At 54.9% G+C, this 115,343-nt stretch carries 99 protein-coding genes (2 of these 99 only partly in view); 43 read left to right on the forward strand and 56 right to left on the reverse strand.

Going from position 1 to position 115,343, the window contains the following annotated elements; all coding sequences use genetic code 11:
• Positions 1-1,900: the 3' portion of a sensor histidine kinase gene (locus GHN86_RS00540; protein ID WP_153377208.1), read on the forward strand. 767 nt of this gene lie to the left of the window's left edge; 1,900 of the gene's 2,667 nt are visible here — the last part of the coding sequence; its start codon lies off the left edge, out of view; the stop codon is at positions 1,898-1,900.
• Between the two features lie 36 nt (positions 1,901-1,936).
• The gene (locus GHN86_RS00545; protein WP_153377209.1) at positions 1,937-2,626 is read left to right on the forward strand and encodes a response regulator; all 690 of its coding nucleotides are present in this window, start codon (positions 1,937-1,939) and stop codon (positions 2,624-2,626) included.
• Here GHN86_RS00545 and GHN86_RS00550 read toward each other — a convergent pair.
• Positions 2,623-3,660, reverse strand: a complete 1,038-nt coding sequence (locus tag GHN86_RS00550; protein ID WP_153377210.1) for a patatin-like phospholipase family protein — start codon at positions 3,658-3,660, stop codon at positions 2,623-2,625. The two genes, GHN86_RS00545 and GHN86_RS00550, sit on opposite strands and share 4 nt — an antisense overlap.
• Positions 3,661-3,822: 162 nt before the next feature.
• Between GHN86_RS00550 and GHN86_RS00555 the strand changes: the two genes are divergently transcribed.
• The 3 genes from GHN86_RS00555 (at position 3,823) to GHN86_RS00565 (ending at position 5,791) form a co-directional block, all read left to right on the forward strand.
• Positions 3,823-4,104: a hypothetical protein gene (locus tag GHN86_RS00555; RefSeq protein WP_153385952.1), complete on the forward strand. Its 282-nt coding sequence runs from the start codon at positions 3,823-3,825 to the stop codon at positions 4,102-4,104.
• A gap of 28 nt (positions 4,105-4,132) precedes the next feature.
• On the forward strand, positions 4,133-4,897 hold the full coding sequence (locus GHN86_RS00560; protein ID WP_153377212.1) for a CHAD domain-containing protein: 765 nt from the start codon (positions 4,133-4,135) through the stop codon (positions 4,895-4,897).
• Between the two features lie 96 nt (positions 4,898-4,993).
• Positions 4,994-5,791 carry an acyl-CoA thioesterase gene (locus GHN86_RS00565; protein ID WP_153377213.1) on the forward strand — a complete coding sequence of 266 codons (798 nt, stop codon included), beginning with the start codon at positions 4,994-4,996 and terminating at the stop codon, positions 5,789-5,791.
• On the opposite strand, the gene GHN86_RS00570 is transcribed toward GHN86_RS00565, so the two are convergent.
• From GHN86_RS00570 to GHN86_RS00580, 3 genes are all read right to left on the reverse strand, one after another.
• The gene (locus tag GHN86_RS00570; protein WP_153377214.1) at positions 5,792-6,058 is read right to left on the reverse strand and encodes a terminase; all 267 of its coding nucleotides are present in this window, start codon (positions 6,056-6,058) and stop codon (positions 5,792-5,794) included.
• Positions 6,059-6,176: 118 nt separating this feature from the next.
• Positions 6,177-7,571 carry a methyl-accepting chemotaxis protein gene (locus GHN86_RS00575; protein ID WP_153377215.1) on the reverse strand — a complete coding sequence of 465 codons (1,395 nt, stop codon included), beginning with the start codon at positions 7,569-7,571 and terminating at the stop codon, positions 6,177-6,179.
• Positions 7,572-7,704: 133 nt separating this feature from the next.
• Complete coding sequence (locus tag GHN86_RS00580) at positions 7,705-8,526, reverse strand: TatD family hydrolase (RefSeq protein ID WP_153385954.1); 822 nt, start codon at positions 8,524-8,526, stop codon at positions 7,705-7,707.
• A gap of 236 nt (positions 8,527-8,762) precedes the next feature.
• Between GHN86_RS00580 and GHN86_RS00585 the strand changes: the two genes are divergently transcribed.
• The 3 genes from GHN86_RS00585 to GHN86_RS00595 all read left to right on the forward strand — a co-directional run bounded on the left by GHN86_RS00585 (position 8,763) and on the right by GHN86_RS00595 (position 11,272).
• Positions 8,763-10,181 (forward strand): transglycosylase SLT domain-containing protein, encoded by a 1,419-nt coding sequence (locus GHN86_RS00585; protein ID WP_153385956.1) that lies wholly within the window; start codon positions 8,763-8,765, stop codon positions 10,179-10,181.
• 101 nt (positions 10,182-10,282) lie between these two features.
• On the forward strand, positions 10,283-10,717 hold the full coding sequence (locus GHN86_RS00590) for a DoxX family protein (protein WP_153377218.1): 435 nt from the start codon (positions 10,283-10,285) through the stop codon (positions 10,715-10,717).
• A gap of 246 nt (positions 10,718-10,963) precedes the next feature.
• A complete protein-coding gene (locus GHN86_RS00595; RefSeq protein ID WP_153377219.1) occupies positions 10,964-11,272 on the forward strand; it encodes a class I SAM-dependent methyltransferase in 309 nt (102 codons plus the stop codon).
• A gap of 5 nt (positions 11,273-11,277) precedes the next feature.
• Here the strand turns inward: GHN86_RS00595 and greB are convergent, their stop codons facing one another.
• Genes greB through GHN86_RS00610 form a run of 3 tightly spaced genes read right to left on the reverse strand, consistent with a single transcriptional unit; the run spans position 11,278 to position 14,997 of the window.
• Positions 11,278-11,775, reverse strand: coding sequence for a transcription elongation factor GreB (gene greB / locus GHN86_RS00600; protein WP_153377220.1), 498 nt, complete (start codon positions 11,773-11,775; stop codon positions 11,278-11,280).
• 34 nt (positions 11,776-11,809) lie between these two features.
• Positions 11,810-14,314 carry an ABC transporter permease gene (locus tag GHN86_RS00605; RefSeq protein ID WP_153377221.1) on the reverse strand — a complete coding sequence of 835 codons (2,505 nt, stop codon included), beginning with the start codon at positions 14,312-14,314 and terminating at the stop codon, positions 11,810-11,812.
• Positions 14,314-14,997, reverse strand: a complete 684-nt coding sequence (locus tag GHN86_RS00610) for an ABC transporter ATP-binding protein (protein WP_153377222.1) — start codon at positions 14,995-14,997, stop codon at positions 14,314-14,316. The genes GHN86_RS00605 and GHN86_RS00610 overlap by 1 nt, the downstream gene beginning before the upstream one ends.
• Before the next feature lie 10 nt (positions 14,998-15,007).
• Here GHN86_RS00610 and GHN86_RS00615 point away from each other — a divergent pair, with 10 nt between their 5' ends.
• The 3 genes from GHN86_RS00615 to GHN86_RS00625 all read left to right on the forward strand — a co-directional run bounded on the left by GHN86_RS00615 (position 15,008) and on the right by GHN86_RS00625 (position 17,074).
• A complete protein-coding gene (locus GHN86_RS00615; RefSeq protein WP_153377223.1) occupies positions 15,008-15,613 on the forward strand; it encodes an arylesterase in 606 nt (201 codons plus the stop codon).
• Positions 15,614-15,671: 58 nt separating this feature from the next.
• Entirely contained in the window at positions 15,672-15,965 is a 294-nt protein-coding gene (locus GHN86_RS00620) for a hypothetical protein (protein ID WP_003446817.1), read from the forward strand.
• 95 nt (positions 15,966-16,060) lie between these two features.
• Positions 16,061-17,074 carry a L,D-transpeptidase family protein gene (locus GHN86_RS00625; protein ID WP_153385958.1) on the forward strand — a complete coding sequence of 338 codons (1,014 nt, stop codon included), beginning with the start codon at positions 16,061-16,063 and terminating at the stop codon, positions 17,072-17,074.
• Between the two features lie 122 nt (positions 17,075-17,196).
• Here the strand turns inward: GHN86_RS00625 and oprI are convergent, their stop codons facing one another.
• Positions 17,197-17,448 carry an outer membrane lipoprotei OprI gene (gene oprI / locus GHN86_RS00630; RefSeq protein ID WP_003172710.1) on the reverse strand — a complete coding sequence of 84 codons (252 nt, stop codon included), beginning with the start codon at positions 17,446-17,448 and terminating at the stop codon, positions 17,197-17,199.
• Positions 17,449-17,842: 394 nt separating this feature from the next.
• Between oprI and GHN86_RS00635 the strand changes: the two genes are divergently transcribed.
• Positions 17,843-18,124, forward strand: a complete 282-nt coding sequence (locus tag GHN86_RS00635; protein ID WP_153377225.1) for a GNAT family N-acetyltransferase — start codon at positions 17,843-17,845, stop codon at positions 18,122-18,124.
• A 61-nt stretch (positions 18,125-18,185) separates the two neighbouring features.
• On the opposite strand, the gene GHN86_RS00640 is transcribed toward GHN86_RS00635, so the two are convergent.
• Together GHN86_RS00640 and GHN86_RS00645 are read right to left on the reverse strand one after the other, a co-directional pair.
• Positions 18,186-19,262 carry a 3-deoxy-7-phosphoheptulonate synthase gene (locus GHN86_RS00640; protein ID WP_153377226.1) on the reverse strand — a complete coding sequence of 359 codons (1,077 nt, stop codon included), beginning with the start codon at positions 19,260-19,262 and terminating at the stop codon, positions 18,186-18,188.
• A 131-nt stretch (positions 19,263-19,393) separates the two neighbouring features.
• A complete protein-coding gene (locus GHN86_RS00645; RefSeq protein ID WP_153377227.1) occupies positions 19,394-19,837 on the reverse strand; it encodes a PilZ domain-containing protein in 444 nt (147 codons plus the stop codon).
• On the opposite strand from GHN86_RS00645, the gene GHN86_RS00650 reads away from it, so the two are divergent.
• The 4 genes from GHN86_RS00650 (at position 19,836) to cysB (ending at position 22,848) form a co-directional block, all read left to right on the forward strand.
• Complete coding sequence (locus GHN86_RS00650; RefSeq protein ID WP_194286166.1) at positions 19,836-20,222, forward strand: thioredoxin family protein; 387 nt, start codon at positions 19,836-19,838, stop codon at positions 20,220-20,222. The two genes, GHN86_RS00645 and GHN86_RS00650, sit on opposite strands and share 2 nt — an antisense overlap.
• 24 nt (positions 20,223-20,246) lie before the next feature.
• Positions 20,247-21,164 carry a 5'-nucleotidase gene (locus GHN86_RS00655; protein ID WP_153377229.1) on the forward strand — a complete coding sequence of 306 codons (918 nt, stop codon included), beginning with the start codon at positions 20,247-20,249 and terminating at the stop codon, positions 21,162-21,164.
• 94 nt (positions 21,165-21,258) lie between these two features.
• On the forward strand, positions 21,259-21,759 hold the full coding sequence (locus GHN86_RS00660; protein ID WP_153377230.1) for a universal stress protein: 501 nt from the start codon (positions 21,259-21,261) through the stop codon (positions 21,757-21,759).
• Between the two features lie 114 nt (positions 21,760-21,873).
• Positions 21,874-22,848 carry an HTH-type transcriptional regulator CysB gene (gene cysB / locus GHN86_RS00665; protein WP_153377231.1) on the forward strand — a complete coding sequence of 325 codons (975 nt, stop codon included), beginning with the start codon at positions 21,874-21,876 and terminating at the stop codon, positions 22,846-22,848.
• A gap of 106 nt (positions 22,849-22,954) precedes the next feature.
• Here cysB and GHN86_RS00670 read toward each other — a convergent pair whose 3' ends face one another.
• Both GHN86_RS00670 and GHN86_RS00675 read right to left on the reverse strand, forming a co-directional pair.
• The gene (locus GHN86_RS00670; protein WP_153377232.1) at positions 22,955-24,091 is read right to left on the reverse strand and encodes a catalase family protein; all 1,137 of its coding nucleotides are present in this window, start codon (positions 24,089-24,091) and stop codon (positions 22,955-22,957) included.
• 39 nt (positions 24,092-24,130) lie between these two features.
• Positions 24,131-25,945, reverse strand: coding sequence for a di-heme-cytochrome C peroxidase (locus GHN86_RS00675; RefSeq protein ID WP_323369942.1), 1,815 nt, complete (start codon positions 25,943-25,945; stop codon positions 24,131-24,133).
• Between the two features lie 267 nt (positions 25,946-26,212).
• On the opposite strand from GHN86_RS00675, the gene GHN86_RS00680 reads away from it, so the two are divergent.
• The 3 genes from GHN86_RS00680 to GHN86_RS00690 all read left to right on the forward strand — a co-directional run bounded on the left by GHN86_RS00680 (position 26,213) and on the right by GHN86_RS00690 (position 28,081).
• A complete protein-coding gene (locus GHN86_RS00680; RefSeq protein WP_153377233.1) occupies positions 26,213-26,950 on the forward strand; it encodes an FKBP-type peptidyl-prolyl cis-trans isomerase in 738 nt (245 codons plus the stop codon).
• Positions 26,951-27,353: 403 nt separating this feature from the next.
• The gene (locus GHN86_RS00685) at positions 27,354-27,716 is read left to right on the forward strand and encodes a helix-turn-helix domain-containing protein (protein WP_153377234.1); all 363 of its coding nucleotides are present in this window, start codon (positions 27,354-27,356) and stop codon (positions 27,714-27,716) included.
• Positions 27,713-28,081, forward strand: coding sequence for a hypothetical protein (locus GHN86_RS00690; RefSeq protein WP_153385960.1), 369 nt, complete (start codon positions 27,713-27,715; stop codon positions 28,079-28,081). Before GHN86_RS00685 ends, GHN86_RS00690 begins: the two co-directional genes overlap by 4 nt.
• A 95-nt stretch (positions 28,082-28,176) precedes the next feature.
• Here the strand turns inward: GHN86_RS00690 and GHN86_RS00695 are convergent, their stop codons facing one another.
• A complete protein-coding gene (locus tag GHN86_RS00695) occupies positions 28,177-30,258 on the reverse strand; it encodes a carboxy terminal-processing peptidase (RefSeq protein ID WP_194286167.1) in 2,082 nt (693 codons plus the stop codon).
• A gap of 139 nt (positions 30,259-30,397) precedes the next feature.
• Between GHN86_RS00695 and GHN86_RS00700 the strand changes: the two genes are divergently transcribed.
• Positions 30,398-31,360: a zinc-binding dehydrogenase gene (locus GHN86_RS00700; RefSeq protein WP_323369121.1), complete on the forward strand. Its 963-nt coding sequence runs from the start codon at positions 30,398-30,400 to the stop codon at positions 31,358-31,360.
• Positions 31,361-31,454: 94 nt separating this feature from the next.
• On the opposite strand, the gene GHN86_RS00705 is transcribed toward GHN86_RS00700, so the two are convergent.
• The 6 genes from GHN86_RS00705 to GHN86_RS00730 form a co-directional block, all read right to left on the reverse strand.
• A complete protein-coding gene (locus tag GHN86_RS00705) occupies positions 31,455-32,108 on the reverse strand; it encodes an HAD family hydrolase (RefSeq protein WP_153377237.1) in 654 nt (217 codons plus the stop codon).
• Positions 32,109-32,142: 34 nt separating this feature from the next.
• Positions 32,143-33,132 (reverse strand): ABC transporter ATP-binding protein, encoded by a 990-nt coding sequence (locus tag GHN86_RS00710; RefSeq protein ID WP_153385962.1) that lies wholly within the window; start codon positions 33,130-33,132, stop codon positions 32,143-32,145.
• Positions 33,129-33,929, reverse strand: a complete 801-nt coding sequence (locus tag GHN86_RS00715; protein WP_153377239.1) for an ABC transporter permease — start codon at positions 33,927-33,929, stop codon at positions 33,129-33,131. Before GHN86_RS00715 ends, GHN86_RS00710 begins: the two co-directional genes overlap by 4 nt.
• Positions 33,916-34,752, reverse strand: a complete 837-nt coding sequence (locus GHN86_RS00720; RefSeq protein WP_153377240.1) for an ABC transporter permease — start codon at positions 34,750-34,752, stop codon at positions 33,916-33,918. The genes GHN86_RS00715 and GHN86_RS00720 overlap by 14 nt, the downstream gene beginning before the upstream one ends.
• Positions 34,749-35,564 (reverse strand): alkaline phosphatase family protein, encoded by an 816-nt coding sequence (locus GHN86_RS00725; protein ID WP_153377241.1) that lies wholly within the window; start codon positions 35,562-35,564, stop codon positions 34,749-34,751. The genes GHN86_RS00720 and GHN86_RS00725 overlap by 4 nt, the downstream gene beginning before the upstream one ends.
• Positions 35,565-35,751: 187 nt before the next feature.
• Positions 35,752-36,819, reverse strand: coding sequence for an ABC transporter substrate-binding protein (locus GHN86_RS00730; RefSeq protein WP_153377242.1), 1,068 nt, complete (start codon positions 36,817-36,819; stop codon positions 35,752-35,754).
• Positions 36,820-37,154: 335 nt separating this feature from the next.
• Here GHN86_RS00730 and GHN86_RS00735 point away from each other — a divergent pair, with 335 nt between their 5' ends.
• Positions 37,155-37,871, forward strand: a complete 717-nt coding sequence (locus GHN86_RS00735; protein ID WP_153377243.1) for a UTRA domain-containing protein — start codon at positions 37,155-37,157, stop codon at positions 37,869-37,871.
• A 51-nt stretch (positions 37,872-37,922) separates the two neighbouring features.
• On the opposite strand, the gene GHN86_RS00740 is transcribed toward GHN86_RS00735, so the two are convergent.
• The 7 genes from GHN86_RS00740 to minC all read right to left on the reverse strand — a co-directional run bounded on the left by GHN86_RS00740 (position 37,923) and on the right by minC (position 44,763).
• Entirely contained in the window at positions 37,923-40,082 is a 2,160-nt protein-coding gene (locus tag GHN86_RS00740; RefSeq protein WP_323369123.1) for a mechanosensitive ion channel family protein, read from the reverse strand.
• 104 nt (positions 40,083-40,186) lie between these two features.
• Positions 40,187-40,369: a hypothetical protein gene (locus GHN86_RS00745; protein WP_153377244.1), complete on the reverse strand. Its 183-nt coding sequence runs from the start codon at positions 40,367-40,369 to the stop codon at positions 40,187-40,189.
• A gap of 144 nt (positions 40,370-40,513) precedes the next feature.
• Positions 40,514-41,803 (reverse strand): M18 family aminopeptidase, encoded by a 1,290-nt coding sequence (locus tag GHN86_RS00750; RefSeq protein WP_153377245.1) that lies wholly within the window; start codon positions 41,801-41,803, stop codon positions 40,514-40,516.
• Positions 41,804-42,033: 230 nt separating this feature from the next.
• Complete coding sequence (locus GHN86_RS00755; RefSeq protein WP_153377246.1) at positions 42,034-42,669, reverse strand: RluA family pseudouridine synthase; 636 nt, start codon at positions 42,667-42,669, stop codon at positions 42,034-42,036.
• A gap of 90 nt (positions 42,670-42,759) precedes the next feature.
• Entirely contained in the window at positions 42,760-43,014 is a 255-nt protein-coding gene (gene minE / locus GHN86_RS00760; RefSeq protein ID WP_019410761.1) for a cell division topological specificity factor MinE, read from the reverse strand.
• 3 nt (positions 43,015-43,017) lie between these two features.
• On the reverse strand, positions 43,018-43,830 hold the full coding sequence (gene minD, locus GHN86_RS00765) for a septum site-determining protein MinD (protein WP_153377247.1): 813 nt from the start codon (positions 43,828-43,830) through the stop codon (positions 43,018-43,020).
• Positions 43,831-44,022: 192 nt separating this feature from the next.
• A complete protein-coding gene (gene minC / locus GHN86_RS00770; protein ID WP_153377248.1) occupies positions 44,023-44,763 on the reverse strand; it encodes a septum site-determining protein MinC in 741 nt (246 codons plus the stop codon).
• A 119-nt stretch (positions 44,764-44,882) separates the two neighbouring features.
• On the opposite strand from minC, the gene GHN86_RS00775 reads away from it, so the two are divergent.
• Positions 44,883-45,815 (forward strand): lipid A biosynthesis lauroyl acyltransferase, encoded by a 933-nt coding sequence (locus GHN86_RS00775; protein WP_153377249.1) that lies wholly within the window; start codon positions 44,883-44,885, stop codon positions 45,813-45,815.
• A 96-nt stretch (positions 45,816-45,911) separates the two neighbouring features.
• Here the strand turns inward: GHN86_RS00775 and GHN86_RS00780 are convergent, their stop codons facing one another.
• The 6 genes from GHN86_RS00780 to GHN86_RS00805 form a co-directional block, all read right to left on the reverse strand.
• Entirely contained in the window at positions 45,912-47,009 is a 1,098-nt protein-coding gene (locus GHN86_RS00780; protein WP_153377250.1) for a fimbrial protein, read from the reverse strand.
• 72 nt (positions 47,010-47,081) lie between these two features.
• Positions 47,082-49,598 carry a fimbria/pilus outer membrane usher protein gene (locus GHN86_RS00785; RefSeq protein WP_153377251.1) on the reverse strand — a complete coding sequence of 839 codons (2,517 nt, stop codon included), beginning with the start codon at positions 49,596-49,598 and terminating at the stop codon, positions 47,082-47,084.
• A 19-nt stretch (positions 49,599-49,617) separates the two neighbouring features.
• Positions 49,618-50,358, reverse strand: coding sequence for a molecular chaperone (locus tag GHN86_RS00790; protein WP_153377252.1), 741 nt, complete (start codon positions 50,356-50,358; stop codon positions 49,618-49,620).
• A 73-nt stretch (positions 50,359-50,431) separates the two neighbouring features.
• Positions 50,432-50,983: a fimbrial protein gene (locus GHN86_RS00795; protein ID WP_153377253.1), complete on the reverse strand. Its 552-nt coding sequence runs from the start codon at positions 50,981-50,983 to the stop codon at positions 50,432-50,434.
• 242 nt (positions 50,984-51,225) lie between these two features.
• On the reverse strand, positions 51,226-56,166 hold the full coding sequence (locus GHN86_RS00800; RefSeq protein WP_153377254.1) for an RHS repeat-associated core domain-containing protein: 4,941 nt from the start codon (positions 56,164-56,166) through the stop codon (positions 51,226-51,228).
• A gap of 27 nt (positions 56,167-56,193) precedes the next feature.
• Positions 56,194-56,727: a hypothetical protein gene (locus GHN86_RS00805; protein WP_153377255.1), complete on the reverse strand. Its 534-nt coding sequence runs from the start codon at positions 56,725-56,727 to the stop codon at positions 56,194-56,196.
• Between the two features lie 191 nt (positions 56,728-56,918).
• Here GHN86_RS00805 and GHN86_RS00810 point away from each other — a divergent pair, with 191 nt between their 5' ends.
• From GHN86_RS00810 to GHN86_RS00825, 4 genes are all read left to right on the forward strand, one after another.
• Positions 56,919-58,712 carry a hypothetical protein gene (locus GHN86_RS00810; protein ID WP_153377256.1) on the forward strand — a complete coding sequence of 598 codons (1,794 nt, stop codon included), beginning with the start codon at positions 56,919-56,921 and terminating at the stop codon, positions 58,710-58,712.
• Positions 58,713-58,752: 40 nt separating this feature from the next.
• Positions 58,753-61,170, forward strand: a complete 2,418-nt coding sequence (locus GHN86_RS00815; protein ID WP_153385964.1) for a hypothetical protein — start codon at positions 58,753-58,755, stop codon at positions 61,168-61,170.
• A gap of 1,148 nt (positions 61,171-62,318) precedes the next feature.
• Positions 62,319-64,655: a hypothetical protein gene (locus tag GHN86_RS00820; RefSeq protein WP_153377258.1), complete on the forward strand. Its 2,337-nt coding sequence runs from the start codon at positions 62,319-62,321 to the stop codon at positions 64,653-64,655.
• Positions 64,656-64,877: 222 nt separating this feature from the next.
• Positions 64,878-68,330, forward strand: coding sequence for an RHS repeat domain-containing protein (locus GHN86_RS00825; RefSeq protein ID WP_194286537.1), 3,453 nt, complete (start codon positions 64,878-64,880; stop codon positions 68,328-68,330).
• 72 nt (positions 68,331-68,402) lie between these two features.
• On the opposite strand, the gene GHN86_RS23995 is transcribed toward GHN86_RS00825, so the two are convergent.
• The 4 genes from GHN86_RS23995 to GHN86_RS00845 all read right to left on the reverse strand — a co-directional run bounded on the left by GHN86_RS23995 (position 68,403) and on the right by GHN86_RS00845 (position 71,335).
• Complete coding sequence (locus tag GHN86_RS23995) at positions 68,403-68,588, reverse strand: response regulator transcription factor (protein WP_153386003.1); 186 nt, start codon at positions 68,586-68,588, stop codon at positions 68,403-68,405.
• A gap of 15 nt (positions 68,589-68,603) precedes the next feature.
• Positions 68,604-69,020, reverse strand: a complete 417-nt coding sequence (locus GHN86_RS00835) for a response regulator (protein ID WP_194286435.1) — start codon at positions 69,018-69,020, stop codon at positions 68,604-68,606.
• 235 nt (positions 69,021-69,255) lie between these two features.
• Complete coding sequence (locus tag GHN86_RS00840; protein WP_323369125.1) at positions 69,256-70,044, reverse strand: VacJ family lipoprotein; 789 nt, start codon at positions 70,042-70,044, stop codon at positions 69,256-69,258.
• A complete protein-coding gene (locus tag GHN86_RS00845; RefSeq protein ID WP_153385971.1) occupies positions 70,037-71,335 on the reverse strand; it encodes a serine/threonine protein kinase in 1,299 nt (432 codons plus the stop codon). The genes GHN86_RS00840 and GHN86_RS00845 overlap by 8 nt, the downstream gene beginning before the upstream one ends.
• Before the next feature lie 230 nt (positions 71,336-71,565).
• Here GHN86_RS00845 and GHN86_RS00850 point away from each other — a divergent pair, with 230 nt between their 5' ends.
• On the forward strand, positions 71,566-71,931 hold the full coding sequence (locus GHN86_RS00850; protein ID WP_153377262.1) for a hypothetical protein: 366 nt from the start codon (positions 71,566-71,568) through the stop codon (positions 71,929-71,931).
• Between the two features lie 135 nt (positions 71,932-72,066).
• Here the strand turns inward: GHN86_RS00850 and GHN86_RS00855 are convergent, their stop codons facing one another.
• Positions 72,067-73,614 (reverse strand): beta (1-6) glucans synthase, encoded by a 1,548-nt coding sequence (locus GHN86_RS00855; protein WP_228384858.1) that lies wholly within the window; start codon positions 73,612-73,614, stop codon positions 72,067-72,069.
• A gap of 291 nt (positions 73,615-73,905) precedes the next feature.
• On the opposite strand from GHN86_RS00855, the gene GHN86_RS00860 reads away from it, so the two are divergent.
• The 3 genes from GHN86_RS00860 (at position 73,906) to GHN86_RS00870 (ending at position 76,951) form a co-directional block, all read left to right on the forward strand.
• Positions 73,906-74,760: a glycine betaine ABC transporter substrate-binding protein gene (locus tag GHN86_RS00860; protein WP_153377264.1), complete on the forward strand. Its 855-nt coding sequence runs from the start codon at positions 73,906-73,908 to the stop codon at positions 74,758-74,760.
• A gap of 224 nt (positions 74,761-74,984) precedes the next feature.
• Positions 74,985-75,296 (forward strand): DUF485 domain-containing protein, encoded by a 312-nt coding sequence (locus tag GHN86_RS00865; protein WP_153377265.1) that lies wholly within the window; start codon positions 74,985-74,987, stop codon positions 75,294-75,296.
• Entirely contained in the window at positions 75,293-76,951 is a 1,659-nt protein-coding gene (locus tag GHN86_RS00870; protein ID WP_153377266.1) for a cation acetate symporter, read from the forward strand. The genes GHN86_RS00865 and GHN86_RS00870 overlap by 4 nt, the downstream gene beginning before the upstream one ends.
• 298 nt (positions 76,952-77,249) lie before the next feature.
• On the opposite strand, the gene gltA is transcribed toward GHN86_RS00870, so the two are convergent.
• Positions 77,250-78,539 carry a citrate synthase gene (gene gltA / locus GHN86_RS00875; protein ID WP_122784526.1) on the reverse strand — a complete coding sequence of 430 codons (1,290 nt, stop codon included), beginning with the start codon at positions 78,537-78,539 and terminating at the stop codon, positions 77,250-77,252.
• Between the two features lie 349 nt (positions 78,540-78,888).
• Between gltA and sdhC the strand changes: the two genes are divergently transcribed.
• The 10 genes from sdhC (at position 78,889) to brnQ (ending at position 92,070) form a co-directional block, all read left to right on the forward strand.
• Positions 78,889-79,275, forward strand: coding sequence for a succinate dehydrogenase, cytochrome b556 subunit (gene sdhC, locus GHN86_RS00880; protein WP_323369128.1), 387 nt, complete (start codon positions 78,889-78,891; stop codon positions 79,273-79,275).
• Positions 79,269-79,637, forward strand: coding sequence for a succinate dehydrogenase, hydrophobic membrane anchor protein (gene sdhD, locus GHN86_RS00885; RefSeq protein WP_153377267.1), 369 nt, complete (start codon positions 79,269-79,271; stop codon positions 79,635-79,637). The genes sdhC and sdhD overlap by 7 nt, the downstream gene beginning before the upstream one ends.
• Positions 79,638-79,640: 3 nt before the next feature.
• Positions 79,641-81,416 (forward strand): succinate dehydrogenase flavoprotein subunit, encoded by a 1,776-nt coding sequence (gene sdhA, locus GHN86_RS00890; protein WP_153377268.1) that lies wholly within the window; start codon positions 79,641-79,643, stop codon positions 81,414-81,416.
• 11 nt (positions 81,417-81,427) lie between these two features.
• Complete coding sequence (locus tag GHN86_RS00895; RefSeq protein ID WP_153377269.1) at positions 81,428-82,132, forward strand: succinate dehydrogenase iron-sulfur subunit; 705 nt, start codon at positions 81,428-81,430, stop codon at positions 82,130-82,132.
• 259 nt (positions 82,133-82,391) lie between these two features.
• On the forward strand, positions 82,392-85,223 hold the full coding sequence (locus GHN86_RS00900; protein ID WP_153385973.1) for a 2-oxoglutarate dehydrogenase E1 component: 2,832 nt from the start codon (positions 82,392-82,394) through the stop codon (positions 85,221-85,223).
• Positions 85,224-85,263: 40 nt separating this feature from the next.
• Positions 85,264-86,481, forward strand: a complete 1,218-nt coding sequence (gene odhB / locus GHN86_RS00905) for a 2-oxoglutarate dehydrogenase complex dihydrolipoyllysine-residue succinyltransferase (protein ID WP_153377271.1) — start codon at positions 85,264-85,266, stop codon at positions 86,479-86,481.
• 159 nt (positions 86,482-86,640) lie between these two features.
• Entirely contained in the window at positions 86,641-88,077 is a 1,437-nt protein-coding gene (gene lpdA / locus GHN86_RS00910; protein ID WP_153377272.1) for a dihydrolipoyl dehydrogenase, read from the forward strand.
• 224 nt (positions 88,078-88,301) lie between these two features.
• The gene (gene sucC / locus GHN86_RS00915; protein ID WP_122784531.1) at positions 88,302-89,468 is read left to right on the forward strand and encodes an ADP-forming succinate--CoA ligase subunit beta; all 1,167 of its coding nucleotides are present in this window, start codon (positions 88,302-88,304) and stop codon (positions 89,466-89,468) included.
• Positions 89,468-90,349, forward strand: coding sequence for a succinate--CoA ligase subunit alpha (gene sucD / locus GHN86_RS00920; protein ID WP_095002114.1), 882 nt, complete (start codon positions 89,468-89,470; stop codon positions 90,347-90,349). The genes sucC and sucD overlap by 1 nt, the downstream gene beginning before the upstream one ends.
• Positions 90,350-90,756: 407 nt before the next feature.
• Entirely contained in the window at positions 90,757-92,070 is a 1,314-nt protein-coding gene (gene brnQ, locus GHN86_RS00925; protein WP_153377273.1) for a branched-chain amino acid transport system II carrier protein, read from the forward strand.
• A 168-nt stretch (positions 92,071-92,238) separates the two neighbouring features.
• Here brnQ and GHN86_RS00930 read toward each other — a convergent pair whose 3' ends face one another.
• Entirely contained in the window at positions 92,239-92,517 is a 279-nt protein-coding gene (locus GHN86_RS00930; protein WP_122784533.1) for a hypothetical protein, read from the reverse strand.
• 233 nt (positions 92,518-92,750) lie between these two features.
• Between GHN86_RS00930 and htpG the strand changes: the two genes are divergently transcribed.
• Together htpG and GHN86_RS00940 are read left to right on the forward strand one after the other, a co-directional pair.
• Positions 92,751-94,658 carry a molecular chaperone HtpG gene (gene htpG / locus GHN86_RS00935; protein ID WP_153377274.1) on the forward strand — a complete coding sequence of 636 codons (1,908 nt, stop codon included), beginning with the start codon at positions 92,751-92,753 and terminating at the stop codon, positions 94,656-94,658.
• 59 nt (positions 94,659-94,717) lie between these two features.
• On the forward strand, positions 94,718-95,446 hold the full coding sequence (locus tag GHN86_RS00940) for a dienelactone hydrolase family protein (RefSeq protein ID WP_153377275.1): 729 nt from the start codon (positions 94,718-94,720) through the stop codon (positions 95,444-95,446).
• 90 nt (positions 95,447-95,536) lie between these two features.
• Here the strand turns inward: GHN86_RS00940 and yegQ are convergent, their stop codons facing one another.
• The 9 genes from yegQ to GHN86_RS00985 all read right to left on the reverse strand — a co-directional run bounded on the left by yegQ (position 95,537) and on the right by GHN86_RS00985 (position 105,030).
• Positions 95,537-96,871 (reverse strand): tRNA 5-hydroxyuridine modification protein YegQ, encoded by a 1,335-nt coding sequence (gene yegQ, locus GHN86_RS00945; RefSeq protein WP_153385975.1) that lies wholly within the window; start codon positions 96,869-96,871, stop codon positions 95,537-95,539.
• Positions 96,872-96,937: 66 nt separating this feature from the next.
• On the reverse strand, positions 96,938-97,804 hold the full coding sequence (locus tag GHN86_RS00950; RefSeq protein WP_153377277.1) for an aldose 1-epimerase: 867 nt from the start codon (positions 97,802-97,804) through the stop codon (positions 96,938-96,940).
• Positions 97,805-97,828: 24 nt separating this feature from the next.
• Positions 97,829-98,746, reverse strand: a complete 918-nt coding sequence (locus GHN86_RS00955) for an EamA family transporter (RefSeq protein WP_153377278.1) — start codon at positions 98,744-98,746, stop codon at positions 97,829-97,831.
• Positions 98,747-98,929: 183 nt separating this feature from the next.
• Positions 98,930-100,210 (reverse strand): TRAP transporter large permease, encoded by a 1,281-nt coding sequence (locus GHN86_RS00960; RefSeq protein WP_153385977.1) that lies wholly within the window; start codon positions 100,208-100,210, stop codon positions 98,930-98,932.
• The gene (locus tag GHN86_RS00965; RefSeq protein ID WP_153377280.1) at positions 100,211-100,738 is read right to left on the reverse strand and encodes a TRAP transporter small permease; all 528 of its coding nucleotides are present in this window, start codon (positions 100,736-100,738) and stop codon (positions 100,211-100,213) included. It lies immediately after the preceding gene.
• Between the two features lie 60 nt (positions 100,739-100,798).
• Positions 100,799-101,782: a TRAP transporter substrate-binding protein gene (locus GHN86_RS00970; RefSeq protein ID WP_153377281.1), complete on the reverse strand. Its 984-nt coding sequence runs from the start codon at positions 101,780-101,782 to the stop codon at positions 100,799-100,801.
• 58 nt (positions 101,783-101,840) lie between these two features.
• A complete protein-coding gene (locus GHN86_RS00975) occupies positions 101,841-102,728 on the reverse strand; it encodes an SMP-30/gluconolactonase/LRE family protein (RefSeq protein ID WP_153385979.1) in 888 nt (295 codons plus the stop codon).
• Between the two features lie 44 nt (positions 102,729-102,772).
• On the reverse strand, positions 102,773-103,600 hold the full coding sequence (locus GHN86_RS00980) for an NAD-dependent epimerase/dehydratase family protein (protein WP_153377283.1): 828 nt from the start codon (positions 103,598-103,600) through the stop codon (positions 102,773-102,775).
• Positions 103,601-103,824: 224 nt separating this feature from the next.
• Positions 103,825-105,030, reverse strand: a complete 1,206-nt coding sequence (locus GHN86_RS00985) for an OprD family porin (RefSeq protein ID WP_194286177.1) — start codon at positions 105,028-105,030, stop codon at positions 103,825-103,827.
• A gap of 323 nt (positions 105,031-105,353) precedes the next feature.
• Between GHN86_RS00985 and GHN86_RS00990 the strand changes: the two genes are divergently transcribed.
• A complete protein-coding gene (locus tag GHN86_RS00990; protein ID WP_153377285.1) occupies positions 105,354-106,436 on the forward strand; it encodes an AI-2E family transporter in 1,083 nt (360 codons plus the stop codon).
• Here GHN86_RS00990 and GHN86_RS00995 read toward each other — a convergent pair.
• The 8 genes from GHN86_RS00995 to nuoH all read right to left on the reverse strand — a co-directional run.
• Positions 106,433-108,550: a TonB-dependent receptor family protein gene (locus tag GHN86_RS00995; RefSeq protein ID WP_153385981.1), complete on the reverse strand. Its 2,118-nt coding sequence runs from the start codon at positions 108,548-108,550 to the stop codon at positions 106,433-106,435. The two genes, GHN86_RS00990 and GHN86_RS00995, sit on opposite strands and share 4 nt — an antisense overlap.
• 202 nt (positions 108,551-108,752) lie before the next feature.
• On the reverse strand, positions 108,753-110,222 hold the full coding sequence (nuoN, locus tag GHN86_RS01000) for an NADH-quinone oxidoreductase subunit NuoN (RefSeq protein WP_122784552.1): 1,470 nt from the start codon (positions 110,220-110,222) through the stop codon (positions 108,753-108,755).
• Between the two features lie 7 nt (positions 110,223-110,229).
• Positions 110,230-111,762, reverse strand: coding sequence for an NADH-quinone oxidoreductase subunit M (nuoM, locus tag GHN86_RS01005; protein ID WP_153377287.1), 1,533 nt, complete (start codon positions 111,760-111,762; stop codon positions 110,230-110,232).
• Positions 111,763-111,800: 38 nt separating this feature from the next.
• Positions 111,801-113,654 carry an NADH-quinone oxidoreductase subunit L gene (nuoL, locus tag GHN86_RS01010; RefSeq protein ID WP_153377288.1) on the reverse strand — a complete coding sequence of 618 codons (1,854 nt, stop codon included), beginning with the start codon at positions 113,652-113,654 and terminating at the stop codon, positions 111,801-111,803.
• The gene (gene nuoK / locus GHN86_RS01015; protein ID WP_122784555.1) at positions 113,651-113,959 is read right to left on the reverse strand and encodes an NADH-quinone oxidoreductase subunit NuoK; all 309 of its coding nucleotides are present in this window, start codon (positions 113,957-113,959) and stop codon (positions 113,651-113,653) included. Before nuoK ends, nuoL begins: the two co-directional genes overlap by 4 nt.
• A gap of 1 nt (position 113,960) precedes the next feature.
• Positions 113,961-114,464 (reverse strand): NADH-quinone oxidoreductase subunit J, encoded by a 504-nt coding sequence (gene nuoJ, locus GHN86_RS01020; protein ID WP_153377289.1) that lies wholly within the window; start codon positions 114,462-114,464, stop codon positions 113,961-113,963.
• 9 nt (positions 114,465-114,473) lie between these two features.
• Positions 114,474-115,022 (reverse strand): NADH-quinone oxidoreductase subunit NuoI, encoded by a 549-nt coding sequence (gene nuoI / locus GHN86_RS01025; RefSeq protein WP_153377290.1) that lies wholly within the window; start codon positions 115,020-115,022, stop codon positions 114,474-114,476.
• Positions 115,023-115,034: 12 nt separating this feature from the next.
• Positions 115,035-115,343, reverse strand: the 3' end of a protein-coding gene (nuoH, locus tag GHN86_RS01030) for an NADH-quinone oxidoreductase subunit NuoH (RefSeq protein WP_153377291.1). 699 nt of this gene lie beyond the right edge of the window; the window shows 309 of its 1,008 coding nt (coding positions 700-1,008); its start codon lies beyond the right edge, outside the window; its stop codon occupies positions 115,035-115,037.

The raw sequence follows: 115,343 nt of genomic DNA on the forward strand, positions 1-115,343 counted from the left end.
CGAGCAGGCCGAGCGTCTGGTGCGCCATGCCAGTCGCGTGGCTGAACGTCGGCACTTGCCCTGGAGTCTGGTGCACGTGGATAACGGTCGCCCGCGCGACGAACAATCGCGGTTGCGCCTGCAAAGTGCCCAGCTATTGGCTGAGCGCCTGGGCGGTGAAGTGGTGTTGTTGCGTGCTGGCGAAGTGGCCAAAACCTTGATTCAGCACGCCCGAGAACGGCGCGCCAATTTATTGTTGGTGGGCCAGTCGCGTTTGCGCTGGCACCGCCGCCTGCTGGGAGGAGGGCTGGCAGCGCGATTATTGCGTGACGCTCATGGGTTGGAAATCAACGTGCTCGACCATGAGCAAACGAGCGCACCTGTCGCCCGCCCTGGCAATCACTCGGCCGGTTGGTTTGACTACGCACTGGCTGTGCTCGCCACCGGGTTAGCCAGCGCGTTGGCCTGGGGTGTGTCCAGCGTACTGGCGCTGCCTAATATCTCATTGGTGTTTCTCGCAGCGGTGTTATTGGTGGCGGTACGCAGCAGTCTGGGGCCTGCGCTGGTCTGCGCGGCGCTCTCATTTCTGGCCTATGACTTCCTGTTTATCCCGCCCAATTTTTCCTTCAGCATCCAGCGCGAAGAAGACGTGCTGACGTTGCTGTTTTTCCTGTTGATGGCGGCCCTCACCGGCAATCTTGCTGCTCGTCAGCGTCGACAGCTGCAGGCGCTGCGCGAAACCCAGGAAGAGACTACGCAACTGCTCGACTTGTCACGCAAACTCACGGCCGCGACTGACCGTAAAGCGGTCATCAGCGCAGCGGCCCAGCATTTCAGTGACTGGAAGGACGTCGAGATGTGCCTGCTTAACCGCGATGGCGCGCAAGGTTGGCTGATAGAAACCGGCGGCCCGGTGTCATTCACTGAAGCTGAACGCGCTGCCGCCGACTGGGCCTGGAACCATGATCAGCCCGCGGGGCAGGGAACGGACACCTTGCCGATCAGCCATTGGTGGTGGTTGCCCTTGACGGTGGAGGATGGCCCGCTGGCATTACTGGGCGTGCGTAGCCGCGCCAGCCAGCCGCTTAGCGGGCAACGTCGGCGTTTGTTGATGGCGCTCAGCCAGCCGCTGGCTCAAGCGTTGGCACGTGCACGTTTGGCCCACGACCTGGAAGCGGCACGCTTGCACGGTGAAACCGAACAATTGCGCAGCGCCCTGCTGGCGTCCGTCTCCCATGACTTGCGCACGCCTTTGACCACTATGCGCGGCAGTATCGATACGTTGTTGGCGCTGGGTGAGGCAATCCCTTTGCAGGACCGGCGTGAGTTGCTTGAAGGCACCCGCGATGAAGCTGAGCGTCTTGATCGCTATATCCAAAACCTGTTGGACATGACTCGCTTGGGTCATGGCGCGCTCAAACTGGCCCGCGACTGGGTGGCCCCGGCGGATATAGTCGCCAGCGCCTTGAACCGCTTGCGCGCCGTGCTGGCGCCTTTGCAGGTGCAGATCGACGTGCCGGGGCAATTGCCGTTGTTGCATATCCACGCAGCCTTGATCGAGCAAGCGTTGATCAATGTGCTGGAAAATGCAGCGCGCTTTTCACCGCCTCAGGGTCGATTGGCTTTGCAGGCAGGCGCGGATGAGCGTGAGCTGTGGTTCGCCGTCAGTGATCAGGGGCCGGGCATTCCAGAGGCTGAACGGGCACAGATTTTCGACATGTTCTACACCGCCGCCCGAGGTGACCGCGGCGGCCAAGGCACCGGGCTGGGGCTGGCGATTTGTCAGGGGATGGTCGGTGCTCACGGCGGCCGCATTACGGTCGCTGAGGGGATCGACGGTATGGGCACCTGTATCAGCCTTTTTTTGCCATTACCCGAGCAGCCAGCGCCAGGCACTGAAGAGCTGGAACATGAAGACTGATATTCTTTGGCCATTGTTTTCCCACGATGAGCAGCCATGAACCAGAACGCGACTATTTTGGTCATCGACGACGAGCCACAGATTCGGAAATTTCTGCGCATCAGCCTGGTTTCCCAAGGCTACAGCGTGCACGAAGCCGCCACGGGCGCAGAAGGTTTGAGTCAGGCTGCGTTAAAACAGCCGGATTTAGTGGTGCTGGATCTGGGCTTGCCCGACATGGACGGCCAGCAGGTGTTGCGCGAGTTTCGTGAGTGGTCGGGGGTACCCGTCCTGGTGCTTTCGGTACGAGCCAGCGAAGCGCAAAAGGTCGAAGCGCTGGACAGCGGGGCCAATGATTACGTCACCAAGCCGTTCGGGATTCAAGAGTTTCTGGCGCGGATACGTGCGTTGTTACGTCACGTACCCGCAGGCGAAACCCTCGATGCGGCCCTTTCGCTCGGACCGCTGACCATTGATTTTGCCTTTCGCCGAGTGCAGCTCAACGGAGTCGAGGTTGCACTGACACGCAAGGAATACGCCGTGTTGGCGCAACTGGCACGGCACCCGGGCCGTGTCATTACTCAACAGCAATTGCTAAAGGATATCTGGGGGCCGAGTCATACCGAGAACAGCCATTACCTGCGCATTGTGGTCGGTCACTTGCGACAAAAGCTCGCGGACGACCCCACCCGGCCGCGCTTTATTGCCACTGAGGCAGGGGTGGGTTATCGACTCCTTGAAATTTAATGATCCTGACTTTCGTACCGGTCCAGCGTGTCCTTGGCAATTTGCCGGCCCAGCTCGATCAATTCGGGGGCCTTATAAAACTCGAAAAAGCGGCACACCTTCTTGGGCACATTGATCAGAATGTCGGGCGGGTAACCGGCGATCTTGTACTGCGCCAACGAGGTTTGCATCACTTCAAAGCTTTGGTTAATCAAATCCACCAAAGAGGCTGGGCCTACCGTATCAATCACCACTGAGCCATCTGCCGAGTGGGGCGTCGCCGGGTCAGCCGGTTTGGATTTTGGGTAGGCAGACTCAAGCCAGGGGTCGCGGGGTGTTTGCGCAAGCGGCTCGATGACGGGCTTGAGCATTTCGCGTTCCAGGTTGAGTAGTTCCTCGGCGTGCCGGGTGCGAAACGGCATGCGCGAACCCAGCGAGCTCATCAAGTTATCAAAACGCCCTTTGAAACTTGCAGGGCGTGCAATCACGGGCAGTTGGTAACTGCTTTGAATTGTTGAGTTCAGGTTGACCGCGACGATCAGGTCGCAATGGCTGGAAACGACTGCCACGATGGGCAGCGGATTGAGCAGGCCGCCGTCTACCAGCATGCGATTGCCTTGCACCACAGGGGTGAACAGGCTCGGGATGGCTGCCGAAGCACGCATGGCCTGATGCAGGCAGCCTTGTTGAAACCAGACTTCCTGTTGATGCGTCAGGTCGGTGGCAATGGCGGTATAAGGAATACGCAGGTCTTCGATATTCATCGGGCCGACGATGTTACGGATATGCCCGAAGACTTTTTCACCGCGGATGGCCCCCAGCCGAAAGCTCACATCGACCAGCCGCAATATGTCGAGGTAATCCAGGTTTTGAATCCAGTTGCGGTATTCGTCAAGCTTGCCGGCGGCGTAAATGCCGCCGACGACCGCGCCCATCGAGCAGCCAGCGATGCAGGCGATGTCGTAACCGCGCCGCTCCAGTTCTTCAATAACACCGATGTGGGCGTAGCCTCGTGCACCGCCGGAACCTAATACCAATGCAATACGCTTTTTCATGACTCGATCCTTCGACTGGCAGGTGTGCATTGCCTGTTAATGAAGTGTAGCGACAGCTCAAACCGTTTCACTGGGCTAGGCTTCAGAATCAGTGAGCAGGGCACTTTTAGGTCTTTTTTTCGTCTTAACTTGCACTGTTTGTTTATTTTTGAGGAAAACCCCATGAAAGCCTGGATGTGTGTGCCGTTGATTGCGTTGGCTCTGGCAGGATGTGCTGGCAATAAATCCGCTTACCGAGACAGCTGTGCCACTCAGCTGGACGCTGCCTGGCATGAGCTTGATCTGGCCAAGGCCGAAGGGTTTGCGGGCACTGTGAGTTATTCCAAAGCGCTGTCTTTACTGACCGCAGCTAAAACACAGCAACAATTTGAAGCGTTTGAAGGGTGCACCATCAAATCAGAAAAAGCGCGTTTTTACATCAAAGAGTCCCGTGCCGGGCGTTGAACCCGTAGCGTGAAAGAGGAGGGGACGGATGGCTGAGTTGGCGGACCGGATCATCGAAAATATTGTGCGCCTGGAGGTCAAGTTATTGGCCAGTCAGGCGCGCCTGCAGGCCGAGACAGATCCTGAAGCGTTGCATGATTTACGCACCACTGTGCGTCGATTGCGCAGTTTGCTGCGACCTTTGCGCGGATTGCCGGGTGTGGTGCAACTGGAAATGGCCGCGTCACAGGTGGGCAGTTACACCACCCCCTGGCGTGACCTGGAAGTACTGGCGGCCTATCTGCAAGCGCACGACCAACCCTTGTTGGCGGCACGTCGACGCGAGCAACTGGCGGGTATTTACCCGGCGGTGGCCGAGAGCGTCCAACTGGCTCAATTATTGATGATTGTGGACGTGTTCCCTCGCTTTCTCCGCGCAGCTCAACGCGAAGGGATGTTGCGGGGGCTGCGCCAGCGCATCGAAAACGTGCTCGATAAGCAATGGAAGACCCTGGAAAAAGCGCTGAATGACCCCGGTCATGATCGTCATCGCGTGCGCTTGTTAATCAAGCGCGTGCGCTACGGTGCCGAAGCCTACCCCCAACTCAACGATTTGTCCGCGCTGGTGCTGCGCCGTTTGAAGGAGGCGCAACAGGCGTTGGGTGAGTGGCATGACGCCTGGCAATGGCTGGTTCAGGCCGAGCAACAGGCTGATTTGCAGCCCTGTGTGGAGCAATGGCGCGCGGCGTTGGTGCGTGGTGAGAAACGCGCAGATCGGGCACTGGTCAAGCTCAGTGCGGCCTGCTTTCAATAATCGGCAAGTAGCCCGGAATTTGGCGCATTCAAGGCCTGTACACGGGATAAGCCCTGCGTAGTATTGCCCGGTGTTTTATCCACTTGTGAGGTGCTCATGGAATTTTCAGCATTGGTCGCTGCGGTGCGTAACGACCCGACGGCGGTGACCGTTCCGGCAGATTGGGGGCAGGGGCGTGCAACCTTTGGCGGTCTGATGGTGGCTCTGCAATATGAAGCCATGCGCGCGCAAGTCCCGGCAGAACGAACATTGCGTTCCTTGTCAGTGAGTTTCGTCGGGCCGGCGGAACCGGGTGTGTCGATCAGTTTTGAGGTCGAGATACTGCGCGAAGGTAAGGCCGTCAGTCAGGTGCTGGGGCGGGCCATGCAAAATGGCCAGGTGGTGACGCTGGTTCAAGGCAGTTTCGGCGCCGCGCGTGAGTCTATGGTCAGCATCGACAGTGTGCCCGGGCCTGAAATGAAAGCTCGCGCTGACTGTCCGCTATTACCCTATATCAAGGGCATCACCCCGGAGTTCATGCGTCATGTATCGATGGCGTGGGCGGTGGGGGCACTGCCGTTCAGCGGCCGTGGCACGCGTGAAATGGGAGGCTGGGTGCGCCTTGCTGGGGATCTGCAGGATGAGCCTTTGACCGAAACCCATCTGCTGGCGCTGGTTGATGCCTGGCCGCCCGCTTTGCTGTCGCTGCTCAATAAGCCGACGGCGGGCAGTACATTGACCTGGACCATTGAGTTTGTGCAGCCATTACCAAACGTCAGCACACTGGACTGGTGCAAATACTTGGCGGTGATCGAGCATGCCCGAGATGGCTACGGCCATGTGGCGGCTAATCTGTGGTCGCCCGCGGGTGAGCTGATTGCGATTAGCCGCCAGACCGTCACCGTTTTCGGTTAATCAGAACGTTTTGCTGCGCTGACGATCGTTGGCCTGTTCATCAAATTGGCGCCCTTGATACTGGATAGCCAAGCCAGCGATCAGCGCAACCAGTCCAATCACGGCACTGGTTGCAGTGTTGCTGAAGACGCCTGAAGCCAGCAGTAAAAAAGCCACGACCATGACCGGGATGGCGATCAGGTCAAGCGCTTGCAGCGAAGCACTGCGAGCGTTCACTGGGGCGGAGCGCCATTGCCAGGCAGGTTGGTCTGGATGTTGTTTGCCCATGATTGCTCTCCTTGGATTGTTCAAAGGTTCAGTCCTGGCTGAACCGGATAAACAAAGAATAGGACCGAGGGGCATCAACGGCGAATCAACAATGGCTATTGGCCTTATAGGCAGTTGTCTATAGCTTTAATTGGCCAATGGCGCGGTTCAATTCCCCGGCCAAGGTTGCCAGTTGGTTGCTGGTGGTGGCCGAGTCGAGGGTCTGCTGTACGGTGTTTTCGGTGACATCGCGAATGCTGACAACCGCCCGGTTCATCTCTTCGGCCACTTGGCTTTGCTGCTCGGCAGCGACCGCAATCTGCGTATTGCTTTCGCGCATCCGGGCCACGGCCTGAGTGATCTCGGCCAGTGCTGCACCCGCTTCCTGCGCTTGCTGCACGCAATCGTCTGCCTTGAACGAGCTTTCCTGCATAAAGTCCACCGCATCGCGTGTGCCTGACTGCAAGGCGGACACCATGAGCGTAATTTCATCGGTGGAGGCTTGTACACGCTTGGCCAGATTACGCACTTCATCCGCCACGACTGCAAAGCCTCTGCCCATCTCCCCAGCGCGAGCGGCCTCAATGGCGGCATTCAGCGCCAGCAGATTGGTTTGTTCGGCAATGCTGTGAATAACCCCGACCACGCTATTGATCTTCTGACTGTCCAGAGCGAGTTGTTGAATCATCTCGGCAGTGGTTTGTACTCCGCTGGATAAGCTGGCGATGGAGTGCTGCACCCGGCTCACCACCTGTTGGCCGCTGCCCGCTAACGTATCGGCGGTTTGTGAGAGGTCACGTGTGGCGCCCGCGTGTTGAGCAATGTGATAAACCGTGGCGGACATTTCATTGATGGCAGTCGCTGCCTGATCGGTCTCGCTCTGTTGTCCAAGCATGCCCTGACGCACCTCATCCATGCTGCTGGCCAGACGCGCCGCACCTGCATCCAACTGCGCGGCTGTCTCGGCGACCGTATTGACGACGCGCTGATAACCGGCCTGCATGGCGTTAAAGGCGCTGGCCATCTGTCCGACTTCATCGGTGCAAGCCAAAGGCACACGGGCCGATAAGTCGCCGGTTTGCTCGACATTCAGCATCACGTCCTTGAGCGTGTTGAGTTGGCTCAGCAGAAAACGGATGAGCAGTTGTGAGGCCCCGAGCATGGCAAGCATCAGCACCAGAACGGCCACTGCATAGTTGGGCAGGCGCTTCACAAAGACCTGTTTGAAGGTCGGCGCATCAGCCATGACCGCAAGGGTCTGGCCGTCGTCGCGGCTAACCCTGATGGCGCCCGGTGGTGTCGGCTGGCCGGGCTTTACGCGCAGGAGGCTGGAGCGCTCAGGCAATGGCTGACCGGCGGGCCAGGCAGTGAGCAATTGTGCGTGCTCTTTGGCGTTGGTCAACGCTGCGTCACGGCGCGCTTGCTGCTCGAGCTGAACCGCATACAGCACCAGCAGCAACGTAGTGACGAAGGCCACCGCATTGACGGCCCAGAATTTGTATTTGAGCGAGATGTTGCTAAGCCAGGTACCCATGGGAGGTCTTCTCTGTTTTACACGCACAATATTGGCAAGGTGCCATCATTGTGCCGGTATTCAAAGAGAGGCTCTTGATATGGGTCAAGGCTGTAAGGTGACTCGACGTTGTCGTAAGCGTTGCTGAAGGCTGCTACGCGACAGTTGAGTCAGCGATTACGGGCAATCCAAAGAACGCCCGGGCGCAAGCGGTGGTGTGGGCGGCCAGGTCTTCCTGATTTTCATCGCGGTGCAGAGCCACTTCGCGCAGCACTTCGGTCAAGTAAGCCGGTTCGTTGCGGCCATTTTTAGGCTTGGGCCGCAAGGTACGTGGCAGCAAATACGGTGCATCGCTTTCCAGCATCAAGCGACCACGGGGGATGTCGCGCACCAGCGGATGCAAGTGGGTGCCGCGTCGTTCGTCACAGATCCAGCCAGTGATGCCGATGTGCAAATCCAGATCCAGGTAACTGAACAGCGCGCGTTTTTCACCGGTAAAGCAATGCACCACGGCCGCAGGCAAGTGGTCGCGGTAATGACGCAGGATTTCCAGCAGGCGTTGGTTGGCGTCGCGCTCATGCAAAAACACCGGCAATTGCAAGTCAACGGCCATCGCCAAATGTTCTTCCAGTACTTTTTCCTGCTGTGCTCGCGGGGAGAAATCGCGGTTGAAGTCCAGCCCGCATTCGCCGACGGCGCGCACGTTGGGCTCTTTGAGCAGTGCCCGTAAACGTTGGGCGCTGTCGCCATTCCAGTCACTGGCCGAATGGGGGTGGATACCCGCCGTTGCAAACAGCCGCTGCGCGCTTTCATCCAGCTCCCAGCACAGATTCAAGGCCTGTTCACTGCCTTCAACACTGGTGCCTGTGAGCACCAATTGTGAGATGCCTGCCGCGTAAGCACGCTCTAAAACGGCTGCGTGTTTGCCGTCGAAGCTGGAGTTGGTCAGGTTGACGCCGATATCGATGAGTTGCATGGTGCTACCTCAGGCCAGAGGCCGGGAAGCATATCAGAGCTGTAGATTGATAAGAAAAACCAAGAACTACAGACAGTTATGGTTGTCTTTGAATGCCGCATCAACGTAACGCCAGGTTCGCAAAGACTGCCGCTGTACGTTTGCTTATTGTTTTCAGCGCTTTTTTAGTCCCAAAAGGATAACCGGTGGTCGGGTAAATCGATCCAGTGCTGAAGGCCATTCACTCCGGAGAACGGATGATTAGACCCACGCTATTGATTGCCTTGTGCCTCATGCTCTTGCCTGTATCGGCCATGGCGCGTCAGGCCGGTCCATCACAGGTCGGCAAACCCAGCCAGGCCCGTGATCTGGCGCAAATTCGCAACAGTAAAGTGCTGCGGGTGCTGGTCAATCAAAGCCGCAACAGTTCAGGTGAAGTACAGGGCCAGGACATTGGCGTTGAATACCATCGCTTGCGCGCTTTCGAACGTTATCTCAATGGTCATGCCCGTGATGGCCAGAAAATCACCCTCAAGATCATTCCCAAAGCCAAAGACCAATTGCTCGGAGCGCTGTCGCGTGGCGAAGGCGATGTGGTGGCCCCCGGCGAACTGTTCAACCTCAAACCCGGCCGTACAATCAGTGCCAGCGCTCCGATTGTTGATGATGTGCCTTTGCTGCTGGTGGGTGGCAAAGGGCAGCGCCGTTTCACCCGTCTGGAGCAGCTCTCAGGCCGTACAGTGGCCTTGACCACCGGCAGCGCGGCGGGTGCAGCGGTGAACGTAATCAATCAAAAGCTGGCCTTGCGCAAGTTGCCTGCGGTGAAGATCGAATGGGTCGACCCGACGCTGGCGGTGGAAGATGTGCTGGAGATGGTGCAAGCCGGCATTTTTCATCTGACCATCGTTGAAAAGCCCATTGCTGAGCGTTGGGCCACGCTGATGCCCAAGCTGCATTTCGATCGCAAGGTACTGATCAGTGAGCCCAGAGCCATGCGCTGGTACGTTCGGCGTGATGCTTCAATGTTACGGGCCAGTATTGATCGTTTTTTAGTCGGTTATAAAGCGCCGTCCAATCAGGATGTGGCGTTTGAGCGGGTGTATCGAAGGCTTTACCGCGTGCATAACCCGCTGGCCCGGGCCGACCGGCAGAAGCTTGAACAGTTGCGCCCGGTGCTGCAAAAACATGCCGGTCAGCAGGGCATGGACTGGCTCAATCTGGCCGCGCTGGCGTTCAAGGAATCAACCCTGAACTCCAATGCCAAAGGCGGCGGCGGAGCAACCGGGTTGTTGCAAATTACCCCATCAGCGGCCCAACGAGTGGGTGTCAATAACATTCAGAGCGTCGATAACAACGTTCAAGCGGGTGCCAAGTACCTGGCGATGATCCGGCGCAAGTTCTTTTCCAGCCCCAAGCTCAATGAGAGAGAGCGCATGGCCTTTGTGCTGGCGGCTTACAACATGGGCCCGGAACGGGTACAGGGGATGCGGGCCGAAGCGCGGCGACGCGGGTTAAATCCGAATCAGTGGTTCTTTCAAGTGGAGCGCATTGCAATGGAGCAGGTCGGCATGGGGCCGGTCAGCTACGTTAATAGTGTGAATAAATACTTTTTGGCTTTTGATCGAGTCCGTGGCTCGCTGGAGCCAGGAAAGCCGGCATTGGCCTCTCGCAAATAATCTAAAAAACTGATTGTTATGCTGGGTTTATTCGACTTTTAACATTATAAAAACTGATTAATATGGCGCCATTCCCACTTGAACACTTAAAGGACTCCACCATGAGCAAATTCATCCAGATCGTACTGAGCACGCGTGCAGGTTATGGGTTGACCGTTTTGCGAATTTTTGTAGGCATCATTTTCGCCGCTCACGGCTCGCAAAAGTTGTTCGGCTGGTTTGGTGGCGGGGGTCTGGCGGGTACGGCGCAATGGATGGAAAGCATAGGCCTGGCGCCGGGCACGTTAATGGCGCTGTTAGCGGGCGGCACTGAATTCTTTGGCGGGTTGGCCTTGATCATTGGGTTGCTGGCTCGCCCTGCCGCATTGGGCTTGACGTTCACGTTGCTGGTGGCGATCTTCTCGGTGCATATACATAACGGTTTGTTTATGGCCAACAACGGCTATGAGTTTGCCTTGGCCCTGTTGGGCGGCACGCTTGCCGTACTGATCGAAGGGGCCGGCAAGCTGTCGTTTGATCGGACCATCGCCCGGTAAACCTCAGCGCACACTCTGAAGACCCGTCTAGTAGATGGGTCTTTTTCGTTGTACGAGATTCTTGACAGCTGCAAGGGGGTTTATCTAGGATGTTTTCTTGCGCCGATTTAAACAGCTACTTGCGGGGCGCCAGAGGGTCACTAGACTTTCTAAGAGGTTTGCAGCAAACCTCGAAATACCGCTAAAGCGCTGGTTCGGTGTTGCCTCTCACCTGCCACGCAGAATCCTGAGGCGGAGAACCGAAACATGAGTCAACCACGTCCCGTTGCAAGCCCGGCACCTGTCACTGCCAACTCGGACCTGCGCAATCCAAAAATCCTTCTGGGCGGTAAACATCAACCGACGTTGCTGCGTTGGCTGGATGGCTGGCCGCGTCGCAAGGGTCGGGCTTCGGCTTTCTTGATTCAGTTCGTTGAAGAGGGTGATCAGCTGACCCGATTTGCCAGCGACAGTTTTGATCTTGCGGTGGTTCAATCCCCGCGCGCCGAGGATGCCGAGGCGGTTATCCGCAACTTGATCAGGGTGTCGCGCCAAGGCTTGATTGCCTTGCGCTAGTGCCGTCAGGGGTACTCAATCGCAACGATATACACCCATTGCTCACCTGTGGGTGTTTGCACTCTGACTTCAGCATCCAGCGATTTCCCGATCAAGGCCCGCGCCAACGGGGAATCGATGCTGATGAGCCCCAGCTTGAGGTCAAGCTCATCCGGGCCGACGATACGGTAGCGTGCCTGTTTACCGTTTTCGTCCTCAATCGTGACCCATGCGCCGAAATACACCTTGTTTGGATCGCTGGGCTTTTCGCTGACAACCTTCAGACTCTCGAGACGTTTAGTTAAAAAACGCACGCGGCTGTCAATTTCCCGCAGCATTTTCTTGCCGTAGGTGTATTCGGCGTTTTCCGAACGATCCCCTTGAGCCGCGGCCTCACTGACCGACTGGGTCACTTGCGGCCTGCGCACATGCCACAACTCATGCAGTTCGGCGCGCATCCGCGCTTCACCTTCGGGGGTGATTAGCGCGGTGCCAGCAGGGCGGGGAGGGCGATAGCGGCTCATGGGCAATCCGTTGGCAGAGAAGGCCGCGAGTCTATCAGCCCTCGCGCAAGACTGTCAGCGGGCTGGCATTGAGCGCTCTGCGGGTGCCAAATACGCCAGCAGCCCCCACCATCAGCGCACCCACTAGCGGCAACAACAGCAGCCAAGGGTGTGGATGCCACGGCAAGTCGAAGGCAAACCGGTAAAGCACCAGACTCACCAGTTCGGTGCCCAAAGCTGCCAACAAACCGCTGGTTGCGCCCAGCAGGCCGAATTCGATGCGCCGGGCCTTGACCAGCAGCTGTCGTTCGGCGCCCAACGCGCGCAATAGAGCGCCCTGGCGAATACGTTCGTCCAGTGTCGATTGCAGGCCGGAAAACAACACCGCGAGCCCGGCAGCCAATACGAACAGCAACACGTATTCAATCGCGATGGTCACTTGCGCCAAAATACTGCGCAACTGTGCGAGCAGCGCTTCGATGGGCAGAATGGTCACTGCCGGGAAGCTGCGTGACAACTCGATGATTTCCTTGTCATGCCCCGGCGCCAGATAAAAGCTGGTGAGGTAAGTGGTGGGCAGGTCCTGTAGGGTTCCCGGCTGGAAAATCATGAAGAAGTTTGGCTGGAAGTTGTCCCAGTTGATGGTGCGCAAACTGGTGACTTGCGCCTCGCGATTGACCCCGCCAACGGTAAAGGTCAGGTGGTCGCCCACCTTCAGTTTCAGGCTCTCGGCGACTTTGGCTTCGACCGAGACGCCGGGAATATCCCCTTCAGGCTGAGCACTCCACCATGCACCCTCTGTCAGTTTATTGCCCTCGGGCAACTGGGCGGCCCACGTCAGACTCAGGTCGCGCTGGATGGCTTTGTCGCCACTGGAGTCTTTAGTGACGATCTCTTGCACCGGCTCGCCATTGATGCTGACCAACCGTCCGGGAACCACTGGATAAAGCGGCGCTGCCTGAGCTTGAAGTTCATGCAGGCGAGCGCCGAAGGCGTCTTTGTCAGCCGGCAAAATGTTCAGGGCGAAATAGTTGGGCGCGTCTTTGGGCAACTGGTTTTGCCAGGTGTCCAGCAGTTCACCGCGCAGCAAAGCGATTAGCGCCATCGACAGCAGGATCAGGCCAAAAGCCAGCGATTGGCCCGCCGCTGCCAGCGGCTGACGCAGTAACTGGCCCAAGCCCAGTCGCCACGCCAAACTGGCCCGCGCCATTAATCGGCGCAGGCTTTGCAAGCCCAGTAATAACAAGCCGCCGAGCACCAATGCGGCAATTACACCGCCGCCGAGCAGGGCGAAGGTCAGGACCAGATCCAGACTCATGCGCCACATGATCAGGCCGAGGGCCAGCAAGGCCGCCCCGTATACGGTCCAGGTGCTGGCCGGAACAGGGAGCATGTCGCGGCGCAAGACCCTCAAAGGCGGCACGCGCCCCAGTGCAGCCAGCGGAGGCAACGCGAAGCCGGCCAAGGCGACGAGTCCCGTGGCCATACCTGCGATGGCTGGCATGAGGCCGCCTGGTGGCACATCCGAAGGCAGCAAATTATGCAGGATGGCAAACAATCCGAGCTGCGCAATCCAACCCAGCAAGGCTCCGGCGATGCTGGCCAGCAACCCCAGTACCGCCAGTTGCAAGGTGAATAGCCACAAGGTTTCGCGGCGCGACAGGCCCAGGCAACGCAGGAGGGCGCTGGCGTCGAAACGTCGATTGGCAAATCGGGTTGCCGACAATGCCACGGCCACGCCTGCCAACAGCACGGCGACCAGACTGGCCATATTCAAATAACGCTCAGCCTTGCCGAGTGCGCCCCCGATTTGCTGGTTGCCGTCGCGGCCATCGAGCAAGCGCTGATTAGGATCAAGACCGGGTTTGAGTGTTTGCCGATAGGACTCAAGGGCGGGCGCTTCACCCCGCCACAGTTCACGAAACGTCACTCGGCTGCCGGGCTGAACGATGCCTGTGGCAGCCAGATCGTCAAGATTGATCAGGACACGTGGGGTGAGGCTGTAAATATTGCCGGCACGGTCGGGCTCATAGGTGAGTACGCGAGTGATGCGCACGGTTTTGGAGCCAACGTCGATCTCATCACCGACTTTCAGATCCAGTGCTGTGAGCAATCGTGATTCCGCCCAGGCTTCCCCGGGTTTAGGGCCGCCCCCGGGTTGCTCTTGGGCGTAAGGCTGAGCTGCGCTTTTCAGCTCTCCACGCAAAGGGTACGCATCATCGGCGGCTTTGATGCTGGACAATTGAATGCCGTTGTCAGTGGCAATAACGCTGGAAAACTCGACAACGCGCGCGTGTTGCAAACCCAGATCCAGGCCTGTGCGCACTTGTTCCGCGCGGGCCGGGGTGCTGCCATCCAGCACCAGATCAGCCCCCAGAAATTCGGTGGCACGCAACAGCATCGCGCCATTGAGTCGCGCACCGAAGTAGCCGATGGCCGTGCTGGCAGCAACGGCCACCAGCAGGGCGAAGAACAGCACCCGCAACTCTCCGGCGCGGGCGTCGCGCACCAGTTGGCGCAGCGCGAGGCTGAACAGACGCAACAGCGGAAGGCGTGCCATCAGGGCTCCAGAGGGCCGACCAGATGGCCGGCTTCAAGGCGGATCAGTCGCCGGCAACGGTGCGCCAGGCGTTCGTCATGGGTCACCAGCACCAGGGTGGTGCCACGTTCCTTGTTCAGTTGAAAGAGCAAATCAGTAATGCGTTCACCGGTATGGCTGTCCAGATTGCCGGTGGGTTCATCGGCAAACAGCACGTCCGGGTTGGCCGCGAATGCGCGGGCGATAGCCACGCGTTGCTGCTCGCCGCCGGACAGTTGGCGCGGTGAGTGACTCAAACGCTGGCCAAGACCGACCCGTTCCAGCAGGTGCCGGGCATGAGCGCGGGCATCTTTGCGGCCGTCAAGCTCCAGCGGCAGCATGACGTTTTCCAGCGCATTGAGGCTGTCGAGCAATTGGAAGGACTGGAATACAAAGCCGACATGCTCGGCGCGGACCCGTGCTCGCTGGTCTTCATCGAGCGTGCTCAAGGCGCGTCCGGCCAGGATGACTTCGCCTTCACTGGGCAGGTCCAGGCCTGCCAGTAAACCCAGCAATGTGGATTTCCCCGACCCCGATGCACCAACAATCGCCAGACTGTCGCCCTTGTTCAGCGCTAGGCTCAAAGGGTGAAGGATGGTTAACTCGCCTTCCGCGCTGGGAACCACTTTGCTAAGGTTCTGCGCGGTGAGAATACGTTCGCCTATGGAGAATCCAATGCGTGTGTGGTTTTTAAGTGCTGCTCTGACCCTGATGTGTATAGCTCAGTCTGCAACGGCGGGAACACTATTGATCGTCGGCGATAGTATCAGCGCGGGTTTCGGCCTGGATACCCGTCTGGGGTGGGTGTCTTTGCTGGAACAGCGTCTCAAGCAGCAGGGTTACGACGACAAAGTGGTTAATGCATCCATCAGCGGCGACACCAGTGCTGGCGGGTTGGCGCGACTGCCTGCACTGCTTGCAGCCCATAAACCCGATGTTGTGATTGTAGAGCTGGGCGGTAATGACGGCTTGCGGGGGCAGCCACCGGCGCAATTGAAACAAAATCTTGCGAGCATGATTGACCAGTCTCTCGCTGCCGGGGCCAAAGTGTTGCTGCTGGGGATGCAGATACCGCCCAATTATGGTGTTCGTTACACCACAGCGTTTGCCAAGGTGTACAGCGATCTGGCTGAAGAAAAGAAGCTTGCGCTGGTGCCGTTTTTCCTTGAAGGCATTGGGGGGCATCCCGATTTGATGCAGGCAGATGGCGTGCATCCAGCAGTCTCGGCGCAGGAGAAGCTGCTGAATAATGTATGGCCGGTGCTAAAACCCCTGCTTTGATGCTTCTCTAGTGGCAGTGTTTCGGCTAATGTGGCGCCCCCCCGATTTGGAGCCCCTGATGTCGCGTCCTGCCTGGTCTTTATATGCCTATCAACTGATCGAGCCTGACGAACAGCTCGATCTGTTCGCCTGCCAGGAAGTCCGGGTGCATCTGGTCACGCGCCAACTTGAGCTGGGCGGCACCATCGATCGCACGTTATGCGGCTCTCTGTTGCCTGCTCAGCCGCGCTGGTCGGATGTCACGCGTAAGGTTTTCCAGGACCACCGGCTGTGTCCATTGTGCCGGGCAATCATTGAGTCCCAGCGTCGCGGTACGGAGCCTATCTGGCCGGAACTGCGCTTTGAACTATGATGTTACCTGACTGACGACTTAGCCGGCTCACGAACCCTGTGAGTGCGGTGTAAACTCCTTTTTTTATCCCCGTTGCTTTGCGAAGGATGTTCCGGATGTTGTCGCGCCTACCTGCGGTCACCCGCTACCTGTCAGTTGCCGCCCTCTGTATTGCCGGCCCCGTTTCTGCGCTTGAATTTCCGTTGCCGCCGCCCGGTGAAGATGTCGTCGGCCAGGTGCAGGTGATCAAGGCTCAATATGAAGATTCCTTTGCCGATCTGGGCGAGAAGTATGAGTTGGGCTACTCGGAAATGATTGCCGCCAATCCTGGGGTGGATGCCTGGCTGCCGGTTAAACGCAAAGGCGAAGAGACCGACGTGGTGCTGCCGACCCAGTTTGTTTTGCCGCCGGGCAAGCGCGAAGGCATCGTGATCAATCTGGCCGAGTACCGTTTGTACTACTTCCCGAAAGACCGGGATGTGGTTTACACCTTTCCACTAGGGATCGGTCGTGAAGGTTGGGGATCTCCAGTAGGCACCACGAAAATCACGGCCAAAACCCCCAATCCGACCTGGACACCCCCTGCATCGATCAAGGCCGAACATGCCGCACATGGCGACCCCTTGCCGAACGTCGTCCCGGCTGGCCCGGATAACCCCTTGGGGCCTTTTAAATTCACCTTGGGCATGCCCGGCTACCTGATTCACGGTTCCAATGCCAAATTCGGCATTGGTACGGGCACCAGCCACGGCTGTTTCCGCATGTTCAACCAGAATGTGCTGCAAATGGCGAGTATGGTGCCGGTCGGTACGCCGGTAAGAATCATAAACGAGCCTTACAAGATCGGTGTCAGCGGTGGCAAGGTCTACCTTGAGCTGCATCAACCCTTGAACGTGAGCGATGGTTCTCTGGTTGCCGTAGGGGCGCCGTCGGCAGCTTCAATCGAAGAGCTCAACGAACGCTATAACGCAGTGATGAATGCGGTGCTTAAGCGCCCCGAATTGAAAGATACTATTCAGATTGACCGGGACAAGGCGTGGGAGGTTGTTCGCGCCGAAACGGGAGTACCTACCGAAGTGGGTTTTGATATCTCGGCACCCGTGGAACAGTCATTGGATTACATACCCTGATTTGAGGGTTAAAAAAACCGCCATGGCGTAAGCCCTGGCGGTTTTTTATTGCCTGCTTAGTTGCCGGCAATAAAAAAGCCGATCCATAAATGGATCGGCTTGGTAACAATCCCGAAGGACTATTACTTGCGGCTAGCTTTTTCAAGCATACGCAGAGCGCGCTCGTTAGCTTCGTCAGCAGTCTGTTGTGCTTTTTGAGCAGCAGCCAGAGCTTCATCAGCTTTACGGTAAGCTTCATCAGCACGAGCCTGGGAGCGAGCTGCTGCATCTTCAGTTGCAGTCAGACGGGCTTCAGTTTCTTTAGATACGCTGCTGCAACCGGTAGCCAGAACTGCGGCCAATGCCAGAGCAGAGAATTTCAGAACGTTGTTCATCGTGTTCCCCTTCAAGGACTTTCTAAATGAAGCTGCTCCTTCAAAGTGAGGAAACAGCCGGCGTACATACTACCCATTACTTGTAGTAAGTAAACTGACCTAGCGCAAGAACCAAAAAAAATATTTGGTAATCAACGCCTTTCGACTAGCGTTAACTGATTGTGCTTGAAAAACAGTCGCTTCAACATTGACCGAAGTCAAAAGCATGGCACCTTCACGTGACTTTAAGTGGGGGCGTTCGTCATAGCCTCAACCCGCGAAAAGCGTTATTGGCCCCGTATTTGCCTTGAACGCGGCTATTCTTAATTCGGTGTCGTGATGGCGTGGCAGTTCCCTCGGCCCAAAAACAACAGTAATGTAGAGGTCACGGTTCAAGACCCGCTAAGGAGCAATGATGAGCGAGGCGTTGTCTATCCACCATGACCAGGCAGGTCACCAGTTTGAGACCACTGTTGACGGTCATCGTGCTTACCTGACCTATATGGACCTGGGTAAGCAGACGCTGGATATCTACCGCACATTTGTACCCAATGCGTTGCGTGGGCGAGGTATCGCGGCCGCGTTGACTGAGCAGGCACTCGATTACGCCGACAAAATGGGCTACGAGGTAATCCCCTCGTGTTCTTACGTTGAGCGTTATATGGAGCGCCACAAGCGCGCCCAAGCGAAAACCTGAACCTGCAGTCGAAAAAAAACCGGGCGTGGCCCGGTTTTTTTGTGCCCGTGTAACCGGCCAATCAGCCGCGCGAACGCTTTGGCAGTACATCCTTGAGCTTGGCGTGCATGCTGCGCAGGGTGCTTTCGGTGCTCGCCCAGTCGATGCAAGCATCGGTGATCGAGACGCCGTATTGCAAGTCTTCCAGGTTTTTTGGGATAGGCTGGCAGCCCCAGTTCAGGTGGCTTTCTACCATCAGGCCGATAATCGATTCATTGCCTTCAACGATCTGGTTGGCGACGTTCTCCATTACCAGCGGTTGCAGGGCGGGGTCCTTGTTGGAGTTGGCGTGGCTGCAATCAACCATGATGTTCGGCAAGATTTTAGCTTTGTTCAGTGCTTGCTCACACAAGGCGACACTGACCGAGTCGTAGTTGGGCTTGCCATTGCCGCCACGCAATACCACGTGTCCGTAAGCATTGCCTTTGGTGGTGACAATCGACACGCCACCTTCCTGATTGATACCCAGGAAGCGATGCGGGCTGGAAACCGATTGCAACGCGTTGATCGCTACCGTCAGGCCGCCATCGGTGCCGTTCTTGAAACCGACTGCCGAGGACAAGCCGGAAGCCATTTCGCGGTGCGTTTGCGACTCGGTGGTGCGGGCGCCGATAGCCGACCAACTGATCAGATCTTGCAGGTATTGCGGAGAAATCGGATCAAGGGCTTCGGTGGCTGTTGGCAGGCCCATTTCAGCCAGATCCAGCAACAGTTGACGACCAATATGCAGGCCATCTTCAATTTTGAAGGAGTCATCCAGATACGGGTCGTTGATCAGGCCCTTCCAGCCGACGGTCGTGCGCGGTTTTTCAAAATAGACGCGCATCACCAGATAAAGCGTGTCGCTGACTTCAGCCGCCAGCACCTTGAGGCGCTCGGCATACTCGTGGGCAGCCTTGAGGTCGTGGATCGAGCAAGGCCCGATGACAACGAACAGTCGATGGTCTTTGCCATCCAGGATGTTGCGAATCACCTCACGCCCTTTGGTCACAGTCTGCAGCGCGGCCTCACTGAGAGGAATCTCGCGTTTGAGCTGTGCAGGGGTGATCAGGGTTTCGTTGGAGGCAACGTTTAAGTCGTCGATCGGTAAATCAGCCATCGTGTTACTCGTCAGGTCACGGGTGCCGGCCGCCAGCGATCCCCGTGCGGCGGAGCACAGCTTGATTGAGCGCATCGGGGAGCCGAACCTTAACGCGTTAACCGGTTATTCGACAATGGGCAGGCAGCGCTTTAATCCAGTAGCGGATGTGCAAGTGCTCGATCAAGGGTGGCCTGAGAGAACTCGACGGCATGATGACCGATCCATTCAAGCGCCAGTGTTTCGATATTTTCTGGGTTCTGGCTGTGTTGTTGAAGGCGGTAATAGTGTTCGATCTGACAGACTTGCTCACCCATTCGTGCGCCAAAGAGTGTCTGGTCATCTGTAAATGCAACGCCGATCCGATAGCCTTCGCAGCGTTTTTCGCACCATGCAATGTAGCCCGGGTAGCGGGCGTTTTCGCCAAGGGTCGGCATGCTGAGTTCTACAGCAGCACCGCGCCGCCAGCCTCTGTCGCTATTGCATGAAACGCCGGCAAGGCTGATAGAGTGCAGTTTGTGGCGCGAAAGGGCAGGTTGTTTGCGGGGTTTGATCTCAACAGGAATATCGTCTGGGTGAGGAAGGAAACGACCCATGTATGCACACTCCGAGTGCCAGCATTTCAATATTATTTTTCCAAGTATAGTGAGAGAAATGGAACTGACGGACTTTGATGCGGATCAGCGTCTGTTGACGCTGCCCGGTACCTCACTGGTGGTATTTACCAGCGTGGGTTGTGGCAGCTGTCGAACGGCACGAACCCAATTGCCCGACATGCAGTTGCCGGTCGATCAGGTGTGTTGGATTGATGCGGGGAACAACGGCGGTTTGGTCGAGCGCTATGAGATTTTTCATTTGCCGGCATTGTTTGTGGTGCATGACGGCGCATTTTACGGTGAGTTGAAGTCGCGTTTAAGTGAAGGCGAACTGGCGCACCATATCCGCCTTGCCTTGACGCGCGAGCCTGACGAGCTGCCTTGATACATCACACTCTGCGGGGGCGACATGAGTAAAGAATTAAAAGGCAGGCTGGTGCTGGCCATCTCATCTCGGGCGCTGTTCGATTTGAGCGACAGTCATCAGGTGTATCTGACGCAAGGAATCGAAGCCTATCGCCAGTATCAGATTGAGCACGAAGATGAAGTGCTGGAACCGGGCGATGCATTCGAGCTGGTGAAAAAACTCCTCAGTTTCAATGCAAGCCTTGGTCGCGAGCGAGTCGAAGTGGTGCTGGTGTCCCGCAACAGTGCCGACACCGGGTTGCGCGTATTCAATTCGATTCAACATTACGGGCTGGCCATTTCCCGTGCCGCCTTTTCCGGTGGCCGCAACCCTCACCCGTATTTGAATGCCTTTGCGTGCGACCTGTTTTTATCGACCCATGCTGAAGATGTACGCAGTGCCCTGGATGCCGGTTTTGCAGCGGCGACGATTCTATCGGGAGGAGCGCGGCGCGCCGAAAGTGCAGAACTGCGCATTGCTTTCGATGGTGACGCAGTGCTGTTTTCCGATGAGTCGGAACGTGTCTATCAGTCGGGAGGTCTTGAAGCGTTTCAATCTCTGGAGCGTGACTCGGCGCGCAGCCCTTTGCGTGGCGGTCCGTTTAAAGGCTTTCTGGAGGCCCTGAACCTGTTGCAGCGAGAGTTCCCGGTCGACACCTGTCCGATTCGCACGGCGCTGGTCACTGCGCGCTCCGCGCCTGCCCATGAACGGGTGATCCGTACCTTGCGCGATTGGGATATTCGTCTGGATGAGTCGCTGTTCCTGGGTGGACTGGATAAATCAGCATTTTTGGAGGCGTTTGCCGCCGACGTGTTTTTTGATGATCAGGCCGGTCATTGTGAGCGGGCGCGGCAGGTCGTTGCCACCGGCCATGTGCCCCACGGCATCAGTAACGAGACGCGCAGCCTGACCTCTGACTGAGCGTGACGTGTAAGTCATCGTGTGGGTCATCGTACTGGTGAGGGCGCTGCTAAGCTGATTGTGTCTCGGCCATTCTGGCATTCGGGGAGGCCGCATGATCCGCTCAATACTCTATGCCACTGACCTTGGGATATACGCGCCGGTCGTGATGCAACATGCATTGGGTATGGCCCGGGGCTTCAGCGCAGATTTGTATGTCATCCATGTGGTAGAGCCGATGGGGCTGTTCGCCGAATCTGTGCTGCAGAGCTACCTGGATGAACACTCACTCAATGAATTACAGCAGCAAGGTATGCATACCATGCTGCTGAATATCGAACAGCGGGTGCTGGACAGTTTTCGCGATGATTTGCTTGAGGGCGATCAGGAGCTTGCATTGATTCGTTCCGTCAAGGTTCTCCAGGGGGAGCCTGCGCAGGTCATTCTGGAGCAATCCTTAAAACTGGAAGTCGACCTGTTGGTGCTCGGCAGTCATTGCCAGCCGACGGGGCCTAACACTCACCTGGGGCGCACAGCCCTGCGGGTGCTCGAATTGGCGCAGATGCCTGTGTATATGGTGCCGCTGTTACATCGGCGGCGCCATTCAGAAAGGTGAGGCGCGGGGAATGGATAAAATGATAATAAAGTTCTAGATTTATTCTCTTGACCTTCCATATAGTTATATATCGCCGCCGATACCCTTGGCGTCAATCTGCTTTGAGGGATGCATATGAAGCTTCAACAATTGCGCTACATCTGGGAAGTGGCGCACCACGACCTCAACGTTTCAGCGACCGCGCAGAGCCTTTACACCTCACAGCCGGGTATCAGCAAACAGATTCGCCTGCTTGAAGACGAGTTGGGCGTCGAAGTGTTTGCCCGTAGCGGCAAACATCTGACTCGAGTGACACCTGCGGGGGAGCGGATTATCACCACGGCGGGTGAGATCTTGCGCAAAGTCGAGAGCATCAAACAAATTGCTCAAGAATTTTCCAACGAGAAAAAAGGCACGCTGTCGATTGCCACCACGCACACCCAGGCGCGCTATGCCTTGCCACCGGTGATCAGCAACTTCATTAAGCAATACCCGGATGTAGCCCTGCATATGCATCAGGGCTCACCCATGCAAATTGCCGAAATGGCAGCCGATGGCACCGTTGACTTCGCCATCGCTACGGAAGCTCTTGAACTGTTCGGCGACCTGGTGATGATGCCGTGCTATCGCTGGAATCGCTGTGTCGTGGTGCCGCAAGGTCACCCGTTGACCAAATTGCCCAAGCTGACCCTTGAAGCGCTGGCCGAATACCCGATCGTCACCTATGTATTCGGTTTTACCGGGCGTTCCAAGCTGGATGAAGCCTTCAGTCACCGCGGATTGACCCCAAAAGTGGTGTTTACCGCAGCTGACGCTGACGTGATTAAAACCTACGTGCGATTAGGACTGGGCGTTGGCATCGTGGCCAAGATGGCCGTCGACACCAATCTGGACAAAGACTTGGTGGTTTTGGACGCCAGTGAACTGTTTGAGTCGAGCGTTACCAAGATTGGCTTCCGCCGTGGCACCTTCTTGCGTGGATTCATGTGCGACTTTATCGAAAAGTTTGCGCCGCACCTGACCCGTGAAGTCATGGCCAAAGCGATTCAGTGCCATAACAAGCAAGAGCTTGAAGACCTGTTTGAAGGGGTTGAACTGCCGGTGCACTAAGGTGCATGTGGGTTTAACCAAGGCTTGCGTCAGCGTGATCACACATTGAACTGATCACGAGGGCGCAAGCCTTTTTTACGCGCCCCGAGTCTGGTTTAAATACCCATCATTGCTCAGCATTACGTGTATGGCGGTATTGACTGACACCGTCATACACGGCTTTGCGCAGTCGATTGATACCGCCAATCGGTCGATGCTCCTCAATCCCGTGCCAGGGATTAAAAGACAGGTTGTCACACGCCAAATTTTCGCGAGGGGTGTCGAAGTCCTGAGCCGGCACTTTGACTATGGCCACGGTTTCGAACGGCGCGTCTGACTCTTTCCACTCGATGCTGGTGTCTTCTATCGGCATAAAGCGATTGGCGTTTTGCCGCTGAATCTGCAACACGAAGCACGCCGGTACGCGATCCCTTGAGAGCTGCTGGTTCAATGCACTGCGCAAGAAGTTGGGCAGTGCTTCATTTTGTGCGGGCAGGGTGTAAGTGGGGCAGCTATCAGGGTCAGGGGCTACACGGTATTTAGCGTTGGCCGCACCAAACTTGTAGGGCGAGACCGAAAAGTAGGTGGTTTGGGTCGGACTCGCCGGGGCTGGCGCTAGGGTAGCCAAAGCGATAAACAGATGACGGATCTGCCAGCTGCGCGGGTCCCAGGTAGGAAAGAATGCCATCACTTTCTGGCCGTCAGCCTGCGCGCCGATGTTCTGGCGGTACTCGGCCACATCGCTGACGAAAAAGTTGGGATGGTTGAACATCACAAAGTCTTGTTCGTTACGACCTTGCTGACTCTGAATCAATTGGGTGCCCGGCACGTCCTGCAGTTTGATGGCCATGCCCCGCGCATCGCGCATGCTGTCGAATTGCGGGTAAGCATTGCCATTGGACAGGCGCATCACCGCCTGCCAGGTTTTACCCGGCTGTGCGAACACCCCTTGACGCAGAGCGGGGTCGAGATCGTCAAGCACCACCACCTCGGCTTTTACGCAGCCATGGGCCTTGGCATGGGCATCACGCAGGTAACGCGTGTTGTCGCGGTGCTGATCGACAATTTTGATCGCCGTCTGGAGGGTGTCCTGCGTCATGGCTGCTTCACCGGCGGGGACTTCTTCCTGCGTTGAAACCGGGCCGCGGTGTTGCCAGGCATACCAGCCAGTGGCAAGCGCCCAGCCGATCAGGCCCAGCGCAATCAGTATGAGTACAAGCTTGCCCAGCCAGGTGCCGAGACGAAGCCAGAGTTTAGTGAGCATCAATACTTCCTTTTATCGGGCACGATAAGGCGTGGCACTTCATAGAGGGGGCAACTGCTGTTCAAGCGGCCCGCCGAGCACCTTTAGGTACTCCAGCAATGCCCAGCGTTCTTCGGGTTGCAGCAGGCGGCCAATCACGCCATTACCCAGTGGCCCGGCGCGGAACTCGTGACCGCTGTTGTGGTTACCACTGATTCGCGTATCCAGCACAAAACCGCCATCAAACGCTTCGGTGCGATAACCCAGATGACGGGGGTCGTATTCAAAACTGCCGCGGTAAAAGGTTTCGTCCCGCTCGGATTGGGGTGAGAGCAGTTGATACAACGTAGGGACTGAGCCGTTGTGCAGGAAAGGTGCAGTCGCCCAGATCCCCTCCAAAGGGCGAGCCTTGTAGGCGCGCACCTCTTGAACCGCAATAGGCAAGCCATAGCCATTGAGACGTGCCTGCTCTTGCGGGTCGATCCCGGCCTGAACATACGCGTGCTTCTCAACAAAGGCGGTGATATAGGCAAGGCCTTTGGCTACTGACAGCGAATGCAGGTTCAGGGGTTCGTCGCTGGCCGGCACCAGATTGACATTGAGGTTGGCCAGTTCTGCCGGGTCCCATTGCAAGGCACTGACGTCATAACGGTTATCGGCAATGTTGTTCGCGCTGTTAGGGTCGGTGCCAATCACGGCCAAAGGAATGACTCGCAATTGCTGTACCAGTCGGCCGTCTTCGTCTTTGACGGGCGGCACGTGACACGCTGCGCAGTTCTGCGCAAAGAGTGCGCGGCCTTTTGCGGCCAGAGGGCGGTCAATCTGACCGAACAGTGCTTCTGGCCAAACCGGCGGTTTGAGCCGTTGCAAGGTTTCTTCGATGAGGTGCAAATCATGCACCCGAACGCTGGAAGGGTAGCGAGCGTCGCCTTGCAGCGGCTGGCCGTGGCTGTCGAAAAAGTTGAGGGTGGCACCCACTCCCAGCGCCTCACCTATATTGCGTGCCATCGGCTGTTTGGCTGACGCGTTCCATTGCACCCAGTCAAACGTCCACATGTCCCACAAGTGCGGGTAATCCACCGGAGCATTGGCGACGCGGTAGTTGTCCGGTGTGATGGCGTCACCAAAGCTGGCATTGGCGATGCGCCCGAATGCATCGGTCCGCCCGGGCCCTTCAAGGGTTGGGTACAGGCCGCGATGGGTATCGTTCCAGGCCACAGCGAGGAAATTATCCAGCGATACCTTGAACTCAGCGCGCAACTGTTTGTGCTGCTGTTCATAGTTGTCGCCCAGCACCGTGCGCGCAAAGCGCTCGAATTTCCACGGGTTGTAATAGGTGGCGGCCAGACTGGCCACCAATGCCTGGCCAAAGCTGCCGCCTTGCAACGTGGGAACACTGGACGGCAGCACATGCTGCGCAGGTGCGCCATCGACACGCAGCGCTTGGCCCTTATAGCGCAGCTCGCCGGTGTGGCAGGCGGCGCAGGTAATGTCCAGATACTCAATGTGGCTTCCGGGGTTTTGATGGCGGGTGAAACCCACGGGCAAATTGCCTGGATTGGTGGCGCTGGCTTTCTGTTGTGGTTCTACCAGAAAACCAAATCTGGCCAAGTAGTCCGGCGCTGCAAACGATTGTTCGGAGAACGGCAGTTCCAGGGCTGTGAACCAGTCATAGCGCAGGCCTTTAACTTGAGTCCCTTGAGGGGTGAAGTAATAAATCTGGCGGTCTACAGCACTCCACTGATCCAGGTAATGCAGCTGCTGTGGCGCAGAGTATTCAGGCAGTTTGGGGTGAACAGTGAAATAGAGGATCAGGCCAATGAGAGCCCCCAAAGCCACTAACAACATCAGCAAAACACGGTAAAACAAACGCACAGTAACGCTCCATGTAAGAATTTTTACAGTCTTATGCCCTAGGTTCTATCTGGCATCAAGTAGCCATGAGTCTCCTGTGCAAGAAGAGTGCTAGGCTTGACAGGTTGTCAGGTGTGTAAGCAAAAGTTGCTGTATTTATGAATTGTCTTTTAGGCATGAACTTATCTGTGCTTTGTCGCTCTCATGCCGGTAGCCATTGGTCGCGGCCGCCTGATAAGCTCGCGGCTTTATTCGATTGCCCATTTGGCGCATGAACAAGGAAATAGCATGAAACAGCATCGGTTGGCGGCAGCTGTTGCCCTGGTAAGTCTGGTACTGGCGGGTTGTGATTCGCAGACCAGCGTAGAGCTGAAAACCCCGGCGCAAAAAGCCTCTTACGGCATTGGCCTGAACATGGGTAAAAGCCTGGCTCAAGAAGGCATGGACGATCTGGACTCTAAAGCTGTTGCTCTGGGTATCGAAGATGCCGTTGGCAAGAAAGAGCAAAAACTTAAGGATGACGAACTGATCGAAGCTTTCGCAGCGCTGCAAAAGCGTGCTGAAGAGCGTTTGACCAAAATGAGCGAAGAAGCCTCTTCTGCAGGCAAAAAATTCCTCGAAGAAAATGCCAAGAAAGCCGGTGTAGTTACCACGGCTTCGGGCCTGCAATACGAAGTGATCAAAAAAGCTGATGGCCCTCAGCCTAAAGCGACTGACGTGGTGACCGTTCATTACGAAGGCAAACTGATCGATGGCAAGGTATTCGACAGCTCTGTAGAGCGTGGCAGCCCGATTGATCTGCCGGTTAGCGGCGTGATTCCGGGTTGGGTTGAAGGTTTGCAATTGATGCACGTTGGCGAGAAGTACAAGCTGTACATCCCTAGCGAGCTGGCCTATGGCGCGCAAAGCCCAAGCCCGGCGATCCCGGCCAACTCGGTGCTGGTATTCGATCTGGAGCTGCTGGGTATCAAAGACCCTGCAAAAGCTGAGCAAGACGCTGCTGCTCCAGAAGCTGCTGCCCAGTAAGTCGTTTTCGTACACCTGACGCCCCGTTTCGACGGGGCGTTTTCATATGTGCAGATTTTTTGAAACTTTTTTCTGACAGCCGGAGCGGGAGTGAATGCTCGGCACTTAGTGGTTGTTGACTGGCAAGTCAATGAATTTATGGGTTTTTTTATGTGTGTAAAAAATGCCCGATTTGAGCGCAGCCCTTGCAGAACGTGCCTTTCAGCCGTAAAAAACGGCTCTGTTCACAAGGTTATCCACAATTTGTGTGGATAACATTTACCCCTCATCCCACAGTTTTTTGCGTTTGCGCATGAAACTTGCGCTCCATAACAAAAACCCCAGAGACCTTGGCTGCTGATAGGATTAAGCTTCTAGGGAAAGTTCCGACTCAATTTTCTTAAAATTCTGACGGGGTTTAGGAATGGATCTGCAAGTTATCAAACGTAATGGCGAACCCGAATACGCGGTTTTGTCATGGGAAAGTTATCAGGCGTTGCTCAAAGCGGCAGGGATTCAGGATCTAAATCCTGCCAGCGAAGCGGTGCACGCCCCTGATGCCGAGCGATCAACATCTGATGAGCCTGCTCAGATGCCACCTGGGCTCGATCAGTTGCGGGGTTTGCGTGAAACCAAGGGTTTGGCCCTTGAAGCGCTGGCACGTACTGTAGGTATTAGCCCTTCTTATCTGGAAATGATCGAAACCGGTGAGCGTCTACCCGACCTTGCCATTCGTCGTAGCTTGGCCTGGGAGCTGGGTTTACCAGGCTGGAGGGAAGGAAAATGAACGTACGCATCAGTCGCCAACACTGGGATGGGTTACTGGCTGAGCTTGATCAGGCGCGTCGACAGCGCCACTTATTGACCTATCGAGCACTGCTGGAACGTTTGCAATTGCCCAGCCCGGCGATGCTCACGCTGACCGCTGCACTGGAGCATCTGGCTGCTATGGATGTTAAAGCTGATCAACCGTTGCGCAGTTCGCTGGTTATCAGTCAAGGCGCTAGCCGTTTGCCGCGTACCGGGTTTTTTGAGTGTGTAGAACGGCTCGGTCGTTTCTCGGGGCCACCTGATGGCGTTGCAGCTGCGTCGTGGCACGCGAGTGAAGTGGTTAGGGTGTTTGAGTTCGCTTACGAAACCGAGGAAGCCTGAGTGCTTCGGTGCCTTTAGCGTGCTGAAGGTGGGCAATGAAAAGGGCGGGCCGCATGATGCGGCCCGCCCTTTTTTACATCGCGATGCAGACTTTCTTACTTCTTGGCAACTTGTGAAGTGAGCTTGAGGTAGTCCAGCAGAATGCGTCCGGTCTCACTCAAGTAGGCGTCATCTTCCGGTTTGGTTTTTTCAGGTTCAACCGGCAGTGCATCTTCGTCTTCTTTTTTCATTTCCTTGAGCGGCGCCTCGCCCTTGGCCTGACGGCGGGCGTTTTCCATCACCAACTGTTTGGCGTCAATGTCAGCATGTTGCGCGCGACGCTCGGCTTCGTTCAGGCTGACCGTTTTTTCGGCCATCAATTTCTCGGCCAGAGCCAGCTTGTCGCGGATAAAGATGAACTCGGCATCTTTGGCCACGCGTGCATCGTGCTCAGCTTTGAGTTGATTGATAAACGGCTTGAACGGATCAGCCGCAGGCTTTATCGCAGGGCGAATGGTGTCCCACGGCATGGCTTCGGGCAGCGCACTTTCGCCGATTTCCTTGGTGTCGATAATCGACGGGAAGGCGACGTCAGGCAAAACGCCCTGATGCTGGGTGCTCTGACCGGAAACCCGGTAGAACTTGGCCAGCGTCAGTTTCAGCTCACCATGGTTCAGGGGCTGAATGGTTTGCACCGTCCCTTTGCCGAACGTCTGGCCGCCGATAATCAATGCGCGGTGGTAATCCTGCATAGCGCCGGCAAAAATTTCCGAAGCCGAGGCCGACAAACGATTGACCAGCAATGCCATAGGGCCTTTGTAGAACGCCCCCGGATTTTCATCTTCAAGCACATCGACTTTGCCGTCTGCATTACGCACCAGCACGGTCGGGCCCTTGTCGATAAACAGACTGGTCAACTCGGTCGCTTCTTGCAGCGAGCCGCCACCGTTGTTGCGCAGATCGATAATGACGCCATCGACTTTTTCTTTCTGCAACTCGGTCAGCAGTTTTTTAACGTCACGGGTGGTGCTCTTGTAGTTCGGGTCGCCAGCACGGAACGCTTTGAAGTCCAGATAGAACGCCGGAATTTCAATCACACCCAGTTTGTAGTTCTTACCATCCTGCTTGAGGTTCAGGATCGACTTTTTCGCCGCCTGCTCTTCAAGCTTCACCGCTTCGCGGGTGATGGACACGATCTTGCTGGTCTGGTCATTCGGCGCATTGCTCGCCGGAATGACTTCCAGGCGCACCACAGAGCCTTTAGGCCCGCGAATCAGTTTGACCACTTCGTCCAAACGCCAACCGATGACGTCCACCATCTCTTTGTCGCCTTGGGCAACGCCGATGATCTTGTCCGCCGGGGCGACTTGTTTGGTCTTGTCGGCTGGGCCGGCAGGTACCAGACGCACAACCTTGACCTGGTCGTTATCGCTCTGCAACACAGCGCCAATGCCTTCCAGCGACAGGCTCATGTTGATGTCAAAGTTCTCCGCGCTGTCTGGCGACAGGTAGTTGGTGTGCGGGTCGTAAGACATGGCGAAGGTGTTGATGTAGGCCTGGAAAATATCTTCGCTGCGGGTTTGATCAAGACGCGACAACTGGTTCTTGTAGCGCTTGGTCAGCAGCTCCTGAATTTTTGCAGGCTCTTTGCCAGCGATTTTCAGGCGCAGCACTTCATCTTTAATACGCTTGCGCCACAGATCGTTGAGTTGGGCTTCATTGGTTAGCCATGGAGCGTCCTTGCGGTCGATCTCCAGAGTTTCCTTGGCCGTGAAGTCGAACGAATCAACGCCTTTGTTCAACTCGGCAAGGGCAAAGTCCAGGCGCGATTTGACGCGATCCAGATAGCGCTTGTAGATGATGAAGCCGGGGTTGAGATCGCCGCTTTTGAGGAAGTCGTCAAACTGGAATTTCCATTTGTCGAATTCGGCAATGTCGCTGGCCAGGAAGTAGCTGCGCGATGGATCGAGCAGTTTCAAGTAGCTGTCATAGATGATGGCAGAGCGCGCGTCATCCAGTGGGGGCTTGGTGTAATGATGGCGCTTGAGCAGCTCAACGACGTTAAGACTGGCAATCACCTCATCACGATCGGGCTGAAGGTTATCCCAACTGTTAGCGGCGAACGAATTGGCCGAAAACGGCAAAACGCCAAGGCCAATGAAGAGGGCAAGTGCGGTGCTAGGGAATAAATGCTTCATGCTGATTCGACGCGGGGGCAATTGATAACGCATATTAGGCCGTCTTTGAAGTCGCCGGTTCCATCAAGGACCGGTCGCATAATGCAAAAAGCCCGGTGCTTCAGCGCCGGGCTCAGTCCAGACTCACTATGGAGGCACTGTGAAAGCATTGCAAGGCGTTGAAGGTCTAGTGAAGTGGGTTGAAGAGCCAAGCCCCACTTGTGATGTAGGCCAAATTCGGATTCGTGTGGCGGCTGCCGGCCTGAATAGGGCCGACTTATTACAAAGTGCGGGCCTGTATCCGCCCCCGCCAGGCGCCAGTCAAATGCTGGGCCTGGAGTGCTCGGGGATTGTGAGTGAGGTAGGCCCTGGCTCGTCCTGGCAAGTCGGTGACCGGGTTTGCGCACTGTTGGCAGGGGGTGGCATGGCCGAGGAGGTGGTGGTCGATGGCCGTCACGCGTTGCCAGTGCCTGACGGATTGTCGTTGCTTGAAGCGGCGGCACTGCCCGAGGTGTACAGCACCGCATGGTTGAACCTGTTTCAATTGGCCGGTCTTAAGCCCGGCGAAAAAGTCTTGCTGCATGCCGGGGCCAGTGGTGTGGGTTCAGCCGCCATTCAGTTGTGCAAGGCCTTTGGCAGTCCGTGCTGGGTGAGCGTTGGCTCGGCCGAGCGTTTGGCTTACTGCGAAGCGCTGGGGGCTCAGGGCGGGGTGATCCGCACTGACGGCCTTGACAGTCTCAAGGCGTTGGGCCCGTTTGATGTGGTGCTCGACCCGGTGGGTGCCAACTATGCCGAGTCCAACCTCAAGTTGTTGGCATTGGATGGCCGTTGGGTATTGATCGGCTTGATGGGCGGGCGTAAGGCCGAGCTGGATCTGGCCTTGGTGCTGGGTAAGCGGATTCAGCTTCTGGGCTCGACACTGCGCAGCCGCAGTGATCAGTTCAAGGCTGATCTGTTGAGTGATCTGGGCCAGCAGGTATGGCCGTTGTTCAGCGATGGCAGATTAAGCCCGCAATTGGCCAAGACTTTCCCGATTGAGCAGGCTCAGGAAGCCTTTGCCGAACTGGCCAGCAATCAGGTGTCGGGCAAGCTGGTGCTGGTGATTGATGCGGCTGTGGTTTAAATCTCACTCTGCTGGCGTGTAGCGAGGTTCGCTTAAGACGCGTATCAGCGCCCTCTCCCTGGGGAGAGGGTTGGGGTGAGGGTGATACGGGCCCTTACTTCCAATGATGAATCGGCCACCCGGCCTGTACGGCGTGTTCTCGCAACACCGGGTCCGGGTTGACCACATGCGGGTGGTCCACTTTCAGCAACAAGGGCAAGTCATTGCGTGAGTCGGAGTAAAAACTCGCCCCTTCAAGATTCTCTTCCTCAGCATCGAGCCATTCGAGCAGGCGGGTGATCTTGCCTTCTCGGTAGGTCAAGGTGCCCACGGTGTTGCCGGTGTATACGCCGTGTTTGACTTCCAGCTCAATCCCCAGCACTTCATCGATGCCCAAACGTTCGGCAATCGGCTTGACCAGATAAGTCGCCGATGCCGAGATCACCAGAATCCGGTCTCCCGCTTTGCGGTGTTCAGCGACAGTTTTGCAGGCATCGCTGAATATTATTGGTTCGATGTAATCCTCGACCCAAGGGCCCACCAGATGCTCGACCTCTTCTGGCGTGCGGCCGATCAAGGGTTCAAGGCTAAAGGCCATGTAGTCTTCCATTCTCAGCTCGCCCAAGCTGTACGCGTGCATCAATTCGTTGTTGCGCTTCATGAATGATTCGGGATCTACCCACCCCAGCCGGCCCATTTGCTCGCTCCACAAGGTGGCGCAATCACCGTGAATCAAGGTTTCATCCAGATCAAAAATAGCCAGGGCCATCAGTGCAACTCCCTTCTCAACGATTTCAAAAGCATCAGGCCACCTCGCACAGTGTGCTGCTATCGATGGACAGCGCCACCCGTTTGCCATCCGGGTACAAATCTGCCGCAGAGCGGTTAAGCACGTCAACCAGCAGTTCTACCCCGCGCACGTCGACGCGATATCGAATCACGTTACCCAGCAAGCTGTGACTCAGAATCAGCGCGTCAGGTTCACCTTGCAGGCTCAGCCCCAGTGTTTCAGGGCGAATAGCAACCCGGCTGCAGATTGGGCGCTGCAGCAAGCGACTGGCGCTCTCGGCGTCCAACAGGTTGTAGTTGCCGATAAAACCTGCTGCAAAGGCATCCACCGGGGTGGCGTAGAGGCTTTGCGCATTGCCGCTCTGTACGATGCGACCCTGATTCATGAGAAAAATACGGTCGCTCATGACCAGTGCTTCTTCCTGGTCATGGGTGACGAAGATGGTCGTCAAACCCAGTTCGCGCTGAATGGTACGGATCTGTTCACGCAAATGTTTGCGAATACGGGCATCCAGTGCCGACAGCGGTTCATCCAGCAGCAGCAAGCGCGGTCGCGTCACCAGCGAGCGAGCCAACGCAACACGTTGGCATTGGCCGCCTGACAGTTGGTGCGGGTAACGTTTGGCAAAGTCGTTCAGCTCCACCAGTTGCAGCACGTCGGCGACGCGTTTTTGGCTCTCGGTGCTGCTGACTTTTTGCATGCGCAGGCCGAACGCCACGTTTTGCTCGACGTTCATATTGGGAAACAGCGCATAGCTCTGAAACACCATGCCAATGTCGCGCTTTTGCGGGCTCAGCGGAACAATGTCCTGACCATCGAGCAGGATTTTCCCGGCATCTACCGGAGTGAGTCCGGCGATACAGCGCAACAGGGTTGACTTGCCACACCCCGAGGGGCCCAGCAGGGTGACAAATTCACCTTTGCTGATGGTGAAGTTGATATCGCTGAACATCGGGGTCGCCGAGTAGGTTTTTTGCAGATGTTCGACGCTGACGAAGCTCATTGGCTTTTGTCCTTGTTCAGGAAGGTGGCAACCCAAGTCAGCACCAGTACAAAGAGGAAGTATGAGATCACCAGAGCACTGGTGAAATGGCCGCTGCTGTTGCGCATATTGTTGAGGAACACCTGCAAGGTTTCATAGCGGGTGCCCACCAGAATATTGGCGAATACAAATTCGCCGAACAGGAACGAAAACGACAGTAAAAGTGCCACCAACAAGCCTTTGCGCAGGTTCGGCAAGACCACCAGGAACGCAGCTTGCCAGGTGCTGGCGCCGAGTAATTGGGCGGCGTCCATCAGGTCGCGCAGGTGAATGGCTTGCAGGTTGTTGGTGATGGCGCGGTACATGAAGGGCAGGGCGATGGTGAAGTAGCAGCCGATCAGGATCCAGGGTGTGCCGACCATTGCCATTGGCCCGGAGCCATAGAGTTGCAGCAGACCGACCGACGATACCACCGGCGGTACGGCGAACGGCAACAGGATCAGAATGTTCATCAGCGCGTCGAGTTTGGGGAAGTGGTAATGGACCACAAACAACAACGGCAAAATCAGGATCACCGACAGGATCAGGGCGGCGATGCAGACCAGCAGTGAACGCGCGAACGCGTTGAGAAAGCGCGGATCGCTCCACAACTGGCTGTACCACTTGAAACTGAATCCACTGGGCAGAATGGTCGCCGACCAACTGCTGGAGATTGAATAAATCAGCGTGCCAAGTAACGGCAATAACAAAATGAGGAACAACAGGTAGACCACGCTGCGGTGGTAAACGCTGGCAGTTGAGGCTTCAGCGCGCGACATGGTAGCTCCTCTTTAACAGCCATTGATGCACCAGCGTGACCAGTGTCATCAAGCCCACCAGAATCACGGCAAGGGCGCTGGCCATGTTCGGATCAAGGCTGATGTCGCCCGACACCATGGCGGCAATACGAATCGGCAGCACGTTGAAGTTGCCGGTGGTCAGGGCATACACCGTCGCGTAAGCGCCCAGGGCATTGGCCAGCAGAATCACAAAGGTACCCAACAACGCCGGGGTCAGGACGGGCAACCCGATATGTCGCCAAAATTGCCAACTGCTTGCACCCAGCAACGAGGCGGACTCACGCCAGTCTTCACGCAGGGCGTCGAACGCCGGGTAAAGCAGCAGTACGCCGAGCGGGATCTGAAAGTAGGTGTACAGAATGATCAGGCCGGTTTTCGAGTACAGGTTGAAATCTTCGATGATCCCCGCCTGTTTGAGCATGATCGTGATGCTGCCGTTAAAGCCCAGCAGGATGATGAACGCGAACGCCAGCGGTACGCCCGAGAAGTTGCTGGTCATATTGGCGAACGCGTTGACGAAGTTGCGCAGCCGCGAATCCACTTTGTGCAGCGAATAACTGCCCAGCACCGCAATCACAATGCCGAATGCACTCGACCAAAAGCTGATCTCAAGGCTGTGCTGAATGGCTTGCAGGTAAAATTTCGAGCTGAAAATCTTACTGAAGTTAGCCATCCCCCAGCCGCTTTCTTCAGATTGCACGCTGTGAATCAGTACCCACACCAGCGGGGCGATCTGGAACACGATGAACACCACGGCAAAAGGCACCAGACACAGTAACGCCAGCCATTTTCCGCGGGTCATGGTGCGGGCCTCAACAGATCCCGGCACAGGGGTTTGTCGTGTGTAACGCCGAGCAGTTCGCAGATGGTGCCGCACAGTTCGGTCTGTTTAGGCCGCGCATCGGGGTTCAAGCTGAACGCATCACCCAACACAAACAACGGCACTTCGCGCTCTTCAGGCAGCAAACCGTTGTGCGAGCGGTCGTTGTTCATGCCGTGGTCAGCGGTGATCAGCACTTGATACCCGGCTTGCAGCCAGCCTTGCAGGTAGTCCGCCAATATGATGTCGGCTGAGCGGGCGCTGTTGCGGTATGGCGCGGAGTCCAGCCCATGTTTGTGGCCGGCATCGTCGATATTCATGGGGTGAACCAACAAAAAGTTCGGGGCGTGTTTGACGCGCAGGCTTTCGGCGTCTGCCAGCAGGTGCGAGTCGGGGTAGTGATCGCTCCAGTAAAAGTGCCCGTACTGGATCGGCAGTTCGCAGTCTTGCGTGTGGCGGTCACGTGCGGCGATAAAGGGCGTGCGGTTATACAGTTCGCTCATCCAGTGATAGGCCGCCGCCGCCGTGCTCAGACCCGCCTCGCGGGCGTAATGGAACACGCTGCGCTGGTGGGAAAGGCGCGACACATTGTTGTGCACGATACCGCTTTCAATGGGCGGCACGCCGGTGAGGATGCACTCATAGAGCGGGCGTGACAGAGCGGGTAGTTCGCAGTCGAGCTTATACAGTGCAGCACGTTCAGCGCCGACGTATGCCTGCAAATGGCCCATGGCATGACTGGCAACGGTGTAATTCAGCCCGTCAAGAACGACAAGAATGACGTTGTGTTTCATGTGCGACGACTCCGCGAAGAAACTGGATATGGCGCGCCTACCCTGTAGCAGCTGCCGCAGGCTGCGTCCGATTGCGCAGCGATCGTAGACCCATTCAACACGATTCAACTGATATGACTCAGTGGATGACTCTACGACGGCCAAGCCGCCGGACGCCGCCTGCGGCAGCTGCTACGGGATCAGTCGTTTATTGCATATTGATAATGACTTCTTCCTGCCAGAGTTGCGGCAGCTCCTTGGAAGTCTTTTCCCACGCAGCGGCGTCTTTGATGGGTGTCACATTTTTATACTGCTCGTTCGGCAGCAGCTTGGCTTGAACTTCAGGCGGCAGCTTCAAGTGCTCTGCGCGAATAGGTCGGGCGTTGCCGTTGGCCAGGTTGGTCTGACCAGCATCGCTGAAGATAAACTCGCGGGTCAGCTTGGCAGCGTTCGGGTGTTTGGCGTACTTGTTGATGATGGTGGTGTAACCCGAGATCACGGTGCCATCGGACGGGATCAGCACTACATAATCATCCGGATTGGCCATCTTGGCTTTGTAGCTCAGGCCATTGAAGTCCCAAACAACGCCGACTTCGACTTCACCTTTTTCCATGGTGGCGATGGTTGGGTTGGCCAGAGAAATGCGCCCTTGCTTGGCCAGATCGGCAAACATCAGCAGCGCAGGCTGAATGTTCGACTCATTGCCGCCGTTGGCAATCGCCGCTGCCAGCACGCCGTTGGAGGCTTGTGCGGCGGTGCTCACATCGCCGATGGAGACCTTGTATTTGCCCGTCTTCAAGTCCGCCCATTTAGTGGGGACTTCAGAACCGCGCAGCAGCTTTTTATTGACGATAAAGGCAATGGTGCCGGTGTAAGCCAGTGCCCAGTTGCCGTCCTTGTCCTTGGCCCATTCGGGGATTTGATCCCAAGTCGTCGGTTTGTAAGGTTGAGTCACCCCCTTGGCCACCGCTATAGGGCCGAACGCAGCGCCGACGTCACCGATATCGGCGCTGGCGTTATCTTTCTCGGCTGCGAACTTGGCCACCTCCTGAGCCGAGCTCATGTCGGTGTCCATGTGTTTGAGGCCGTAATTTTTTTCAAGATCAGCCCAGGTCGCTTTCCAGTTGGCCCAGTCATCGGGCATGCCGACACTGTTCACTGCACCTTCAGCTTTAGCCGCAGCTTCTAGCGCTTTCAAGTCAACGTCGGCGGCCATGGCCGAGGTGCAAAGGGCGATGCTAGTGCCTAACAGTGATGCCAGGAAAAACTGTTTCATCCGTAGCTCCTTGGGCGTTTTCAACGCTGGATTTTATTGATCTTTCGCGGTGGTTTGGTCTAGGTCAGCAATACCTGAGCCAATTTAAGCGCGGCTCATGACACTTTAATGTCGGCATCCATTGTGCAAGCCCTGTTATCCGGCTGACACGCAGCCTGGGCTAAGCGTAGACCATGCTCAAAGCCCCGCGGAGCATGGCTATACGGCACAGCACAGGTATTAGTGTCACGGAACAGTCATGTGCATTGCCTAGGCTGAGTGACAGATGAATTGATGATTCTGCAGGCCGAGCCTGCTCACATATGGTGCTGGACTAGTCCAGATAGGTAACAGTGATGCGAGAAGGTGCGCCCAAAGCGGTGACAGCGATCAGTCGCACGCTGCAAGAGCAGATTGAGCGGGGATTGCTGGCGTGTGGCAGCCAGTTGCCGGCGGAACGCAAGCTGAGTGAGTTATTTGCCACGACGCGTGTGACGTTGCGAGAGGCCTTGTTGCAGCTTGAATCCGAGGGTTTGGTGTATCGCGAAGACCGGCGCGGCTGGTTTGTTTCGCCGCCACGCTTGGCTTACAACCTGATGCAGCGCAGTCACTTTCACGCCATGGTCAGTGCTCAGGGGCGGGTGCCCAGCACTGAGGTGATTTCAGCCCGTTTGCAACCAGCCTCGGCGGCGGTGTGTGAGCGATTACAGTTGCCTGCACTGTCCAGCGTGATCCAGATTTGTAGAGGGCGGCGCATTGACGGGCGACTGGTGTTGTACGTCGAGCATTATCTGAACCCGCAATATTTTCCGCAGATACTGGGGTTTGATCTCACACAATCAATTACCGAGCTATACGCCCGGCATTATGATTTGCACTACGGTAGAGTGCGTTTTGAGATTGTGCCGACGGCCTTACCTTTCCAGGCAGCGGTAACCTTGAAGGTCTCGACGGGTAGCCCCGGCTTGAGAATTTCGCGGATCAATTACGACCAGCACGATCGGTTAATTGACTGTGATCTGGAGTATTGGCGACATGACGCGATTCATGTCGCAGTGGATGTTCCAACCTGATTTCGTAGCAGTTGCCGCAGCCTGCGGCAGCTATCAGGTAAAGGCGCATCGTCACTCTTTCTGCAATACGCCGCTTCCCGCCGTGATCACTTGCACGCTCAAGCGGGGCGTCGCCAGATCCAGTCCGGCTTCGTCCAGATGGCGTTTGAGCGACAGATTGAACGCCCGCGACACTTCCCATTGCTTGATCGGTGCAGTCTTGAAGCGAGCGCGCAATATCGCGCTGCCGGACTCGAAACTCTCTACACCCTGAATCTCCAGCGGTGACCAGATGTTGCGACGTTGCAGCGGATCGCCGCGCATCTTCTGCCCCACATCACGCATCAGTTTGATCGCGTCGTCGATTTCCATGTTGTACGGGATGGCCACACGAAAGATCGCGTAGCCGAATTCGCGAGAGTAGTTCTTGATGCTTTTGATTTCGCTGAACGGGATGGTGTGCACAATGCCGTCGATGTCTCGCAGGCGCACCGTGCGAATGGTCAAGCCTTCTACGGTCCCCAAATGGCCACCTACATCCACGTAATCGTCGATCGCCAGTGAGTCCTCAATGATGATGAACAGGCCGGTGATCAGATCCGCCACCAAAGATTGCGCACCGAAACCAATGGCCAGACCGATCACGCCTGCACCTGCCAGCAGCGGCGTGACGTTCATGCCCATATTGGCCAAGGCGACGATCAGGGCAATGATGAAAATGGCCGCAAACAAGACGTTACGGATCAGCGGCATCATGGTTTGCGCGCGAGCATTGGCCAGGCCTTTACGCGAGCGGGTCAATGCATGGTGGATGGCAGTATCGGAAATAATCCAGATAAACCAGGCAAACAATAAGGTGCCGGCGAGCCCAAACAGTTTGACGCTGATCTCATGGCCGTCGCCCTCGGTAAAGCTGATCAGTGACATGCCCCACACGCGCAGCCCCAACTCGATAAACACCAGCCACACCACCATATGAATCAAGGTGTAGACAAAGCTTTTCAGGCGTTCGGAATAGAGGGCGTGACGTTTATGGCCGCGCTGGGGTTTTTGCGCATGGCGCCGCACCAGTCCGTTGATCACCATGCACAGCACAACCAATACGGTGCAGATCAACGACTGACGCAACGCGGTGCTGCTGTCGCCCGCCGAGATAAAGGTCGCGGCCAGAGAAATAGCCACCAGAATCAAGGCCGCCACATACCAGTAAGTGCCCAGAATCTCGATGCTCTCGCTCAGAGCTCGTCGGGTGAGGCGGCGGGACAAGGGTTGGTTGCGGATCAGGTGGGCGATGGGGCGGCGGAACCGGATGATGAACAACCCGGCAGACAGCGCTGCCATCACATTGGCGAACGTCGCTGCGGTGTGCGCCAGATGCACGCCAAGGGTAGCAACCAGTCGAGGGTCGCTCAGTGCCTGGCCAAACGCAGCAAAACTGCCAATCCACCATAAAGGGCGAAAGGCCTGATGCCGCAGGATATGCAACGCGCGATGGCGATGGGGGCCGTCAAGCAGCGAAAAAGCGATGACACAGATGGCCGAGAAGCAGGTACCAATCACCAGCGCATAGGCCAGCACCATCGCCAGGTCTTTACCCAGCGATGAGGGCAGCGCGTAGCTCCCGTAAACCGTGATGACCAATGCCACCAGCCAGGGCCCCAATTTGCGCAAGGCAAACCGCAGCATGTCGACGGCCTTGGGGTGTTGCGGCAGCTCTTCGCTTAGCCCAAAGCGCAAGCGCACACGATGACTGACCCAGATCAACAGCGCTGCCAGCAGACTCCAGACCATAATGATCAGGGCAAAAGCGAAAATGATCGGCAGCCATTGATTGGCCGGCAACATAAGTTGCGTGAGCTCTTCCTTGGCCTGACTGATTTCCTTGGACCAACGATAGGTGGGGCTGTCAGTCCCTGAAAACTGTTTTTCGAGGTCTGAGAGGGTGCTGCCGATCAGACCCAAAACGCCGATTTCAGCTTCAGGTTGGGCTTGCTTGGTAGCGTCGCGAAGCTTTTTCAGGTCAGCCAGTAATTTACTGCGCTGTTGATCGTTTTCGAGGTTTTTGATCACCTCGTCCAGTGACTGGCCCAAGGGTTCGGTCGGTTGCGACTGGGTCTTGTCTGACCCGCCAAGCATGCCGGTAATCCCAACGGCCTGAGCCGATGTCAGTGGCAGCAGGGTCAGCAGGCAGGCAAACAAGAGAACGGGCAAGGTAAAAAGACGAAAAAACACTGGGCGATCAACCTCGAAGGGTGCGAATTGACCGAGTGTACGCTAGGGCCCGCAATCATTCATTTCTTGTCACATTTAAATAAGTGACTGCGGGCACTGCGCGATCATGAATTGAGCTTGGCGAGAATTTTGAACACGATGGTGCCGAAGATCAGCAACATGCCGCACCAGATCATCAACACCCCGAAACCGCTAGGCCGCTCGCGAAAGGTGAAGCCTAAAGTCAGCAACAGCATGCCGCAGACAATGGGAATCATCATGGAGTGAAACTCGGACATCGAGATCATGGTTATAGACCTGAAGGAAATAATGCTTCGAGTCTAGGATGCTTTTTTGAAAAGTGTGGTGATGTGGGTCAAAAATGAATAGGGCTGCGGCCCTAGCTTGTTGTCGCTGCCGCAAGTGGCTGCAGCGACAACAAGAGGCATTGCTTAGGGCAATTGGTTGCTGGCGTAAAACGCGGTGAGCACTTTGACCAGATGGGCAAGGTCATGGCTGCCGGCAAGCTCGCGAATGGAGTGCATGGCAAAGGTTGGCAGACCGATGTCGACTGTGCGCACACCCAGATGGCTGGCAGTGATGGGGCCAATGGTCGAGCCGCAGCCCATGTCGCTGCGTACCACAAAGCTTTGCACCGGTACTTCTTCAGCCATACACAAGTGGCGGAAAAACCCGGCGGTTTCGCTGTTGGTGGCGTAGCGCTGGTTGCTGTTGACCTTGATCACCGGCCCGGCATTGAGTTTTGGACCGTGGTTGGCGTCGTGCTTGTCGGCGTAGTTGGGATGAACGCCGTGGGCATTGTCGGCCGAGACCAGCAGCGATTTTTGAATCGTGCGCACGTACTCATCGCCTTCAGGCAGCACGCGTTGCAGGATTTGCTCCAGCATCGGGCCGTCGGCGCCGCAAGCCGAGCAAGAGCCGACTTCTTCATGGTCGTTGGCCACAAACAGACAAGTCTCTTCTGTTTCGGCATTGAGCAGGGCTTGCAAACCGGCGTAGCAGGACAACAGATTGTCGAGGCGGGCGCCGGCGATAAAGTCGCCGTTCAGGCCAATTACGGCTGCGCTTTGGGTGTCGTAGAAACTCAGCTCGTAATCAAGCACCACGTCGGCATTCAAGCCATGTTCGCGAGCCAGCTGGTCGGTGAGCAATGCGCGGAAATCGACACGCTCATCACCCGCGACTTGCGCCAGAATCGGTGGCAATTCGGTTTGCGGGTTGATTGCCCAGCCTTCATTCGCGGTGCGATTGAGGTGGATGGCCAAGTTGGGGATGGTTGCGATCGGTGCCCTGAAATCGATCAGTTGGCTTTCGACCTTGCCGTCGCGGCGGAATGTGACACGCCCGGCTAGTGAAAGATCGCGGTCGAACCATGGGGCCAGCAGGGCGCCGCCATAGACTTCAACGCCCAATTGCCAAAAACCCTGACGTTGCAGCTCGGGTTGTGGCTTGACGCGCAGGCAGGGGCTGTCTGTGTGTGCACCCACCATACGGATGCCGCCGTGCAGGGGGGAATGGCGACCGAGCTTGAAGGCCACGATGGATGAGTCATTACGGGTGACGTAATAACGGCCATTGGCTTCGGTGAACCAGGTTTCGCGCTCGTCGAGGCGCTGATAACCGGCGGCCTCCAGACGTTGCACCAGGCTGGCAGTGGCATGAAACGGGGTAGGGGAGGCCTTGAGGAAGTCGATCAGGCCTTGGTTCAACTCTTCGCGCATAAGTTACTCCAGACAGCAAGGCCGCGAGTTTAGCGCATTGATCGAGATAATTGTTGAGGTGACGATCCGTAGCAGCTGCCGAAGGAACGAGGCTGCGTCCGATTGCGAAGCAATCCTAAACCTGAGTGTGCGTTCAACCTGAAATACGCTATTCACGGAATTTACGACGGCTCTGCCGCCGGACGCAGCCTACGGCAGCTGCTACGAAAGTGCGCAAGTCTCGGTCTCAATCAAAACGGAGCCGGGCACTCGAAACGCAGACGTTCGCCGGTTTGCGGATGGGTAAAGCTGAGCATACTGGCGTGCAAGCACAGGCGTGGCCACGCGGCCAGCGCTTGTGGATGGGCGTAAAGACCGTCGCCCAACAGCGGGTGACCGATAGACAGCATATGCACCCGCAACTGGTGCGAACGCCCGGTGATCGGCGTCAGTTCGACCCGGCAGTAATCACCGCACCGTTCCAGTACTTTCCAGAACGTCAGCGCATTTTTGCCAAACTCATGATCGACCACGTGGCGGGGTTTGGTGGGCGGGTCATAGCGCAGGGGCAGGTCGATACTGCCGCTGTCCAGTTCGGGTTGGCCCCATGCCAGCGCTGTGTAGGCTTTTTCGGTCTCGCGATCATGGAACTGACGGGACAACTCGCGGTGAGTGTCGGCGTCACGAGCCAGCAGGATGATCCCCGAGGTTTCCCAGTCCAGCCGATGCACGATGCGCGCTTCAGGGTAACCATTTTCCTGCAGTCGGGTGATCAGGCAATCCTTGTTGTCATCAGCCCGCCCAGGCACTGACAGCAGCAGGGTGGGCTTGTTGACCACCAGAACGCCAGCGTCCTCGTGGAGGATGTGAATATTGGACAACGGCATTAAAACAGCCTCTTAACAAACGCCGACGGCGACGTGGGAACCTTCCCCGTAGAGAAAGCGCCCAAGCCGCCGTGGTTTCAGCCAGATCAGTTAACGGTCTGGCAGGGTGATATTGAGTTCCAGAATCGAGCAGCTACCTTCATTCTCGAGGGCGATCTGAACTTGATCGTCGCCGATATTGACGTATTTGCGAATGACCTCAACCAGCTCTTTTTGCAGGGCAGGCAGGTAGTCCGGGGTGCTGCGTTGGCCGCGTTCGTGCGCCACGATAATCTGTAGACGCTCTTTCGCGACCGACGCGGTGGTAGGCGTTTTGCGGGTACGAAAGAAGTCAAAAATGTTCATTGTTTAGTTGCCTCCAAACAGGCGCTCGAAGAATCCCTTCTTCTGTACATCAAGGAATCGATGTTCCACGGTTTTGCCCAGCAAGCGATCGACAGCATCGCTGTAGGCCTGACCGGCGTCGCTCTGATCATCAAGGATCACGGGCACGCCCTGGTTGGAGGCTTTAAGAACGGCCTGAGACTCAGGAATAACGCCCAGCAATGCAACGGCCAGAATCTCTTTGACGTCTTCAACACCGAGCATTTCGCCTTTGGAAACGCGGTCCGGGTTGTAGCGAGTCAGCAGCAAATGTTCTTTGATCGGGTCTTCACCCAGCTCAGCACGACGCGACTTGCTGGCCAGCAGGCCCAGCATGCGGTCGGAGTCACGTACCGAGGACACTTCAGGGTTGGTCACGACAATGGCTTCGTCAGCGAAGTACATCGCCAGGTGGGCACCGGTTTCGATGCCGGCCGGAGAATCGCAAACGACATATTCGAAAGTTTGTTTAAGTTCCATCAGAACTTTTTCAACGCCTTCTTTAGTCAGTGCGTCCTTGTCACGGGTCTGGCTTGCGGCCAGCACGTACAAGTTTTCAAGGCGTTTGTCCTTGATAAGCGCTTGTTGCAGATTGGCTTCGCCGTTTACAACGTTGACGAAGTCATACACCACGCGGCGCTCGCAACCCATGATCAGGTCGAGGTTACGCAAGCCAACGTCGAAGTCGACGATCACTGTTTTGTGGCCGCGCAGAGCGAGACCGGTACCGATAGCGGCGCTGGTGGTGGTCTTACCCACACCACCCTTGCCGGATGTAACCACTAGAATCTTGGCCAAGGTGCTTCACCCCTAAGGAAAAAGGACTATTGAGTCCCTGAATGACATCTCTTTAAACGACAGCAGCTAAACAGCCTTGGCAGGTTTCTATAGAGGTCAGGTTTACACAAGGTAAAAACTGCCGATTATTTCCTACAAGGTTTTCTGTTATCCCTACGATTTGAAGATGCTTGGAAATGGCGAGAGTATCCGTTAAAGACGGGTGATGTTCAACATGTCACTTGACAGACTGATTTGAACGCCTGAACCCCACAAAGGGTCGCGGCGCAGATCTTCCGAAACTTTATACATGCCGGCAATTGACACCAGTTCGGCGCTCAACTGCTGACAAAAAATCCGTGCTTTGGTATTGCCTTTGTGCCCGGCCAAGGCTCGGCCACGCATCGGTCCGTACACATGGATGTTGCCATCGGCCATAAGTTCCGCACCGGGGCTGACCGAAGCGATGACCACCAGGTCGCAGTTTTCGGCATACACCGTCTGGCCGCCGCGTACCGGGGAGGTGATGATCCTGGTCGGTTTGATCGTCGGCTCCGGCGGCTTCTCGGGTTTTTTCGGCGCGGGAACGGCTTCAACAGGCTCAATCAGCCGCTCACGTGCCCCCGACGGTGGCAGCACCGGGAGGTCAATGGCGATGGCGGCGGCAATGTCTTCAATACGGCTGGCGCGAATCGCCAGGGTGCGCAGGCCGTGTTGGCGGCAAATGCGCATCAGGCCCGGCAAATCGATAGTGCCCACGTCGGCAGGCAACTTGTCCAACGCCAGTATCAATGGCGTGTTGCTGAAAAAATTGGGGGCTTGAGCCACTTTCGCTGCCAATTGACGATCAAGGGCTTCAAGGTTGTTTTTGGCCAGTTCCAGCACCGTAATGGCGAGCATACTGCCCTTTAGCTGGAACACTGGGGCTTGGTCTAGCGATTCGGTTTGGCTCATGGTCTGTTTAACGCGGCTTGTCACTTAAAGTGTTGAGACTTATAACGAGAACGCTCACGAGTCGCAAGCGGGGTCGAAGGATGTAGAATGGCCGGCCTTGTGTCTGCCCGGAATCATTAATGGATCGCCCGCATTTTCGTGCTGCTTTTTTTCACCCCAGGTTTTGGCTGCTATGGCTAGGGCTCGGTGTGCTGTGGTTAGTGGTGCAATTGCCTTATAAAGTTCAACTGTGTATCGGCCGCGTGCTGGGTGCTGTCATGTACCGGATCGCCGGTGATCGAAGGCGCATCGCGGCGCGCAACCTTGAGCTGTGTTTTCCTGAAAAAACAGCGGCTGAGCGTGAGCGGTTGCTCAAGGAAAACTTCGCATCAACGGGGATTGCCTTCTTTGAAATGGCCATGAGCTGGTGGTGGTCCAAGCCGCGGCTGGCCAAATTGGCCCATGTCGAAGGGCTGGAGCACCTTGAGCAGGCGCAACGGGAGGGCAAGGGCGTCATCTTGATGGCGTTTCACTTCACTACGCTGGAAATCGGCGCAGCCTTGCTCGGCCAGCAGCACACCATCGATGGTATGTACCGCGAGCATAACAACCCGCTATTCGATTTTATTCAGCGACGCGGCCGTGAACGGCACAACGCTGACTCGTTAGCTGTAGAGCGTGATGATGTACGCGGCATGCTCAAGTTGTTGCGATCCGGGCGGGCTATTTGGTACGCCCCTGATCAGGACTACGGTGCAAAGCAGAGTATCTTCGTGCCGCTGTTCGGTATTCCTGCCGCAACCGTCACAGCCACCAGTAAGTTCGCCAAGCTGGGTAAGGCTAAGGTTGTGCCGTTTACTCAACAGCGACTGGCAGATGGCAGTGGTTACAAGTTGGTGATTCATGCCCCCTTGAGTGATTTCCCCGGAGAAAGTGATGAAGCAGATTGCCTGCGCATCAATCAATGGGTGGAACGCGCGATTCGTGAGTGTCCAGAGCAATACCTGTGGGCCCATCGTCGTTTCAAGACCCGCCCTCCCGGTGAACCGAAGCTTTACGAAAAGCGTCGCTGACGCATGGCTGCCTTGAGATGAAGCGGATTTTGTCAAGAAAGCCATCTGTGAGATGGCAGTTCACTGGGTTGAGTTCAGGCCATCCACAGGCTTGAGCTATTTATAAGTAATGGTGAAACCCAACGCGCCCTCTGCGGAGCCAGCAACTACAGCAGTTGCTGGCGCGGTCTGATAATAACGTGCATTAAATTCCAGCATCATGCCGCCTGTAGCTGGAATTGCGCCTTGGAGCACATCCTGTTCCAGGATGACTGGAGTGAGTCCATCGCGCCCCAAAATTTGAATACCGATGCCCTGCGCGATTGAACCTGCCATCAAACTCATCAAGCCCAGATTGGCGTCCAGAGTCACCGAGCCTGCTTTGGGCTCCAGGCGGATATGTGCATAGGTGACAGTTCCTCCGGGCAAAGGGTCGGATATACACGCATTCAACGCGATCGTGAAGGGTACGGCATCGCTCGTATGGCCTTCACCGATGAATTCGGTGTTTGGCCAATCCCCTAGTTTGACCGGGTCGGCGCTCACCGGGTTGGCTGAGAGGGTGCACTCTGCACGTGTGACAGAGCCGTTCAAGGCCAGGCCGAAGGCATTAGGGATACCGGTAAACGAGCCTTTGACCAGTTCCTTGCCCGAATCCAACGACTGCATGCCGGGAGCTATTTCGGCGGTTTTGATCAGGGTGATGGTGCCCGCTAATGTAGTGTGTTGTAGATGAAAAGGGGTGTGAAAATCGATACGGGCATTAAATGGCACCGAACTGTCAGGCCCGTCCAGTTTCCAAAAGCCTTGGGTGAAACCGTCGTAGGGGCTGCCGAAACTGATCTGCGCGCCAACACCTGGGATGTTGGTCTGTAACAGGGCGCTGGTGGTCATGCCGCTTTTGCGGGAAAGGGGCCCGGCTATCGTTGCTACGGCGCTTCTGGCACTGAATCGCAGCATGACCTTGCCGTCATTCTGACAGTAGATGGCGTTGACACCGCTACTTGACACAAATCGCTTGGCAACCGGGCCTATGGGATCACCAATCTGAGCATCTCTGGGAACATAGAGTGCACCGACATTGGCCGTATACAGAATGGGCCCCGTTCCGGTTCCCCAATAACATGTGTTGCTGGCTGCGTAGGTGGTGCCAAGGGGCAAGAATCCGCTGGCTGCGAGTGCGAACAAAACGCTTGGCGTTAATCTGATCGGCATGCTGTGTTTGATCCCGGCAAAAACAACGCAGACCCTTAAAGGTGCCCGCGTATAAGTAAAACGAAGAGTAAGTCAGTGGCACACCAGGTCTTGGACCCGGTAACCTTCTTCAAAGGGCATGTTGTGAGTATCGAACTGCGCCTGGCATTGCTCTGCGGACGTCTTGCCCCATCGTACATGGATGGTTTGTTGTCCCTCAACAGTGCTCAGCAGGGACTGACCGGCCTGGCCGACGATACCCAGCACGTGGCCATCGGCGTTGCTGATCTGAGCGCCAAAGGGCAGTGCTGTTCCGTACTGATTACGGGTACTCACCAGTAACCGCTCTACTTTGCGGGCAGGAAATAGCGCCTTGACCACGGCCCCCCGTCTTGGAACCACTTGGGTAACACCGTTATCAATTTCTACATTTGGATCCAGCTGGTCGGTATCGAGGATGACCCGGTTGATCCGAAAGGGGTGCAGATAGGGGATCAGGGCGTAACCACGATCATTGGTTCTGGCACTTGAGTCATTCAACAGGCCTACGTTGGCAATGTTGGGTACATGGATCAGGCCACTGGTTTCACCCAAGTAGGGCCCCGTTTCGAGGCCGTCCGCGTGCAACAGCAATGCGCCGCTGGCGTTGAGCGAAAGGGTGCTGAAATCGGTACCTTGTGTAATGCCCGCTCCAAGGCTGGCAAAGGGGGCCAAATAGCCAAGCGACAGTTCAGCGCTTTGCCGACCGCTTTCATTGCTGGCTGCGGAGGCCCTGTAGTTGAGCAAACCATTTTGGGCACGACCAGACAGAGCGGCGCGGTGGTTGAGCTGACCGCTGTTTTGGCGCAGGTCGTAGGTGGCGGTGGTTGATCGTCCAAACTCCAGTGGTACCGAGATGGTCAAGCCGTACTGACGCTCGTTGAACTCATCATCGTTCAACGACTGAGAGGCGTAGAGGGAGTAGCTCACGGTATTGAAGCGACTACTGAAATTGAGTTGAAATTGACGCTGAGCGTCATCCAATTGCCAGTAATTCTCTTGGGAAAATATCAGGCTCAGTGAGCTATAGAGCCCTATGTCCTGAAATACCGAAGCTTCCAGCATGCTGCGACGGCTTCCGCGAAAGCGCTGGTCTGCGCTGCGTTCTCGCACTGCTTCCGTAAAGTCGCGATAGCCTTCGGTGGAGTAGCGATAACCTGCGAAACGCAGATTTGTTCTGGTCTCGAATGACTTGCCGTACTTCACCGAGTAGCTCATGCCCTGGACCGTGTGCTGGCTTTCCTCGGGTTCGGTTTGCGCAGAGGAGCGTGTCACGTCAAATGACAGAGCGCCTATCGACCCCAGGCTTTTACCAATACCCAACGTAGCGGCCTGATAGAAATCATTGCCCATCAAGCCGCCGTACAGTGTCGAATTCAATCGCGTGCCGATGGCCAGGGTTCCTTGCCAGAGCATTGAATCATCCGTGGCGTCAAACGGTGCATTGTAGCGACCCGCGCTGGCGCTATAACGCCACACGCCCTCACGCAGCAAATTAGTAAGGGTTGCATAAGGTTGAGTGAAACGCCGCACTTGGCCATCCGCTTCGGTCAGAATAATTTCCAGCTCACCGCTGCCGCTGGCCAAGGTGAGGTCATTGATCTCATAAGGGCCTGCACTGACATAAGTGGAATACACCGGGAAACCGTTCTGACGTATCTCGAGCCTGGCCCGGGTTTGCGCAACGCCGCGTATGGTCGGTGCATAGTGTTGTTGTGAGTCCGGCAACATGCTCATGTCCGACGCAATCTGCACGCCTCTAATCGGCACGCTGCGAAATACATCTCCCGGCGTGAAGGTTTCCCCCAGTGTCAACTGCGAATGGGCACCGGGGAGGTCGCGTTGCAGATAGGTATAAGCGCGCGACCATGTGCGATCGCCTTTGGCGTCACTGCGAAAAGTGTTATTGCTGCGCAAGCGCCAGACGCCCAGGTTCAGTCCGCTATTTACGTACAGGTCGTGACTGTTGTTGTGACCGGTCTGATCGTTACGGCTTTGTTGCGCCGACAGTTGATAATTGACAAACGCGGAATTGATGCCGTAATCCCAGCGTTGTGGGTCGACATATCCGGCAATGTCACGGCGCATGGCAATCTGTGGGATGGAGAGCGAGAGGGTGAGTTTTCCGCCATCCATGTGCACCGTCGCGCCAGGAATCAGGCGCTCAATATCGACGCAGGTATCGAGTTCCCCAACAGATTGCTCCAGGCCATCGAGCTTGACACCCATGTCGTTGAGCAATGTTGGGGATAAACAAGGCGTCAATTCATCACCCTGTGGATTGGCTGCAAAGTCTATTTCTCGACTGTCGAAAAAACTCAGGTTGATGTCGATACTGACCCGGTATCGTCCGGGCGTCAGATGCAGAGTGCTGGACAACGTATTCAAGGCAAGCGCACCCGCATCGAGGTCGTGAGTGTCTATTTGGCGCATAAACGTTGATTGGAACTCAACGGGCGTGGATGCGTGAGCAGAATCTGTTTTTAGCCCGGTGATGCTGGCGCCGATTAATACAGTGCACTGTAAAAAAGCCTGCACAGGCGAACAACTTCCGTGCGATGAAAAAGGCATGGCGGGAGTCCGCGAAATGTTAAAGATCAAGGGCTACGGGCAATGTCATGGGCGCAGTGAATGCACCGAAATCGTTGATAGTCGAGAAGGTCACCTGCATCCCTGCGGTCGGCTTGAAGCCGTCCAGCTCATACGTCTGAATGTCGAGAGGGCGTGACATGGTGGCGTCCTTCACGCTGAAGGTTTGCCCGTTAGCGCTCAGTTCAATGCGTATGAAAGACACATGAAAAGGACTCGGGTTGTTCACGATTAAACGAGCTTTACCGTCGATGCTCTGTATTGACCATTGCAAGTCTTTCAGGCTGTCCAAAGGGTTGCCGGTAAGTTCAGTGGGGCGCCAAAACAATTTGATACGGGTGCGCAAGGCAATATTCAATTGGTTGGTTTCACGGGCTTCAAGTTGCGGTATTTCCTGAACATTAAAATAAAACAATGATTCGCGGTCTTTAGGGAGCGATTGGGGTAATCCATTGATCTGCACGTGCTGTTCTTTACCTGCGTTGAGGCGAAACAACGGCGGAGAGGCGATGAATGGAACCGCAGTGGTTTGATCATCTGTAATCGTATTAACCCAGGTCTGCACGGCAAAAGGTTTAGTGCTGGGGTTGGATACCCTCACAGAAACATTGCGTTTGTCACTGTCGAATACCACCCGAGTACTGCTTATAGTCAACGCGGCATGGCTGCTGGGTAGCCCCACTAAAAAACATGCCAGTAGTCCGCCCTTTAGACGAGCGGAATTCTTGATACTGCCGAACATAGTGACCCCCGGTGTCGAAAAGTAAGATTGAAACAACGGGCCAAAAAACCCGTCGTTTTAAAGAGAGGGGGTACTAGTTGATATTCACGCTGAAGCTGACATCAGCGTCGGCAGGGCCAGCGCTAACAATTGCTTGCGTGGAAATATAGGAAGCATAGAAATACATCAGCGTAGGATCGGTCTCACTCAAAGGATAAATTGCCGATGTACTACCGCTTGGTAACAGTGCACCGGTGAAGTCTTTGATTGCCACTGCAACCCCCTCGGCTGCTCCCGATACAGGCTTGACACCATAGTGATCTCCGCCCCCTCCTTGTACTGAAGTGAAGGTGACGGTCGCATTTAACTTGGTCGGGTCCATAACGCAAACACTGCTAGGGGTGATGCGCATTTGAAAACCGCCCCCCCCGGCTTGGGTGCCCACTGAAGTAAATGCACTGGCATCGACCTCTCCCATTCGGACGAGATTGCCCACTAAACCTGTTTCAGGGTTGACGATTTCAATGGGGCAGGTGGCGCTGGTGATTTTACCGGCAAAATTGATCGTGCCTGTTGTAGCGAATGCTGAGGGTACGGCAAAACTTAATGCCAGACCGAGCGGTAGAGTCACTAAAGATAGCTTCATGTAATAAGTCCCTTGATAGATTTATTTCTGCAATTGTCAAACCAGTATTTGCCGAGAATGATCGCAGCATGCGGGGCGACTAGAGCCGCAAAATTCTAGGGGGGGGAAGTCTGGCGCGATATGAGAAAACTCTCAATTCGGTGAGGGGAGACGAATTAAATTGTGATCGTAGTGTGTAATGCACGCTAATGCCCCAGCTTTATTGAGCTGGAGCATTAGGGAGTTAGTTTATAGCCAGGCTATTAATTTTTTATGTGTGAGCCTATTTTACTTCTAATTTGTGCAACCGTATATTCGGGGCGTTGGCCAACACTTATATCGTTTAGTTTGTTATTACGCACTTCGGTTGTTGTTGCCCACTTACCATCAGGATTAACTGACCCTCCTGCAGGTTTTTTGGGCTTTGGCGGTGGTGTGGGAGGAGAGTAATCAATGACCGGTTCGGGAGGAGCAGAGCTGCCGGCGGTTTGTCCGCTCGACCCACTGGGCCCAGCGACTGATGGATTGGCCATGGGCGAAACTTCTCTGGCAGCGGTTTCACTACGCGTTGAGCGAACACTGCCGGTTCGGGGAAGGTCGCTGGATGCTTCGATTGCTTCGCTACTTACATTGCGTGATGCATTTCGAGGCACTGTTGCATCCTTCATTTTCCCTATACTGTCTTTGACCATTTTGTGCCAACTCACTTTCGCCGCCGCCGTTGCTTTTTTTGCAACACGGATCGCGCGCCAAAGGCCCCATGCACCAAACGCTACATCCAGACCGCCAGAGATAAGAGAACTGGTCTGATGTTTTTCACGATCTTTAAGTCGAGTTGCAGTGGTTGCCATGACACCTTCATACATCCCGTAGATACTGCCACCAACACCGAGTGCCGTGAACGCTATGGTAGTTGCAATGGCAGCTGCGCCAATAGGAGGAGCAAAGATTACTGCTGAGAGAGTAAGCACTGCACCGACTGCCGACATTGCGGCTCCCAACACTCCCATCCAGTTAACCCCCCGATTGGCATGTCCCGTAGGATCGACAAAATTGATGGGGTCGCCTGCGCAATATGCATACGGATTAATTCCGCCCGCGCCGAAAGGGCTGAGTGAGTCCGGGCTATGGAAGCGCATCAGTGTCGGGTTATAGGCCCGGTATCCCTGACCAAGCAGATACCATCCACTTTGCGGGTCGCGTACCTCGCCGTTGAACCCCAAAGTACACTTAAAATCATCATCCAGATTGCGTGCACCATAAGCACCATAGGTCGCTTTGCGCAGTTCATTTTGGCCAGTTTCAGCGAGCACGCTGTTTTTGCCGTCAGTCATCAGCAGAAGGGTTTGAGTAAAGTCGCCCTGCTGCTGTTGGCCCAATGGTTGCTCACCGAAATAAAGATAATGAGTCTGAATATCTCCTTGTTCTGTCCGGCACAGGAGATCGTCCTCATAAAAGCGCAGGGTTTCATTTTCTGTGCCGTGCTTGACGCCCTGTAATGAGTTATGAGAATCGTAGCGGTACTGACTGACGTCAGCACCATTGGCGTCGGTAACTTGGATCAGTCGGCTCTGACTGTCGTAATGCAGGGTCTGGCCGGTTTCATCGAGAACGAGATTGCCATTGTTGTCATATTTGAGTTCGAAGTCTCCTTCGGGTAGATAGTCAGGGTGGCTGTGAGTGATTCTGATTAATTGGCAAGGATCATTCGGGGCAAACGAGCTCACAGCTTCGTCGAAACTGCCGTCAGCAAAGGTTGTGTACACCGCAGTGATGTTGTCCAGTTCATCAAAGGTGAAATGTTGTTGGTGAATGGCATTGCCATAACGGTCTTTTGGCTGACGTTCACCCTCGCAAATGTACTCCACCATCCGCCCGCGCTGGTCGTAGCCGAAGGTTTCAAATAGTTCAGTTTGCTCACCGACTGTCAGGCGTCGATCTTTCAGCCTGTTATCTTCCCGGTAGGACTGGAAAATGGTTTGCGCGGGGTGATCACCGCTCAGGGTTATATGACGTTCGGTTTCACGGCCTTGGTCATCAATGAGCAATAGGGTTTCAACGGTCTGTTGGGTGCTTATATCCTTCACGATAATCAGGTTTACTTGACCCAGTTCGTCATAGTCGAAGGTGGCGAGAATGTGACCTTGGGTAATGCTCTCGATACGTGCAAAACTGTCGTAAGTGTAGGTGCACGTCATCCCGTTGGGATCGATGCGAGTTAACGGCCGCCCGCTCAGGGTTTGGGTAAAGGAGGTTTGGGATTCTTTACCCGAGGCCATGTCCTTCCAGCGTTCGGTGATTAATTGACCACTGAGGTTGTACACAAAAGTATGTTCACTCTGACGGTTCTGCGACGATATCAGTTGAGCACTTTGAGGGTCGTACTTGAAAATTGAGGCGTCATCGGGTGCAGTGCTGAACGCTGGCGTTTGCGCAAGGCCGGGTATATAGGTGTAGGTGATGGACTTTTGGTCCGCGGTGATCATCTCGCTTGGCTGAGAGCGGCCACCTTCATAAAAAAACTGTTGAAGGCGTGGCCCGACCTGCAATGTGGTCCGTCGGTCGATTCCATCAAAGGTCTGGTATCCGACACATGATGTTTTCTCGGCATAAACAACACTCATGCGCACAGGCAGTTCCGCTGCTGTGTGTGCCGCATACTCGCGGTGTATTTCAGTGAAATTGGGCAGTATTGTGGACTGTACACGGGAAAACGGATCGTACTTGAACTGCGTGAGCTCGCCCATTTCGTCGAGTTGTTCTGCGCAGTTACCCAAGCCGTCATAGAAATACAGCCGCTCGCTTTCTAACAACCCGTTGGTGTTCAGCGCTTCAACCTTGTCTTCTTTGCCGAACAGGTTGAGGGTTGTCCGACGCTTACCACTGATTTTCAGCGGCGTACCGGTATTTTGTGTCCACGTAGTAGAGATTTGCCTGGAGGGATCGTTTTCAGTGATCCGCACAACGCCATCTGCACCCGTGATTTTGTATTGCTCGCCCCAGGCGTCGTACTCGAAAGTGGTGGTCAAGGCGATGTTTTTGTCGCCCTCCCAATCGACAGTGGTTTCATGGGTCAATTGGCCTAAATGGTTATACGTGGCGCTATAAGTAGTACGAAACAGACTTGAATCCCCGCCCAACGCGTCGATGTCCTGACGCTCCTCTTTTAATAGCCGGTTTAAACCGTCGAACCATGTGCGGGTCGGGACACCCTTGATATCTGTTGTGTACTGCACTGCCTGTTGTCCGGGGTCACCACAGGTTAAGGCATATTGATATTGGCGGTTGGCCACATAGTCAGTGCCCAGCCCAACGACCTCTTCGGTCACCCGGCCAAGACGGTCGTGGTGATAAATAATTTCAGCGCCGTTTGAATCTTTGCTTGAAAGTTTGATGCCATTAAATAATGAGTGTTCCTCAGTGATGACCTGGCGTACCGGTCTGTCTGGAGCGTCGTCATGACCGATCATGGTGCTGACGGTTCGTCTGGCCATTACATTGGCGTGAAAGTTGTACGCATGGTCATAGTCATAGGTGGTGGTGGTTGAGCGATCTATTTGACCGTTTACGGTTAGCGTCATCTTTCGGATGAGTCCATGGCGCAGCGGATCATCCAAGTCGTTTAGGTACTCGTGAGCGATAGTGCGTAACACCTGTGAGGCATCGCTCGCGTTCACTTTTGTGAGGGATTCCTCGCTCATTGCCAGCCAGGACTCGCTGCCATTTAGACCTCGATGTGCGGTGTAGCTATAACGGTGTTGCAGTGTCGGCGCATCACCATAAGCGGAGCTTGCCGGGGTCACCGTTTTACTTTTCAGGTTGCGCACAAAGTGTTGCGGGTCGGCAGGGCAGCCCTCTTCGCCGTCCTTGTCGTACCACGTGTAAGTTTCAGTCACTCCGTTAGCATTGGTCTGAACCAACACGTTGCCGAAGTCGTCATAAGTGGTACTTACCACCTCGGTGTGACGGGGTAATGTGTAAGCTAACTTGCGCCAAATTTGCGTAACTTTTTTGGGTAACTGGCAATAATTCGGCTGATCCTTGAAGTCCACCGAAGGATCAATGTGGTACTCGATTTCGGTCACAAACAGCGTGTCATCGGAAGTGAGTGAAGCTTTTTGCGTGACTTCCTCCCTCAGCATTAGATGAAAGCGGTTGTACACCCGCCGAGTGCTGCGTACGGCCAAATTGTTGGATGCGTCCCATAGGTGTTCCTGAGTTTCATATTCATAGTTGGACCTCACCTTATAAAGGTTGTCCAAACCATCATCATTCCAGGCTATATCGCTGCCATACCCCAGAAAATTGTGGTCATTGGTGTTGTCAGGGTCTTTCGAGCCATAGGTATAACGGGTTTCGATCACAGGCTGGCCAAAACCCGGATCCCGGGTATGTGAGGCCACACGGGGTAGCCTGCGATCTATGACGCCCGGAAAATAGTGGGGCTTACCCGAATAACTGACGGTTTCATGACCTGCGGTAGGCGTGTAGACATGGTGAAGGCAGGTCAGATCGTTCTCTGTGGTGTAGGTGAAGCGCCAAGAGGCACTGTCCTTGGTAGGTAAGACAATACTTGTGGTTTCTCCCCCAATTATATTTAACACAAACACCGTTTCTAACGGTGTGCCGGGGAAAAGCTTGACCATCATTACGTTAGCGGTACGTGCCAGGCTGAGTAAGGATGAGCCGTCTTCATTATTGATGCTGCTGAGCAGCGGTTCTGTACCAAAAGATTCATATACGAGCGAAACACTGTGGCCCTGGGGTGAAAACATTTGCACAGGCATCGCCAATTGGCCTTGGCCGACCTCTAGGATTTCCACCAAGCCTGATTTATGCTCAACCCGATAACGCTGATTGTCCAGCACATGGAAGTGAAAAGAATCGATCTTCTTTTCCGGGATAACTGTTTTGTCATCTTCAACATTAACTTTGAACGTCTCACCGGTGTGCAGTGCTAATAATCCGTTGGCTGGGTTGAATTGCGAAAGCTGCAAGTTCCAGCCTTTGCCAAATCCGCTGTCGGCGCTGTTCAGTGGGTTAAAGTTGAGGTGCAGGGGGACAGAGGGCCCCGCTAACTGATTGGCTTTAAGCTCGGGAAATGCAAGGGCACAGGTATATTGACCCGTCCGAGGGTCGACTTGGCTGTTAATAAAGTTTGTGAAATTAAAAGCGTTTGACGTGACAGATGTAGAAAGGGTCATGGTATAAGCTCGGTTTAAAAAGAGTGATCAATCAACCGGTTGAGACCGTTCAATATAAACGCAGCTGAGTTGCTCGTTCAGACTTTTGTTATTGAATTCGGCGCCGACAAAAGAGGCTTCGAGGCGTATGTTTCTCTTGGGAAGTAGTCCTCCCGCGGGAAGATTTCTCATGCTGTCGATGGTAATGGCAGCGGGATTATTTTCGCTCCAGTCAGTGGGGGTCTTTACCGTTTTAAATTTTATATAGAAATTATCTTTGGATGGGGCATCTGTGCAACTTTCGCTTTCGTAAAAATGAATCAGGGTCGCTGAGGGTATGTTCTTTAACCAAAAAGTGGAAACCATGTTGTTTTCACACCGCTCATTGCTGTTCCCAAAGTTAAAGTATTGGCTGGTGGCAGGTACCGGCAAAGTGCACGCTTCTTCATTCTTATCATTGTAGAAGTAAATCATGCCTATTGTTTCCTCCGCGATGTCAAGCGGGGTGGCACTGCTTTGGCTGGTTAATGCGATCAATATAAGTGCGAACATCGAGTTGAGCGGGCGTTTTAAATGCAACATTTTAAACCTCATGTATAAAGCCGTGCGGCGTGGGAATGACAAGGTCGCAGACTGTAGCATGTGAAGCCGTTGTGTGAGCCTGGCACTTCTGAGAGTACTGAGCACTTATAAATAGGCGTAAAAATACAGGTCTATTCACGTTGTCAGTTAGAGACAGTACGTGCACACACACTATAAGTGAGGAAAGCGATATGGCAGCCGAAGGCGCTCTTAAAGGGCCAGTCATTCCACTTTTAATTAATAATACAATTGACCCGCAAGCCTTGAACGGTGGGGCGTTGTTTACGTATGCAAAGTATGATAATCCGGAACTCGGGGATGAGCTGTATCAGAGTTGGTTAGGGATGACGCAGGACGGCTTCCCTGTAGATGTGACGGATATACCCATTCCTGTTGATCCGCTCCATGAAACTGAATTGGGCTTTGCCATGCTGATTTCCAATTCATTTGTAATGCAATTGGATAAAGGGCAGGTTTTTTACTCCTATTTTCTTAAGCGTTATACCGATGACCCCAATAAACCGAAGGTGGAATCCAAGAGAATTCATTTTGGTATCGGTAAGGCCGGCCGGCTGCCAGCTCCTCAAGTGAAAGAGTCTCATGACAACCAACTCGATACTGGCGCCATCCAAGGGGCCACGATGACAATCGCTGTTGCGCCTTATACCGCCATGTCCACCGGAGATAAGGTTCAGCTTGTGTGGAAAGGGGTGAAAGCGGATGGGACTGACGGACCAACTGTATTCATTCCAGCAAAAACCCTAAGTGATCAGGACACTGATCCGGCTAACAACCCAGGGCAAGTACTCAGTTGGACTTTACCCAAAACAAACGCTATTGCGTTGCGCGGAGGGGTTTTCAGGCTGCATTATGAGATCACCTATGCAACGCGCGAACAAGAGCGTCAGACCGTTTCTGCAGAGCGTAGCATTGTGGTTATAGCGCCGACACTTCCTCACCTGTCAGCCCCCAGTGTTAAGGATCTAGTGGGCACAGAGATCAATCCAGGTCAGTTTCCCGACGGGATCCGCGTGCTGTTACCCGTCTATCCGGACATACGCGTCGGTGACGATGTACTGGTTTATGGCACGCGTACGGGCTCAGGCAGCAGTCCCTTAAAGAATTCAATTGGGCACTTTAAAGTCGATGCCTCCAACATTGAAAGCGGCAAGCTTGAAGTACCCCTCGCTGCTGATTGGCTGACTGTCAATAGTGGGGCATCCGTTGACATTCGCTATCAATATGCGCGAGCCGACTCTGCTGGGACGGGTATGCCGTTAGCGTTGACCGTGCGTGAACCCATGGTGTTGCCTACACCTACTGTCGATAACAGTGTCGTCAGTGCTGGCAAGGATGAGTTGGATCCTATGCTCGCCTACAACGGGGCCTATATTGTGATTCCTGCAAACGCCACCATTGGTGAGGGGGATACAGTCACGGCGTACTTCAGAGGTTTTGATGCCAGTGGGTCTTGCGAAGTTAGTGAGGCCAGTCAACTAAATCCCATGAAGTTTAAAGCGCCGGCAACCGTATTGCCGTCGAACTTCGGTAAAACCGTCGAAGTTACCTACAGCGTCGCTGGGCAAATGGCTGATTCGTCCTTGTTTCTCTTTATTCGTGAGCTGGATATTTACTCGAGAATTACCTGCGAGGGGGTTCAGGTCGGCTCGCCGGCAACCCTTAGACTTTCGGATATTCCAGCTGACGGCGCAAAACTACGCATCGGGCTTTGGCCTTTTATCTCGACACAACAAACGGTGCGCCTCTGGTTAACTTCCAGCGGTATAGAAGACCGGAACATTATTGCACTTCGTAAGGTTTTCCCACAGGAGTGTGTCGATGGAGTAAACGCTCATTTAACACGCGCGGATCTTCAGGGGATAGCCGTTAACGGAATATTTACGTTACGTGCAAGCGTCAGTTTTGATGGTGGGCATTCAACTACACTTTTCAGTAATCCTTTACAACTTAAACTGTTGTCCTGAAGCCCAGTCAAAATAATTTTCAATAAGGGGTTAACGAATAATGAGTCAAATGACAGTGGTCGAGTTAGTCGCAGCCATGAAAGGCAAGTCTCTGACCTATGGCTGGGATGCCGTAACCCTCTATGATCAGCGAAAAGCCAATGAATTATTGCTCCAGCTCTACATAGAGCGCTTTGATACTGAAAGTGGGTACTTTGAACCTCTCTCAATGGTGGTGTGTTGGGGGGATGGGAAAGAAAAGGAACATATTTTCAATTTGAAACTCAGCGCACCCAGACTTTCCTTTGAAGCCTCCGATCCCGCTTTGGATCCGCGCGCCCGACTGACCCTAAAAATGGTTGCAGGGATGATTGTCAGTACGAATGAAAGGTTGGGTGCGCACTACATCAAGCAGATATTGCAGGTGTTACCGGTAGGCGGTCCAAGCCTATGGATGGATCAACCGCTGACCAAAGGCAATGTAAGCGGGTTAGGAGAGGTGATCATTGATATTGATAAAGCCGAAACATTTATGGCTAACTTTGTCATGGGTAGCCTCGCCCAGGAAGACGTGGGTAGACGTTTCAAAGAATACTTTTTAACCTTGCCTGCCGCACAAAAAAAGTTTTCCCTGGGTTCTATTGATGGTTTTGAAAATGGTGTGTTGACGCCTAATAGTTTTGAAATAAAAGTGGTTAAAGCCAGTTATCTTTCTGTTTTGGGTGATGAGGATTATGGCGATGGTGCTGTCATGCTGTTCATCAAGTTTAAAGACGGTGAAGATGGCACATTCCCTAACACAAAATCGATTTATCTGCTGCCTTCGGATGAATGCGGGCTCGCTTATACAGGGGCTATTTTACTGTCCAGCCGTGTTTTGTTCGATATCATTATGCGCGGCCCTGCAGTGGCTGATATTGGTCATGGCATCAAGTTTTTGGATTACACACCCGAGAATGGCGCAGGCAAAGATATTGCCTGGAGTTTAAAAGCGGGGGCCGGAGGTGTCAGCCATAAGTTTATTCATAATTACAAAGTCCGCGATGATGATTTCGATGCGACGTTTACAACGGACTTGCATGTTAATTTTAAAGCCGATGAGGGTGGCCCGGCCCTGACGATAAAGGGAGGGGGCGAGCGAATTGAGTTTGTGCTGGATAAAGTCTATACCCTTCCTTTCAGCCGTGTCATTTACTGGCAGTGGCCATCTAACGAACAGTGGGATTATGGCCAAATTGTATTCACCTGTAAGCACACCGTTAGCTTTGATGTGGTGGTGGATAATGATACCGGCTGTGTCAGCTTTACCCGCGATGAGCGCTCCTCCAGTTTTGACTTGTCGGTAACAGGTTTTGAAAATTTGTTTGACTTGAAATGGGAGGGAATCCGAATGGTCCCGCTCATTGAAGCGTTTTATCGCCCGAAACTAGAGGGTATTCTTCAGTCGCTCACCACGCCCGTCCTGGATACGTTCATCCTGCGAAATCTTCTATTTCCCGGTCATAACGCCTTGCACTTGAGAGAGGCATTTGTGCCCGGTGATCTTGCTGTATTCGGTCAAATTGATCCTTTGCGCAGCACTACGGTGTTAACGCCTGCGAACTCGAACATCGAGGCTGGCAGTGCGTTGCAATTCTTTTTGACTCCCTCCCCAGATAACGTCGTTTGGAAAGTGCGGGATGCTGATGGTAGCAATAAAGAGGCAGGCACTATCAGCGACAGTGGCTTATACCGTGCGCCTTCTCAGGCTGAACTGCCTGATGGGTTGGTGACTGTCATTATTACTGCAGAAGGGCATTTAAATGGTCAACCTGTAAAAAGCTCGGCATTAGTGACAGTACTTAATAACACGATTTCGGTAAACCCTCTTTATATCAGCTGTGATGCTGCGGGCACGACAGAGCTCTCTGCGGAATCAATCAGTGGCGGCACTTTAGAGTGGACACATCTGACCCCGGAGTGGGGCTCAACACTGACTGAAGTTGAAGGAAAACCCAACAGCCGCGAATACAGAGCTGGCCGCCCAACCACGCCTGGCACGCCATTTGTTATGGACAGGTTTGAAATAACAAAAACGCAAAATGGAAACATATCCAAGGCTTATATTCATGTACTGATTCTTGTGGAGAGGGTTAATACGCCTATGTGGCTATCCGAAGACAGTGATCCTTCAAGCGGAACGGTTCAATTTGAGCTCAGGGGAAAAAATGGTCCCATTGAATCGAAAAAAGTGACCTGGAAAATGCTCGGGGGGGTAGGTTCTTTCGACGACATAACGGGTATTTATACTGAACCATCCTTTATTGTGCCGGGAAGTTTTGTTGTGGTGTCAGGCACACTTCCTGGAGGTATTGGTGCACCTGCTATTAATGCCTATGTCGCAGTGCCTCTGCCGCTGGTTAATTACGTTGAAATACTTGCAGCTGCCGAGGATTATGAATGTCCAGAAACTCCCAGTGATTCGTTCTCGTCTATTTGAAGGCGGGTCTGCTTCTACAGTGTTTGGTACTTAACTTCATTTTGTTTTTTTATTAAAGGTATATACCCCATGAATTATTCATTGGCTGAATTAACCCAGCGCATGTCAGGCAAGTCCATTACACTCGGTTGGGACGCGATTGTCTTTATGAACCGAGCCAAGGTCAATAGCTTGCTGGAACAGCAATACATTACTCGTTTTAATCGTGACAGTTTTATGAAACATATCACGGGCGCAGCCAGTATGACGCCGGACGGGCAAGAAATTCTGGAACTGAGCGGTTTGATATTGAGCCAGCCTCGTTTAAGCTTTGAGACCGCGTCGTTGCGTAACTCTAGAGTGACCGCCACGATGGATATTGTCTCGGGTTCGGTGTCTTATGTGCGTAAAGGTTCCAATGAGGTCCCCGGCAGTGTGTTGTATAGCTATGTGGTGACTGCTAACCAAGGCTGTACCTTGACGATGGATATTGATTTGGCCGCCAGTCAAGGTACGGTCAATGAACAAGGCAAGGTCATCGTTGACATTGGTGAAGGGTATAACTGCCGCTGTAACCTGGTGAATGAGGAGAAAGCACAAGAGCAACTAGGTCTTTTTTTTAAAGCCTTGTATATGGAGCAAAAACCGGATGATCGGGTCTACGAGTTGGGCATGCTTGATCTTCGGGATGTAGATCTGCTGGCACCTCGTTCATTTATCATTCGTACCATGGCCACCGAGCAAGGCGCGCTGCGTGATTCTGACGATTACGGGGAGGGCGCCGTGGTATTGATGGTCAGAACCAAAGGAAATCCCGAGGAGGGAGATGAACCTTCGGAAGGTAAGCTGGATTATCTGATTCCTAATGATGTGGATCCCGCAACTGGGAACGCGAAGTATTCGGGCGCCGTTGTATTGGCCAGCCGGGCCGTATTCGACTGGTACTTTCAGTACCCTATCCAGGATATGCTGGGTCATGGCACCGTTTTTGAGCGCGCCAATGAGTCGAACGAAGTGGCTCGTTCACTCAAGGCGGTAAGTGGAAGTCTTCCGTTACCCAGTTATCATCATCGATGGTACGACAGCGCTGGTCGTACAGAAGAAGTAGCGAGTGTCGGTAAACACCAGCTCGATTTTTTTAATATTGTCAGCGATAAAGCGTTGAAATTTTGCCGTCGCCGGATGCTGCTTTATCCATTTCCTGGTATTCGGGAATTCAAAAAAAACCGTTTCAAGTGCATATTTGGGATTTTCTTGCAGGGCATAGTTATTATGACTCTGATACTGAATTTGAAGCAGATGTGAATATCGTTTTTGACCCTGTAGTCGATCCTTCCACGAATAAGCTGTTGTTTGAGGTGAGGAGCCTGACGGCAGATTTTTCACATGATTATCAGGCTGTCAGTGATAGTTATAGTGATTACGATTTTGAAAATGGCTTGCGTACTCAGTATGCCCCAGCCGTTCAAAATGAGCTTGCAAACCATAAATCTTTTTTTCAAGATGCTTCGAATTTTGAAAATTTTGGTATCCCGGAAATTAATGCGCTTGCCATCAGCAACCTGTTTTTCCCTGAAAAAAATGCGCTGCAATTAACAGATGCGCGACTGCCGGGAGATCTGCTGATGGTTGGCCAGATTGCGCCTAAAGAAACAACGTTTACCCTTTCCCCACTGCTTCCGGTAATAAAGGCAGGTGACAGTATCAATTTTGATATTGTTCAGTTAACTCGAAGAGCCACGGAGGTAAGTTGGACTGTTCGTAGTGTCGACGGTGTTCGGGCTTTGGGAACGATTGATAACGGCACCTATACGGCACCGGCGGTTCAATTACTTGACGGCAGCGCATCGCGCAATGTGGTTACAGCGACCTACCTCGATGAGGTAACAGGCAAAGAAGTGACTGCCTCGGCTCTGGTCACCGTGGTCATGGCCGGTGTAGTGGTTACCCCTGCGATAACATTGATTGATATGACGCAGCGTGAAAGCGTGAAACTCAAGGCTTCAACGTTAGGTTCAGGTTCTTTGAAATGGTCACTGCGCGATAATATCGGCAGTTTGTTGGCCGATGGCTCAGAGGCTATTTATACCCCGCCGACAACAGAACTGCCTGATGGTACATTGCAAGCAGTCTTAATCGATGTTGAGGACACGATAACCGGTGATAAAACCGTTGGGAGTGTATTGCTGCGGCACGGGACTTATTCCCTTGATATTTCACCTGCCCTTCACCCCGGTTTAAGACCTGCTGACTCTGCACTCTTGAAAGTGTCGGGTGATGTTGAACCTGGTATGTATAAATGGGAAGTTGTAGCCGGGGAGGGGGCAGTCGACCCGGCTACGGGCATCTTTACAGCCCCGCCGGTTATTTCGCTTCCCTACAGTGTGGTCAAAATAAGTTTGTTGGGCGATTCTTTCGATCATTACGGATACAGCGTTATTCATTTATCGGAACATGCCAGACAGTCAAAATGGTTTAGCCTGGATGTTTTTGAATTCGAAGTGACTGAGATGCCACCTACGGTATATGCCAACGGCTTGCAGCAGGCTAAAGTGGTGGTGCGTGTACGACCCGCCGATGTGAATGAAAGTGAAGTTATGTTGTCGGACTCCGAACTTGCCAGCCTCTGTCTCGTCACTGCGGATCAAAAAGTTCCCCTTCCTCAGGTCGGTGTTGGCGGAGTGTCCAAGGGTGATAAATGGCACTACACCGAACAGGCCGATGAACGGTACGACCCTTATCCGCGTGCGGGCCTTACTTCACCTGTAGCGCTGAAGAATGATTCGACCCAAGGGGTGCAGGTCAAAGAGTTTTATGTTCAGTGTCATAAAATTGAAGACCTTCGTGTAGCGGCGATGCTGTTCAGTGACAGTTACAAGCCTTTCTATACCAATCCAGGTATTGATGACGGTGAGGCGAATAGGAAAGTCATTAACCTTATCGCTAAAGAACCTCCACAGGGCGGGACTGTAGGAGGTGTCGTCCTGACCTTTGGTAATCCAGGTATGCCTAATGAATGGCCTACCCGTGTTGAAGGCGGTGAGAATGAAGACGATCTAAGTACGCTGGATTATTACTATTTAAAGCTCAAAATCCATGATGTGCAGAAAAAAATCAAGCGCGTAGAGTTCGCCGGTAACATAAGTATGGTCAAGTGGGAGAGTAATACGACACTTGAGGATGTTCATAGCCTCACGGGCTATGCGTTTGGTGATCAAAAAAATGAACAGGGCGATACTATTTTGCATGTTGATGAGATTCTTTTGCGTCGAATCAACGGGCAGGTTCAACCTCCGAAACTCACTGTAGATCGCGGTAATCCAGTGCCTGATGGTGAAGTGTTGTTCAGCGTTCAACGGCGCGAGTATTGGCAGTACGATCGCTATACGAAGGCTGATTTCGAGCGGGCGCTGGACGTCAGTGTCTATGATAACTACGGTAATAAACATTCCATACTGATTAGTTTTGATGGTACTAATCGAAACAGGCTTAAAATTGTCGGCTAATTTCTCCTGCTGATGCGCGCCCTTTAGAGGGTGCGTATTTAAATTAGTATTTTCAATAAGAGGCCTGTGATGTCGACTTCTACGTCTGTTCATAGTAATGCATTCAATTTCATGAGTTTCATAGAGGGTCAAGTTGACCCGCGTACAGGACTATACACTTGCTCAATAAAACTTCCCGAGTTGTTGGCTAATCAGTTATGCGGTCCTGTGGTGCCCTTGCACTTGAACTTTAATCCGCTGAACGGGGCAGACAGTGGGTTCGGTAAAGGTTGGAACTTGCAGCTTTCGCAATTTAACCCGTCCAACGGTAAGTTGGCGCTGTACACGGGTGAGGTATTCAAAGTTAATATTGAGGATGAAAATACCGTTATCCCAGAGAAGAAAATTGATTCTTTCCACTTTCATGTCCTGGACAACAATCGTTACCGGGTTGAGCATAAATCTGGTCTGGTGGAAATCCTCAAGGTCGGGCAAGGCCAATTAGCCATGCCGGTGCAACTGATCTCACCGCAGGGCCATAGCGTTAAACTTAACTATGAAGCGTTTGGTACCGACCCACTGCTCAGTAGCATCAACAATGCCGACGGCAGTCAATTACTCACGCTCGTACGTACTGCCAATGAGATGAAACTCACACTTCATCCCGGTACGGCCTGCGAATCGGTGTTTGTACTCAGTATCATCGGTGGTGAAACTCAAACTATTGTTTTGCCCACTCATGACAGTGCCTCCTGGCGCTTTGTCTATCGCTTTTTGAGCGGGCTGACCTGCCTTGAGCACGTTTACACCCCCACCGCAGGCCATGAAACCGTTAGTTATTCGGGTAAGCCCCATTACTTTCCGGGCCTCACCAATCGCAGTTTGCCACGTGTGGCCAAGCATACTCGGGATCCGGGTTTTGGCCAGCCTGCAATCGAAACCCGTTATAGCTACGGTTCCAATGAGTCTGGTAATACCAATGATCATAACTTTTTAGGGTATGGCAGCGATATTGCGTGGAATGATGATGGTTTGGACAACCTTTATAAGGTGAAGTCAAGCTATGAATATGAAACCCAGGAGCACCTCTGGGATGTTTCCAGTGACCGGGCTGTACGCTCGACACGACGGGTATTCAACCGTTTTCATTTGATACTGCGCGAAGAAGTGAGGCATAAAGCGTTACTCGAGAGCGACGATACTCTGTTAGTGACCGAGACGGAGTATTACATTGATCCATTGGCGGACTTCAAGGATCAGCCGAATTATTGCCAGTTACCCAAAAAAGTTACGCAAATTTGGCGCAAGGCAGCTTACACATTACCCCGTCACACCGAAGTGGTAAGTACCACTTATGACGACTTCGGCAACGTGTTGATTCAGACTAATGCTAACGGAGTGATTGAAACTAACACGTGGTACCTAAAGGAAGGCGAGGAGGGATGCCCGGCTGATCCTCAACAGTTTGTACGTCACCTAAAAAGTAAAACGATGACACCAGCCCACTCCACCTATGGTGATGCGCCGACACTGCAAACCCGCTACAGCTACAAACAATACGAAGGGTTGGCGGGTAACGAGCCGTGGCTGGCGATCAGCGATGAGACGGTATGCAAGGATGAAATCACTTTGCAACACAGCACCGTTAGCCACATTGAACAACCCAACAATCCATTCATGCACGGGCGTAAATTGCGCGAGACCCTGACTCTCAATGGCAATACCACCACGACACACTACGCCTACAGCGAAACAAAAAATGCCAGGGCTCGCGAGCCCGTGCTGCAAACCGTAACGACCTTGATTGGTTATGACGACATACATGACGATCCGGACCGGCAGGTTCGTAAAACGATCACGCTTGAGCATTCATTGCTCAGCGGCGAACCTTTGCTGAGTCGCGATGACAGTGACGTTGAAATTGCATACGAGTACGATCTTCTGGGGCGTGTGACTAAAGAAACCGTAGCGCCGCATACTGACTCGGTTGCCAGTCGCACTTATAGTTACAAGCTTTGCAACGCAACAGGCCAACAGGCCAGTCAAAGCGCTATCAACGTTAAAGGTGTTGAGACAGTGACCTGGCTGGACGGGCACCACCGGGTAGTTAAGGAAACCCGTCAGGATGCCGATGCTTTATGTGGTCGCCTTAATGCAGTTCGCGAGATCTATCGTGCGAACTATAACCATCTAGAGCAGAAGGTCAGTGAAACAGTGATCGATTGGGAACGAGAAAAAGACGTTTGCCTGACCAGCCTGTTTAATTACGATGTGTGGGGTGAGCAGTGCAGCATGATACGCCCCGATGGTATTGCAGAGCACGAGGTCACTGATCCGATTAACCGTACCACCACCCAATGGGTCGAGGGGATGGGCAAAACCATTACCAGCAATAATCTGTTCGACAAACCCGACAGCGTGAGGCGTATTGATTTAGGCGGTGTGCAGATCAGCGAGCATGTTTACCAATATGATGGGCTTGGACGTACCGCCGAGGAGGTTGATGCGGCTGGGAACTGGACGCGTTATGAATACGACGCTTTTAACCGAATGACCAAAACTATATTACCGGACAGTAGCGAAATTGTTCGCGAGTACGTCGCACACAACAAGGAAGATCTTCCCATAAAAATCAGTGTTAATGGCCAAGTCTTGGGCGAACAAGCATTTGATGGTCTTGATCGGATGACTGTGTCAATAACCGGTGGACGAAAAAGTGTCTACAGTTTTGCTCCAGGGCAACGACAACCTAAACGCGTCACACGGCCAAGCGGTAATCAAGCCGGGTATGCTTACAAGCCTGAACTGGGTGACGAACCTGCACAAAGAATTGCAGTTGAAAGCACGGCCTCTTATGAGTATGACTCACAAAATGCACGACTTTTACGCACTGTAGAGTTGAATACGACGCTTGAGCGCAGGTATTTCAGTTCTGGAGAGTTAAAAAGTGAGCACATTAGCCACGCGGGTGAAGAGCCGTATGTCATGGGCTACGAATACAGCCTGAACGCTCGATTACTCAGTTACACCGATGTACTTGGGCAGACACAGACCTATGAATACGATGACTTTACTCGATTGAAATCCACCCGATTGGGGCTGCTCTGCTCAACCTTTGGCTACAACGCTCATGGGCAGCTTACAAGGATTGAAACCGTTGATGAAGCTGGCGGTAACACACAGCGTTTGTGCATAGATCTTGAATACGATGAGTTCGGTCGAGAGAGGAAACGGACCTTTGATTTAGGTGCAGGGATCGTTCAAACACTGGAGCAAACCTATGACGAAGTTGACAGGTTGATTCAGCGAACTTTGAGCAATGGTAGTGAGGAATTACGGGATGAGTATTATAACTACGATTCACGATCACGATTGTGCGACTATAAGTGCAGTGGTAGCCAAGTCCCTGTTGATCCCTACGGAAAGTCTATACAGTGTCAGGTATTCGGTTTTGATGCGGTAGACAACATCACTTTTGTAGAAACCACATTTGAGGGCGGTAGGAATGAAAGTTGCTATGAGTACGGTAATATTTTCGATCCTTGCCAGTTAACAGCTCTGACTAACAGCTTTCAGCCCGACTATCCGGCGAGGTTAGAGTTTCACTATGACGCAGACGGCAACTTGATTCGTGATGAAGCAGGCCGCACATTGACTTACGATAGTTTGGGCCGTTTAAGCAGTATCAGCGTGTAAATTATCCTCGCTCGACGCGCCGCTCGGGTGGGCGGCACGTTTTACCTCACCTCTGCAGCGCTCAAGGGTTTATTACGCTAATTGGTTACTGCGTATATAGTCGGTCAGGTCACTGTTGCATCGAATGCCGAGTTTTTGCATGGCCATACGCTTTTGCCTGCTGATTGTTTTTTCGCTTCTATTCAAGTGTTCGGCTATTTGTCGTCCGGACCGATTTTGTCCGAATAATCGAAGTACTTCCAGTTCACGGGCTGTCAGGGGTTTATCTAGCGTTTAACCGCGCAACGGGCTAACCAGCAAACTTGAATACGTGTCACTGATATATGTCTTGCCTTTGTCCACGCGGGTGATTGCGTTGATGATCCCTTCCAGCGGCTGGTGTTTGTCAAACAAGCCATGCACGCCGCTTTTTAAAATCTGACTAAGTATTAAAGGGTTGTTGAGCATTGTCATGACAATTATTTTAAGGGTGACGAAGTGGCTTCTGATATGTTTTAACAGGACCATGCCATCAGGAAATTCCCCATTGGGCATTGAAAAATCAGTAATCAGAATGTCGCAATGTTGTTGCTTGAGACGTTGTATAAGTTCATCCGTGCTAACGGCCTCTGCTGTAATGGAGGACGCATAACGTGAGTTACTTAGTGCCATGCGTATTCCCATTACAACGACCGGATGGTCATCAGCCACGCATATGCGTGGGCTCATGAGGTTATACAACGTGAAAGTTTGGACGATAGTATAAAAGTAAAGATTCGCATGCTAATCCAGTAACGTTGGGTCAACCGGTATTTTAGGAAGTTTGAGATTGCCAAAGCTGTAGGCAGCATCTGTTAAAAGGTAGGCAATATTGCTTGCGAAAGGGGCATTTCGTACATCAAGTGCAGTTCATCGGGTTGAGGGCTGCACGCAGCCCTGAACACTCCTACTCTGCTATCTGCAGTTTTCTCGCTTCGGTATAGATGTAACGCAACTTGTCATATTCAAATGGCGAATCGAATTGCCCGTAGCGATAGCTGGTGTTGTAGCGTTTGTCGATCGCGCCCAGTACCCAGATTTCCGGGTGTCGAGTGCTTTCGTGAGGGACGTTGAGAAAGTTGATTTCCTGATTGGCGCCGTAATCTACGACCAACCCTGTGGTGTCGCGCAAGTTTGAAGGGCCCAGGATCGGCAGCATCAGGTAAGCGCCGCCGGGTACGCCATAGAAACCCAGGGTTTGCCCGAAGTCTTCGCTTTGGCGCGGCAGGCCCATGGCCGTTGCCGGATCCCACAAACCGGCAACGCCCAATGTGGTATTCAGCAAGAGCCGGCCTGTGGTCTCCAGTGAGCGGTGCCCTTTGAGTTGTAGCAGGCTGTTGAACAGATTCGGTACATCGCCAAGGTTATTGAAAAAGTTCGTGACGCCAGTACGTAGAAAGCTCGGTGTGACATACCGGTAACCATCAACCACGGGCAAGAATACCCACTGATCGAAGCGGTAGTTGAAGTGGTAGATGCGGCGGTTGATGGGCTCCAGCGGGTCGTACACGCTGAGCGCGCTCATCGTTGCTCGTTCAAATTCGCGCTGATCCAGTCCGGGATTGAACTTCAGGAGTTTCAAGGGCTGGGTAAAGCCGTCTATGTCCTGGCCGCGCTGCGGGTCAGTCCTGGTGTTATCCGCTTGGGCATAGCTTGCGCTGAGTAGGGCGGCGAGAAGCAAAAGATGTTTAGCCACGGAAGAACTCCAGCATATCGTCAGCGTTTACACGGTAGTTAAGGTTGCCGCAATGGCCGCCGTAGGGGTAGACCGTCAGGCGATCGCCGAAGGTTTTACGCAGGAAACCAAGATCCCCCGGGCCCAGGATGATGTCGTCTGCGTTATGCATGACGGCAATTTTCGGGCTGTTTTGCAGGTAGTCCTTTAGGGCGTACAGGCTGACTTGGTCAATCAACTGTAACAGGCTGCCGCCATCGGTTTTGGCCCGCCACATGGGTATGACTTGCTCAGTCAGGTAGCAGTCAAAGTCGCACAGCAGTGAACGCTTCAGGAACGGTGTAAGGCTGGTGCCTTCTGTGATCGGGTAGTTGGGTGGGGTGATCAGGCCGCGGCGGTTGATCAAGTCTGAGGTAAACACAATATCCGCCGAAGAGAACCGAAACATGGTGCCAATCAGCATGGCCATTTGTTCGTTGGTCAGCCGTTCCTTGGAGTTCTGAATGTCGTAGACCAGCGCGGCATTGATATCGACATAGCCTTTTTGTTTGAAGTAACGGGTCAGTTTGCCCAATACCAGTTCATAGAACGTCGTGCTGTTATTGACGCCTTTAACTTCGGTCTGCACCAACTTGTCGAGGTTGCTGATGGAAGTGTAAAGATTGACCGGGGGGTTGAGCATCAACACTTTCTTGAAATTGAAGCTTTTGCGGGTTTCGTCCAGGTGACTGACAAAGGCTGCATCCAGCGCGCCCAAGCTGTAACCGGCGAGGTAAAAATCAGTCACCGGCACGCTTGCCTGTTGCGCGCGTACGGCCTGCATCACCCGATACAAGTCTTCAGCGTCATATTGGCTGATGCCCGGCGTGGCGTAACGTGACGCCGCGCTCATGAAGTCATAGCTGGTGGGCGATGACAATTGCACCACGTGATAGCCCGCCTGATAGAACAGCTTTTTCAAAAACTCGTTGAGGCTGCTGTCATAGGGAGCGCCGGTGCCGGCAATCAAAAACATGAGCGGCGCCGGGTGATCCTGTTTTGCCATGCGGTAACTGAGTTTTTTCACTGCCCAGAAGTTGGCAGGCAGCGTGAACTCGCGATCAGGTCGCATCGTCAGGGTGTAATCGGATTGGTTGATGTCATCTTCACTGGGCAAATACGGGCGCATTTGCGGGGGCGTGGTAGCAATTGTCGCTTCAAAAGGGTTGGTGATGGGGTAGCCATAGGTGGCGGGATCGACATCAACCGCCTGTGCAGACGCACTCAAAATAAGGCCGACCAAAAGGGCAGCGAGGGGCAGAGAACGAAGCATGAAGACTATCCCTAGAGAAGGAGCGGAGAAGATTTGCAGGCTATGACCGCAGGGCGACTGCCAAAGTGCCATGCAGCGGCACTAAATAATTCCCACACAGTCGCAAACAGGCAAATGGCTATCGGAAGATACACGTTGAATGACTTTAGTGAACAGATATCTGTTTGCAAGGCTTGCATAGCGATGAAGGGCGATTAAGCTGAGCGCCGTTTTGCTTATCGGAGTTTTCTATGCTTGCTCGTTTGCCATTAATCGTGCTGTTTGTCGCTCTGGCCGTATGGCTGGTTGCCAGTTATGGCCTGCGTTATGGCTTGATGGAAGATCCGCAGTGGGTGGAGGCCTGTGTTGCAGAGTCAGCGCGTTGGGAATGTCAATTGCGGGCCAACTTGGGTTGGTTAATCCATTTCAGGGTGATGGGCTGGATTGCTTTAATGACTTCGGTGTTGGCGTTTTTTGCACGCGGGCGAGTGGGTTATGCGCTGGCCGTATTGGCGCTGCTGTTTGGTTTTCCTGCATTGGCCCTCTATAACGCCAGCTTGGCTATATTTGCTGTGGTGATTGCGGGGCTGCGTTTGGTGCGCGCCTCCAAGCTGTAATCATTAGCGACCATCAAGTTCGGTTGCCGACTACAAAGAATAAATTCGTGAGCGCGCGGTACCTGATGGTTTGCAACGATTGACTGCCGGGTTTGGCCCTCGGCATTCGCAAGCATCAGGCCCGCTCCTTTCTATTTAGCGTTTTCGCACACTGCGAGCCAGTGCCAACACCATCAGCACGCACACCAGTGCCCAAACCCAGGCTTGCTGGTTGTTTAGCCCTTCGCGGTAAAGTTGCACCGGTATTGCGGCGCCGATGATAAATGCCAGTAAGCCAAGCTCACGGCGCGGCCCGCGTATTGGCCGTATCAGGTAAACGAGTGCTGGTAGCAGCAAGGCAGCGCTAGGGAAACTGCGATAACGCGGCTCGAAGACCAAGCCCAGCATCATGACGGCTGCAGCGAAACCCGCACCGGCCAGCCACCAACCTGCGCGGCGCTCCAATGCATTGAACACACGCGCTCGCCAGCCTTCTTTCTGGCCCAGCACCAGTGCAGCGTGAGTCAAAATAATCAGATTCAACCCAACCAGTAAAGCGGCCCATAGCCACTCTCCAGCAAAGCGGCTGGTGACGGAGGCCAGCTCGGCCCATGCAACGATAGTGCAACCTGCGACCGCGCCCAGGGCGGGTAACAACAGTGCTGAGCGGGTTGTGCGCACACGTCCGCCAATGAGCAGCGTGCTCAACAACAGTGCAAGACCAAGGCCTAACCAGGCAGGCCAATGCGGCAGGTTGGTCACAGGGCCGGCAAGAATGCCTTTATCCTGACGGTCAGCATCAAACAAACCCCAGTAACCTCCCACAGCACCTTCGCTTGTGCGTTTCCACGGTTGGTCGAACGCTTCTATCAAGTTGTATTTCCAGCCATTTTGTTCTGCCAGAGTGACAAAGCCGCGAATGAACTTGGCTTCGTTTACGCGGCTTGGCAGGGCTGTTTCACGCTGGCGACCTTCACTTGGCCAGCCGGTTTCACCAATCAATATGTCTTTGGGGGCGAACTTATTTCCAAAAACCTGGCGAATCTCTGCGACGTGCTTTACGGCCTGATCAATTCCTGCAGGGTCATCTTCCCAATAAGGCAGCAGATGTATGGTCAGGAAGTCCACGGCGGGGGCGATGGCAGGATGTTGTAACCAGAACTCCCAGACATCGGCATAGGTGACCGGTTGCTTGACCTGACTTTTAACCTGATTGATCAGCTTGACCAGTTGGGCTTCGGTGACTTCTTTGCGCAACAGGGTTTCATTGCCCACGATCACGGCGCTGATAACGTCGGGATTGGCATTGGCCGAAGCGATTAATGCGTTTATTTCTTTTTGCGTGTCTGTGGCGTTTCCGTTGACCCAAGCGCCACTCATGATTTTCAGGCCGTGTTTGCGTGCCAGTTCCGGCAAGGCTTCCAGGCCCGTCTGTGAATAGGTTCGAATGCATTCAAAGCGTGTGGCGAGTAACGCCAAATCAGCGTCCAGGCGCTCAATGCGGGGCACGAAAGGCTGGTCGAAGGGCGACTGATCCTTATCGAACGGCGTGTATGAGGCGCATTGCAGTTTGTGGGTAGGAGTGGCGGCATCGGGCAATATTACCGGTTGGCCAAGGCCGTACCAGAAGCCGGCAACGGCACATATACCTAGCAAGCAGGCGCAGAGATAAGGCAGGACGGGGAAACGGGCAGTCGCGGACATGGTCAGGCCGTATGGGAGCAAAGCCGCGCATCTTACCTGTTATTGGGCGTCGCAGCGTGCCTGGAAAGATTTGCACATGTAACGATCGATGGGTTTTCTGGCGTCAGAAATTGTCTTGGGCAAGTAATGCCTGAGATGTCGCTGTTGATTGTCTTGGGGTCGTCGTCAGAGCATGCCGGTGGGCGGGCGGAGTTGATCATCAGGACGCATGCGGGATGTGCAGTAGTACGCACACCCAACGTCTTGATGCGGCCCGGCACTCGTCGGGCCCGGCACTGTGGGGAATCGACAATGAAGATGCGACGACTAACAAGCGCGGGTGCTGCCTTGGTGCTGGCAATGAGTGCGAGCTTGGCGAGCGCCCAGAGCAAGCCGACCTTGAGTATCGGCTATGTGGATGGCTGGTCGGACAGTGTGGCGACAACCCATGTAGCGGCAGAAGTCATTAAGCAGAAGCTGGGTTACGACGTGAAGTTGATGCCGGTCGCCACAGGGATCATGTGGCAGGGCGTAGCTACAGGAAAGCTCGATGCCATGTTGTCGGCATGGTTGCCCATTACTCACGGTGAATACTGGGCAAAGAATAAAGACAAGGTAGTTGATTACGGGCCGAACTTTAAAGACGCAAAAATTGGTTTGATCGTGCCTGAGTATGTAACCGCAAAGTCTATTGCCGATTTGAAGGATGACACTGGATATAAGCAGAAAATTGTGGGTATTGATGCAGGCTCGGGAGTGATGCTCAAAACCGATGAGGCGATCAAGGATTATGGTCTTGGTTATAAACTCCAGGCCAGTTCTGGTGCGGCCATGACGTCGGAGCTTGCACGGGCTTATGCCAAGAATGAACCCATCGTGGTGACCGGTTGGGTACCGCATTGGATGTTTGCCAAGTGGAAACTTCGTTTTTTGGATGACCCGAAAGGCGTTTATGGCGCAGCGGAAACAGTTAATAGCATCGGCAGTAAAGGGCTGGAAGCCAAAGCGCCTGATGTAGCGGCCTTCTTGAAGAAGTTTTCGTGGAATTCAAAAGATGAGATTGGTGAGGTAATGCTGGCTATTCAAGAGGGAGAAAAACCTGAAAAGGCCGCTAAAGAATGGGTTGCCAAACATCCGGAGCGAGTATCGCAGTGGACCGCTGAATAATCGCGAGGTGTCTAGTTGGCATCACTCAGAACCGTTTGGTGTTTATGCCAAACGGTTTTTTCGTCTCTGGCACTTTGAGTAGGCACTTGTCGTCCTTGCAGACTAGATAAACCGGGGGCTACGACGAATTCAAGGGTTCTACTACTAAAGTCGTCTGGTGTTGATTTTGAAGCCCGCCAATAGTGAAAACGTTCCATCTCATCTGTGCTGCGAGGACAAAAATAATGAACGACAGCATTTACCTCACGATTCAAAACAGCCCCCGATTCAAGGAGCTGGTCAAAAAAAGAGAACGATTTGCCTGGATTCTTTCGGCAATCATGCTCGGCTTATATGTGGCTTTTATCCTGTTAATTGCTTATGGGTCGCACATTATGGGGGCCAAGTTAAGCCCTGGTTCGTCAATCACCTGGGGTATACCGATAGGTGTGGGGTTGATTGTATCGGCCTTTGTCCTGACCGGTATTTATGTACACCGGGCTAATGGCGAATTTGATGACCTGAACAATGCAATTCTCAAGGAGGCAGGGCAATGATCAGGCGTCTACTGGCAATACTGGGCACTGCGGCCTTTGCTCCTGCTGTCCTGGCGGCTGACGCGCTGACCGGGGAAGTGCAAAAACAACCCTTGAATATCGCTGCAATTATCATGTTCGTTGCGTTTGTGGGGGCAACGCTTTGTATTACGTACTGGGCCTCCAAACGTAATAAGTCAGCGGCTGACTACTATGCGGCTGGTGGCAAGATCACAGGCTTTCAGAATGGGTTAGCGATTGCGGGTGACTATATGTCCGCCGCGTCCTTCCTGGGTATTTCCGCGCTGGTTTACACCTCCGGCTACGATGGCCTGATCTATTCAATCGGCTTTCTAGTGGGCTGGCCCATCATCCTGTTCTTGATCGCGGAGCGTTTGCGTAACCTGGGCAAGTACACGTTTGCCGACGTCGCATCGTACCGTCTGGGTCAAACTCAGATTCGCTCGTTGTCTGCCTGCGGTTCTTTGGTGGTGGTGGCGTTTTACTTGATCGCCCAGATGGTGGGCGCCGGTAAGCTTATTCAGTTGCTGTTTGGTCTGGATTACCACGTTGCGGTGATCCTGGTAGGCATCCTGATGTGCTTGTATGTGTTGTTCGGCGGTATGCTGGCAACCACATGGGTGCAGATCATCAAAGCGGTACTGTTGCTGTCCGGTGCGACGTTCATGGCTGTGATGGTCATGAAGCACGTCAACTTTGACTTCAATGCGTTATTTGCCGAAGCGGTCAAGATTCACCCTAAAGGTGAGGCGATCATGAGTCCGGGCGGTTTGGTCAAGGATCCGATTTCTGCCTTCTCGCTGGGGCTGGCGCTGATGTTCGGTACGGCGGGCTTGCCACATATCCTGATGCGCTTCTTCACCGTGAGTGATGCCAAGGAAGCCCGTAAAAGTGTGTTCTACGCGACCGGTTTTATTGGTTACTTCTATATTTTGACCTTCATTATCGGCTTCGGCGCAATCATCCTGGTGAGCACCAACCCTGCATTCAAAGATGCGGCAGGCGCTTTGCTGGGTGGCAACAACATGGCGGCCGTGCATTTGGCTGATGCAGTGGGTGGCAGTATCTTCCTGGGCTTTATTTCTGCAGTAGCCTTTGCGACGATTCTGGCGGTGGTAGCTGGTCTGACGCTGGCCGGTGCTTCGGCGGTGTCGCACGACCTGTATGCCAGTGTTATCAAGAAAGGCAAAACCAACGATAAAGATGAAATTCGTGTCTCGAAGATCACCACTATTGCTTTGGGCGTGCTTGCAATTGGCTTGGGGATTCTGTTCGAAAGCCAAAACATTGCGTTCATGGTAGGTCTGGCATTCTCGATTGCGGCGAGCTGTAACTTCCCGGTGCTGTTGCTTTCCATGTACTGGAAGAACCTCACCACTCGTGGCGCCATGATTGGTGGCTGGCTGGGGTTGATCAGCGCGGTGGGCTTGATGATTCTGGGTCCAACCATTTGGGTGCAGATCCTGCATCATGAAAAAGCGATCTTCCCTTACGAATACCCAGCGTTGTTCTCCATGATCATCGCGTTCGCGGGTATCTGGTTCTTCTCTATTACGGACAAGTCCAAAGCCGCAGAAAAAGAGCGTGCGCTGTTCTTCCCGCAGTTTGTGCGTTCACAAACTGGCTTGGGGGCGAGCGGGGCGGTGGATCACTAATCTGCTGTAAGTCGGTAGGTACACATAAATCCCCCTGTCGTGAGGCAGGGGGATTTTTATTGGCGCGCCCACGCTCGTAGCAGCTGTCGAGCTCTGCGAGGCTGCGTCCGATTGCGAAGCAATCTTAAAATCAGCCAACACCAGTTCTGGGTTTTGCTAGGGTTGTGCCGCCGAACGTAGCCTCGCGGAGCTCGTCAACTGCTACGAAGATCTGAGGCGTCAGGCAGGCAAAAAAATACGGCCTCTATTGGATAGAGGCCGTATTCGGTGCAGTCAGGGCGCTATCGTCAGACAGGCCTTACTTGCGGTCTTCCAGCTTGGTCAGGTCACGCTGCTCGTAGCCGGTGTACAGCTGGCGCGGACGGCCAATTTTGTACGGGCTGGAGAGCATTTCTTTCCAATGCGAGATCCAGCCGACTGTACGCGACAGAGCGAAGATCACGGTGAACATGCTGGTTGGAATGCCGATCGCCTTGAGGATGATCCCCGAGTAGAAGTCGACGTTCGGGTACAGCGAGCGTTCGATGAAGTACGGGTCGGTCAGGGCGATCTCTTCCAGACGCATGGCCAGTTCGAGTTGCGGGTCGTTTTTGATCCCCAGCTCTTTCAGCACTTCGTCGCAGGTCTTCTTCATGACGGTGGCGCGCGGGTCGCGGTTTTTGTAAACGCGATGACCGAAGCCCATCAGTTTGAACGGATCGTTCTTGTCCTTGGCCTTGGCGATGAATTTGTCGATGTTGGACACATCGCCAATTTCGTCGAGCATGGTCAGCACGGCTTCGTTGGCGCCGCCGTGAGCAGGGCCCCACAGTGCGGCAATACCGGCAGCAATACAGGCAAACGGGTTGGCACCCGAAGAGCCCGCCAAGCGCACGGTAGAAGTCGACGCATTCTGTTCGTGGTCAGCGTGCAGGATAAAGATCTTATCCATTGCCTTGGCCAGTACCGGGCTGATCGGTTTGATCTCGCACGGCGTGTTGAACATCATGTGCAGGAAGTTTTCGGCGTAGCTCAGGTCATTACGCGGGTACATCATGGGTTGACCCATGGAGTACTTGTAAACCATTGCTGCCAGCGTTGGCATCTTGGCAACCAGACGCACCGCAGAAATTTCGCGGTGCTGCGGGTTATTGATGTCCAGGGAGTCGTGGTAGAAGGCCGAGAGGGCGCCGACTACACCGCACATGACCGCCATCGGGTGGGCGTCACGACGGAAGCCGTTGAAGAAGGTCTTCAACTGCTCGTGAACCATGGTGTGGTTCTTCACGGTGCTGACAAACTGCGCTTTCTGTTCTGCGGTCGGCAATTCGCCGTTCAGCAGCAGGTAGGCAGTTTCAAGGTAGTCAGAGTGTTCAGCCAGCTGTTCGATCGGGTAGCCGCGATGCAGCAGGATACCGTTGTCACCATCAATATAGGTGATCTTCGACTCGCAAGACGCGGTCGACATGAAGCCAGGGTCAAATGTGAATCGGCCCGTGGCCGTCAGGCCTCGCACATCGATTACATCGGGACCCACGGTGCCAGTTAAAATGGGCAGCTCGACGGGGGCTGCGCCCTCGATGATCAACTGCGCTTTTTTGTCAGCCATGTGGCCTCCTATTTATGCTTGAAATCATCAGACTGCCCCCCACGCAGGGCCCGCACCACTATAGATAGATAAATTCGAATGTCAATTTGCCTAAAGTCTTGCTGTACAAGGCTTTGGTATGTCTTTTTTCAAGATGTTCAGCGCCGTTTACGCCTTTTATCGAGCCAGCGCAATGCGCTATTAGAGGGAGGTGATTGCGTTGTCATTAGTAACCTAACTGTCTATACTCGGCAGCCGACCGCCAGAGGCTTTTGGGCCTGTTTAGATGGGGGTCGTCACTCCCGGGTGGTGGGTACCTGACCAGTGCGCATCCCAACAAACTTGCCCTGATAGTTAGGGGCTCTTCAGTGTGAAAAAAGCCGTGAATAGCCAACGACCTGTAAACCTAGACCTAAGGACCATCAAACTCCCGATCACCGGCGTTACATCATTCCTGCACCGTGTTTCGGGCATCATTCTTTTTCTCGGCCTGGGCTTCATGCTTTACGCATTGAGCAAATCCCTGGGTTCCGAAGAAGGATTTGCCGAGGTGAAGGCATGCTTGACCAGTCCACTGGCCAAGTTCGTCGCGTGGGGCATGCTCTCTGCCTTGCTGTATCACCTGGTTGCCGGTGTGCGCCACTTGATTATGGACATGGGCATTGGTGAGACGCTGGAAGGCGGCAAGCTGGGCTCGAAAATCGTAATCGTCATTTCCGTAGTGATGATTGTTCTGGCGGGAGTTTGGATATGGTAACCAGCGTTACGAACCTGTCGCGTTCGGGCCTCTATGACTGGATGGCACAACGTGTGTCTGCGGTTGTTCTAGCGGCTTATTTCATCTTCCTGATCGGGTACCTCGTTGCGAACCCAGGCATTGGCTACGCCCAATGGCATGACCTGTTCGCAAGCAACTGGATGCGTATCTTCAGCCTGCTGGCCCTTGTTGCACTCGGCGCTCACGCCTGGGTCGGCATGTGGACCATCGCGACCGACTACCTGACGCCGATGGCGCTGGGCAAGTCCGCGACAGCAGTACGTTTCCTCTTCCAGGCAGTTTGCGGCGTTGCAATGTTCGCTTACTTCGTCTGGGGTGTGCAGATTCTTTGGGGTATCTGAGTCATGGCTAACACAGTTAATACACTTTCGTTCGACGCCATCATCATTGGCGGCGGCGGTGCTGGCATGCGCGCAGCTTTGCAACTGGCACAAGGCGGTCACAAGACAGCCGTAATCACCAAGGTTTTCCCGACCCGCTCGCACACCGTATCGGCTCAGGGTGGCATCACTTGCGCCATCGCGTCTGCAGATCCGAATGATGACTGGCGCTGGCACATGTACGACACCGTCAAGGGCTCCGACTACATCGGTGACCAGGACGCTATCGAATACATGTGTTCCGTAGGCCCTGAAGCCGTGTTCGAGCTCGAACACATGGGCTTGCCGTTCTCCCGTACCGAACAAGGTCGTATCTATCAGCGTCCTTTCGGTGGTCAGTCCAAGGACTTCGGTAAAGGTGGCCAGGCTGCCCGTACCTGCGCCGCAGCCGACCGTACCGGTCACGCGCTGTTGCACACCCTGTACCAGGCCAACCTGAAAGCCGGCACTGTATTCCTCAACGAATACTACGGTGTCGATCTGGTCAAGAACGAAGACGGCGCCTTTGTCGGCATGATCGTCATCTGCATCGAAACCGGTGAGACTTCCTACGTTCGCGCTAACGCCACCGTACTGGCGACTGGCGGTGCAGGCCGTATCTACTCCTCTACAACCAACGCTCTGATCAACACCGGTGACGGTATTGGCATGGCGCTGCGTGCAGGCGTTCCGGTACAAGACATCGAAATGTGGCAGTTCCACCCGACCGGTATTGCCGGCGCCGGTGTATTGGTAACTGAGGGTTGCCGTGGTGAAGGTGGATACCTGATCAACAAGCACGGCGAGCGTTTCATGGAGCGTTACGCTCCGAACGCCAAAGACCTTGCAGGTCGTGACGTTGTTGCTCGCTCGATGGTTAAGGAAATCATCGCGGGCAACGGTTGCGGTCCAGATGGCGACCACGTAATGCTGAAGCTTGATCACTTGGGTGAAGAAGTTCTGCATAGCCGTCTGCCAGGCATTATGGAGCTGTCCAAGACCTTCGCTCACGTCGATCCAGCCTTGGCGCCGATCCCGGTGGTTCCAACTTGCCACTATATGATGGGCGGCGTTGCCACCAACATTCATGGCCAGGCAATCACTCAGGACGCCGAAGGCAACGACCAGATCATCCCTGGCCTGTTCGCAGTAGGTGAAGTAGCGTGCGTATCGGTTCACGGTGCCAACCGTCTGGGCGGCAACTCGTTGCTCGACCTGGTGGTATTCGGTCGTGCAGCCGGCCTGTTCCTTGAGCAGACCCTGAAAGAAGGCGTTGATTACGCTCGTCCACGTCAGTCCGATATCGATGCTGCTCTGGCGCGTCTGGCGGGCCTGAACTCGCGCACTGATGGCGAAGACGTTGCAACTCTGCGTAAAGAGCTGCAAAGCTGCATGCAGAACTACTTCGGTGTATTCCGTACTGGCGAATACATGCAGAAGGGCATCACTCAGTTGGCGGATCTGCGCGCGCGTATCGCCAACGTGAAAATCAACGATAAGAGCCAGGCATTCAACACGGCCCGTATCGAAGCCCTTGAGCTGCAAAACCTGCTCGAAGTGGCTGAAGCAACTGCAATCGCTGCTGAAACCCGTAAAGAATCGCGCGGTGCTCACGCCCGTGAAGACTTCGAAGATCGTGACGACGTTAACTGGCTGTGCCACACCCTGTACTTCCCGGGTGAAAAACGCGTAGCCAAGCGTGCGGTGAACTTCTCGCCGAAAACCGTTCCGACCTTCCAGCCAATGATTCGGACTTACTAAGGGTGGCCGATATGTTGAAAGTCAGTGTTTATCGCTACAACCCGGATCAAGACGCTGCACCGTTCATGCAGGAATTTCAGGTCAATACCAACGGTAAAGACTTGATGGTGCTGGATGTGTTGGCCTTGATCAAAGAGCAGGACGAAGGTTTCTCCTATCGTCGCTCTTGCCGCGAGGGCGTTTGCGGCTCCGACGGCATGAACATTAACGGCAAAAACGGCCTGGCCTGTGTCACGCCGCTGTCCGCTGTCGTAAAAGGTAACAAGTTAGTCGTACGTCCTCTGCCAGGTTTGCCGGTTATCCGTGACCTGGTTGTCGACATGAGCATCTTCTACAAGCAATACGAGAAGGTGAAGCCGTTCCTGCAGAACGATACGCCAGCCCCGGCTATCGAGCGTCTGCAATCTCCGGAAGAACGTGAAAAACTCGACGGTTTGTACGAGTGCATCCTGTGCGCTTGCTGCTCGACCTCGTGCCCGTCCTTCTGGTGGAACCCGGACAAGTTCCTGGGCCCTGCTGCACTGCTGCAAGCCTACCGCTTCCTGGCTGACAGCCGTGACACCAAGACCAACGAGCGTCTGGCTTCGCTGGATGACCCGTTCAGCGTATTCCGCTGCCGCGGGATCATGAACTGCGTAAACGTGTGTCCGAAGGGCCTGAACCCGACTAAGGCCATCGGTCACGTGCGTAGCATGCTGCTGCATAGCGGCGTTTGATACACAGTTGTACCGTAGATCGCTGTAACCGTAGATGCTACGGCGCAGGCTTCAACCGGCGCCGTAGTTATAACCTGAGCAACAGCTCATAAAGCTGCGGCTCTTATTTTGAAGAAATGAGACCAGCAGGGGCATCCGGGCTGGTACCCGGACTATCAGCGTGATCCTAAGTGGCTTGTTTTAGTCGCTGTATTCGGACTTTCTCAAGCGTGCTCTGGTGTTTGCGCCGATGGTGTCCCCTAACCGAGGGTGACCAAGCATGCAAGAAAGCGTGATGCAGCGCATGTGGAACAGCGGCTATCTTTCAGGTGGTAACGCTGCCTATGTGGAAGAGCTCTATGAGCTCTACCTGCACGACCCTAACGCTGTGCCAGAAGAATGGCGCACCAAATTTCAGACGTTGCCTACTGAAGGCAACTCTGCCAACGATGTTTCGCACTCCACAATCCGCGACCATTTCGTGCTGCTGGCAAAGAACCAGCGCCGCGCCCAACCGGTTTCTGCCGGGAGCGTGAGCAGCGAGCACGAGAAGAAGCAGGTTGAAGTGCTGCGATTGATCCAGGCCTATCGGATGCGCGGCCACCAGGCAGCCCAGCTTGATCCGCTGGGGCTGTGGCAACGTCCTGCACCTGCAGACCTGTCAATCAATCATTACGGCTTGACCAATGCCGATCTTGATACGACCTTCCGTGCCGGCGACCTGTATATCGGCAAAGAGGAAGCGAGCCTACGCGAAATTCTCGACGCGTTGCAGCAGACATATTGCCGCACCATCGGCGCCGAGTTCACGCACATCGTCGATTCCGAGCAGCGCCACTGGTTTGAACAGCGCCTCGAAAGCGTACGTGGCCGTCCAACGTATTCGGCTGAAGTCAAAAGCCATCTGCTTGAGCGCGTCACTGCAGCTGAAGGGCTTGAAAAGTACCTGGGCACCAAATACCCGGGCACCAAGCGTTTCGGCCTGGAAGGCGGCGAAAGCCTGATTCCTTTGCTGGACGAGCTGATTCAGCGTTCGGGCAACTACGGCACCAAGGAAATCGTTATCGGCATGGCCCACCGTGGTCGCCTTAACGTATTGGTGAACACCTTCGGCAAAAACCCGCGCGAGTTGTTCGACGAGTTCGAAGGCAAGAAAAAGATCGAGTTGGGTTCCGGTGACGTTAAATATCACCAGGGCTTCTCCTCCAACGTCATGACCTCGGGCGGCGAAGTTCACCTGGCAATGGCGTTTAACCCGTCCCACCTGGAAATCGTTTCTCCAGTGGTTGAAGGGTCTGTACGTGCACGTCAGGATCGTCGTAACGACAAGACTGGCGAAAAAGTGCTGCCTATTTCCATCCACGGTGATGCTGCTTTCGCAGGTCAGGGCGTGGTCATGGAAACCTTCCAGATGTCGCAAACACGCGGCTTCAAGACGGGCGGTACGGTTCACCTGGTGATCAACAACCAGGTTGGCTTCACCATCAGCAACCCGGAAGACTCCCGTTCGACCGAGTACTGCACTGACGTCGCAAAAATGATTCAGGCGCCGATCCTCCATGTAAATGGTGATGATCCGGAAGCCGTATTGTTCGTGACCCAGTTGGCCATCGACTACCGCATGCAGTTCAAGCGTGACGTCGTAATCGACCTGTTCTGCTACCGCCGTCGCGGTCACAACGAGGCCGACGAACCAAACGGCACACAGCCGCTGATGTATCAGCAAATCGCCAAACAGCGCACCACCCGTGAACTGTATGCCGAGCGCCTGACACAAGAGAAAGTGGTTGACGCAGAGCGCGTTCAGGCCAAGATCGACGAATATCGCAACGCGCTGGACAACGGTCTGCATGTTGTGAAAAGTCTGGTCAAAGAGCCGAACAAAGAGCTGTTCGTAGACTGGCGTCCGTACCTGGGCCACGCCTGGACTGCGCGTCACGACACGCGTTTCGATCTCAAGACTCTGCAAGAACTGTCTGCCAAGCTGCTGGAAATTCCAGAGGGCTTCGTGGTGCAGCGTCAGGTCGCGAAGATCTACGAAGACCGTCAAAAAATGCAAGCCGGCGGCCTGCCGATCAACTGGGGTTATGCCGAAACAATGGCATACGCGACCCTGGCGTTCGAAGGTCACCCAATCCGCATGACGGGCCAGGACATCGGCCGCGGCACGTTCTCGCACCGTCACGCTGTGTTGCACAACCAGAAAGATGCCAGCACTTACATTCCGCTTCAGCACCTGTACGAAGGTCAGCCACGCTTTGACCTGTACGACTCGTTGCTGTCGGAAGAAGCGGTATTGGCATTTGAATACGGTTACTCGACCACCACGCCTAACGGTCTGGTGATCTGGGAAGCCCAGTTCGGCGACTTCGCCAACGGTGCTCAGGTTGTTATCGACCAGTTCATCACCAGCGGCGAGCACAAGTGGGGCCGTCTGTGCGGTCTGACCATGCTGTTGCCACACGGCTACGAAGGTCAGGGCCCAGAGCACTCCTCTGCACGTCTTGAGCGTTACTTGCAGCTGTGCGCCGAGCACAACATTCAGGTGTGCGTACCAACCACTCCAGCGCAGATCTATCACCTGCTGCGCCGTCAGGTCATTCGTCCGCTGCGCAAGCCGCTGATCGTCCTGACACCGAAGTCGTTGTTGCGTCACAAGCTCGCCGTCTCGACCCTGGAAGATCTGGCCGAAGGTTCGTTCCAGACCGTTATTCCAGAAATCGATGCACAAGATCCGGCCAAGGTCGATCGCATCGTGCTGTGTAGCGGCAAGGTCTACTACGACCTGTTGGAAAAACGCCGTGCCGAAGGTCGTGAAGACATCGCCATCGTGCGTCTTGAGCAGCTGTACCCGTTCCCTGAGGACGACTTGATTGAAGTCCTGGCTCCGTACAAAAACCTCAAACACATTGTTTGGTGTCAGGAAGAGCCGATGAACCAGGGTGCCTGGTACTGCAGCCAGCATCACATGCGTCGCATCATTGGTAGTCACGATAAATCTCTCGTACTCGAGTACGCGGGCCGTGACGCTTCTGCTGCACCTGCTTGTGGTTATGCATCGATGCACGCTGAGCAACAGGCAAAACTGTTGCAAGACGCGTTTACTGTTTAACGCCTTCGCGCACTGAAACCGAATTTAAGGAACCACGAACATGGCTATCGAGATTAAAGCCCCTACTTTCCCGGAATCGGTTGCCGATGGCACCGTTGCCACTTGGCACAAACAACCGGGCGACGCTGTAAAGCGTGATGACCTGATTGTTGACATCGAAACCGACAAAGTTGTGCTGGAAGTGCTGGCAACAGCCGACGGCGTATTGGGCGCAATCGTCAAGAACGAAGGCGACACCGTTCTGTCCGACGAAGTACTGGGCTCCATCGTTGAAGGTGGCGCTGCTGCTGCTCCAGCCGCCGCTGCTGCACCGGCTGCCCAAGCTGCTGCCCCGGCTGCTGATGGCGAAGACGACCCGATTGCTGCTCCAGCCGCTCGCAAGATCGCTGAAGAAAATGGCATCAACATCGCTTCCGTTGCCGGCACTGGCAAAGGCGGTCGTGTGACCAAGGAAGACGTGGTAGCGGCTGTTGCTGCCAAGAAAGCCGCTCCGGCTGCTGCTCCGGCCAAGCCTGCTGCACCTGCCGCTGCTGCACCGGTATTCGCTGCAGGTGATCGCGTAGAGAAGCGCGTTCCGATGACCCGCGTTCGTGCCACCGTGGCCAAGCGCCTGGTTGAAGCTCAGTCGAACATGGCGATGCTGACCACGTTCAACGAAGTCGACATGACTGAGATCATGGCGCTGCGTTCGAAGTACAAGGACCTGTTCGAGAAGTCCCACAACGGCGTACGTCTGGGCTTCATGTCGTTCTTCGTGAAAGCGGCTACCGAAGCGCTGAAACGCTTCCCGGCTGTTAACGCTTCGATCGACGGTTCCGACATCGTTTACCACGGCTACGCCGATATCGGTGTTGCTGTTTCCAGCGACCGCGGTCTGGTGGTTCCGGTTCTGCGTAACGCCGAACTGATGAGCCTGGCTGAAATCGAAGGCGGCATTGCTGCCTACGGTAAAAAAGCCCGTGACGGTAAGCTGTCCATCGACGAAATGACCGGTGGCACATTCACCATCACCAACGGTGGTACCTTCGGTTCGATGATGTCGACTCCGATCGTCAACCCGCCGCAAGCCGCTATCCTGGGCATGCACAACATCCTTCAGCGTCCAATGGCAATCAACGGTCAGGTAGTAATTCGTCCGATGATGTATTTGGCTCTGTCTTACGATCACCGCTTGATCGACGGCAAAGAAGCTGTAAGTTTCCTGGTAGCAATCAAAAACCTGCTGGAAGACCCGGCACGTCTGCTGCTGGACATCTGATAAAAGCAGCTGCGCGTTTCAGGCCGCTGATTAAAACAGCCGGCTTGAAACTCGTATCATAGGAAACAGCTATGAGCTGCAAGCCCGAAGCCGCAAGCAATTGTGGTTTGGCCTTGTGGCTTAGAGCTTGAAGCTTGTAGCTAAAGAGGACTTTTTTACATGTCTCAGAAATTTGACGTTGTAGTGATTGGTGCGGGCCCTGGCGGCTACGTGGCTGCGATCAAGGCCGCTCAGTTGGGCCTTTCGACTGCATGCATCGAAAAATACACCGACAAGGAAGGCAAACTGGCTTTGGGTGGTACTTGCCTGAACGTCGGTTGCATTCCTTCCAAGGCGCTGCTGGACAGCTCCTGGAAATATCACGAAGCCAAGGACGCATTCGCCATCCACGGCATCACCACCGGTGAAGTGAAGATGGACGTTGCTGCGATGATCGGCCGTAAAGCCAACATCGTAAAAGGTCTGACTTCCGGCGTTGCGACCCTGTTCAAGGCCAACGGCGTTACTTCCCTGCAAGGCCACGGCAAACTGCTGGCCGGCAAGCGTGTTGAGCTGACCAAGCCAGACGGCAGCGTTGAAATCATCGAAGCCGAGAACGTGATTCTGGCATCGGGTTCGCGCCCGATCGACATCCCGCCTGCTCCTGTTGATAACAACGTCATCGTTGATTCGACTGGCGCGCTGGAATTCCAGTCCGTACCCAAGCGTTTGGGCGTTATTGGCGCTGGCGTGATCGGTCTGGAACTGGGTTCGGTATGGTCCCGTCTGGGCGCAGAAGTGACTGTGCTTGAAGCACTGGACACTTTCCTGATGGCGGCTGACGCTGCTGTGTCCAAGGAAGCCTACAAAACCCTGACCAAACAAGGTCTGGACATCAAGCTGGGCGCTCGCGTTACCGGTTCCAAGGTTAACGGCGACGAAGTCGTTGTGACCTACACCGACGCCAACGGCGAACAAACCATCACTTTCGACAAGCTGATCGTAGCCGTAGGTCGCCGTCCGGTGACCACCGAGCTGCTGGCAGCTGACAGCGGCGTGACCATTGACGAGCGCGGTTTCGTGTTTGTTGACGATCATTGCGCAACCAGCGTTCCGGGCGTCTTCGCTATCGGTGACGTGGTTCGTGGCATGATGCTGGCGCACAAGGCTTCCGAAGAAGGCATCATGGTTGTCGAGCGCATCAAAGGTCACAAGACCGAGATGAACTACGACCTGATTCCATCGGTTATTTACACTCACCCGGAGATCGCGTGGGTCGGGAAAACCGAACAGGCCTTGAAAGCTGAAGGCGTTGAAGTTAACGTCGGCACCTTCCCGTTCGCCGCCAGTGGCCGTGCCATGGCAGCAAACGACACCGGTGGCTTTGTTAAAGTCATTGCTGATGCCAAAACTGACCGCGTACTGGGAGTCCACGTGATTGGCCCGAGCGCAGCAGAGCTGGTACAGCAGGGCGCGATCGGTATGGAATTCGGCACCAGCGCTGAAGATCTGGGCATGATGGTTTTCTCCCATCCAACCCTGTCCGAAGCCTTGCACGAAGCAGCACTGGCAGTGAATGGCGGCGCCATCCACATTGCCAACCGTAAGAAACGTTAAGACCAGACAATAATAAACCACGGCGGTATGCCCGTCGTGAGCCTTGCTTGCAAGCCTCACCGCGGAACTTCCGCCGGACGCAGTCTTGTCTGATTTGCGCCAGGCCGTCACTGCTCACGCAGGGTCGGCTTGTCGAAAACAGAACAAGCAGCAGTCACAGGTGGTGCGGCACTAATTAAAGTGCAGCGCCGAATGCGCAGTACCTAACGAAGACGGTAAAAAGCATGAATCTTCACGAGTATCAGGGTAAGCAGCTGTTCGCTGAATACGGCCTGCCAGTATCCAAGGGTTATGCAGTAGATACCCCGGAAGCGGCCGCAGAAGCGTGCGACAAGATCGGCGGAACCGAATGGGTTGTAAAAGCTCAGGTTCACGCAGGTGGTCGTGGTAAAGCGGGCGGCGTAAAGCTGGTTCGCAGCAAAGAAGACGCTAAAGCATTTGCACAACAATGGTTGGGCAAGCGTCTGGTGACTTACCAGACTGACGCCAATGGTCAGCCGGTCACCAAGATCCTGGTTGAATCGTGCACTGATATCGCTAAAGAGCTGTACCTGGGCGCTGTCGTTGACCGTTCGAGCCGCCGCATCGTGTTCATGGCTTCCACCGAAGGTGGCGTGGACATCGAGAAAATCGCTCACGACACTCCAGAAAAAATTCTGAAAGCAACAATCGATCCACTGGTTGGCGCTCAGCCATTCCAGGGTCGCGAGTTGGCTTTCCAGCTGGGTCTGGAAGGCAAGCAAGTTACTCAGTTCGCCAAAATCTTCGTAGGTCTGGCCAAACTGTTCAAGGATCACGATCTGGCACTGCTGGAAGTGAACCCGCTGGTTATCAAGACTGACGGCGATCTGCACTGCCTCGATGCCAAAATCAACATCGACGCTAACGCCATGTACCGTCAGCCTAAGCTGAAAACGTTCCACGATCCGTCGCAAGACGATCCGCGCGAAGCGCACGCTGCCAAGTTCGAACTGAACTACGTGGCACTGGAAGGCAACATTGGTTGCATGGTCAACGGTGCTGGCCTGGCCATGGGCACCATGGACATCGTCAACCTGCATGGCGGCAAGCCAGCCAACTTCCTTGACGTTGGCGGCGGTGCTACCAAAGAACGCGTAACCGAAGCGTTCAAAATCATCCTGTCCGACAGCAATGTCGCTGCAGTGCTGGTTAACATCTTCGGCGGCATCGTTCGTTGCGACATGATTGCCGAAGGCATCATTGGCGCCGTGAAAGAAGTCGGCGTAAAAATCCCGGTGGTTGTGCGCCTTGAAGGCAACAACGCTGAACTGGGCGCTAAAGTACTGGCAGAAAGCGGCTTGAACATCATCGCTGCTACCAGCTTGACCGACGCTGCTCAACAAGTAGTTAAAGCTGCGGAGGGCAAGTAATGAGCGTCCTGATCAATAAAGACACCAAAGTTATCTGCCAAGGCATCACTGGCTCGCAGGGCAGCTTCCACACCCAGCAAGCCATTGAATACGGCACCAAGATGGTCGGTGGCGTGACTCCGGGCAAAGGCGGTACCACTCACCTGGACCTGCCTGTTTTCAACACCGTGAAAGAAGCCGTAGAAGCAACTGGCGCAACTGCCAGCGTTATCTACGTACCGGCTCCTTTCTGCAAGGACTCCATCCTTGAAGCAGCGTTCGGCGGCATCAAGCTGATCGTTTGCATCACCGAAGGCATTCCTACCCTGGACATGCTGGACTGCAAAGTTAAGTGCGACGAACTGGGTGTTACCCTGATCGGCCCTAACTGCCCGGGCGTTATCACCCCAGGCGAATGCAAAATCGGCATCATGCCGGGTCACATTCACTTGCCAGGCAAAGTAGGCATCGTGTCGCGTTCCGGCACCCTGACTTACGAAGCCGTGAAGCAAACCACTGACGCCGGTTTCGGCCAGTCGACGTGCGTAGGCATCGGCGGTGACCCAATTCCAGGTTCCAACTTCATCGATATCCTGAAGTTGTTCCAGGAAGACCCGAAGACCGAAGCGATCGTCATGATCGGTGAGATCGGCGGTTCGGCTGAAGAAGAAGCGGCTGCCTACATCAAGGCAAACGTGACCAAGCCTGTTGTTTCCTACATTGCTGGTGTGACTGCCCCTCCAGGCAAACGCATGGGCCACGCAGGCGCAATCATCTCTGGTGGCAAGGGTACTGCAGACGAGAAGTTTGCAGCCCTGGAAGACGCAGGCGTAAAAACCGTGCGTTCGCTGGCAGATATCGGCAAGGCTCTGTCCGAGCTGACTGGCTGGGCAATGAAGTAAGCCTCGCGCTTAACTGACTGCTTTACCAAGCAAAGGCCACCTTCAGGTGGCCTTTGTGCGTCTGGGCGTTCTAATAGTCGCTAACGAGGAACGATGGCTGCTAAGCGATCGTATGGCCTTCAATGTGTAATTGAGCGTAGGAAATAGTGAGTTTGCGCGTGAGGGGATCACACCAATTCTATTTTCGATGTCAACAAGGCGACAACTGCGTGCGTTCATCGGACAGTTCGCCCTGTAACAGTGCGTTTCAAACGAAAAATCGGTAGGCTAACAGCCAAATCTGCGTATGCATCCCACAAGGAAGCCGCGCGCTAGACGGGTCGGTCTTACTAAGGCTGACAGCATTTCCCACATCCGCACGGGAAATTCCCCTCTAAATTCCGATTCAGTAGTGTGGTATTTCCGTAATGAAAGTATTGAAAGGCCAGGACATTCTGGCACTTGGGTTTATGACTTTTGCCCTGTTTGTCGGGGCTGGCAACATCATTTTCCCGCCTATTGTTGGCCTGCAAGCAGGGCCGCATGTCTGGATTGCAGCACTGGGCTTTCTGGTCACAGCGGTAGGTTTGCCGGTCATCACCGTGGTAGCGCTGGCTAAAGTCGGCGGTGGCATGGACGCACTGAGCAGCCCCATCGGTAAAATTGCTGGCGGCTTGTTGGCTGCTGTTGCGTATCTGGCAGTTGGCCCGTTGTTCGCGACACCCCGTACAGCAACTGTTTCGTTTGAAGTCGGCTTGGCACCGTTGACGGGCGAAAGTCCACTGGCGCTGTTTCTGTACAGCTCGGTTTACTTTTTGATCGTGTTCTTCGTTTCACTGTATCCAGGCCGTCTGCTGGATACCGTCGGACGCTTTTTGGCGCCTCTGAAAATTATTGCTTTGGCGATTCTGGGCATTGCGGCTTTCGCGCTGCCAGCCGGGGATACGGGCGTTGCCACTGCGGAGTACGTTAGTGCACCGTTTTCCCAAGGTTTTATCAATGGTTACCTAACCATGGATACTTTGGGCGCGTTGGTATTTGGCATCGTGATTGTGAACGCGATTCGCTCGCGTGGCGTTGAGTCGCCGAAGTTGATCACCCGCTATGCCATCATTGCCGGTCTGATTGCGGGTGTTGGTTTGGCGCTGGTTTACGTCAGCCTGTTTCGCCTGGGTGCCGGCAGCCATGAAGTGGCGATGGGCGCAACCAACGGCGCTGCGGTACTGCATGCCTACGTTCAGCATACCTTTGGCTCGCTTGGTAGCGGTTTTCTCGCGGTATTGATTGCCTTGGCTTGCCTTGTTACTGCTGTGGGCCTGACCTGCGCCTGTGCTGAATACTTCAGCACAGTATTGCCGCTGTCCTACAAGACACTGGTGATCATTCTTGCGGTGTTCTCGCTGGGCGTGTCGAACCTGGGCCTTACCCAGTTGATCGCGTTCTCGATTCCGCTGCTAACTGCGATTTATCCGCCTTGCATCGTGTTGGTCGCGCTGAGTTTCTGTAAAGGGTTTTGGCATGCTCAATCGCGGATTGTTGGCCCTGTGATGCTCGTGTCGTTCTTCTTCGGCACCATCGATGCGCTTAAAGGTGCCGGCTTTGGCGAATGGATTCCAGGTACATTGGCCAACATGCCATTTAGCGAACAAGGTTTGGCTTGGCTGGTGCCTTGTGTAGTCACACTGATTGGCGCCGTTATTTGCGATCGTTTGCTGGGTAAACCTGTTCAAGCACTTGCTTAAAACTTTCCGGTTCGCAAAAGCATCACTGGATAATAAAAATGCCCTGCATCAATTCGATGCAGGGCATTTTTTATGGCCGGTATTTAATCGTTCAATCTATTAGTGCCAAATGCCAGATACAACAAAGCCCGCACTTGGCGGGCTTTGTCGTTGTCGCAGAAAGCGTGATTACTTGCTTTCTGGAGTAGCCACAGGTGCTGCTGGAGCAACCGGTGCAGCCTGGCCAGCTTCTTCAGCTGCGGCTTTATTGGACTCAGCCTGAGCTTTGGCCGCTTCGGCATTTTCTTTCGCCGCGTCGTTCACTTTGTCCTGAGCTTCAGACATTTTTTCCTGAGCTTGCTCAGCGTGCTGAGTAGCGTCTTGGGCTTTGTCTTCGGATTTCTTGTCGCAGGCAGCCAGGCCAAGCGAAGCAGCGAGCATCAGGGCAACAGCAAATGTATTACGCATGGGGTGTTTCTCCTTATGAGTAGATCTACGGGGCGTTTGAGCATTGGCCGATCGCTTAAGTTCCATGGCCATGCACATATATAAGTAAAGCACCGCGGGCGGGGATTATTGTTAAAAAGCCCGCAGGTTTCAAGTAGCCCTTGAAATCTAAATCTTAGGCCCCAACTTTAAATTCATCCCGCCGCCAACCCACTAGGGCGTGGCTCATGCCATCTAATCGGAGTTTGATAACAATGAGCGTGGAAACTCAAAAGGAAACCCTGGGCTTCCAGACCGAGGTCAAGCAACTCTTGCACCTCATGATCCATTCGCTGTACTCCAACAAGGAAATTTTCCTTCGCGAATTGATCTCGAACGCCTCTGATGCTGTCGATAAATTACGTTTTGAAGCGCTGTCCAAACCAGAACTGCTGGAAGGTGGCGCCGACCAGTTAAAAATCCGTGTGAGCTTCGACAAGGACGCTAACACCGTCACGCTCGAAGACAACGGTATCGGTATGAACCGTGACGATGTGATCACCCATCTGGGAACCATCGCCAAATCCGGTACAGCCGACTTCATGAAGAACCTTACGGGTGATCAGAAAAAAGACTCTCACCTGATTGGTCAGTTTGGTGTGGGCTTCTACTCGGCCTTTATTGTCGCGGACAAGGTTGATGTCTACAGCCGTCGTGCGGGCACTCCTGCAAGCGAAGGTGTGCACTGGTCATCCAAGGGCGAAGGCGAGTTTGAAGTTGCCAACATCGAAAAAGCCGAGCGCGGTACCAAAATTGTTTTGCACCTGAAGTCTGGCGAATCCGAGTTCGCTGACGGCTGGCGCCTGCGCAACATCATCAAGAAGTATTCCGACCATATTGCCTTGCCAATCGAGCTGCCTAAAGAGCAGACCGTTGCCGAAGGTGAAGAGGCGCCTGCGCTGGAATGGGAAACCGTCAACCGCGCCAGTGCCCTGTGGACCCGCCCTCGTACTGAAGTCAAGGACGAGGAGTATCAGGAATTCTACAAGCACATCGCCCACGACTTCGAGAACCCGCTGGCCTGGAGCCACAACAAGGTTGAAGGCAAGCTGGAATACAGCTCGCTGCTTTATGTACCGGCACGCGCGCCGTTCGATCTGTACCAGCGTGAAGCCCCTAAAGGCCTGAAGCTCTACGTACAGCGTGTATTTGTCATGGACCAGGCAGAATCATTCCTGCCACTGTATCTGCGCTTCATCAAAGGCGTGATCGACTCCAATGACCTGTCGTTGAACGTGTCGCGGGAAATCCTGCAAAAAGACCCGATCATCGACTCCATGAAGTCGGCGCTGACCAAGCGTGTGCTCGACATGCTGGAAAAACTGGCGAAGAACGAGCCTGAGAAATACCAGGGCTTCTGGAAGAATTTCGGTCAGGTCATGAAAGAAGGCCCTGCTGAAGATTTCGCCAACAAGGAAAAAATCGCCGGTCTGTTGCGTTTTGCCTCGACTCACGAAGAGGGTGGCGAACAGGTTGTGTCGTTGGCTCAGTACCTTGAGCGCGCCAAAGAAGGTCAGGACAAGATTTACTACCTGACCGGCGAATCCTACGCACAGGTTAAAAACAGCCCGCATCTCGAAGTCTTCCGCAAGAAAGGCATCGAAGTTCTGTTGTTGACCGACCGTATCGATGAGTGGCTGATGAGCTACCTCAGCGAGTTCGACGGCAAAAGCTTTGTTGACGTGGCACGCGGTGATCTTGATCTCGGCAACCTGGATTCCGAAGAAGACAAAAAGGCCGCAGAAGAGGCCGCCAAGGCTAAAGAAGGTCTGGTTGAGCGTATCAAGTCAGCCTTGGGCGAAAGCGTCAGCGAAGTGCGTGTATCGCACCGCTTGACTGACTCCCCGGCCATTCTGGCTATCGGCGAACAGGACATGGGCATGCAGATGCGCCAGATTCTGGAAGCCAGTGGTCAGAAAGTACCGGAGTCCAAGCCGATCTTCGAATTCAACCCGGCTCACCCCCTGATTGAAAAGCTCGATGCGGAACAGAGTGAAGAGCGTTTTGGCGACCTTTCGCACATTCTGTTCGATCAGGCGGCACTGGCTTCTGGTGATAGTTTGAAAGACCCGGCGGCTTATGTACGGCGGCTAAACAAATTGTTAGTAGAGTTGTCGGTCTAACCGCGCTATAAAAACCCGCTACGGCGGGTTTTTTTTGGTTTTGAATTCAGGAGCTTTACATGGAACCGATCACGGTCATGTCTGTGGCGTACCAAATCGACGGCCAACCCTATGAAGGGCGTCTTGCCTTTGACCCGAGCCGAGAAGATCCGCTGCCGGGTTTGCTGATGGCGCCTAACTGGATGGGCATCAGCGCTGGAGCTGAAGAGATTGCCAAGTCAGTGGCCGAGCAGGGCTATGTGGTATTGATTGCAGATTTGTATGGCAAAAGCATTCGCCCGAGCAATGCAGACGAGGCGGGCGCGGCCATGATGCCGTTGAAGAATGACCGTGCCTTGTTGCGCAAGCGTATGTGGGCGGCTTATGACCTGTTGAAGAACCAGGAGCAGGCCAAGGTTGACGGCAGCAAGCTGGCAACATTCGGCTTTTGTTTCGGCGGCTGCTGTTCGCTGGAATTGGCGCGCGGTGGCGCGCCGCTGCAAGCGGCCGTGTCATTCCACGGCACGCTGGACACTCCCAACCCTGTCGATGCACACAGCATCAAAGGCTCAGTATTGGTGCTGCATGGCGCTTCAGACCCATTGGTGCCACGTGAGCAACTTCCGGCGTTTGAAGAGGAGATGAACGCGGCAGGTGTGGATTGGCAGCTGACCAGCTATGGCGGAGCAGTGCATTCCTTCACCGATCCCCACGCCAATGTGCCGGGCAAGATGATGTATGACGCCAAAACAGCCAACCGGGCCTTTACGGCCATGCATAACTTGCTGGATGAAGTGTTCAGGGATTGAAGTGAATCAAGAGCGCCCTCACCCCAGCCCTCTCCCAGAGGGAGAGGGGGCTTGGTCGCGTTTCAGTCCCCTCTCTCTCGGGTGAGGGGTTTACCGCTCCAGCGTTTCACTTACGGTCAAATCTCGCATCAGCAGCGCAAATTTCAAGTCCACCTGCTCAGGGATCGGCAGGTACACCGTATGGCCATCACCCGGTGCTACCTGAACCGCTAACCCTGCGCTGTTATGTAACTGGTCAAGATCAAAGTGGTAGTTGCCACCCGGCGTCATCAACTCCAGATGATCACCCAGCGCGAAACGATTTTTGACCTTCACCTCAGCCAGGCCATTACGACGCTCCCCGGTCATCTCGCCAACAAACTGCTGACGATGCGAGAGCGAGCTGCCGTGCAGGTAATTTTGATATTCATCGTGTACATGGCGACGTAAAAACCCCTCGGTGTAGCCACGCTGCGCCAGTGACTCCAGATCGGTCATTAAACTGCGATCAAACTCACGACCCGCCAGCGCATCATCAATTGCTTTGCGATATACCTGAGTCGTCCTTGCGCAGTAAAAGTGCGACTTAGTGCGGCCCTCGATTTTCAGGGAGTGAACCCCCATCGCGGTCAACCGCGCCACGTGCTGAACCGCCCGCAGGTCTTTGGAGTTCATGATGTACGTACCGTGCTCGTCTTCGAACGCTGACATGGGTTCATCAGGGCGACTGGCTTCATGCAGCATGAAGACTTCATCGGTAGGTGCACCCAGGCCCAGCGTAGGCTCAACCATCTTGACGACATTGCCCAGCTCATTTTCCGTGGCGGGTGTTGCGTCGTACTTCCAACGACAGGCATTGGTGCAACTGCCCTGATTGGCATCCCGTTTGTTCATATACCCCGATAGCAGGCAACGCCCGGAGTAGGCCATGCACAGAGCACCATGCACGAAAATCTCCAACTCCATGTCAGGAACTTGCTGGCGAATCTCTTCGATCTCTTCCAGTGACAGTTCACGAGACAGAATGATCCGGCTCAGACCTTGGTGCTGCCAGAATTTCACGCTCGCCCAATTAACGGTGTTGGCTTGTACCGACAAATGAATCGGCATGTGGGGGAAGTGCTGGCGCACCAGCATGATCAAGCCGGGATCGGACATGATCAGCGCGTCTGGCCCCATCGCGATGACAGGCTCCAGGTCGTTGAGGAACGTGCGCAACTTGGCATTGTGCGGGGCAATGTTGACCACCACGTAAAAGCGTTTGCCTAGAGCCTGTGCTTCGGCGATGCCAATGGCCAAATTGGCGTGATCGAATTCGTTGTTGCGCACCCGCAAGCTGTAGCGCGGTTGGCCGGCATACACAGCGTCTGCGCCATAGGCAAAGGCGTAACGCATGTTTTTCAGGGAGCCGGCAGGGGCGAGGAGTTCAGGTGGGGCAAGGGGCATAGTCTGACCAATCGCGAAAAAGGCGCGATCCTAGTCGAGCGCCGGCCTCGGTTCATTGATCTGGGTCTATGGAACTAGTTTGAAGCTGACGGTTAGATTCGCTGATTGCCCCTTGTGCAGCAACTTCAGCCCCGGGTGGCCGGGCAGGTGGTGGGCGTTGACCGGATGGCTGACGGGCTCGAAGCAGAAAAAGTCTTCGCCGGGCGGGCAATACACCAAATAGTAAGGCGCTCCCGTTGCATGACACTCCAGCGTGTAGCCCAAGTCTGGCTGGCTGATTAGCGCAGAGCCGTCCCACTGGGTAAAGCAGTTATCGAGCCGCGTCTGCGGCAAACCGTTGCTTTGGCAAAAGTCCCATTCTGGCGGCAACGACACACACTCTGTGGGCAGCCCTTGTGTATCACACAGCCAAACCTGTGCTGCGCTGGCCTGCAAACGTGTGTTGGCGGTGCGTGGCAAGTAAGGATGAAGCCCCAAACCGTGCCAGGCGGCATGTTCGTCTTGATGGGTGACACTCAGTTCGATGTGCAGTTGGCCGTCGTTCAGGGTGTAGAGCAGTTGCGCGCTGTAGGCGAAAGGGATCGTGCTGTCCAGTTGCAGGCAGGCGTGCCGGTTGCTGTGCTCTCGCACATGCCAAGGCTGCTGCCAGCCACTGCCGTGAATGGGCAGCGACCCGGCTGGGCTATTGGGTTCAAGCGCGAACCAATGATCAGGGCCTTCGAAGCCGCCGCCGCCAATCCGGTTCGACCACGGAACCAGCGGATAGCATGCCAGCTGATTGGCCGAGCCACTGTCCAGTGCGTCGGCTCGGCTGTGGCGCAATAGTGGCTGGCCGCTGGCTATCAACCTCCAGTCGAGAATACTGGCGCCTATGTGCGGCGAGAGGGTCAGCCGCGTCAGGCCATCTTCGAGGGTCAAAATCTGTGAGGTCATTCGGTGATCCCGTAGTCAATGGCTTTATGAGTCAGCGGCACGCCGCCAGGTCAGCATCACAATCCCCGCGACGACAATCAAGCCGCCGATTATCTGACCGCTGCTCAGCAGTTGATCCAGAATCAACCAGCCGAACAGCAGGCTCGCCACCGGCTCCACGTTCATCACTGGAGCGTTGCGGGCCATGTTCAAGCGGTTCATGCAGATAAACAGCAGGCAGAAGCCTAGTCCATACAGTGCTACAAGGCAGGCGAGGGCCGTCCAGCCTGTGGATGAGCCCGGCAGGGACACGCCACCGGGCAATATCCCACTGAACCCTGCGACGGCTGCAGCGCTGAATACAATCAGCATGGTCAGCATGCTGCGTACGGTTCCGCGCAGGCTCGACAGCTTGTGATCGGTGATCCACAGGGCGCAGGCAAACACCGTGGCCGCCGCAAAGCCAAAAGCGATGCCTTCGAGCCATTGCGCTTCAGTGGTGCCTTGACTGGACAAACGCTCGGGCACGTCGAGGGCAAAGACCAGGCCGAGCATGATAAAGCCCATCAATAAGGCGGCGCGGCGAGTGGGTGCTGCGCCGCCCAAGGCCCACGTCAGCAAGACCAGCAAGATGGGCGCCACGTTGGCGATCAGCAAGGCCAGCGCCACGGGAATTCGCGCCACGGACGAATAAATAAAGAAGCTTTGTGCCGCAATCAGCAGGCCCAGCAGGAGTTGCCAGCGCCAGTTGGCGGGTGTCAGGCGCGGCCGTTCACGTTGCCACAGCACCAGACTGGTGAGCACCAGCAAGGTCACTCCAGCACGGCACAAAATAGCAAGCAGCAGGCCGGTGTCGTGGTCGAAGGCGATGCGCGCGGCGATATGGTTGCCAGCGAAAGCACAGGCCAGCAATACCAGTATCAACACCGCGATATGGCGGGGGAATAAAGCAGGAGCAGACATAAGCAACCAGCCTCCTTGGCTGGAAAGTTCAACCCATTCCGTAGCAGTTGCCGAAGGCGACGTCCGGTTGCGCAGCAATCGTAAAGCCATCAACACGGTATGACATGAACACCCGGTCTTCAGGTTTCACGACAGCTACGCTGCCGGACGCAGCCTTCGGCAGCTGCTACGTTATTCGTAGAGTTACAACACCATGCTTGGCAGCCACAGTGAGATGGCAGACACGTAGGTCACCAGCATCAGCACCAAAAACAGCGCGACATAAAACGGCAACAGGGCTTTAACCGTGTTCTCGATGGTGACTTTGCCCACGGCCGCGCCCACAAACAGCACCGCGCCCACCGGCGGAGTAATCAAACCGATACCCAGATTGACCAGCATGATCATGCCGAAGTGCACCGGGTCTACACCGATACCAACGATCACAGGCAGCAGAATCGGCGTCAGGATCAGAATCAACGGCGCCATGTCCATCACCGTGCCCAGCAGCAGCAACATGACGTTGATGCACATCAGAATCACGTAACGGTTATCCGACAGCGTCAAGAACGCGGTAGTGATCTTCATCGGGATTTCCATCAGCGTCAGGATGTAACCGAAGCTGGCTGCAAAACCGATCAGAATCATCACGATTGAAATGGTGCGCACGGCCCGATGCATTAGCTTGGGCAGGTCGCGCCATTTGTAGTCGCGGTAGATAAACATGGTGACAAAGAACGACCAGACCACTGCAACGGCGGCTGACTCGGTCGCGGTAAAAATGCCGCTTAGAATCCCGCCGAGGATGATGACCATCGCCATCAGGCCCCACATGGCTTCACCGGCGATCTTCAGTGCCTGTCGCAGGGGGATTACTTCACCCTTTGGGTAGTTGCGCTTGCGCGCAAAGATCATGCACAACCCCATCATCACCGCGCTGAGCAGCAGGCCCGGCATGATCCCGGCCATAAACAGCGACGCAATCGACACCGTGCCGCCAGCAGCCAGTGAGTAAAGCACCGAGTTGTGGCTGGGCGGTGTGAGCAAGGCTTGTACCGAACCACTGACCGTCACCGCCGTGGAGAACTCGCGGGGGTAACCTGCACGCTCCATTTCCGGAATCAGTACCGAGCCGACGGAAGCTGTGTCGGCCACCGAAGAGCCGGAGATAGCACCGAAGAAGGTCGACGCCACGATGTTGACCAATGACAGGCCGCCCCGCACAAACCCCACCAGCACCCCGGCGAAGGCCACTAATCGGCGTGACATGCCGCCCTCGGCCATAATTGCGCCCGCAAGGACGAAAAAGGGAATCGCCAGCAGGGAGAATTTGTTGACGCCGCCCGCCACCTGAATCATCAGGGCATCGAACGGAATCTCGATCCACCAGGCACCGACCAGAGCCGACAAGCCCAAGGCGTAGGCGACGGGCATGCCGAGAAGGATCAGAGTAATAAAGCTGCCTAACAGTATAAAAGCGTCCATTTATACGGCCTCTTCGCTGGCTTCTACGATATCGAACCGCACGGCGCGGCGATGGCTTTGGTCACCCAGGAAGAGTTTTTCGAGGACGAAGATCAGTGTCACGATGCCACCCAGCGGGATGGGCAGATAAGAAATACCGACCCGCACGCTCGGCATCTCACCCAAAAATTGATTCCAGGTGGTCGCGCACAGCTTGAAGCCCTTGACGGTCATAAACAGGCAGACGGTGACCATCAGGAGTTGCACCAGCACTGCAGCCTGTTTACGCAGAGCAGCAGGCATACGTTCGACGGCCATCGACACTGCCATATGGGCCCCTGCACGATAGCTGGCGGCGGCGCCAAAGAAGGTAAACACCACCATCAGCAGAATGGCAGTGGGCTCCGGCCAGCTGGCACCACTGCCCAGCACATAGCGGGCAAAAATGCCCCAGGGAATAATCAGGGTCATGGTCAGCACCGACAAACCGGCGATCCCGATACAGACCCGGTACAGCAAGTCATTGAAGCGCAGCACGGTATTTTTCATGGGCTCACCACTGCGCGGCAAGCAGGCGTGAGCCTGCCACCGCGGCTTTGTCGGACTGGCTTATTGGACGGCTTCGATGCGCGAGATCAGGTCTTTGTAATTCGCACCGTATTTGTCGCGAACGGGCTGAGTGGCGTCGTAAAACGCTTTTTTCTGTTCGGGGGTGAGGGTGATGAACTCAACGCCTGAGGCTTTGAGTTTAGTTTCACTGTCGGCGGACTTTTTATCCCATATCACGCGCTCTTCCATCTGCGCTTCGCGCGCCAGTTTTTGCACCAATGCTTGTTGTTCCGGGCTGAGCTTTTGCCAGGTGGTCTTGGCGATCACGATGGGCTCCGGCAGGATCAAGTGATCGGTCCAGGTGAAGTATTTCGCGTTCTGATAGTGATTGTGTTCGAGGAATGTAGGCGGATTGTTCTCCGCGCCATCGATTACACCGGTCTGCAAGGCGCTGAAAATCTCGCCTGTGGCCATGGCGATGCCGTTACCGCCCATGTCATTGATGGTGTCGATAAACACCGGGTTGCCTTGAACGCGGATTTTCATGCCTTTGAGGTCAGACAGCTGGCGCACCGGCTTTTTGGTGTACAGGTTGCGGGTACCGCCATCCATCCATGCCAACGCCACCATGTTGAAGTCCGAGTTGGTAATTTTATCCAGCATCTCCTGACCGATTTCGCCGTCGATAATTTTGCGCATGTGGGCTTGATCACGGAATACAAACGGCAGATTGAACGCGTTGGTTTCCGGCACAACTGGCCCAAGGATGCCCAGGCTCACGCGGGTCATTTGCACGGCGCCGGACTGAAGCTGCTCTACCACCTCTTTTTCGGAGCCCAGTACGCCACCAGCAAACATTTTGAAGCTGATATCACCGTTGCTCTGCTCTTGCAGTTTTTTGCCCATGTCCTGCTCAGCCTGAACAGGCGGATAGCCGGTAGGGTGAACTTCGGCAAACTTGATTTTTATTTCCGCCTGAGCCATGCCGTTAAGGCAAAAAGCTAACGGCAGCGCAGCGAGAAGCAAGGTGCGTTTGAAATTCATGGGGCACTCCAACTCTTGTTGTTTTTATTTAAGGGGGTGAGTCAACAGGGGAAAACGGTCAGGTGTTGAATTCGGGTTCCGGCAATCCCTTGACCCCGGGCTGCAGGGCAAATACACCGCCCGCCAGAGGTTGGTCGCTGATGTCGCCCGCAGGACGAATCGAGGTCACGAACAGGGTGTCCAGATGGGGGCCGCCAAAAGCGCACATTGCAGGTTTTTTCACGGGCACGGCCAAGGAGCGATCGAGTGTGCCTTCGGGGGTAAAGCGATGGATGAAGCCGGCATCGTTGCCGCAGATCCAGTAGCAGCCGTCGGCATCAACCGCGGCGCCATCAGGGCGGCCCGGGTGCTCGTTCATGTCCACAAACACGCGGCGATTGTGTGGGGTGGCCGTGTCAGTGTCGTAGTCGAAGGCCCATATTTTTTGCACGTCCGGGTGTGAATCCGAAAGATACATGACTTTGCCGTCAGGGCTGAAAGCCAGGCCGTTGGGCACCGTCAGTCCGCTAATCTGCGCGTTGAGCGGTTCGCTTTGCCCGGCGCTGTAGCGGTACAGCGCGCCGACAGCGTGACCCGCTGCCATGTCCAGGTGCATGGTGCCAGCCCAGAATCGGCCTTGCCGGTCGCAACGGCCGTCGTTGAAACGCATGTCCGGTAGCGCGTGGGGCACGCTGCTGAGCAGACGTGTCTCGAGGCGGCCATTGGTGTGTGGTGTCAGAGCAAACAAACCGCTCTGCATGCCGCCAATCCAGTTGCCATCACTGCTTCTGGCGATGCAGGCCAGCATTTCGTCAGCTTCCCAGCTTTGGCTGTGGCCGTCAGCGAGGTTCCAACGATGCAGGCGCCGGGCAGGAATATCGACCCAGTAGAGCGCCTGTTCGGCGGTACTCCAGACTGGGCTTTCACCGGTGGCGTTGCGTGCATCGAGAATGAGTTCAGCAGTCATGGCGACTCGATCCTTGTTCTTTTTATTGTTATTAACGCCGGGGTTTACTCGTCCCCGAACGGGCCAGCGGCAACGAAGGCACCGCCTTGATAAATCATGCTCGGGTCATTGGCAGCCGGCATGGGCTGAGCTTCGACCTTGGCGCGGAACACTTCTGAGGAGTTTTCAGGCTCAAAGCCCAAGTGCGCGGCAAAGCGGTTGTCCCACCACACGTTGAGGTTGTCCGAAACGCCATAAACGACGGTGTGCCCGACGTTCGGGGTATACAGCGAGCGCTCGATCAATTGCGTGAGGTCGGCAAAACTGAGCCAGGTGCTCATCATTCTGCGGTTTTGTGGTTCCGGGAATGAGGAGCCGATGCGGATACTGACGGTTTCGATACCGTAACGATCGAAATAGAACGTGGCCATGTCTTCGCCGTAGGACTTGGACAAACCGTAATAACCATCCGGGCGGCGCGGGGAGTGGGCGTCCAGGGTTTCGCTTTGTTTATAAAAGCCGGTGACATGATTAGAGCTGGCGAAAATCACGCGCTTAACGCCATGACGGCGTGCGGCTTCGTAAACATGGAAAACCCCGGAAATGTTCGGCCCGAGGATTTCTTCAAAGGGGCGCTCAACGGATACACCGCCAAAATGCAGAATGGCGTCGACGCCTTCTACCAGATGGTGAACCGCTTGTTTGTCCGAAAGATCGCAGAGGATGACTTCTTCACTGCTGTTGATGGCGGGTGCCATCGGTGCAATGTCAGAGAGTCGCAAGGTGTTGGCGTAAGGCTTGAGGCTTTCGCGTAGAACCTTCCCCAAACCACCGGCGGCACCGGTGAGAAGAAGGCGATTGAAGGGGGTTTGGACAGTGCGGGTGGTTGTCATCAAAAGTCCCTGTATTTCTTATTAGTGTCATCTGTTGTCGTATGACTTGGGGTGGATTATTCGCAGCGATTGTGGTGCTTGTCAAGAGAGCTCCTCACCCTAACCCTCTCCCGGTGGGAGAGGGGACTAAAGGCAAAAGCCTATTTACGTAACACCCCCAAATGGTTCCCTCTCCCTCGGGAGAGGGCTGCGGTGAGGGGCTGGTTCAACTCCAATCCCGAGCCTTACATCAACGACAACGGATAGCTGATGAAAATACGATTTTCATCAAACTCATTGGTGCTGTAGTCGCGACGCATGGTCGCGTTACGCCAGCGCACGGTGAGGTCTTTGAGCGTGCCGCTTTGAACGGTATAAGCCAACTCCGACTCTCGCCCCCATTCCTTGCCGTCGGTTATAGCGCCGGTATGAATATTATCGCCGCTGATGTAGCGGTTCATCATGGTCAGGCCAGGCACGCCCAATACGGCGAAGTCCAGATCATGGCGCAGTTGCCATGAGCGCTCCTTGGCGTTGTCGTAGCTGGAGTTGTAACTGTCGTTGGCCAGTGTGCCACCGCTGGTGCCATTGACGCGGAACCAGGCATCATCGCCGCCGACCTTTTGCAGGCCCACATACAAGGTGTTGCCTTTATAGCGGGCTGACAGCAGGGCATAGGCCGTTTTGTTGTCCAGATCACCGGCCAGCTTGCTGCCGTCTTCCTTGCCCCAGAAATAGCCGAGGTTGGCACCCAGAGTTACATCGCCAATGGGTTGGCTGTGCAGCACGTTAATAAACTGCTGCTGGTAAATGTCTTCCAGTTGCGCATACCACAGCCCGACCTGAGTGCGTTTCTCGTTGAAGCTGTATTCACCGCCGGCAAAGTTGAAGCGGTCGGAAGTAAATGCGCCTTTGCCGTTGAGCGACATGTCTTCCATGCTCGCATCGTTGCGTGGGCTGTTGGCGCGGAACTGGCCGCCGTAGAGGCTCAAACCGGCAATTTCTTTGGAGGTGATCTGGCCACCACGGAAGGTCTGCGGCAATGAGCGCCCGTCGTCCGATCGCAAAATGGGCAGCACGGGCATCCACTCACCGATCTTCAACTCGGTATTAGACAGCTTGGCTTTGGCCGCTACCCCCAGGCGTCCGAAGTTATCGGCCGGTTCACCATCACTGTGGGTTGGCAGTAACTGAGTGCCAGCGGTGCCTTTACCGCCATCGAGCTTCTGTGAGTACAGACCCAGCACATCCACTCCGAACCCCACAGTGCCTTGGGTAAACCCGGACTTAACGTCGAGGATAAAGTTTTGTGTCCATTCCTCGGCTTTGCTTTGAGGATGGTCGGGGTTAGTGAAGTTGCGATTGATATAGGCATTGCGCAGATTAAGCGTGGCCTTGGTGTCATCGACAAAGCCTTCGGCCATGCCCGTCAGCGGCAAGGCCAGACCCATGCTGCCAAGACCGATAAAAACCAGAGAGCGTGTGTGCGGGAAGGTTTTTGAGCGTGTGAGCCGGGTGCGCGAGCGGGTAGGCGTGAGCATAGATGGACTCCTTGACTTTTATTATTTTTGTCATCTGTTGTCGTACAACAGTGCGCGGATTATTTTCCCTTTAATCCGCCTTGTCAATGCAATATGCCACTACTGTTATTCCATTAAATGTGGGAAATATGGTTAGTGCCGACCTTTCTTAAAAAAAGACGGCACTCGTCTGTATATTGGCTGACTAAGCTTTGGCTAATACCTCACACGCGCCTTATCGACATGGACGGCATATGAACGAAACAAGCCTTCAACGCAAAACCCTGCTTCTGTTGCTGGCCTTGGTCACAATTGCCTTTATCTGGATATTGTTGCCGTTTTACGGAGCTATTTTTTGGGCTGTTGCGCTGGGGATTTTATTCGCGCCGTTGCAGCGCAAGATGCTGCTTAAATTTAAAGGCCGGCGAAACCTGGCAACTTTCACCACACTGGGTGCCTGTACGGTGATTGCCATTATCCCGGTGGTCATTACTACAGGCTTGCTGGTGCAGGAAGTGGCCACGCTCTACAAGGATGTCGAAAGCGGCAAGATCAACGTTGCCAGCTACGTCATGCATTTCAAGGATATTTTGCCGCCCACGGTGCAGGACTGGCTCGATCGCTTTGGCCTGGGAAATATCGACGGGCTGAGTGAGAAAGTCTCCAAAGGTGCGCTGGAAGGCAGCCAGTTCTTTGCCACTCAAGTGTTTAGCTTTGGCCAGAGCACTTTCGATCTGGTGGTGAGCTTTTTCATCATGCTGTACCTGCTGTACTTCTTTATCCGTGACGGTCAGCAAATGGTGCGCTTGATTCGTAATGCCGTGCCGCTGGCGGAACAGCAGAAACGCTTGTTACAACTCAAATTGCGTCGTGTGGTGCGGGCTTCGGTCAAGGGCAACCTGGCCGTTGCGATCACCCAAGGGGCGCTGGGCGGGATCATTTTCTGGATTCTGGACATCCACAGCGCGCTGTTCTGGGCAGTGCTGATGATGTTCCTGTCGTTATTGCCCGCAGTGGGGGCAGGAATTGTCTGGGCGCCTGTGGCGATCTACTTTCTGGTCACCGGGGCCATCTGGCAAGGCGTCGTGCTGGCGCTCTACGGGGTGTTTGTGATCGGCATGGTCGACAACGTACTGCGCCCGATACTGGTGGGCAAAGACACCAAGATGCCGGACTTTCTAATCCTGATTTCAACCTTGGGCGGCATGGCGATCTTTGGCCTGAATGGTTTTGTGATCGGCCCCTTGATTGCCGCCTTGTTTCTGTCCAGTTGGGGCTTGTTCAGCGGCACCCGTCGCAAAGTGCGACTGCCCGCCGACATTCAAACCGACGACTAACGGAAGCTGTAAGACACCCCGACGTAGGCGCCACGGCCTTCGCCGGGGGTCGAGCGCGCCGCGTCCAGCCCTTTGTCGTCATAACCGGGTGTGACCGTGGCTGCGTAATGTTCATTACTCAGATTGCGCAGGTCGAGCCAGGTGTGCCATTCCTGCTTGGGTGAGGCATAACCCAGTGTCGCGCCCCACAGCATGTACGACGACGTGTAATACGAGTTGGCGTAATCGACGGCCATGCGTGAGGCCACTTGCGTGTTCACCCCGGCATAGAACCCTTGTGGGTGGTCGTAGCGCACCTCGGCCTGGTAGTAATGCTTCGGGATGCCCGGCAATTGATTGCTGCCAAAGCGCTCGTCATCACGGTAATGAAAGTCGCTAAACGTGTAAGCCTGACGCAACGACACCTTGCCTGCCGCTTCGCCTTGCCACAACACGCTGTTTAGGCCCGCTTCAATGCCTTGATGCACGGTAGGGCTGGCGTTGGACTCGCCGACAATGGGGCTTTGTGTGGCAGTAGCGGCCTGAGTTTCGACGCTGAGCAACTCATGACGTATCGCTGAGTAATACCAGGCCAGATCCCATTGCCCGATCCACGCATCGCCGCGTGTACCCAGCTCGAACGTGGTGGCGGTTTGGTTGTCGAGCGACACCGGGGTGCTTTGCCGTCCTGTTGCCGGGCCACTGCCTATGGGGAATGTAAATGGCGAGCCCCAGATCATCGACCACGGGTGAGGCGGTTCAACCGAACGGCTCAAGTTGGTGTACACCTGCAAGTGCGGGTTGAACTGATAACGCAAACCGATGCGGGGCGCGTAGTCCCAGTCGTGCTGACTGACCTTGCCGCCGCTGTCCGGGTAACTCACATCACTTTCGCGTCGGGTATAAATCAGCGCCATGCCCGTGGTCAGCCACAGGTCAGGAACCAGCTCAAGGTCATTGCTCGCGTGCAGCACGGTATCGGACCCTTGATAGCTGAAATCGCGAATTTTGGTGCCCGGCGCATAGCCTGAGGTGTTGCCCGCAGGGATCCGTACATATTCCGACGCGCCACTGTTGGGCAGATGTTTGGTTGAACGCAGACCCACGGTACTTTTGCTTTCAAGGCCGAAAAAGGTGTCTCGACGCTTGTAATTGAGCGTACCGCTGACATCTGTGTAAGCGACTTTCAGCCGGTTAGGCCCTTCGCGCAGGTCCATCGGGTAATCGTGATAAACGAGGCCCACTTCCAGTTGCGAGTCATCATCCAGATACATCGTAGTTTTGTTGCCCAGCCAGGTACTGCCTGGTTGCGGACGGCTGTAATCGCCCGCGACGTAGGCCGGATTCGCTGCGCGCGGATGATGCTTGATGTTTTCTTTGGTGACGCGCCCGGCCAGTTGGTTGTCGGTTTCGCGATAACGCAGGTAAAAGCGAGTTTCCAGTTGCGGGTTGAAGCGGTAGCCGATGTTGGCCGCAATGCCTTTGCTGCTGCCACGGGTGTGATCTTGATAACCATCAGTGTCGGAATCGGTCAATGACACGTAATAATCGAGATCGCCCAGCACCTGCCCGGAACTGATCTGACGCTTTTGATAGCCATAACTGCCGGCTTCGTAGCGCACTTGCAGCGGTGCAGCATCGTAGCCGGTATGGGTCACGTAATTGATTGACCCGCCGAGCGCCAATGCGCCCGTGTCAAAACCATTGGCGCCGCGCAACACCTCGGCGCGACTGAGCCACAGTGGCTCGAACAGTTCATAAGGCGTGCCCCCCGGCCCGGTGAGCGGTAAACCGTCGAACATCACATACAGACCTGAGCCGTGGGCGCTGGGTGCACGGTTGATCCCCGAACCGCGTACCGACACCTTGGCCCCGTCATTGCCGGCGGATTGGGCATAATTGCCCGGCTGATAAGCCAGCACATCGGTGTTGCTGGCGGTGCGGCCATTTTCAACACGGCTCAAGTCGATCACATTGCTGGCGCCGGGGACTTCTTCCAGTGCCGCTTTTGCTGATTCCAGCTCGGTGGTCTCTTGCGTACTGACCTGAACTTCATCCAGTTCCAGGGCACTGCCATAGGCGGGTGTCGCACAGAGCAGCGCAAAGGGAAAAAGGGTCGTCAGGGCGGGGCGCATGGGCAGAGGTTTCCAAATCGATGGGCGGGCGGCGCGCCAGCCTATACAAGCCGGGAATGACTCGCAACTGTGGCGCTGAAACCCGATGTTTGAGGGGGCAGGGGCGATGAAATATCAAGCGAAAACGGTGGTTTGCAGGTGCCCAACAAAAAACCCCGTAAAGGCCAGGCCGTTACGGGGTTTTTTGTACAGTCGTAAAGCCTTAGCCAACAAGACCCAACGTCGCACGCTGTACCAGTTCCAGCATCGGTTGCGGGTAAACACCCAACACGAACACCAGTACCGACACCGCCAGCAGCATCACGCCGCCTGCCTTCTGCTCCCAGTTCAGCGGAGCATCGTGGCGATGCAGTTTTGGCTCGACCAGGTACAAGGTCACCATCACCCGCAGGTAGTAGAACACGCCGATGGCGCTGCCCAGAATCAACGAACCGACCAGCCACCATTGGTGGGCTTCAACGCCGGTGGCAATGATGTAGAACTTGCCGATAAAGCCGGCCGTCAGTGGGATGCCCGCCAGCGACAGCATCATCACGGTCAGTACGGCGGTCATGTACGGACGGCGCCAGAACAGGCCGCGGTATTCGTACAGAGCGTCCGCATCACGGCCTTTGTACGGCGAGGACATCATGGTGATGACGCCGAAGGCACCCAGGCTGGTGAGCACGTAGGTGATCAGGTAAACGCCGATGGCTTCCATGGCCATGCCTTTGCTCGCGATCAAAGCAATGACCAGGTAACCGAAGTGAGCAATGGAGGAGTAACCCAACAGACGCTTGAGGTTGGTTTGGGTCAGGGCCAGCAGGTTACCGAACAGGATCGAGGCAATGGCGATCACGGTCAGTACGTCGCTCATCACACCGGTAGTCGCGGCAGGCGAGATCTGGAACAAACGCACCATCACCGCAAATACAGCGACTTTGGAAGCGGTTGCCAGAAAAGCAGCCACGGGCGCGGGAGAACCCTCGTACACGTCCGGCGTCCACAGATGGAACGGCACCAGCGACAGTTTGAACGCCAGACCCACCAGCATCATGCCAAGGCCCAGCTGGGCAATGGCGCTAGGCGCGCCGGTTGCCGCCAGAGCGTGACCGATACCGCTGAAGCTCAGGCTGCCGGCTTCTGCGTACAGCAGCGCCATGCCGAACAACAGGAACGCAGAACCGGCCGCCGACAGCACCATGTACTTGATGCCGGCTTCCAGGGAGCGTTTGTTGAAGAAGGCATAGGCCACCAGACCGTAAACCGGCACCGAGAGCAGTTCCAGGCCGATAAACAAACCGGCGAGGTGCTGCGCGCTGACCAGTACGATACCGCCCGTTGCAGCCAGCAGAATCAGCAGGTACAGCTCTTCGCGGTTGCCCGGATAGCCGGTGCCGCCTTCGCCCAGATAGGCGTGGGCAAGGGTGACGCAGGCCAGCGTGGAGACCAGAATCAGGCCGATGTACAGGTAAGCGAAGTTGTCCATCATCAACAGCGGGGTGACCGCCAAGGGCGCCACTTTTAACGCCGGGAAGATCGACAACAAGGCCAGGTTTAAACCCGCCACTGAAAGCAGGAAGGTTTGTGAATGGTTGCGGCGCCACGCGATTGCCAGCATCACCACCACAACGGTGAGGCTGGTAATCAGCAGTGGAGCAAGCGCGATAAAGTGTTGGATCGTGAATTCCATAGCGCTCTTACCGGGCCGAAGCGAGTTGAGTGAAGGCGGTGCCGAGCCATTGCTGCACACCGTTCATGGTCGCAGCAGAGGTGTCGAGGAACGGTTGCGGGTACACGCCGATAAGAATCAGCAAGACCGCCAGACCGAGCACCATGATCAGTTCACGCGCATCCATGCCAGCCAGTACGGCGTCGGACTTGGATGGGCCGAAATAGGCGCGATGAATCATGATCAACGAGTAGACCGAACCAAACACCAGACCGGTTGTTGCAATCGCTGTGACCCAAGGGAAGCTGGCAAACGAGCCCATCAGGATCAGGAACTCACCCACGAAGTTACCGGTGCCCGGCAGGCCCAGCGACGCGGCCGCGAAGAACAGGCTGATGGCTGGCAGGTAAGCGATCTTGGACCACAAACCGCCCATTTCACGCATGTCGCGAGTGTGCAGACGCTCGTACAGCTGGCCGCTGAGGATAAACAGCGCGGCAGCCGAAACACCGTGAGCGAGCATTTGGATCACAGCCCCTTGCAAGGCCAGCAAGCTACCGGAGTAGATACCGATCAGGACGAAGCCCATGTGTGAAACGCTGGAGAAAGCGATCAGACGCTTGATGTCGGTTTGAGCGAAAGCCAGGAAGGCGCCGTAGAAAATCCCGATCAGACCCAGGGTCATGGCAATCGGCGCAAACTCGGCCGAGGCATTCGGGAACAGCGGCAAGGCAAAACGCAGCAGACCGTAGGCCGCAGTTTTCAGCAGGATACCGGCCAGATCGACCGAACCCGCAGTCGGTGCCTGGGCGTGAGCGTCAGGCAACCACGAGTGGAACGGTACAACCGGCAACTTCACGGCAAAGGCAATGAAGAAGCCCAGCATCAGGATGTACTCGGTGGTGAGTGACATCTTGGTCTTCAGCAACTCGGCATAGCTGAACGTCAGCACGCCGGTGTCGTTGAAGTTGACCAGCACCAGACCGAGGATCGCCACCAGCATGATCAGACCGGAAGCCTGAGTGAAGATGAAGAACTTGGTCGCGGCGTAGATACGGGTTTTCTTGCCGTCCGACGAGCTATGACCCCAGAGCGCGATGAGGAAGTACATCGGCACCAGCATCATTTCCCAGAAGAAGAAGAACATGAACAGGTCGATGGCGAGGAATACGCCAACCACGCCGCCCAGAATCCACATCAGGTTCAGGTGGAAGAAACCCACGTGACGCTGAATTTCTTTCCAGGAACACAAGACCGACAGCACACCCAGCAAGCCGGTGAGCAGAATCATCAGCAGCGACAGGCCGTCCAGCGCCAGATGCACGCTGATGCCGAAGCGCTCGATCCAGACGTGCTTGAACTCAAGTGCCCAGGCCGGATCGGCACCGGGGTTCGGCGCCAGATGGTAATCCCCGTGCGCCCACAGCCAAAGGCCGAGGGCGAGTTCGAGGGACATGGTCAGCAACGCAATCCAGCGTGGCAGGGTAGGGCCGAAGCGCTCACCCAGCCAGCACAGCAGGCCGCCGATAAAGGGGATCAGGATTAGCCAAGGCAGAATCATGACGGGCTCAATTCCTTTCGCAATGTCGAAGGTTCATATCAGACCGCTACCAGTACGATGGCGCCCATGACCAGTACCGCACCGGCGGCCATGGAAGCAGCGTACCAACGCAGTTGACCGGTTTCGCTGCGGCTCAGGGCGTTATGCCCGGCCTTGGCCACTTTGGGAATCAAACCGATGGTCTGGTCCAGAGGGTCTTTGCGCAGTACACGGCAGATCAACAGGTACGGTTTGACGAACAGTTTGTCGTACAGCCAGTCGAAGCCCCATGCGGCGAACCACCAGGCCGTGAGGAAGCGGCCGATGCCGCTGTTGGCGACAGCGGTCACGAAGCGGCGTTTGCCCAGGTACAGCAGGCCCGCCAGCAGGATACCGGCCAGGGCAATGGCGCCCGAAGCGATTTCCAGACTGTGTTGCGCTTCGCCGCCGGCATGGCCAACGCTTTGTGGCAGTACGCCCGCCAGCGGTGGCGTGATCATGGCGCCGATGAAAGTCGACAGTACGATCAGCACGCTCAGTGGCAGCCAGTAAGTAATGCCGTGACCCGGATGCGCTTCAGTCTTGGCTTCACCGTGGAAGGTGATGAAGATCAGGCGGAAGGTGTACAGCGAGGTCATGAACGCGCCCACAAGGCCCGCATACAGCAGTTCGGTGTTGCCGCTGGCGAAGGCTTCCCAAAGAATTTCATCCTTGGAGTAGAAACCGGCGGTCAGCAATGGCAGGGCCGACAGCGCCGCACCACCGACGATAAAGCTGGCGTAGGCCAACGGCAGTTTCTTCCACAGGCCGCCCATCTTGAAGATGTTCTGCTCGTGGTGGCAGGCCACAATCACCGCACCGGAAGCAAGGAACAAAAGGGCCTTGAAGAAGGCGTGGGTCATGAGGTGGAAAATCGCCCCGTCCCATGCGCCAACGCCCAGCGCCAGGAACATGTAGCCGATCTGGCTCATGGTCGAGTAGGCGAGGATACGTTTGATGTCGGTTTGCACCAGTGCAGCAAAACCTGCCAGCACCAAGGTCACACCGCCGACGATGCCCACCAGATGCAGCACTTCAGGTGCCAGAGTGAACAGGCCGTGGGTACGGGCGATCAGGTAGACACCGGCGGTCACCATTGTTGCGGCGTGGATCAGTGCCGAAACAGGTGTCGGGCCAGCCATTGCATCGGCCAACCAGGTTTGCAGGGGCAGTTGCGCCGATTTACCGACAGCGCCACCCAGCAGCATCAGGGTCGCCAGCACGATCCAGAAATCACCGGCCTGGAACTTCTGTGGCGCCAGCACCAGCAACTGTTGAATGTTCAACGTGCCCAGTTGCTGGAACAGGATGAACAGGCCGATGGCCAAGAACACGTCACCGATTCGGGTCACGATAAAGGCTTTCAGTGCTGCGTTACCGTTGTTGCGGTTGCTGTAGTAGAAACCGATCAACAGGTACGAGCACAGGCCTACACCTTCCCAGCCGAAGTACACGAACAAGAGGTTATCGGCCAGGATCAGGAACAGCATGCTGGCGATAAACAGGTTGGTGTAGGCGAAGAAGCGCGAGTAACCGACTTCACCGCGCATGTACCACGAGGCAAACATGTGGATCAGGAAGCCGACGCCGACCACCACACCGAGCATGGTCACCGACAGGCCATCCAGATGCAGGGCGAAGTTGGCATTGAAGCCGCCGACCGCCATCCATTGCCACAGCACTTGGGTGTACTGACCGCCTGCTGGCGGTGCCACATTGAATTGCCAGATGACGTACGCGGCGACAATGGCCGACAGGCCAATGGAGCCGACGCCGATCAGGGCCGAGAGGTTTTCGCTGAAGCGTCCACGGGAGAACGACAGCAACAAAAAGCCGATCAGGGGGAATACGAAAGTCAGAAAGAGTAGGTTCATCCGCGCATCTCACTGGCAGCATCGATATCAAGCGTGTGGAAGCGGCGATACAGCTGCAACAGAATCGCCAGGCCAATGCTGGCCTCGGCGGCTGCCAGGGTGATCACCAGAATGAACATGACCTGTCCATCCGGCTGCGCCCAGCGTGCACCGGCAACGATGAAGGCCAGTGCAGCGGCGTTCATCATGATTTCCAGACTCATCAATACGAAGAGAATGTTACGGCGAACCATCAGTCCAACCAGACCGAGGCAGAACAGGATGCCGGCAACCGCCAGACCGTGTTCGAGTGGTATTGCTGGCATGTTATTGCTCCTTCGCCTCGTTACGGCCCAAATGGAACGCCGTCACCGCTGCGGCAAGCAACAGCATCGAGGCGAGTTCGACCACCAGCAGATAAGGGCCGAACAGGCTGATGCCCACGGCTTTTGCATCCACAGTGGTTTGACCGATTGCCACACCGCTCTGTTGTGCGAACAGCACGTACAGCAGCTCGGCCAGCAGGATCGCGGACAAAATGCTCGGCCCGATCCAGATGTTCGGTTTGAGCCAATGGCGTTCTTGCGTCACCGAGGCCGGGCCCTGGTTGAGCATCATCACCACGAACACAAACAGCACCATGATGGCACCGGCGTAAGCGATCACTTCGAGCACACCGGCAAAGGGTGCGCCGAGGCTGAAGAAGGTCATCGCTACAGCAATCAGCGAAATGATCAGGTAGAGCAGGGCGTGCACAGGGTTGGTGTTGGTGATCACGCGTAGCGTGGACACGACAGCGACACCCGATGCGAAATAGAAAGCGAATTCCATCGTTCTTCCTTAAGGCAGCAAGCTCTTCACGTTGATCGGTTCGGCTTCGTTCTGGGCAGCGCCTTTCGGCTTGCCTTCTACGGCCATACCAGCAACACGATAGAAGTTGTAATCAGGGTTCTTGCCGGGGCCGGAGATCAGCAGATCTTCTTTCTCGTACACCAGATCCTGACGTTTGAACTCGGCCATTTCGAAATCCGGTGTCAGCTGGATCGCGGTGGTCGGGCAGGCTTCCTCACACAGGCCGCAAAAAATGCAGCGTGAGAAGTTGATGCGGAAAAACTCCGGGTACCAACGGCCATCTTCGGTTTCGGCTTTTTGCAGCGAGATACAGCCCACCGGGCACGCCACGGCGCACAGGTTGCAGGCTACACAACGCTCTTCGCCGTCCGGGTCACGGGTCAGGACAATCCGGCCACGGTAGCGCGGTGGCAGATAGACCGCTTCTTCCGGGTATTGCAGCGTGTCACGCTTGCGGAAGGAGTGGCTGAACACCATCACCAAGCTGCGAAGCTGGGTGTAGGTGCCATGCACGATGTCAAACAAGTACTTGAACATGGGTCTCTATCCTCACTGAACCGCGCTGGCGGGCGTGTTCAACAACACGACTGCAGCGGTCACCAGCAAATTGATCAGGGTCAGCGGCAGGCAGAACTTCCAGCTGAAGTCCATCACTTGGTCATACCGTGGGCGCGGAATAGAGGCGCGTAGCAGGATGAAGATCATGATGAAAAACGCGGTCTTCAGAGCGAACCAGATAAACGGAATCTGTGGCAGCAGACCGAACGGCCCGTGCCAGCCACCGAAGAACAAAGTCACCAGCAACGCCGAGATCAACACGATCCCGATGTACTCACCAACGAAGAACATGCCCCATTT

This window comes from Pseudomonas helleri, assembly GCF_009600315.1.
GTDB lineage: Bacteria > Pseudomonadota > Gammaproteobacteria > Pseudomonadales > Pseudomonadaceae > Aquipseudomonas > Aquipseudomonas helleri_A.

What these genes read in the sequence shown, in the direction of transcription:
- GHN86_RS00545 (WP_153377209.1), top strand. Translation starts at nt 1,937, where the DNA reads ATGAACCAGAACGCGACTATTTTGGTCATCGACGACGAGCCACAGATT.
- GHN86_RS00550 (WP_153377210.1), bottom strand. Translation starts at nt 3,660, where the DNA reads ATGAAAAAGCGTATTGCATTGGTATTAGGTTCCGGCGGTGCACGAGGC.
- GHN86_RS00555 (WP_153385952.1), top strand. Translation starts at nt 3,823, where the DNA reads ATGAAAGCCTGGATGTGTGTGCCGTTGATTGCGTTGGCTCTGGCAGGA.
- GHN86_RS00560 (WP_153377212.1), top strand. Translation starts at nt 4,133, where the DNA reads ATGGCTGAGTTGGCGGACCGGATCATCGAAAATATTGTGCGCCTGGAG.
- GHN86_RS00565 (WP_153377213.1), top strand. Translation starts at nt 4,994, where the DNA reads ATGGAATTTTCAGCATTGGTCGCTGCGGTGCGTAACGACCCGACGGCG.
- GHN86_RS00570 (WP_153377214.1), bottom strand. Translation starts at nt 6,058, where the DNA reads ATGGGCAAACAACATCCAGACCAACCTGCCTGGCAATGGCGCTCCGCC.
- GHN86_RS00575 (WP_153377215.1), bottom strand. Translation starts at nt 7,571, where the DNA reads ATGGGTACCTGGCTTAGCAACATCTCGCTCAAATACAAATTCTGGGCC.
- GHN86_RS00580 (WP_153385954.1), bottom strand. Translation starts at nt 8,526, where the DNA reads ATGCAACTCATCGATATCGGCGTCAACCTGACCAACTCCAGCTTCGAC.
- GHN86_RS00585 (WP_153385956.1), top strand. Translation starts at nt 8,763, where the DNA reads ATGATTAGACCCACGCTATTGATTGCCTTGTGCCTCATGCTCTTGCCT.
- GHN86_RS00590 (WP_153377218.1), top strand. Translation starts at nt 10,283, where the DNA reads ATGAGCAAATTCATCCAGATCGTACTGAGCACGCGTGCAGGTTATGGG.
- GHN86_RS00595 (WP_153377219.1), top strand. Translation starts at nt 10,964, where the DNA reads ATGAGTCAACCACGTCCCGTTGCAAGCCCGGCACCTGTCACTGCCAAC.
- greB (WP_153377220.1), bottom strand. Translation starts at nt 11,775, where the DNA reads ATGAGCCGCTATCGCCCTCCCCGCCCTGCTGGCACCGCGCTAATCACC.
- GHN86_RS00605 (WP_153377221.1), bottom strand. Translation starts at nt 14,314, where the DNA reads ATGGCACGCCTTCCGCTGTTGCGTCTGTTCAGCCTCGCGCTGCGCCAA.
- GHN86_RS00615 (WP_153377223.1), top strand. Translation starts at nt 15,008, where the DNA reads ATGCGTGTGTGGTTTTTAAGTGCTGCTCTGACCCTGATGTGTATAGCT.
- GHN86_RS00620 (WP_003446817.1), top strand. Translation starts at nt 15,672, where the DNA reads ATGTCGCGTCCTGCCTGGTCTTTATATGCCTATCAACTGATCGAGCCT.
- GHN86_RS00625 (WP_153385958.1), top strand. Translation starts at nt 16,061, where the DNA reads ATGTTGTCGCGCCTACCTGCGGTCACCCGCTACCTGTCAGTTGCCGCC.
- oprI (WP_003172710.1), bottom strand. Translation starts at nt 17,448, where the DNA reads ATGAACAACGTTCTGAAATTCTCTGCTCTGGCATTGGCCGCAGTTCTG.
- GHN86_RS00635 (WP_153377225.1), top strand. Translation starts at nt 17,843, where the DNA reads ATGAGCGAGGCGTTGTCTATCCACCATGACCAGGCAGGTCACCAGTTT.
- GHN86_RS00640 (WP_153377226.1), bottom strand. Translation starts at nt 19,262, where the DNA reads ATGGCTGATTTACCGATCGACGACTTAAACGTTGCCTCCAACGAAACC.
- GHN86_RS00650 (WP_194286166.1), top strand. Translation starts at nt 19,836, where the DNA reads ATGTATGCACACTCCGAGTGCCAGCATTTCAATATTATTTTTCCAAGT.
- GHN86_RS00645 (WP_153377227.1), bottom strand. Translation starts at nt 19,837, where the DNA reads ATGGGTCGTTTCCTTCCTCACCCAGACGATATTCCTGTTGAGATCAAA.
- GHN86_RS00655 (WP_153377229.1), top strand. Translation starts at nt 20,247, where the DNA reads ATGAGTAAAGAATTAAAAGGCAGGCTGGTGCTGGCCATCTCATCTCGG.
- GHN86_RS00660 (WP_153377230.1), top strand. Translation starts at nt 21,259, where the DNA reads ATGATCCGCTCAATACTCTATGCCACTGACCTTGGGATATACGCGCCG.
- cysB (WP_153377231.1), top strand. Translation starts at nt 21,874, where the DNA reads ATGAAGCTTCAACAATTGCGCTACATCTGGGAAGTGGCGCACCACGAC.
- GHN86_RS00670 (WP_153377232.1), bottom strand. Translation starts at nt 24,091, where the DNA reads ATGCTCACTAAACTCTGGCTTCGTCTCGGCACCTGGCTGGGCAAGCTT.
- GHN86_RS00680 (WP_153377233.1), top strand. Translation starts at nt 26,213, where the DNA reads ATGAAACAGCATCGGTTGGCGGCAGCTGTTGCCCTGGTAAGTCTGGTA.
- GHN86_RS00685 (WP_153377234.1), top strand. Translation starts at nt 27,354, where the DNA reads ATGGATCTGCAAGTTATCAAACGTAATGGCGAACCCGAATACGCGGTT.
- GHN86_RS00690 (WP_153385960.1), top strand. Translation starts at nt 27,713, where the DNA reads ATGAACGTACGCATCAGTCGCCAACACTGGGATGGGTTACTGGCTGAG.
- GHN86_RS00695 (WP_194286167.1), bottom strand. Translation starts at nt 30,258, where the DNA reads ATGAAGCATTTATTCCCTAGCACCGCACTTGCCCTCTTCATTGGCCTT.
- GHN86_RS00705 (WP_153377237.1), bottom strand. Translation starts at nt 32,108, where the DNA reads ATGGCCCTGGCTATTTTTGATCTGGATGAAACCTTGATTCACGGTGAT.
- GHN86_RS00710 (WP_153385962.1), bottom strand. Translation starts at nt 33,132, where the DNA reads ATGAGCTTCGTCAGCGTCGAACATCTGCAAAAAACCTACTCGGCGACC.
- GHN86_RS00715 (WP_153377239.1), bottom strand. Translation starts at nt 33,929, where the DNA reads ATGTCGCGCGCTGAAGCCTCAACTGCCAGCGTTTACCACCGCAGCGTG.
- GHN86_RS00720 (WP_153377240.1), bottom strand. Translation starts at nt 34,752, where the DNA reads ATGACCCGCGGAAAATGGCTGGCGTTACTGTGTCTGGTGCCTTTTGCC.
- GHN86_RS00725 (WP_153377241.1), bottom strand. Translation starts at nt 35,564, where the DNA reads ATGAAACACAACGTCATTCTTGTCGTTCTTGACGGGCTGAATTACACC.
- GHN86_RS00730 (WP_153377242.1), bottom strand. Translation starts at nt 36,819, where the DNA reads ATGAAACAGTTTTTCCTGGCATCACTGTTAGGCACTAGCATCGCCCTT.
- GHN86_RS00735 (WP_153377243.1), top strand. Translation starts at nt 37,155, where the DNA reads ATGCGAGAAGGTGCGCCCAAAGCGGTGACAGCGATCAGTCGCACGCTG.
- GHN86_RS00745 (WP_153377244.1), bottom strand. Translation starts at nt 40,369, where the DNA reads ATGATCTCGATGTCCGAGTTTCACTCCATGATGATTCCCATTGTCTGC.
- GHN86_RS00750 (WP_153377245.1), bottom strand. Translation starts at nt 41,803, where the DNA reads ATGCGCGAAGAGTTGAACCAAGGCCTGATCGACTTCCTCAAGGCCTCC.
- GHN86_RS00755 (WP_153377246.1), bottom strand. Translation starts at nt 42,669, where the DNA reads ATGCCGTTGTCCAATATTCACATCCTCCACGAGGACGCTGGCGTTCTG.
- minE (WP_019410761.1), bottom strand. Translation starts at nt 43,014, where the DNA reads ATGAACATTTTTGACTTCTTTCGTACCCGCAAAACGCCTACCACCGCG.
- minC (WP_153377248.1), bottom strand. Translation starts at nt 44,763, where the DNA reads ATGAGCCAAACCGAATCGCTAGACCAAGCCCCAGTGTTCCAGCTAAAG.
- GHN86_RS00775 (WP_153377249.1), top strand. Translation starts at nt 44,883, where the DNA reads ATGGATCGCCCGCATTTTCGTGCTGCTTTTTTTCACCCCAGGTTTTGG.
- GHN86_RS00780 (WP_153377250.1), bottom strand. Translation starts at nt 47,009, where the DNA reads ATGCCGATCAGATTAACGCCAAGCGTTTTGTTCGCACTCGCAGCCAGC.
- GHN86_RS00785 (WP_153377251.1), bottom strand. Translation starts at nt 49,598, where the DNA reads ATGCCTTTTTCATCGCACGGAAGTTGTTCGCCTGTGCAGGCTTTTTTA.
- GHN86_RS00790 (WP_153377252.1), bottom strand. Translation starts at nt 50,358, where the DNA reads ATGTTCGGCAGTATCAAGAATTCCGCTCGTCTAAAGGGCGGACTACTG.
- GHN86_RS00795 (WP_153377253.1), bottom strand. Translation starts at nt 50,983, where the DNA reads ATGAAGCTATCTTTAGTGACTCTACCGCTCGGTCTGGCATTAAGTTTT.
- GHN86_RS00800 (WP_153377254.1), bottom strand. Translation starts at nt 56,166, where the DNA reads ATGACCCTTTCTACATCTGTCACGTCAAACGCTTTTAATTTCACAAAC.
- GHN86_RS00805 (WP_153377255.1), bottom strand. Translation starts at nt 56,727, where the DNA reads ATGTTGCATTTAAAACGCCCGCTCAACTCGATGTTCGCACTTATATTG.
- GHN86_RS00810 (WP_153377256.1), top strand. Translation starts at nt 56,919, where the DNA reads ATGGCAGCCGAAGGCGCTCTTAAAGGGCCAGTCATTCCACTTTTAATT.
- GHN86_RS00815 (WP_153385964.1), top strand. Translation starts at nt 58,753, where the DNA reads ATGAGTCAAATGACAGTGGTCGAGTTAGTCGCAGCCATGAAAGGCAAG.
- GHN86_RS00845 (WP_153385971.1), bottom strand. Translation starts at nt 71,335, where the DNA reads ATGCTTCGTTCTCTGCCCCTCGCTGCCCTTTTGGTCGGCCTTATTTTG.
- GHN86_RS00850 (WP_153377262.1), top strand. Translation starts at nt 71,566, where the DNA reads ATGCTTGCTCGTTTGCCATTAATCGTGCTGTTTGTCGCTCTGGCCGTA.
- GHN86_RS00855 (WP_228384858.1), bottom strand. Translation starts at nt 73,614, where the DNA reads ATGTCCGCGACTGCCCGTTTCCCCGTCCTGCCTTATCTCTGCGCCTGC.
- GHN86_RS00860 (WP_153377264.1), top strand. Translation starts at nt 73,906, where the DNA reads ATGAAGATGCGACGACTAACAAGCGCGGGTGCTGCCTTGGTGCTGGCA.
- GHN86_RS00865 (WP_153377265.1), top strand. Translation starts at nt 74,985, where the DNA reads ATGAACGACAGCATTTACCTCACGATTCAAAACAGCCCCCGATTCAAG.
- GHN86_RS00870 (WP_153377266.1), top strand. Translation starts at nt 75,293, where the DNA reads ATGATCAGGCGTCTACTGGCAATACTGGGCACTGCGGCCTTTGCTCCT.
- gltA (WP_122784526.1), bottom strand. Translation starts at nt 78,539, where the DNA reads ATGGCTGACAAAAAAGCGCAGTTGATCATCGAGGGCGCAGCCCCCGTC.
- sdhD (WP_153377267.1), top strand. Translation starts at nt 79,269, where the DNA reads ATGGTAACCAGCGTTACGAACCTGTCGCGTTCGGGCCTCTATGACTGG.
- sdhA (WP_153377268.1), top strand. Translation starts at nt 79,641, where the DNA reads ATGGCTAACACAGTTAATACACTTTCGTTCGACGCCATCATCATTGGC.
- GHN86_RS00895 (WP_153377269.1), top strand. Translation starts at nt 81,428, where the DNA reads ATGTTGAAAGTCAGTGTTTATCGCTACAACCCGGATCAAGACGCTGCA.
- GHN86_RS00900 (WP_153385973.1), top strand. Translation starts at nt 82,392, where the DNA reads ATGCAAGAAAGCGTGATGCAGCGCATGTGGAACAGCGGCTATCTTTCA.
- odhB (WP_153377271.1), top strand. Translation starts at nt 85,264, where the DNA reads ATGGCTATCGAGATTAAAGCCCCTACTTTCCCGGAATCGGTTGCCGAT.
- lpdA (WP_153377272.1), top strand. Translation starts at nt 86,641, where the DNA reads ATGTCTCAGAAATTTGACGTTGTAGTGATTGGTGCGGGCCCTGGCGGC.
- sucC (WP_122784531.1), top strand. Translation starts at nt 88,302, where the DNA reads ATGAATCTTCACGAGTATCAGGGTAAGCAGCTGTTCGCTGAATACGGC.
- sucD (WP_095002114.1), top strand. Translation starts at nt 89,468, where the DNA reads ATGAGCGTCCTGATCAATAAAGACACCAAAGTTATCTGCCAAGGCATC.
- brnQ (WP_153377273.1), top strand. Translation starts at nt 90,757, where the DNA reads ATGAAAGTATTGAAAGGCCAGGACATTCTGGCACTTGGGTTTATGACT.
- GHN86_RS00930 (WP_122784533.1), bottom strand. Translation starts at nt 92,517, where the DNA reads ATGCGTAATACATTTGCTGTTGCCCTGATGCTCGCTGCTTCGCTTGGC.
- htpG (WP_153377274.1), top strand. Translation starts at nt 92,751, where the DNA reads ATGAGCGTGGAAACTCAAAAGGAAACCCTGGGCTTCCAGACCGAGGTC.
- GHN86_RS00940 (WP_153377275.1), top strand. Translation starts at nt 94,718, where the DNA reads ATGGAACCGATCACGGTCATGTCTGTGGCGTACCAAATCGACGGCCAA.
- yegQ (WP_153385975.1), bottom strand. Translation starts at nt 96,871, where the DNA reads ATGCCCCTTGCCCCACCTGAACTCCTCGCCCCTGCCGGCTCCCTGAAA.
- GHN86_RS00950 (WP_153377277.1), bottom strand. Translation starts at nt 97,804, where the DNA reads ATGACCTCACAGATTTTGACCCTCGAAGATGGCCTGACGCGGCTGACC.
- GHN86_RS00955 (WP_153377278.1), bottom strand. Translation starts at nt 98,746, where the DNA reads ATGTCTGCTCCTGCTTTATTCCCCCGCCATATCGCGGTGTTGATACTG.
- GHN86_RS00960 (WP_153385977.1), bottom strand. Translation starts at nt 100,210, where the DNA reads ATGGACGCTTTTATACTGTTAGGCAGCTTTATTACTCTGATCCTTCTC.
- GHN86_RS00965 (WP_153377280.1), bottom strand. Translation starts at nt 100,738, where the DNA reads ATGAAAAATACCGTGCTGCGCTTCAATGACTTGCTGTACCGGGTCTGT.
- GHN86_RS00970 (WP_153377281.1), bottom strand. Translation starts at nt 101,782, where the DNA reads ATGAATTTCAAACGCACCTTGCTTCTCGCTGCGCTGCCGTTAGCTTTT.
- GHN86_RS00975 (WP_153385979.1), bottom strand. Translation starts at nt 102,728, where the DNA reads ATGACTGCTGAACTCATTCTCGATGCACGCAACGCCACCGGTGAAAGC.
- GHN86_RS00980 (WP_153377283.1), bottom strand. Translation starts at nt 103,600, where the DNA reads ATGACAACCACCCGCACTGTCCAAACCCCCTTCAATCGCCTTCTTCTC.
- GHN86_RS00985 (WP_194286177.1), bottom strand. Translation starts at nt 105,030, where the DNA reads ATGGGTCTGGCCTTGCCGCTGACGGGCATGGCCGAAGGCTTTGTCGAT.
- GHN86_RS00990 (WP_153377285.1), top strand. Translation starts at nt 105,354, where the DNA reads ATGAACGAAACAAGCCTTCAACGCAAAACCCTGCTTCTGTTGCTGGCC.
- GHN86_RS00995 (WP_153385981.1), bottom strand. Translation starts at nt 108,550, where the DNA reads ATGCGCCCCGCCCTGACGACCCTTTTTCCCTTTGCGCTGCTCTGTGCG.
- nuoN (WP_122784552.1), bottom strand. Translation starts at nt 110,222, where the DNA reads ATGGAATTCACGATCCAACACTTTATCGCGCTTGCTCCACTGCTGATT.
- nuoM (WP_153377287.1), bottom strand. Translation starts at nt 111,762, where the DNA reads ATGATTCTGCCTTGGCTAATCCTGATCCCCTTTATCGGCGGCCTGCTG.
- nuoL (WP_153377288.1), bottom strand. Translation starts at nt 113,654, where the DNA reads ATGAACCTACTCTTTCTGACTTTCGTATTCCCCCTGATCGGCTTTTTG.
- nuoK (WP_122784555.1), bottom strand. Translation starts at nt 113,959, where the DNA reads ATGCCAGCAATACCACTCGAACACGGTCTGGCGGTTGCCGGCATCCTG.
- nuoJ (WP_153377289.1), bottom strand. Translation starts at nt 114,464, where the DNA reads ATGGAATTCGCTTTCTATTTCGCATCGGGTGTCGCTGTCGTGTCCACG.
- nuoI (WP_153377290.1), bottom strand. Translation starts at nt 115,022, where the DNA reads ATGTTCAAGTACTTGTTTGACATCGTGCATGGCACCTACACCCAGCTT.